The organism is Clostridium nigeriense (assembly GCF_900086595.1).
Classification (GTDB): domain Bacteria; phylum Bacillota; class Clostridia; order Clostridiales; family Clostridiaceae; genus Clostridium; species Clostridium nigeriense.
In genome coordinates this window covers 3,715,080-3,796,548 of the sequence record NZ_LT575472.1, presented here as the reverse complement: position 1 = coordinate 3,796,548, position 81,469 = coordinate 3,715,080, and the positions used below count along the sequence as shown (strand labels likewise).

The window sequence follows — 81,469 nt, the reverse complement described above, 5'->3', positions numbered from 1 at the left end:
ATTTCCCATAGCATAAGCTAGTAAGACCCCTTGAAGAACACAAGGTTGATAGGTCAGAGGTGTAAGTATGGTAACATATTTAGCTGACTGATACTAATAGGTCGAGGGCTTGACCAAAATAAGTTATGAATTCATGTGCAATTTTCAGAGAATACTCTGAAAAAAATAGTTGACAGTATATTAAAATTAAAATATAATGTTAATGTNGGGGACAGGATGACAGGTGGTGCATGGTTGTCGTCAGCTCGTGTCGTGAGATGTTGGGTTAAGTCCCGCAACGAGCGCAACCCTTATTGTTAGTTGCTACCATTTAGTTGAGCACTCTAGCGAGACTGCCCGGGTTAACCGGGAGGAAGGTGGGGATGACGTCAAATCATCATGCCCCTTATGTCTAGGGCTACACACGTGCTACAATGGCAAGTACAACGAGATGCAATACCGCAAGGTGGAGCTAAACTATAAAACTTGTCTCAGTTCGGATTGTAGGCTGAAACTCGCCTACATGAAGCTGGAGTTGCTAGTAATCGCGAATCAGAATGTCGCGGTGAATACGTTCCCGGGCCTTGTACACACCGCCCGTCACACCATGAGAGTTGGCAATACCCAAAGTTCGTGAGCTAACCCGTAAGGGAGGCAGCGACCTAAGGTAGGGTCAGCGATTGGGGTGAAGTCGTAACAAGGTAGCCGTAGGAGAACCTGCGGCTGGATCACCTCCTTTCTATGGAGAAATCTAGTAAGCAAGGCGCTTATCTAGTATAACTTAGAAGATGGTTTATCTTAACTTTCTGTTCAATTTTGAAGGACTAAAGTTCTTCAAAATGTTCTTTGAAAATTGCACATGAATAAAAATAACAACAAGCCAAAAATATTCTTTGTGAATAACTTTGTAATAAATTTTGAAATAACCTTACTCAGTAAATGAGTAATAAAAAGGTCAAGCTACAAAGGGCGCATGGTGAATGCCTTGGCATCAGGAGCCGATGAAGGACGTGATAAGCTGCGATAAGCTTCGGGTAGGCGCACATAGCCAGTGATCCGAAGATTTCCGAATGAGGGAACTCACATGGGAAACCCCATGTATCCTGTAATGAATAAATAGTTGCAGGAAGGTAAACCTAGGGAACTGAAACATCTAAGTACCTAGAGGAAGAGAAAGAAAAATCGATTTTCTTAGTAGCGGCGAGCGAAAGGGAAAGAGCCCAAACCAGAGATTTATCTCTGGGGTTGCGGACAGAACATAACGGGAAATTATGATTAATTGAAGACAACTGGAAAGTTGCGCCACAGAGTGTAATAGCCACGTAAGTGAAAGTCATAACTACTAAGTTCTGATCCAGAGTACCACGAGACACGTGAAACCTTGTGGGAAGCAGGGAGGACCACCTCCCAAGGCTAAATACTACCTGATGACCGATAGTGAAGAAGTACCGTGAGGGAAAGGTGAAAAGAACCCCGGGAGGGGAGTGAAATAGAACCTGAAACCGTGTGCCTACAACCGGTCAAAGCCCCTTATGAGGGTGATGACGTGCTTTTTGTAGAACGAGCCAACGAGTTACGGTATGTAGCAAGGTTAAGTACTTAAGGTACGGAGCCGAAGGGAAACCGAGTCTTAATAGGGCGACTAGTTGCATGCCGTAGACCCGAAACCGGGTGACCTATCCATGGCCAGGTTGAAGCGGGGGTAAAACCCCGTGGAGGACCGAACCACGTTGCTGTTGAAAAAGCATGGGATGAGCTGTGGATAGCGGAGAAATTCCAATCGAACTCGGAGATAGCTGGTTCTCCTCGAAATAGCTTTAGGGCTAGCGTCGGATATGAGTAATGGAGGTAGAGCACTGAATGGGCTAGGGGGCATATCGCTTACCGAACCTTATCAAACTCCGAATGCCATATACTATTAGTCCGGCAGTCAGACTACGAATGATAAGATCCGTGGTCAAAAGGGAAAAAGCCCAGATCGTCAGCTAAGGTCCCAAAGTGTAAGTTAAGTGGTAAAGGATGTGGGATTTCTAAGACAACTAGGATGTTGGCTTAGAAGCAGCCACTCATTTAAAGAGTGCGTAATAGCTCACTAGTCGAGAGATCCTGCGCCGAAAATGTCCGGGGCTCAAACTTACCACCGAAGCTACGGGCTCAAGATTACTTGAGCGGTAGAGGAGCGTCGTAATCGGGCTGAAGTCGTACCGTAAGGAGCGGTGGACTGATTACGAGTGAGAATGTTGGCATTAGTAGCGAGATGTAAGTGAGAATCTTACAGGCCGAAAATCTAAGGTTTCCTGGGGAAGGCTCGTCCGCCCAGGGTTAGTCGGGACCTAAGCCGAGGCCGAAAGGCGTAGGTGATGGACAATTGGTTGATATTCCAATACCACTATTATCGTTATTATCGATGGTGTGACGGAGAAGGATAGGATGTGCTAGCGATTGGAAATGCTAGTCTAAGCATTTAGGGAGTTAAGATAGGCAAATCCGTCTTAACAATCCTGAGGTGTGATGGGGAAGGTCTTTTAGACTGAAGTATCTGATTCCCTGCTTCCAAGAAAAGCATCTAGAGAGAGAAGTAGTGCCCGTACCGCAAACCGACACAGGTAGATGAGGAGAGAATCCTAAGGCCATCGGAAGAATTGCAGTTAAGGAACTAGGCAAATTGACCCCGTAAGTTAGCGAGAAGGGGTGCCTGTGAGAGCAGGCCGCAGAGAATAGGCCCAAGCAACTGTTTAGCAAAAACACAGGTCTCTGCTAAAGCGCAAGCTGATGTATAGGGGCTGACGCCTGCCCGGTGCTGGAAGGTTAAGGGGAACACTTAGCGCAAGCGAAGGTGTGAACTTAAGCCCCAGTAAACGGCGGCCGTAACTATAACGGTCCTAAGGTAGCGAAATTCCTTGTCAGGTAAGTTCTGACCCGCACGAATGGCGTAATGACTTGGGCACTGTCTCAACTGCAAATCCGGCGAAGTTGTAGTGCGAGTGAAGATGCTCGCTACCCGCGATTGGACGGAAAGACCCCGTAGAGCTTTACTGTAGCTTAGCATTGAGTTTCGATATTGTCTGTACAGGATAGGTGGGAGACTGAGAAGCTAGGGCGTCAGCCTTAGTGGAGTCATCCTTGGGATACCACCCTGACAGTATTGGGATTCTAACCGGACGCCATGAAACTGGTGACGGGACATTGTTAGGTGGGCAGTTTGACTGGGGCGGTCGCCTCCTAAAATGTAACGGAGGCGCCCAAAGGTTCCCTCAGAACGGTCGGAAATCGTTCGTAGAGTGCAAAGGCAGAAGGGAGCCTGACTGCGACACCCACAAGTGGAGCAGGGACGAAAGTCGGGCTTAGTGATCCGGTGGTACCTCGTGGGAGGGCCATCGCTCAACGGATAAAAGCTACCTCGGGGATAACAGGCTGATCTCCCCCAAGAGTCCACATCGACGGGGAGGTTTGGCACCTCGATGTCGGCTCGTCGCATCCTGGGGCTGTAGTAGGTCCCAAGGGTTGGGCTGTTCGCCCATTAAAGCGGCACGCGAGCTGGGTTCAGAACGTCGTGAGACAGTTCGGTCCCTATCCGTCGCGGGCGTAGGAAATTTGAGAGGAGCTGTCCTTAGTACGAGAGGACCGGGATGGACTGACCTCTGGTGCACCAGTTGTTCCGCCAGGAGCATAGCTGGGTAGCTAAGTCGGGAAGGGATAAACGCTGAAAGCATCTAAGCGTGAAGCCCCCCTCAAGATGAGATTTCCCATAGCATAAGCTAGTAAGACCCCTTGAAGAACACAAGGTTGATAGGTCAGAGGTGTAAGTATGGTAACATATTTAGCTGACTGATACTAATAGGTCGAGGGCTTGACCAAAATAAGTTATGAATTCATGTGCAATTTTCAGAGAATACTCTGAAAAAAATAGTTGACAGTATATTAAAATTAAAATATAATGTTAATGTAATCTGGTGATGATGGCGTAGAGGAAACACTCCTTTCCATTCCGAACAGGAAAGTTAAGCTCTACAGCGCCGATGGTACTGCATGGGAGACTGTGTGGGAGAGTAGGACGTTGCCAGGTGAATAAGGATCTTTAGCTCAGTTGGTTAGAGCAACCGGCTCATAACCGGTCGGCCCGGGGTTCGAGTCCCTGAAGGTCCACCATATTTGGGGGTATAGCTCAGTTGGGAGAGCACTTGCCTTGCACGCAAGGGGTCAAGGGTTCGAATCCCTTTACCTCCACCAAGAAGTTATGGAAGCATAACTTCTTTTTTTATTCCTTAGAAAATTACAAAAACTTTTTATAAATAAGTTTTTGTAATGTATTTATTCATTTTAAAGATAATAATATAAATAAGTAAATATATTATTTATTTACAAATGTCGAAAAAGTTTTAAAAATTTCTAAAATTTTAATTAGGAATAAGATATAAAATAATATATAATTAATATAGTAAGAACAGAATCAATATGAAATAAAAAGAGTTTTAAGGTTTTATCCTTAAATGGGGAGTGTTGGTATGAGCAAAAAGGATGAGTTAGAGCAAAGACTAACAAAATTAAAACTAGAAAAAAGGGAATTGGTATTAGGTGGCAAGAATACAAATATAATAGATGAACTTATAAAAGAAGTAGAAGTAGAATTAAAAGATTTAATAAATGATAGACCTAAATAAAAATTTAGGTCTATTTTACTTTTAACTTTATATGTAGATAAATTCAATATACTAAGAATAATTTCTCACTAAGAAGCATATTAAATTGTAAAGGAGTAATCTTTCTAATTAAAGAGGGGGAGTAAAAAATGATAAGAACTTTTGTATGTGAGAAAGACGGATGTAGTGGAAATAGATTTTATTTAGAAAGTCAAGAAGATAGCACAAATTTAATTTGCGCTCAGTGTGAATCAAGGTATAATATAAATATAAGTAATAGTGATTATTTAATGTTACCAAATTGTTCGAATTGTAATAATGATACTTTTAAAGTATATAGAGATATAGAAAAAAACAATATATACTTAAAGTGTTGCAAGTGTGGAGCAGTACCTGAAAAAATATATATTGACTCAGATGGGGTACAAGTGTCTTATGAAGCAAAGTTGTTAAATGATATAAAGCAAATAATGAACTTAGTTGAACAAAGAATATATAATTTAGAAGTAAATGTTAAGGATTTAGAAAGAAGTCAAAATATATTAGAACAGTCACTAGCATATATAAATAGATATTTAGTGGAGAAAAATTAACTTATAAGTTTACAACATAGGAGAGATTTATGAACAGAAATAAGAAAATAATATCTTGGGTTTTACTAATTGGATGGATGTTAATAATATTCTTTATGTCACATCAACCTGGAGATGTTTCAAGTAGCCAAAGCGATTTAGTGTTAAAGTTATTTAGAGTAATAGGAATAGAATTAAATGATTATTTTGGAGAATTAGCAACATTTATAGTTAGAAAAACTGCACATTTTTCAGAGTATATGATATTGTTTATACTTGCTTACAATGTTACTAGGAATTACAATAATGATAGAAAAATTAAATTATATTTGATTATATTAGTATTTTTATATGCATGTTCAGATGAGTTCCATCAGTATTTTATTCCTGGAAGAAGTATGGCTTTTAAAGATGTTTTAATAGATACATCTGGAGGAATATTAGGATACATTATTATAACATTATTTGAAAAAATAAAAATAAAGAAATTTAAAGACCAGCTAGATTAGCTGGTCTATAATATTGATGATAATAATCTAGAAATGCCGTCTATAAGTTTATTAAGTATTGATCTACTTTCATATTCTTTATAATTAAAGTTTCTACAATCCTTAAGCAAATCTCTAAATAATTTATTGAAATCTTTAGTTATTTCTTCATTATAAATTATTGTATTGATTTCATAATTTAATTCAAAACTCCTTATGTCCATATTGGCTGTACCCACTGTGGATATTTTTTCATCAACTGTCAATAGTTTTGAATGTATAAATGCATTTTTATTATATAAATAAATATTAGCACCTACTCTTTTTAATTCAGCCAGATAAGTTTGGGAAGCTCTATTTACAGTAAAATGATCTGCCTTCTCTGGGAAAATTAGTGATATCTCTATTCCACTTAGAGCGGCAATTCTTAGCGCATCTATTAGACCCTCAGAAGGAATAAAATAAGGAGTTATTATATTAATTGACTTTTTTGCCATACTTACCATTTTAATTAGTAATTGAAGAATACTAGGAAATTCGGAGTCCGGTCCACTTTTAATTATTTGCATTGGGATATCTCCTTGAAAGTTATGATTTTTGAAATATCTCTCTATATTATTTAATATAGAAATTTCTTCGTTATTATACTTTTTAATGCTTGAAAAATCATCTAAAAAAACGGATTGAAGCCCTAATACACAATCACCTTCTATCATTATATGACAATCTTTCCAATCTCCAAGCTTCCCTAGTCCCAAATATTCATCACCTATATTAATACCGCCAAGAAAAGCAACCTTACTATCTATGACTACTATTTTTCTATGATTTCGATAGTTAATTTGTGTATTAATAAATCTTAAGAATGGAGCTAAAACATATGAATAAAATACAATATCTATTCCTGCTTTTTTTAGTTCTCTAATATATTTATGATTAAGCTTTATAGAACCAACCTTATCTATTATAAATCTAACTTTTACACCTTCATTGGCTTTTTTTATTAATATATCTTTTATTTCATTTCCTATTTTATCATTTTTTACAATGTAATATTCAAGGTGTATATGATCAGTAGCTTCTAACAATTTTTCTTTTAGTAATTCAAATTTCTTCTTTCCACTATCTAATATAGTAATATTATTGTTCATAAATAATGGAGAATATGAATTAGAGGCTAACAAATTAATTATGGGTTTATATTCAATCAATATTTTGTTTCTTTTTAGGTGAGTAAATGTAGTTAAATTAAATACTCTCTCTCTTGATTTTTTATCCAAGGTATTTATTTTCCAATTTCGACCTAAAAAAATATATAAAATTAGACCGATAGGAGGTAAAATAATTAATACTAAAATCCAAGATAAAGTTTTTTCAGGTCTTTTTTTTCCAAAGGGAATAATAATAAAAATTATAAATAAATTAATTATGAAAGATATATAGAAAATAACTTTAAATGCAAGTATTTAAAAAACCTCCTTCAAATAAATAATAAGTAACCTTAATAATATATCTCAAAAAGGATGAAAGAATACTGTAATAACTTATTATTAATTATATCCTACATTTAATATTCTTAAGCTATTGAATACTTTTATAAAATATTATTAATATAAATATGAATTTTTTGATAAATTTTAATAAAATTCATATAAAAACTTGAAAATATACTAATAGCTTTATATAATAAATTTATATTTTGACTAAATTTGTTTAAAAATAAATTAATTAAATATTGAATTTTTTATAATAATTAATTTGCAATTAAAGGGGGATAATAAATGAAAGCTAAAGATAAAGGCACTAATCCGAATAAGGGGATATTAGGTGCCATAGAAAGAATCGGAAATAAATTGCCGCATCCAGGTACTATTTTTGTAATACTATGTGCAATTATAATAGTAGTATCAGCTATTATGGCTAAAATGGGGGTTTCGGTTACATATACAGGTCTAGATAGAAGTACTATGGAAATTAAGGAAATGACAGCAACGGTAGTAAGTTTATTAACACCTGATGGAATTAGATATATGTTTACATCTGCAGTTAAAAACTTTACTAGCTTTGCACCACTAGGTACAGTTTTAGTAGCTTTACTTGGAGTTGGTGTTGCAGAAGGGACAGGTCTTATAGGTACTTTACTAACTAAACTAGTTACAAGTACACCGAAAAGATTAATAACTGTAGTTGTAGTATTTGCTGGAGTTATGTCAAGTATAGCATCTGATGCAGGATATGTTGTTTTAGTGCCACTTGGGGCAATAGTTTTCTTAAGTTTTGGAAGACATCCAATGGCTGGTTTAGCAGCTGCATTTGCAGGGGTATCAGGAGGCTATAGTGCTAACTTACTAGCAGGACCAACGGATGCATTATTAGCAGGTATCTCTACAGAGGGAGCTAAATTATTTTCAGCAACAGCCTCTGTTGGAACAGCTGATAACTGGTATTTTATATTTGTATCTACTTTCGTAATTACTATAATTGGTACAATAGTAACTGAAAAGATAGTAGAACCTAAGCTTGGCGAGTATAAGGGTGATGAAAAGGCAACAATAACAGAAATTACAGATGAACAAAGAAGAGGATTAAAATTTGCTGGTATAGCAATGGTAATATCCTTAATATTACTGATAATATGTTTAATTCCAAATGGAGTTTTAAGAAACCCAGAAACTAATGAAATACTTAATTCACCATTTATGGATTCTATAGTAATAATTATTGCTTTACTTTTCTTTATTCCTGGAGTTGCATATGGAGTTGGGTGTAAAGCAGTTAAAAATGACAAAGATGTTATAAATCTTATGGGAAAAAGTATGTCAACAATGGGAGGATATATAGTACTAGTTTTCTTCGCTGCGCAATTTGTTCAGTACTTTAGTTATACCAATATAGGTATAGTAATTGCAGTGAATGGAGCTAACTTCTTAGAAGGAATAGGATTTACAGGAATTCCGTTAATTGTTTCCTTCGTTATATTAACAGCTTTCATAAATTTATTTATGGGATCAGCTTCAGCAAAATGGGCTATAATGGCACCTGTATTTATACCAATGCTAATGAATTTAGGAACTTCACCTGCTTTAGTGCAAATGGCTTATAGAATAGGTGATTCTACAACTAATATAATATCTCCATTAATGAGTTACTTTGCATTAATAGTTGCATTTGCTGAAAAGTATGATAAAAAATCAGGAGTTGGTACATTAATTACCACTATGGTACCATATTCAATAGCATTTTTAATTGGATGGACAATATTGCTTATTATATGGTATATATTAGGGCTACCTTTAGGACCTGGAGTTGGAGTAACTATATAGTAGATATTAATTTTTAGACTATATCTGTTTTGGATATGGTCTTTTTTATTTTGTAATTTTATTTTTAATTGATTAAATATGATGTAAAAGGTTAAAAATTAAGATAGTTTATTGATAAATCTTTTAAAGTACTTATTTGTGTTATAAATGAATAAGATAATATATAATATTTAGGAAGAATAATAAACTGAATATTCTGGAAAATTAAATTTATATATGTTATTCTATAATTAACATAAAACTTGAGCTAGAGGTTACTTAAGATATTTTTCTATAAGAACCAGAGATTTAAAATTTATATACAGAAGATTTATAAAGGCATAAGTACAAACAAATGCATTAAATCAAAAACTAATTAGATTTTAAATGAAAGGTAGGTGGAATCATAATATTTGTCAAAGTATTATGAGATAGTATGAAAAGTTATACGATAAAAAACTTAAGGAATGTTGGTTTAATAGGACATGGAGGCTCAGGTAAGACATCATTAATAGAAGCTTTATTGTTTCATACTGGAAATACTGATAGGTTAGGAAAGGTGGAGGAAGGAACAACAGTATCAGATTTTGATCCTGAAGAAAAAAAGAGAGGAATATCTCTTTCAACTTCAATAGCACCAATAGAATTTAATGATACTAAAATTAATTTAGTAGATATACCAGGGTATTTTGATTTTTCAGGAGAACTTATACAAGGAATGAGAGCTGTGGATGTAGCAACAATAGTTGTATCTGGGGTATCAGGTGTAAAGGTTGGAACAGAAAAGGCTTGGGATTATTGTAATAAAATAAAATTGCCAAGAACATTTTTTATTAATAAGTTAGATAGAGAAAATTCAAGTTATGATAAGACATTAGCTCAATTGAAAGAAGCCTTTGGAATTAGTGTTGTTCCTATTCAATATCCAATAGGAACAGAAGATGATTTTAAAGGAGTAATAAATGTAATTTCTAAAAAAGCTAGAATTCATGACTCTAAGACTAGGGAAATAAAAGAAATAGATGTTCCAGAAGATTTGCTGGAAAAAATAGATGAATGTAAAAAGATGATAATGGAAGCTGTTGCTGAAACTAATGAAGAATTATTAGATAAGTATTTTAGTGAAGGGGAATTAAGCGACGAAGAAATATATAATGGATTAATAGAAGGATGTGCTTCTGGAGATATAGCTCCTGTAATGTGTGGAAGTGCATTAAAAGTTATAGGAATGAGATGTTTCCTTGAGGATGTAGTGGAATGTTTTCCATCTCCTAAATATTCAATTCCACAAAAGGCGTTAGATGTTAAGTTTAATGAAGAGGTTTTCATAGGGCTTGATGAAGATAAACCTTTTTCGGCCTTGGTATTTAAGACTATTGCTGACCCATTTGTTGGAAAAATATCTTTATTTAGAGTGATTACAGGAAAATTATCAAATGAAGTAACAGTAATTAATAGCAACAAAGATAAGGCAGAAAAATTATCTAACATATTCTTTATGAGAGGAAAGAATCAAATAATCACCAAGGAAGTTGTAGCAGGAGATATAGCAGCTGTTGCAAAACTGCAATATACTGAAACAGGAGACACTTTATGTGATATAAATAATAAAGTTATTTATGATAAAATGAATTTCCCTAAGCCTAATATCTCTATGGCTGTGCTTCCTAAGACTAAGGGAGATGAAGATAAAATATCAGCTTCTCTTCAAAAATTATTAGAAGAAGATCCTACCTTTACAGTAAATAGAGATACTGAAAACGCAGAAACTATAATTTCAGGAGTTGGAGAAACTCATCTAGAAGTAGTAGCTAGTAAATTAAAAAACAAGTTTGGTGCAGAAGTTATTTTAAGAACTCCTAAGGTACCATATAGGGAAACTGTGAAGGGAGTAGCTGATGTTCAAGGAAAGCATAAAAAGCAGTCAGGTGGACATGGACAATATGGAGATGTAAAAATTAAGTTTGAAGCTAGAACAGATGGGAAAAATGATTTAGAGTTTGTAGATAATGTTGTTGGTGGAGTTGTTCCGAGAAATTTTATCCCTGCTGTTGAAAAGGGTTTAAGGGAGTGCATGGATAAGGGAGTTTTAGCTGGATATCCTGTAGTGGGGCTAAAAGCTACTTTGCATGACGGCTCATATCACCCAGTTGACTCTTCGGAAATGGCATTTAAATTAGCAACTTCAATTGCTTATAAAAAGGGACTTGAGCTAGCAAAACCAATATTATTAGAACCCATTATGAAGGTAGAAATATTTGTTCCAGATGAGTATATGGGTGATGTTATAGGAGATATAAATAAAAGACGTGGTAGAGTTTTAGGGATGGAGCAAGATGGAAGGCTACAAAAAGTAAATGCTGAAATTCCTTTAGCTGAAATGTTTAAATATACTACTGATTTAAGATCTATGACTCAAGCAAGAGGAAGTTTTACTAGTGAGTTTGAAAGGTATGAAGAAGTTCCTGAATCAGAGGTTAAAAAAATAATAGAAGAGGCTAGAAAAAATTAACTGTAGTTATGGTGCATAAATAATATTATTTTTCAAAAAATAATATATATTAGATTTATGACAAAAGAAAAAGCTTAGGAGGATTAATATGCCAGACTACAGAATGGATATAAACGGAGATTTAGGACTTAGTGAATATAGCAATATATTTGATTATATGGGTGTTGTAGATAGTAAGGATAATTTTAAAATAACCTTAAACAATGTTCAAAAAGAAAATATAAATATTATAACTTCTATGCTTAAAGATAGTAAATTTTCCATAGTAAATGAAGGTATGGATACTAATGGGAATTACTATATAAATGCAAGCAAGCAAGAATAAAAGGCATTAATTTAATTAAATAATGGGACCTTAAAATAGAAATATACTATTTATAGGTTCCATTTTAATTAGTTAGTTGCCTTTTGTTGATTTATGGTAAAATATTTAATATAAAGTATATTTAGGAGGGAAAAGATGAAAGCAGAACTAGTATCAATTGGAACAGAAATTTTATTAGGAGATATAGTTAATACAAATGCACAGTTTTTAGCTAAGGAACTTGCAAACTTAGGTATAGATGTATATCACCAATGTGTTATAGGAGATAATGAAGAAAGAATATTAAAAGCTTTTAAAGAGGCCTTCGATAGATGTGATATAATAATTACTACAGGAGGGTTGGGGCCAACTCAAGATGATTTAACTAAAGAGCTAGGTGCAAAATATTTTAATAAAAAAATGATACTTCATGAACCTTCCTTAGAATGGATAAAAAAATATTTAGATATTAAAGATAATGAAGTATTAGAAGCCAATAAAAATCAAGCTTATTTTCCTGAGGGAGCAATAATTCTACCAAATGAAAATGGAACTGCACCAGGTGCAATTATATCTGAAAATAATAAGACTTTAATAATATTGCCAGGTCCACCAAAAGAAATGAAAGCAATGTTTACTAATCATGTATATAAATATCTTTCACAATTAACAAAAGAAATAATTAAGTCAAAAACTTTAAGAATATTTGGTATTGGTGAAAGCTTAATGGCAAAAAAGATTAATGATATAATAGAAAATAGTATGAATCCCACTGTAGCTCCATATGCAAAAGAGTATGAAGTAACTTTAAGAATCACATCAAAAGAAAAAAGTGAAGAAAAATGTGATGCCTTAATAAAATCTAAATGTGATGAAATAAAAAATATCATAGGAGAATATATATATGGAGAAGGAGAAACATCTTTAGAAACAGTTGTATCTGAACTTTTATGTAAGAAGAATTTAAGTATATCTACAGCTGAATCTTGTACTGGAGGTATGATTGCAGCCACTTTAATATCTTATCCTGGTATTTCAGAAGTTTTTAAAGAGGGAGTAGTTACTTATTCTAATGAATCTAAGATAAGAAGATTAGGAGTAAAGGAAGAAACTCTAAAAAAATTTGGTGCAGTTAGTGAAGAAATAGCTAGAGAAATGGTAGAGGGAGTTGCAAAAAATTTAAATACTGATATTGCTATATCAACAACAGGTATAGCTGGACCAGGAGGCGGAACTGAAGAAAAGCCAATTGGATTAGTATATGTAGGGATATATATTAAAGGGAAAACTATAGTAGAAAAGTTAAACTTAACGGGAGATAGAGAATCTATAAGAAAAAAAGCAACTTTAAATTCATTAAATTTACTTAGGAAAGAACTTATAAGGAATTATTAAAAAAATAAATAATCCCCTTATTTCCTTAAATAAATAGGGGATTATTTTCGTATATAAATAAAATGGGGGAGAGGCGATTAACTGTGGAAACTTTCTCGCTTCATTTTTAATTATTTACAGTTTATAAAGTTTTTATACATTAATTTATGTTTAAATAAATGTTTAGAAAGTATCTATAAGGTAGAAATATCTTAATTAAAAGAGATATTAGAAAGGAATGAAATATGACAAAAGTTTTTAAAGTAAATATGTACTTTTTAATAATACTACTATTAGAGGTTTTAGGACCATACGCTCTAAGACCTTTATATACTTTTATTGGGTTAAGTGATACAAGATTGATTTTATTTTTTAATCACACAATATTATTTCTAATACCAGCAATGATATATTTAATAATAACGAAATCATCTTTTAAGGAAACTTTAAGGCTGAATAAACTTCACTGGCAAGATACATTATTAATAATTCTATTAGGATTTATTGTACAGCCTGTTATGACCTTTTTTTCATTAATATCTAGTTTTTTCTTTAAAAATGAAATAGGTTCATTTATTTCTGAAATATCATCAACACCCTATTTATTGCTATTGTGTTTAGTAGCTCTTTTACCTTCTATAACTGAAGAAATTACTATTAGAGGAGTTGTTCTTTCGGGGTATAACAATGTAAATAAATATATAGCAGCTTCTGTAACTGGATTATTTTTTGGGATACTTCACTTAGATGGGCAACAATTTTTATATGCAACGATTTTAGGATTTGTTTTTGCATTAGTAGTTAGAATAACTAATAGTATTTATGCGTCTATGTTAATGCATTTTATTATTAATGGAACATCTGTAACAATTGCTAAAATATCAAGAATAATATCTGATAGTTTACCAATTAATCCAGAGGTAGCAGAATTAACCTTGAAAAATATAGGAACAGAAGAAAAAATTTTACTGATAGTTATATATGGGACTATTGCAGTTATATTTTCAGCATTTGTTTTTCTGATTATATATGGATTAAATAGAATAAATGAAAAAAGAAATATCCAAGAAGTAAAGGTTGATAGACAATCAAGTTATAAAGAAGAAAAAATTATAAATATTCCATTCATATTGATTATAATAGTATATATAGTGGTTATGTTACTTACAATATAATAAAAGTTAGGAGTTTTAAATTCTCCTAACTTTTTTAATTATTAACTTTACTTATAGAAGAGGAATCACTATAAAATAGGGAAATATCTTTAGAGTCTACCCAACCTCTACAATTAATATTATTTGAACTAGGTATGTTTATATAAAAGCAAGTTTTACTATTTATTTCTGCACAGTCTAAAATTGCAACTTCTATGTTGGAATTGGTTTCTTTAAGTATGTCTGAATTTAGTAGTGGAGATAAGTATAGCTTGGAATTAGCTTTTAATGTCCCTCCTTTATAATTAGGAATATTAAATCGTATATTTATATTATTTAAGCTTTTTCTATTAGGATTATATTTATTTATTAGTGATAAGTATTGATTTCTAGTTAGAATAAGTTGTTTTTTTAATAATTCAAGTTTTCTATTGTAATAAAAGTAAGTAAAAACTAAAATAGAAATAAGTAAAATAAAAACAAAATATTTCATTAACACACTCCGGAATAATGCTATAGTTTATTATATTTAATTTGAATAATAAAAATAACTTATTTTTATAAATTATAATAGAATAAAATGTTGACTTATTGGTAAAAATTTATTAAAATAAATATCGTTAAGGCTCGATAGCTCAGTCGGTAGAGCAGAGGACTGAAAATCCTCGTGTCCCTGGTTCGATTCCTGGTCGAGCCACCAGGTAAAGCTAACTAATTTTTAGTTAGCTTTTTTGTTTTTTAGGGAATTATATTAATATAGTATATCTTCTATATTTCAACAGAAGGATAAAATATAGAAAACTCCATCAAAAGGTATAAAAAAATAAATAATAAAGTATAAAATAACCCTTTACAAGTTAATTGTAAATGTTTATAATATTATTATAGTTTATTAATCATACTTTAAGTTTTAATTAAGAATTACTTAAGAAGTATAGATTAAAATAGTTTTATAGATAAGTTTTTAATTAATAAAAGGGGTGTATTATTATTGGAAAAGTTAATTTTATCAGAACAAGATTATGATTACTTAGCAAAGGGAATCGCTTTAGGAGCTGGAATAGGAATATTTCTAGGAATTTTTGTTGATGATATAATATTAGCATTTTCAGCATGTACTGTGCTTGGAATAATTTCATCACTTTTATATTCATTTTATAGAAAGCAAAAGAGAAGTAATTAAAGGGCTGTTTACAACAGCCCTTTTTATATTAGGATTAAATATTTTCTATTTGCCAATTTATAGGTTCCTTATTAATTGACTTTAAAAACTCATTAGTCTTAGAAAAGGGTTTACTTCCAAAAAATCCTCTAAAAGCTGAAAGTGGGCTTGGATGAGGTGAAGTAATTATGAAATGTTTTTTATTGGTTATTAGTTTTTTCTTTGATATTGAAGGGTTTCCCCAAAGTATAAATACAATTGGATCTTCTCTATCGTTAAGCAGAGATATAATCTTATCAGTAAATTGCTCCCATCCCATATTTCTATGAGAATTAGCTTCATGAGCTCTAACTGTTAAAACAGTATTTAAAAGTAATACACCCTGTTTTGTCCAACTCTCTAAGTAACCGTTGTTTGGTATGTAACATCCAAGATCATCATGGAGTTCTTTGTAAATATTAACTAGAGAAGGTGGAATCTTTACTCCTTTATTTACAGAGAAAGATAAACCATGAGCTTGGTTAGGACCATGATAGGGGTCTTGACCAAGAATAACTACTTTTACATCTTTATAAGATGTAAATTTTAGAGCATTAAAAATATTATTCATATGAGGATAGATAGTTTTATTTTTATATTCACATATTAAAAACTTTCTAAGGTTTTGGTAATACTCCTTTTCAAACTCATCTTGTAATAAGTCTTGCCAATCATTATCTAATATTTTTTTCAAAAAAATCACCTCAAATTATTATTTTATTGTATATATAAATATTTTTTACAAAAATCATCTATTTAATAATAGTATATTTATTAAATTTAGGCAAAAACGTTACCTAGAATATCTATATAAGAAATTTAGATAAAAATAAAGAATTATAGAGAATTTTAAATATATTTATGAATAAAATATATATTTGTAGAAATAATAAAATTTGAAAGGTGTTAATATGTAAATCGTTCCTTACGAAACAAGTTTTCTCGGCAACAAAAATTAGATTTAAAAATATGTTGACAAGAAAATTTATAAATGATAAGATAAGGAAGTCGCTTAAGGGCGGCGAAGAAAATGGTCTTTGAAAATTGAACAGAATTATAAGTTAAGTAAAATAAACCAGCAATTCTTTTAAGTCTTAAAATTAAGACTCAAAGTAATTTGAGCAACAGATTAAACTTTTTATTGAGAGTTTGATCCTGGCTCAGGACGAACGCTGGCGGCGTGCCTAACACATGCAAGTCGAGCGAGGGGAGTTTCTTCGGAAACAAACCTAGCGGCGGACGGGTGAGTAACACGTGGGCAACCTGCCTTATANATAACTACTAAGTTCTGATCCAGAGTACCACGAGACACGTGAAACCTTGTGGGAAGCAGGGAGGACCACCTCCCAAGGCTAAATACTACCTGATGACCGATAGTGAAGAAGTACCGTGAGGGAAAGGTGAAAAGAACCCCGGGAGGGGAGTGAAATAGAACCTGAAACCGTGTGCCTACAACCGGTCAAAGCCCCTTATGAGGGTGATGACGTGCTTTTTGTAGAACGAGCCAACGAGTTACGGTATGTAGCAAGGTTAAGTACTTAAGGTACGGAGCCGAAGGGAAACCGAGTCTTAATAGGGCGACTAGTTGCATGCCGTAGACCCGAAACCGGGTGACCTATCCATGGCCAGGTTGAAGCGGGGGTAAAACCCCGTGGAGGACCGAACCACGTTGCTGTTGAAAAAGCATGGGATGAGCTGTGGATAGCGGAGAAATTCCAATCGAACTCGGAGATAGCTGGTTCTCCTCGAAATAGCTTTAGGGCTAGCGTCGGATATGAGTAATGGAGGTAGAGCACTGAATGGGCTAGGGGGCATATCGCTTACCGAACCTTATCAAACTCCGAATGCCATATACTATTAGTCCGGCAGTCAGACTACGAATGATAAGATCCGTGGTCAAAAGGGAAAAAGCCCAGATCGTCAGCTAAGGTCCCAAAGTGTAAGTTAAGTGGTAAAGGATGTGGGATTTCTAAGACAACTAGGATGTTGGCTTAGAAGCAGCCACTCATTTAAAGAGTGCGTAATAGCTCACTAGTCGAGAGATCCTGCGCCGAAAATGTCCGGGGCTCAAACTTACCACCGAAGCTACGGGCTCAAGATTACTTGAGCGGTAGAGGAGCGTCGTAATCGGGCTGAAGTCGTACCGTAAGGAGCGGTGGACTGATTACGAGTGAGAATGTTGGCATTAGTAGCGAGATGTAAGTGAGAATCTTACAGGCCGAAAATCTAAGGTTTCCTGGGGAAGGCTCGTCCGCCCAGGGTTAGTCGGGACCTAAGCCGAGGCCGAAAGGCGTAGGTGATGGACAATTGGTTGATATTCCAATACCACTATTATCGTTATTATCGATGGTGTGACGGAGAAGGATAGGATGTGCTAGCGATTGGAAATGCTAGTCTAAGCATTTAGGGAGTTAAGATAGGCAAATCCGTCTTAACAATCCTGAGGTGTGATGGGGAAGGTCTTTTAGACTGAAGTATCTGATTCCCTGCTTCCAAGAAAAGCATCTAGAGAGAGAAGTAGTGCCCGTACCGCAAACCGACACAGGTAGATGAGGAGAGAATCCTAAGGCCATCGGAAGAATTGCAGTTAAGGAACTAGGCAAATTGACCCCGTAAGTTAGCGAGAAGGGGTGCCTGTGAGAGCAGGCCGCAGAGAATAGGCCCAAGCAACTGTTTAGCAAAAACACAGGTCTCTGCTAAAGCGCAAGCTGATGTATAGGGGCTGACGCCTGCCCGGTGCTGGAAGGTTAAGGGGAACACTTAGCGCAAGCGAAGGTGTGAACTTAAGCCCCAGTAAACGGCGGCCGTAACTATAACGGTCCTAAGGTAGCGAAATTCCTTGTCAGGTAAGTTCTGACCCGCACGAATGGCGTAATGACTTGGGCACTGTCTCAACTGCAAATCCGGCGAAGTTGTAGTGCGAGTGAAGATGCTCGCTACCCGCGATTGGACGGAAAGACCCCGTAGAGCTTTACTGTAGCTTAGCATTGAGTTTCGATATTGTCTGTACAGGATAGGTGGGAGACTGAGAAGCTAGGGCGTCAGCCTTAGTGGAGTCATCCTTGGGATACCACCCTGACAGTATTGGGATTCTAACCGGACGCCATGAAACTGGTGACGGGACATTGTTAGGTGGGCAGTTTGACTGGGGCGGTCGCCTCCTAAAATGTAACGGAGGCGCCCAAAGGTTCCCTCAGAACGGTCGGAAATCGTTCGTAGAGTGCAAAGGCAGAAGGGAGCCTGACTGCGACACCCACAAGTGGAGCAGGGACGAAAGTCGGGCTTAGTGATCCGGTGGTACCTCGTGGGAGGGCCATCGCTCAACGGATAAAAGCTACCTCGGGGATAACAGGCTGATCTCCCCCAAGAGTCCACATCGACGGGGAGGTTTGGCACCTCGATGTCGGCTCGTCGCATCCTGGGGCTGTAGTAGGTCCCAAGGGTTGGGCTGTTCGCCCATTAAAGCGGCACGCGAGCTGGGTTCAGAACGTCGTGAGACAGTTCGGTCCCTATCCGTCGCGGGCGTAGGAAATTTGAGAGGAGCTGTCCTTAGTACGAGAGGACCGGGATGGACTGACCTCTGGTGCACCAGTTGTTCCGCCAGGAGCATAGCTGGGTAGCTAAGTCGGGAAGGGATAAACGCTGAAAGCATCTAAGCGTGAAGCCCCCCTCAAGATGAGATTTCCCATAGCATAAGCTAGTAAGACCCCTTGAAGAACACAAGGTTGATAGGTCAGAGGTGTAAGTGTGGTAACATATTTAGCTGACTGATACTAATAGGTCGAGGGCTTGACCAAAATAAGTTATAAATTCATGTGCAATTTTCAGAGAACACTCTGAAAAAGGAAACTCACTAAGCAAAGCTTAGGAGTACAAGATTCTTAACCAAATCGAAGATTTGGAGAATCATAGCATCTGGTGATGATGGCGTAGAGGAAACACTCCTTCCCATTCCGAACAGGAAAGTTAAGCTCTACAGCGCCGATGGTACTGCACGGGAGACTGTGTGGGAGAGTAGGACGTTGCCAGGTTAATTATGGCTCGATAGCTCAGTCGGTAGAGCAGAGGACTGAAAATCCTCGTGTCCCTGGTTCGATTCCTGGTCGAGCCACCAGAATAAAAAGCACTAACTTAGTTAGTGCTTTTTATTTTTATTTATAGAAAAGTATAAATATTTTTGTTATTAAAAAATTGTAAATGTACTAAAAAATCCACAGCTACATATATGAATAGCTGTGGATTTTGTTATCTAATTTCATTTAAAACTTCTTCAATATGACCTTTAACTTTAACTTTTCTAAATTCCTTTATAAGGTAGCCATTTTCATCAATTATAAATGTACTTCTTTCGATTCCAAGAACTTTTTTACCATACATATTTTTTTCTTTAATTACATCGTATAAATCACAAACAACCTTTTCTTCATCGCTTAAAAGAAGGAAAGGTAAGTTGAATTTTTCAATGAATTTATTATGTGAATTTAAATTATCCTTACTTATTCCAATAACTACTGCATTTAAATTATTTATTTCACTAATATTATCTCTAAAATCACATGCTTCAGTAGTACAGCCAGGTGTATTATCTTTAGGATAGAAATATAGTATGACTTTCTTTCCTCTATAATCGCTTAATTTATGTTCTTTTCCATCAGATCCAATAAGGGTAAAATCTGGGGCTAAATTTCCTATTTCCATTATATTACCTCCTTTAATATTAATTATATTATAATACTAATAATAATTATTATCAATAAATAATATTAATCTTATAAAATTAAGATTAATTGAGGAAAATTTGTATATTTAAAGAGAAACTCTGCTATAATTAATTATGTTAATAAATTTAAATTAAAGGAGATTATTTTTAATGGAAAACAAGGTTTTAGCAACAGTTGCAGGTAAGGAAATAAAGAATTCAGACTTACAAAATGTAATATCAAGATATCCTGAAGATAAGAGAGCATATTTTAATACTGAAGAGGCTAAGAAGCAATTATTAGAGCAAATAGTATCTTTTGAGTTAATAAATATTCTAGGTAAGGAATTAAAGATTGATGAAACAGAAGAGTATAGAGATAATGTAAAACAAGCTGAAAAGGATATATTAACTCAATTAACTTTAAATAAATTATTATTAGAAGTTACAGTTACTGACGAGGATGCTTTAAATTATTACAATAATAATAAAAATCAATTTACTCAACCACCTACTGTTTCAGCTAAGCATATATTAGTTGATACTAAGGAATTATGTGATCAAATTAAAAAGGAAATAGACGAAAATGAAATAACTTTTGAAGAGGCAGCTGTTAAATATTCAACTTGTCCATCGAAAGAACAAGGGGGTAGCTTAGGAGCTTTTGGTAGAGGAATGATGGTTCCTGAATTTGAAGAAGCTGCATTTGCATTAGATCTTAATGTAGTAAGTGAACCTGTAAAAACTCAATTTGGTTATCATTTAGTAAAGGTTGAAGAAAAGAATGATGGAGTAGAATTAAAATTTGAAGAAGTAAAACCTCAAATAATAAATAACCTACTTCAAGAAGCTCAACAAAGAAAATATTTAGATGTTGTAAAAGAATTAGAAAATAAGTATGGTGTGACTAGAGCATAATAAAAAAGGAGCTACCATTTGATTTGCACCCAAAACGTCCAACATTTTGGGTGCACTTCAATTAGTAGCTCCTTTAAAACTAATTAGTAGTCTATAATAATTCATTGAAGTCTAATATATATTTATCTGCTATTTTAATTAGTTCGTCTTTTTGATTTTCTGAGTTTTTGTCATAAATTGCATATACTGTCATTCCAGCTTTTTTTGCACCTTTGACAGCTTGTACAATATCTTCAAAAACTAAGCAATCTTCTGGCAGTACGTTAAGCTTTTTTGCTGATAAAAGATATATATCTGGATTATCCTTTGATTTTTTTACTTCTTCAGTAGTAGTTATTGCATCAAAGTAATTATAAATACCATTATTTTTTAATGTCGCTTCTAACAGTGGAATAGAATTACTTGTTGCAAGTGCTATTTTTATATTTTTTTTCTTTAGGCTATCTAAAAATGGAATTACATTAGCTTTTAATTTAATATGATAAGTATAATGGTTTAAAGCCATTTCATGCCAAGTAGCTATTATATTTTCAATACTATCAACTATATTAAATCTTAACTTAAAATAATTGGCTGTTTCAGTAAGGGTTAGATGAGTTATTTCTTCTTGAAGATTTTTAGGGACTGTATAACCAAAAGATGATAAGTATTCTTCATCTATTCTTGCCCAAATCCCCATAGAATCTATTAAAGTACCATCTAAATCAAAAATTACTGCTTTAAAATTATCCATTTATAAAACCTCCTTTGTTCAATAAATAAAAAATTAAAAAAATATATATAAATATAGATATATTGGAAACTTATTCATATAATATTTTTAAATAGAAATATACAAGGGGAAAATATTTATGTGGATATTAATGTTATGTATTTATATTTCTATAATTCCATTAATATTAATTTCTTTTAAATCTATTGGGTTTGATGATGAATTTAAAGAATTTCATGATTATTTAGACTGTAATTAATTAAGAACTTAATTCATAAGTTAATATTTTTTATCAAATTAAAAAATCCTCTCAAAATAGAGAGGATTTCTTGGTCGGGGTGACAGGGATTGAACCTGCGACCTCATGGTCCCAAACCACGCGCGCTCCCATCTGCGCCACACCCCGAAGTACATTATTATTATAGTAACTATATACTTTTATGTCAACACTTTTGAAAGTAAAAAATAAAATTATTTTACTTTCAAGTATAAAATTGATAAAATATTTTAAAAACATGTATAATTTTATAGTTATTGGGCAAGGATTTAGACAGGAGGAAGATTATGAAAAGTACAACTTTGGTTATATTTTTAGGAAGTTTAGGCTTTTTATTAATGGGATTAGTTTCGTTATTAAGTAAGAAAACAAAAAAATATTTTAAGGAAAGTGGAGTTTATAAGGATGTAGATAAATTTATGAAATATAATGGGATATTTAATTTATCTATAGGTATAGCAGGAAGTATTTTAGGGATATTAGATATTTTATTGGAGGGAAAATCTAAGTACATAATCATTATATATATAGTAATTACATTAACTTTATCAATAGTTCAAAATAAGTTATTGAAGAAATATAGAAATATATAGCCTAATCTTAACATGTTTATAAATTGTAGATATAAAAAATAAAATTAAGAAATATACTTAAATATAAGGTAATAAAGTAGCACCTTATATGAGAATATATTCCCAAGTTATGTATAGAATACATTTACATGCACTAGATATCACATTTTTTAAAAATTACCATTGTCCAAGCTTACCATAAGTGTTATAATGGTAAAGTATCATGTAGGGAGAGGGGGATGGTCTAGGAAGACCAAGCACTTTATGAAAAAGAAGATTTTATCAGTTGTTATAGCAGGGGCTCTAACACTAACTTCTATAACGCCAGTTTTTGCTACTCCGAATGAGGAAGTAATACAAAACCAACAAAAGTATGACGAATTAAACGCGAAAATAGATGACATTCAAGGGAAGATATATAAGTTAAATGAACAAATATCACCATTAAAAGAAGAGGTTGATAGCAACAAGAAGGAAATGGAAGCTATAAAAGAGGAAATTGAAAATACCAATAAGGAAATTGAAGCTTCAAAGGTTGAAATTGAGGAAAAAGAAGAGGTCTTAGGAAAAAGATTAAGGGAGTTATATAAATCAGGTGGTCAAGGAAGTTACTTAACTCTTTTATTTAGTGCAGAAAGCTTTAGTGATCTAATATCAAAGATAGATTCAGCTAGTAGACTTGTTAATATTGATAAGAAAATAGTAAGGGAATTACTTGATAAGAAGGAAAAATTAGATGAAAAAGTTACTTCATTAGAAGAGAAATCTAATAAAATAGCTAAACTTACTGAGGATACTAATAAAGTTTTAGCAGACTTTGAAGAAAAGAGAAAAGAACAAGAGGTTCTTATTGCTCAAGCAGAAGAAGAACAAAGAAAATTTGATGAAGAATATTTATCTGTTGCTGAAAGAAGTTTAGTTGATTATCAGATGGGGATTTTAGGATCATCCAATGATATTACAGAACTTAAAGATGCAATTAGCCAATTAAGAAGTATTAGAGATAATCAATTAAAGAGTCCTATTGTTATTGAAGAAGTAAATAATGCAATAGAAAATGCAAAAGTTAAAGTTGATGATTTAGAAGCTCAACAAGCAGCAGCATCAAGTCCTAATAGAGGACCAGGATCAGCTTCAGCAAATGCTATTGTAAGTTATGCTTACCAATTCATAGGTACTCCGTATGTATATGGAGCAACAGGTCCAAATGCATTTGACTGTTCAGGATTTACAAGCTATGTTTATAGAAATGCAGCAGGAATAGACATAACTAGAACTACTTATTCACAAATTGGAGTTGGGACACCAGTTTCATATAGTGAATTACAACCAGGAGATTTAGTATTCACATATGGACTAGATCACGTTGGAATATACGTTGGTGGAGGTCAATATATACATGCTCCTCAACCAGGAGATTATGTTAAAGTTTCACCTGTAACATCATTCTATGCTGCAAGAAGAGTACTTTAATTAAGAAGTTAATATTAATTAAAATAAGCTCCGTCTAATAGGCGGAGTTTATTTTTTATATATTAAAACTTGTGATATAATTTAATAGGTTTGAGTAAAAACTTATATATGAAACAAATAATATCAGTTGATAAATAGAAATATTAGATAGAGGTTAACTAAATGAATAAAAATATTAATTTGTTAGAAGATGAGTCTATAGATGATTTACAATTAGATAATTTATTTTTAATTCAAAAAAGACATGGTTTTAGATTTGGAGTAGATGCTGTATTGTTATCTAACTTTGCTAATGTGAAAAATAAACATAGGGTTATAGATTTATGCACAGGAACTGGTATAATTCCATTTTTAATTTATGGGAAATATAAACCTAAAGAAGTTATAGGCATTGAAATCCAAGAGAATATGGTGGAAATGGCCAATAGAAGTAGTAAATATAATGAAGTTGAAAATATAGTTAAATTTGAAAATGCAGACCTTAAGGATATGAATTTTTTGAAAACTTTAGGAACTTTTGATGTTTTAACTGTAAACCCACCATATAAGCTAAATAATTCAGGAATATTGAATCCAGATGATAAGTTAGCTATTGCAAGGCATGAGATATTATGTAACTTAGAAGATGTTATAAAAGCTGCTAGGAGGCTTTTGAAGGATAATGGAAGAATGTATATGGTACATAGACCTGAGAGGTTAATAGATATATTTGAACTTATGAGAAAGTATAAAATTGAACCTAAAAGAGTTCAAATGATACAACCAAATGTTAATAAGGCTCCAAATATAGTTTTAGTTGAAGGACAACGTGATGGAGGGGCGTATTTAAAGTGGGAAGCACCTTTATATGTTTATAATGAAGATGGAACTTATACTAAAGAGATAAATAAAATTTATGGTAGGGAGGAATAATAATGGGTAAAGGTAAATTATATTTAGTTCCTACGCCTATAGGAAATTTAAAGGATATAACATTAAGAGCTTTAGAAGTATTACAAACTGTTGATGAAATAGCAGCTGAAGATACTAGAACAAGTTTAAAATTATTAAATCATTTTAATATTAAGAAAAGCTTATTTAGCTATCATAAGCATAATGAGCAAGGAAAGAGCTTAGATATAATCACAAAATTAAATAATGGTGTAAATATTGCTTTAATTACAGATGCTGGAACACCAGGAATATCTGATCCAGGAAGTGTAATAGTAGAAAAATGTATAGAAGAAAATATAGATTTTGAAGTCTTACCTGGAGCAACAGCAATAACTACAGCTTTAGTTTATTCTGGTTTAGATACGACTAAATTTATATTTAGGGGATTTTTACCAAGAGAAAATAAAGAAAGAAATCCTGTAATTGAAGAAGTTAAGAATGTTAGAGATACACTAATATTTTATGAAGCTCCTCATAGATTATTAAACACCTTAGAATATCTTAAAGAAAATTTAGGGGATAGAAAAATAGCAGTTTGTAGAGAACTTACTAAACTTCATGAAGAAATATATAGAGGTAGAATATCAGACTCTATAGAATTTTTTGTTGAAAATAGGCCAAGAGGAGAATTTGTATTAGTAATAGAAGGAAAATCAGATGAGGACATTAAGGCTGAGAAAGAAGCGTTGTGGAGTGATTTAAGCATAGAGGAACATCTAATTAAAGTTATAGAATCTGGAATAAATAAGAAGGAAGCTATAAAGATAGTTGCTAAAGAAAGAGGATTAGCTAAAAAAGAAGTATATAAATATTCTATGAATTTATAAAATAGTAAGGTTAAAACCCCTATAGATAAAATCTATAGGGGTTTTAATTAAAAATTATTTTTTTAATTCTGTTAAGCAGTTTTTACAGATGTTCTTTCCTTTGTAGTTAACAACATCTCTAGCGTCTCCGCAGAATATACAAGCTGGCTCATATTTCTTTAAGATTATTTGCTCACCATCTACATAGATTTCTAAAGCATCTTTTTCTGCTATATCTAATGTTCTTCTTAATTCTATTGGAATAACTATTCTTCCAAGTTCATCTACTCTTCTTACAACTCCAGTTGATTTCATAAAACATCCTCCTTAAAACAAGTTTCGACATCACGCAACGTTAATATTACTAAAAATGTAATTAAAAGTCAATAAAAAAAGAAAATTTTTTTCAAAAAATACAATTTTATTAAGATAATTAATTTATAAATACAATATACTACCATAAATTAGAAAAGTCAATACTATTTAATCAAATTTCCAAAAAAATAGCAAAAAATGTAGAATGGCTTGTCTACTAATGTAGGAGAGTTAAAAATATAGATTTAAGACATTTTATTAAAAAAATATTAATAAAAAAAGAAAAAAATGTAAATAATAATAAAGAAGAAGAATATTTTAATTAAAACAGATAGAAATAACTTGTAATAAGTTTATACATACTATATAATTAAAATAAGAATGAAAGCGTAGAGGTGGATATAATGGTAAAGAAGATAGATACTAATTATATAACAGAAATTGCAGAAGAAATGGCAAATGGTGCTATGGTTGGTTATGATGATTTACCCAAATACGATCTTTTTTTATCTCAAGTTATAGATTTTTTAAATGATAAATTCATTGAAGATAAATATACTAATAATATAGTTCAAAATTATATAAAAAGCGAAGTGATTAGTAAGCCTGAAGATGGAAAGAAAAGAGGTTATACTAAGATACATTTAGTTCAATTAGTTTTATTAAGTTATATGAGACCTGTACTTACTACAGAAGAAATTAAAAAAGTTTTTAGTTTAGCCTTTAATGAAATTAATGATAGGTCCGATGATATTATATCTTGGGAAAAAGCCTATAAGATATTCTCAGAAACACAAAGTGAAAGTTTTAAAGACTTTTTAAGTAAACCTGCAGTTAATGAAGAAAAATTAGATAATATAATTTCAGAACTAAAATTAAATGAAAAAGATGAAAATAGCATTAGAACATTCGTAATTGTAATGTCATTAATTGCACAAGCAAGTGCAATTAAAAAATTAGTACAAAAAATTGTTAATGAATATCACTCCTAGTGGATATAATTTTAAAAAGCTCTTCTTATTTGTGTATATAGTAAGAGGGGTGATTTTATGAAAGAGTTAGTTGATTTAATATCTAATATAGGATTTCCTATAGCTATTTCCTTATATTTGCTAATAAGAATTGAAGGAAAGCTAGAAAGTCTTACTCATAGTATAAATAACTTATCTCAAACAATAAATTCAATTAAATAAAAATTTTAAGAAGCAATTATAGATTATAAAAATATAGTTGCTTCTAATTTTTTACTTATGGCTAAGTTGTTAATTATATATTTTTAGGATTATAATATATTTAAAATACAAAGATAGGAAGAACTTTAATGAAAGAGAAAATTATTATTAAAGAATCTGTTAGGGGGATTATTGAATATATTTTAAAAGCTGGAAGTATAGATGATAGATATATGGGAAGTACAAGAGCTTTAGAAGGAACAATAGCTCACCAAAAACTACAGGCTAGTAATGAAAATGTATATATTAATTATCAAAAGGAAGTTAGGCTTCAAGAAGAATTTGAAATAGATAACGTAATTTTAGTTGTAGATGGAAGAGCAGATGGAATAATTATTGAAGGCAGTGAAGTATATATAGAAGAAATCAAATCAACTATGAAGTCTTTAATATTAATAGATGAAGATTATAATGAATTACATTGGGCTCAAGGGAAGTTTTATGCATATATGTATGCTATTCAAAATAAATTAAAAAATATTAATGTAAAATTAAGTTATTTTAATATAGAGACAGAAGAGGTAAAAAGCTTTGATAAGGCTTTTAATATAGAAAAATTAGAAGAGTTTGTTTTTTCTATTATTAATGAATACAAAAAGTGGGTAATATTAAAATCAAATATAATAAAAAAGAGAGACGAAAGTATAAGAAATTTAAGTTTTCCATTTAAAACTTATAGAAAAGGACAAAGAGAACTAGCTATAGCTTGTTTTAATACAATAAAAGAGAAATCTGTACTATTTGCTCAAGCACCAACAGGTATTGGAAAAACTATTTCTACTATTTTCCCAGCTATAAAATCTTTAGGAGAAGATAGAGGGGAAAGGATAGTATATCTAACGGCTAAGACAATAACTAGAACAGTTGCAGAGGAGGCCGTAAATAAGCTTAAGGATAAGGGACTTTATTGTAAAAGTATAACTTTAACTGCTAAGGAGAAAATTTGTTTTAAAGATAAATCAAATTGTAATCCTGAAAACTGTGAATATGCATTAAATTATTATGATAAAGTAAATGATTCAATTTTTAATATGCTAAAAAATGAAGATAGTTTTACTAGAGAAAAAATAGAGGAGTATGCTAGGAAGGAAAAGCTTTGCCCTTTTGAGCTTTCTTTAGATTTAAGTCTTTGGTGCGATTTAATAATTTGTGATTATAACTATGCTTTTGATCCTAGAGCTAGGCTTAAAAGGTTTTTCGAGGAAGATGTTAATAATAATATATTGCTTGTAGATGAAGGTCATAATCTTGTGGATAGGGCTAGAAACATGTATAGTGCGGAAATATATAAAGATAGGGTATTGAAAGCTAGTAAAATAATAAAAGGAAAGGCACCTAATTTATATAAAGCATTAAATGCTATAAATAAGTATTTAATTGAAGTAAGGAAGGAAGTTCAAGAGACTGAAAGTAACAGTATATATAAAAAAGAGGAGTATAAAGAGCTTTATAAGTTACTTAGAATTTTCTTAAAAGAGTGTGATGAATATTTAATAAAAGCAGTTAATACTGAAGGCTATGATGATATTAGAGATCTTTATTTTGAAGTAAGAGCTTTTATATCCATATCTGACCTTTATACAAAGGAATATGTAACCTTAGTTGAAATAGATAAAAATGATGTTAAAGTAAAATTATTCTGTGTAAATCCATCAAAAAATTTATCGAAAATAATCCAAGGGGCGTATTCTACTACAATATTTTCAGCTACTTTAACTCCAATAAATTATTATATTGATTTACTTGGAGGAGATGATAAAAGCTATAGAATGAAGTTACCATCACCATTTAAAAAAGAAAACTTAATTGTATATGGTAATCCTTTAAATATGAGATTTAATAAAAGAGAAAATAATATAGATAATTTATGTAATCTTATATATAAGTTTAAAGAAGAAGAGTTAGGAAATTATATGGTATTTTTACCTTCCTATCAGTATTTAAATAAAATATATTTAAGATATATAGAACTCTTTGGAGAAAAAAATACTATCTGCCAATCTGAAGTGTTAACAGAAGTAGAAAGAGAATTATTCTTAGAAAATTTTAAAGAGGATACTAAGGTATTAGCTTTTTGTGTTATTGGAGGAGTTTTTTCAGAGGGCATAGACTTACCTGGAAAGAGGTTAATAGGAAGTATAATAGTTGGTGTTGGATTCCCTAAAATATCTAATGAGGGAGATATAATTAAAGATTATTATGAAGATAAAGGTTTTGATTATGCGTATATTTATCCTGGTATAAACAAAATTATGCAGGCTGCAGGTAGGGTTATAAGGACTGAAACAGATAAGGGAAGAATACTACTTATAGATGATAGATATTACACTTTAAAATATAAGAGTTTACTTCCAAAGGAATGGGAATTAATAAAGTAGGGAGGGATTTTATGAAGGTAACAGACTTAAGCCATATTATAAATACTAATATGAGCACATATACAAAAGATGAGAGGTTAGAAGTTTATGATATAGCATCTATAGAAAAGGATGGATATAATGAAAAACTTTTAAGGTTATGTACTCATACAGGAACTCATATAGATGCACCAAGTCATATGATTAATAAGGGAAAGACCATTGATGAATTTAAAATAGATGATTTTATAGGTATTGCAACTATAATAGATGTATCTAATTTAAAAAAAATAAATATTGAAGATTTAATTTGCTATAGAGATAAAATTAATAACTGTGACTTTGTAATACTAAAAACAAATTGGGCTAAGTATTGGGGAACAGAAGGATACCTACAGGGATTTCCTAGCTTAACTGAAGAGGCTGCTAAATGGCTATGTAGTTTTAATGTAAAGGGAATAGGAATAGATACAATATCTATAGATAAGTTTGATAGTATAGATTTTGAAATTCATAATATTATTTTATCAAGAGGAAAAATTATTATTGAAAATTTAACTAATTTAGGTGAAGTAAAGGAAGAGGAATTTACCTTGGTAGCAACTCCTTTGAAAATAGAAGAAGGTGATGCATCACCTGTTAGAGCCATTGCAATAACAAATTAATATAAAGAGTTGGTGAGTATTTACAACACCAACTCTTTATATTATTTAATGAATAATTTATATTCAGCATTAAATTCTTCATTAATCTGTAGTTTCTCTATCCCTTTTTTATCCTTTAGATCACCATTAAAGTCCTTGTAATCTGAATGGCCATACCATGGTTCTATACATATAAAAGGAGCACCAGTAGGTTTAGTCCATATAGCTAAATAAGGAAATCCTGTATAATCCATAGTTAGTTCTTTGTTATTTTTATTACTTTTTAATGTAATTGATGTTGATTTTAAATCACCGAAAACTATTGCATCATATTTAAATAATTCTAAGTTTAAATTAATTTTATCTTCATTATTAAAGAATTTTTTAGTTTTTCCAGTAAAATAACCAGTATCTGAAGCAAGTTCCATAATATCTGAATTTTCTTTTTGGTTGAATTGGAAGTAATAGTCCTCAAATTTTTCACCTTCTAGAATTGGACACATAAAGGCTGGATGACCTCCAATTGAAAAATAAATTTCCTTATCATCAAGGTTTTTTACTTTATATCCAACTTTAACGCCGTTTTCTAATAATTCATAGGAAAGCCTTAAAGAAAATTTATATGGATAGATTTTCAAAGTATCCTCAGACCATAAAAGTTCGAAAATTATGTGATTGTTATCTTTTTCAATCATTTTAAATTCTCTAGTTCTAGCAAGACCATGTTGAGGCAATTCATATTCACTATTTTCCACTTTATACTTATTATTTAAAACTTTACCTACAATAGGAAATAAAATAGGTGAATGATACTTCCAGTATTTTTCATCTCCACTCCATAGAAATTCAACATTGTCATTTTTAGTAATTAAATTGTTAAGCTCTCCACCAAATGTACTTGCTGATATTTTTATATTCTCATTTTCTAATATATAATTCATAAAGACACCCCTTCATTTTATAAATAGCATATGAAGATTATACTATAAGTAAAGGTTTTTAGAAAGAAGTAGGTTATTATACTTATATATTTACTAATAATGTAGTATCATATATAAAGTAATATAATATTAAATCAAATACAAATAATTTAAATGTGGTGATTCGATGAATAAAGAAAATGAATCTAAAAAGTCATTTTTAGATGGGATTATATATTTTGTTGTAAAGGTGAATAATGATGATATTTTTGCATTAGGAGCACAACTTGCTTATTATTTAATGTTATCATTTTTTCCTTTTTTAATATTCTTAATGACTGTAGTTGGTTTTAGTAGATTAAATTCTGCTGATATATTAGAAGGATTAAGAACTATTTTACCCAATAATGTTTTTAGTTTAATAGATACTACAGTAGTTGAGTTAGTAGATACTCAAAATGCAGGATTATTAGGAGCATCTATTATACTTACTATTTGGTCAGCTTCATCAGGATTTAGGGCAGTAATTAAGGGATTAAATAAAGCTTATAATGTAAAAGATTCTAGATCTTTTATAAAAAGATCTTTTGTAGCAATTATTTTTACATTAGCTTTAGTTATAATTATAGTATTAACATTAGCTATGCTAGTATTTGGAGAATTGATAGGAAAGTATTTACTAACAATATTACCATTTAAAGAAGTAATTATATCAATATGGAATTTAAGTAGATATTTAATAGTAGTTTTTATGATGATATGGATATTTGCATGTATGTATAGATATACTCCAGCTAAAAAAATTCCTTGGAGAGAGGTTTATCCTGGAGCTATAATCAGTACTTTAGGATGGATAATAGTTTCTTTAGGATTCTCATATTATATAAACAATATTGCAAATTATTCAAGATTATATGGAAGCGTAGGAGCTGTTTTTGTGCTAATGACATGGCTGTATATTACTTCTATGATATTAATATTAGGAGCAGAATTTAACTCTGTAATGACTGTAAGAAGAAAAAATTAATAAAGATTAGAATCTATATTAAAACACTAATTATTTAATATAGGTTCTATTTTTTTTTATTAAATTTTGAATAGAAAAAAGTTAAATGGATAGAATCAAAGAAGAAATATTCAGGAGGTGTAAAAATGAATAAAATTGTATTATTAGGAAAATTAATAAGGGACCCTGAACTTAGAACCTTAGAAGAGGGGAGTAAAGTATTTACAAGGTTTATTATTGCTGTAGATAGAAACTTCAAGGCTCAAGATGGAACAAGAAAAGCAGATTTAATTCCAGTTACTCTTTGGGGAAGAAAAGCAGAGGTGGTATGTCAGTATTTAAGAAAAGGAAGTTATATAAGCTTAAGTGGAAGATTAAGAACAGGAAGTTATGAAGACAAAGATGGCAATAAAAAATATATAGCAGAAGTAGTAGCAGAGGACTTTAAATTTGTAGGAAACAGAAAAAATGATAAAGAAAATAATTCAATGGAAAATAACATTGATGATTTAGCAACTAATTAAAGCCTTAAATATAAATTTAAATAAATAGAGTAAAGGAGCTACATTGGTTAAAATCAATGTAGCTCCTTACTAATTATATAGTTCCTTTACTTAAAACCGTTGATTTATTTTCTCCCTTTTGGATTCCTTCTATAATCTTAACAGAAGAAGTAATATCTCCAATAAGAATACCACCAACTAATTTATTGTTTTGGAAGAATAACTTTGAATATTTGTTATTAGCATTGTCTACATATCCTATCTTCTCTAATGAAGGATCATCAAAATTTATAGTTCCTGCAGAGAATACTTGAGTATTCATTGCTTGGAATACAGTAGATGAAACAAATTTTTCAAATTTAATCTTATCTCCAGTTGCATTAGCACCAGCAACTTTTCCCATTTCTATAGCAGCAGGCCAGTTTCCATAATACACTCCGTCATATTCAGCTATATCTCCACAAGCATAAATATTATGAATATTTGTTTCCATATGCTTATTGACAACTATGCCTCTTTCACACTTAATTCCAGCAGGTTGTGCTAAGAATATATTAGACCTTACACCTACTGAGAAGATAATAGCATCAGCATTTATTGTTTTACCACTCTTTAGTTGAACTGACTTAACACCAGTTTCATCAGCCTTTATAAATTCTACAGCTTCTCCTAAAAGAACTTTAACTGGAGTTTTATTTACTAAGCTTTCAAATAATTTAGAGCCATCACTATCTAATTGACGTGGAAGCATTCTTTCTGCTAATTCAACAACAGTAACATTTATACCACGCTTTTGTACTTCCCATGCAGCTTCTAGTCCTAATAATCCTCCACCAATGATAACTATATCTTTAGCTGAAGGTAACTCTTCCTTAAGTTTGTTAACGTCAGAAAGTTTCTTAATAGTATGAATTCCATTTACATTATTGTAAGTCCATGAATTTATTTCTATTTCAGAATCATTTAATTTAACCTTAGTAGGTGGAACGAAGTTATAGCTACCATTAGCTAATATTAATTTATCATAACGAATTCCTTGTTTATTATCTAATCTTACTAGTTTATTTTCTCTATCAATACTATCAACATTAGCTCCAAGTATTTCTATTATATTATTTTCTTTGTACCAGTTAGATCTTGCAAGATAGAATGAATCGTCAATATCTTCAGTAATTAAATCAGATAATTGAGTTCTTACATATGAATGTACAGGTTCATTAGATACTAATTTAATTATTGCGCTTTCATTTCTTTCTTTTATAGCTTTCGCTGCATAGAATCCAGCAGCACCATTACCTATGATTACATAGGTTTCTTCTTTATCTATTTTATAAGTTGTTTCTTCTCTTTCAATTTCAACAAATTGATCACTTCCAGCTCCACATACAGGACAAATTTCTGGAACAGTTTCAGATTCAAATATTTCTCCGCATATTACACATTTCCAAAGTTTTAGTCCGCCAGTAGATTTTGACTCTTCTTTTGCTTTAGGAGGTGCTTGAGTTGGTAGATCTTTATTACCAAGAAGAATTTCACCAAATTCTAACCCAAAATCAAAAGCTTCCTTTAATTCATCGTCAGATGGTTTGAAATTAATTTTTAAACTTGGATATAATCTCATATTTAATTCTTTTAATCTAGTTTCCATTCTAGGAATAGCTTCTCCACTCCAACCATATGAGCCAAATGCAGCAGCTAGTTTTCCACCGTGAATAACTGGATTTAATTTTGAAAGAATATCACGAATTGGTTCAAGTAATTCTCCAACTATAGTTGGTGAACCACATAATAATCCATCTGATTCTCCAATGCTATTAACAATTTCACTTAATTCATGCTCAATAGCATTAAATAATCTAACTTCGATGTTTCCAGCAGCTTCTATACCTTCAGCAATATTTTTTGCTAAAGATGCTGTATAACCATAAGCAGAAACATAAGGAATAGTTACAACCTTCTTAGCATCAGCAGATGGAATTGATGGAGTACTCCAAGTTCTATAATATTCAACTATTTCCATAGGATTTTCAACTAATACTGGACCATGCCCTGGAAGTATCATGTCGATTTTTAAGTTTTCTATTTTTCTTATAGCTTTTAATACATAAGTTTTATATGGTCCAAAAATACAATCAAAGTAATACTTTAAAGCTTCCATATAATTTTCTCTATTTTCAACTTTACTGTTTAAAACAGCTTCAGATGAATAATGAGAACCGAATGAATCACAAGTTATTAAAACTTCATCTTCAGGAATATAAGTGTAAATTGAATCAGGCCAATGTAAAAATGGTGCTGAAATAAATTGCAATGTTTTATTTCCTAATGATAATGTATCACCATCTCCTACAGTGATAGATTCAAATTCTCTATTTGCTATTTTTTTCATAAACTTTATTGCAGGGGCAGAACCAACAACTTTAGCATTTGGTGAAATTTCTAACAACTTAGCTACTGATCCAGCATGATCTGGCTCTGTATGATCTACAACAATATAGTCAATTTTAGTTATATCTACATCTAAATCTTTAAGTCTTTCAATATATTGATCAAAAAATTCTACTTTAACTGTTTCAAAAACAGCTGTTTTTTCATTTCCTTTAACAACGTAAGAGTTATAGCTTGTTCCATAAGGAGTATACATGATTATATCAAAAACTCTTAAGTTTGGATCTAAAGCTCCTACCCAATGAATATCTTTTTTTAGTTCTAAGGATTTCAAAATGAACACCTACCTTTAAATAAATATTAATTAATAACTATTATTATAAAACTATTATATGTCTAATTATTAACAATATCAATAAGAAATTAAAATATTTAGTAATAAATTTGTATTTAAAAAGTATTTTTATAATAAAATATATATCTAATGGTGTTAAAAAGAATACAAAGAATATATCAAAAAAATACAAAATAATATAATTTTTATTAAAGATTATACCAGTGTATATACAATAAAACGATGAATTTTATAATAAGTGGAATAAATGGGGATTTTAATTTAAATAATTATATATAAATTAAATAAAAGATATTAAATTGTTATGTGATAGTTGAATTTTGTTGAAATGTAAAGAAATATTTTTCAATGAGAGGAAACAAGGTTTGACATTGTTTTAATAAAATCTATGATATTGTAATATTATGTTGTGATAAAACATAAGTTAAAAGGGAGGGGAATAATATGTATATTGTTAATAGCCTATATAGTAATGTTCAAAATGATGGGAAAGAAAGTAGATACTTTTTTAGAATGTTTAAAGAAAATTTTTTAGATGGACAAGCATTTGGTATTGAGATTGAAAGACAAGACTTAGTAGAGGGGAATATAATACAAATCGAAAGGGATTTTATAAGTAAAATTTCTAATAAAGAGGATAAGGTTAAAGATTTGTTGAAACTTATATATGATTATCAAGTATCCCCTATACATCTTGTTGACATATTAGGAGAATATGTTGATAACTATGTTTCTGACTTTAATATATAAATATAGAAAATAAAATCAGAGATGTCGTATAATGAAAATGAAGAAAAGTTAAATTATTAATTTTAATTTGGTGTCTATACGACGATTTAAGAGGTGATTTTATGGTTATTGGAATAGGAACAGATATAATTGAAATAGATAGAATAGAAAAGGCTATTAATAAAAATAATGGTTTTCTAAATAAGGTTTTTACAACTAAGGAAATTGAAATGTTTAAAGAAAGAAATATGAGAGCAGAGGTGATAGCTGGAAATTTTGCTGCTAAGGAAGCTATAAGTAAGGCAATAGGGACAGGATTTAGAGGTTTTTCTTTAATAGATATTGAGGTATTAAGAGATGAATTAGGAAAACCAATAGTATACTTAAGTAATAATATGGATAGGATGATTAATGGAGATTATAAGATTAATATTTCTATATCCCATAATAGAACATCTGCAATAGCTTTTGCTATATTGGAGGAAGATTAATGGAAATAATGACAAGAAGTAGATGTCAAGAAATAGATAAGTACACTATAGAAGAAATTGGAATTCCAAGTCTTGTATTAATGGAAAATGCTGCCAAAGAGGTTACCGATAAGGTAATTAACTTAGGAGAGAAGTTTGCAATATTTTGCGGTAGTGGAAATAATGGTGGGGATGGCTTAGTTATTGCAAGAAAATTAATTCTTCAAAATAAAGATGTATGTGTAGTTATAGTAAGTAAGAGTGATAAATATAGTAAAGATTTTTTAGTAAACTTCAATATTCTGAAAAAACTTACAAATAATATAATTTGTATAAAAGGCACAAAGGACATATTTCTTTTAGATAGAATTGTTAATAACTATGAAATTGCAGTAGACTGTATATTTGGTATCGGGTTAAATAGGGTTTTAGAAGATTTTTATATAGAGTTAATAAATTTAATAAACGAAAAATTTAAATTTGTAATTAGTATAGATGTGCCATCTGGCTTAAATGCTGATGATGGAAGTTTAATGGGAGCATGTATAATAGCTAATATAACTTATACTTTTGAAGTAATTAAAAAGGGATTTATAGAGTATAAGGCTTTAGATTATTTGGGAAGGGTAGAGGTTTTAAAAATAGGAATACCTGATTTTGTGAAAAAAATAAAATCGCAGCAAATGTATATTTTAGATAAAGAAGATTATAAAAAATTATTAAAAAAGAGAAGAGTTTATGGACATAAGGGGAGCTATGGGAAAGTTTCTATTTTAGCAGGGGGAAAAGGATATACTGGCGCAGCTTATATAGCTACAGAAGCTTGCGTTAAAGCAGGAGCTGGACTAACTACTTTAGTATCAACGAAATATGTACAAGATAAATTAAGTAGTAAACTAATTGAAGCTATGACTGCTAATATTGAGGAAGGAGATGATCTGAAGAATATATTTAATAACTCAAGGGTATTTGCTATAGGTCCAGGGATTGATAAAGAAAAAATATATAAGGAAATTTTATTAGATTTAGTTAATTATGAAAATAAGCAATTTGTAATTGATGCAGGAGCATTTAAAATTTTAAAAGAGAACAGGGAGATTATGAATAGATTAAAAGGTAGATCTATATTTACTCCACACCCTGGAGAAATGGCAGTGCTTATAGATAAAACTTTAGATTATGTAGAGGAAAATAGGATTAATGTAGCAAAGAAATATGCTAAAGAAAATGATATTATAGTTTTATTAAAGGGTTATAATACCATAGTTACAGATGGAGAGTGTGTTTACATAAATAGAACAGGTAATAGTAAAATGGCTTCAGGAGGAATGGGGGATTGCTTAACTGGTATTATAGCAGCACTTTTAGCCCAAGGACATTCACTTTTAGTATCGGCCTTAGTTGGAGCATATGTCCACGGGATAGCGGGAGAAATTGCATCAGAAGGTAAATATTCTACTGTAGCCTCTGAATTAATAGAAAATATATCTAAGGCTATGAATTATATATGAATAAATCTTAAGTGGATTTAATATTAGTAATAATAAGTAGTAACGTTCAAGGGGGATAAAATGAAAAAAAAATTATTACTAGTGTTTTTGATATCCATACCTGTAATATTAATTAGCCTAGTTATTTTATTAAGAATAACAGCAGAGCCTACTAATGAAGAGATAATTGAATCATTAAAAAATATTAAAGCATACAAAACGGAAGTAGAATTTGTAGTGAAAAACTCAAGAGATGAAGAGAGGCAGGATACGGTTCAATATTATAAAGAGGATTTAGGGGGCCGAATAGATTTCGGAGAAGACAGAACTAAAATATATAAAGATAACGAAATTTTAGTTAAAGATTATATTTCTAATAAAGAGTACACAATGGCAATAGGAATGGATGAGTTATACTCCATAAGCTTTTTAAATAAGTTATTATCTTATCCTATAAATAACGAAGGAATAAAAGAAGGACAAGAAGAATGGGGTGAAACTGAATATATTGTGTTCACTAGTGAGTTATTTCTAAAGAATGATAGTCTAAATAAAGTTAAGATTTTTATAGATAAAAATAAAAAAGTTCCTATAGGTGCTATAATTTATGATAAAGATAATGCTGATAGGGTTACAATAGTATATAAAAACTTTGAAAAATTAAAGGATATAGAGGAAGACGTGTTTAGGTAAAAATAAAAAATAACCAGTTCAATATTTGATTTTTATATTAGTACAAGTTAAGAAGTTAGAGAAAGTGGAGTACATAGGTATGAAAGAGGTTTTACAAATTAAAGACAAAAGTGATTAAAACAGATTAAATTATAAGAATATAAAGATTTGTTGAAAAAATTAAACATAAGTTTTGACAAAAGGACATAATTTGCAATATAATTTATTTATACATAGATCTTTTACTACCTGGAGGCAAATTATGTCTAAAAAAGTTATTAATTTTCGATTTGTGAAAAATTCAATAAAAATTAAAAAAAATAGTCAATTTATTGATTATTCTTTAATACAATGTAATGAAGATCAATTAAATATGGATGTTTTTGAAATGATGAAAGATGGCTACAAAGAAATGGCAAAAATTAATTTGGAGCTTTCACAACTTCCTTTCGAGTGCGAAAATGCAGATATTGATGAATATGAGAACTGGCTTTGCGGAGTGTGATATTTCTAATGACGACTATGGTAGTAAAAAGAGGGGATATTTTTTATGCTGATTTAAGCCCCGTGATAGGATCAGAGCAAGGTGGAATTAGACCAGTTATAATAATTCAAAATGATATAGGGAATAAATATAGTCCAACAGTTATTGTTGCAGCTATAACATCACAAATTAATAAAGCTAAGTTACCAACTCATGTTGAAATTTCTTCAGAAGAATATGGATTAAATAGAGATTCTGTTGTTTTATTAGAACAATTAAGAACTTTAGATAAGAAAAGGTTAAAAGAGAAGATAGGTCACATGACTGATGCAGATATGAAAAAGGTAAATAAAGCATTATTAATAAGTTTAAATTTAGCTTAAAAAAGTATTCTAAAAAATTATTTTTAAGATAATTGAGTATATTAAATACTTAAGAAACCCACATTGGGTTTCTTTTATTATATAAATTTTAAAGGAAAAGTGATATACAATACTGAAATAGTATATCACATATAGCTAAAAATACCTTAGTTTTATTAAAAAATAAGACTATTAGTATATACAAATTAAATGTGTTGTGCTAAAATAATTTTGTAAAGATAAGGCACAATATATTTACAGGTAAATCAAATCTTAGGAGGATAAAAGATGATTAAAAATGTTGAAGAATTAAAGGCATTAGCAAAAACTGTTCGTAAGGATATAGTTTCCATGTTAACAGAATCTCGTTCAGGACATCCAGGTGGTTCATTATCAGCTGCTGATATTTTAACTACATTATATTTTGGAGAAATGAACATAGACCCTAAAAATCCTAAGGACGATAACAGAGATAGGTTTGTTCTATCAAAAGGACATGCTGCACCTGTTTTATATAGCGTGTTAGCTAGAAGAGGATATTTCCCTGTTGAAGAGTTAAACACTTTAAGAAAAATTGGCTCTAGATTACAAGGTCATCCAAGTATGAAGTGTTTACCAGGAGTTGATATGTCAACTGGATCTTTAGGTCAAGGTATATCAGCATCTGTTGGAATGGCTCTGGCTGGAAAAATAGACAACAAGGATTATAGAGTATACACTCTTTTAGGAGATGGAGAATTAGAAGAAGGTCAAGTTTGGGAAGCAGCTATGGCAGCAGCTCATTATAAGTTAGACAATTTAACTGCTTTTGTAGACTTCAATGGGTTACAAATAGATGGAGATATAACAAAGGTTATGAATCCTTCACCAATTGACAAGAAGTTTGAAGCTTTTGGCTGGAATGTATTAGTTATAGATGGTCACGACATAGAAGCTATTCAAGATGCAATAGAAAAGGCAAAAAACTTTAAGGGAAAACCAACAGTTGTAGTTTGCAATACTGTAAAAGGTAAAGGCGTTTCTTTCATGGAAAACCAAGCATCATGGCATGGAACAGCACCAAGTAAAGAACAATGCGAACAAGCGTTAGCAGAAATTGGAGGTAACAATTAATGAGTAAGAAGATTGCAACAAGAGAAGCTTATGGAAAAGCATTAGCTGAATTAGCTAATATAAATAAAGACGTAGTAGTTTTAGATGCTGACTTATCAAAATCTACAAAAACTGCAGATTTTAAAGCTGTTTGTGAAGAAAGATTTTTCAATATGGGTATAGCGGAAGGAAATATGATGGGAGTTGCTGCAGGTTTATCTACTTGTGGAAAAATTCCATATGTAAGTACATTTGCTATGTTTGCAGCTGGAAGAGCTTTTGAACAAATTAGAAATTCTATTTGTTATCCAAAACTTAACGTTAAAGTATGTGCAACTCACGCAGGCTTAACAGTAGGGGAAGATGGAGCATCTCATCAAGCTATAGAAGATTTAGCTTTAATGAGAAGTATTCCAAATATGACTGTAATATGTCCTTCAGATGCAGTTGAAACTGCAGCAGCTATTAAGGCTATTGCAGAATATAATGGACCTTGCTATGTTAGACTAGGAAGAGCAGGCGTTAATGTTATAAATGATGAAAATACTTATGAATTTAAAATAGGTAAAGGTGTAACTTTAGCAGATGGAAATGATGTAACAATAATTGCTACTGGAATAATGGTAGATGTTGCTTTAGAAGCTAAAGAGGAATTAAAAAAAGAAGGAATTAATGCAAGAGTAATAAATATTCATACATTAAAACCAATAGATAGAGAGATTTTAATTAATGCAGCAAAAGAAACTGGAGCTATAGTAACAGTTGAAGAACATAACGTAATAGGCGGTTTAGGTTCAGCTGTATCAGAAGTATTATCAGAAGAAATACCAGTACCAGTATTAAAAGTTGGAGTACAAGATGTATTTGGTGAAAGTGGATTACCAGATCAACTTTTAGAAGCTTATGGATTAACAGCTGCAAATGTTATTGAAAAGGCTAAAAAAGCAATTTCATTAAAAAAATAATTAGTTTACTATAATAATTTAAATAAATCACTAATAATCACTTTAAAATAGCTATATTTACCATTTTGAGCTGTTGTAAAGACAGCTCAATTAAAAATAATATTATTAAAAAACTCCTGAGGGAGTTTTTTTGCTTTATGATATTAAATTAAGTTTTATCCCCAATAATTTAATTAACATTTACATTTAGAATATTGTAAATATCTAGATTATTAATAGAAACATATATATAATAATTACAGAGAAATATAAAAAATTAAGGACAAAACTATAATAACTGTGGATAGAATTATATATAATGTGGAAAAATAATAAAAATTCTCTAAGAAAGGAGATTTATATGAAGGAAAGTTTAAAGGAATATGTTTTAATAATAACAGGTGTTTTTTTAGTTGCCCTATCATTAGAATATTTTTTTATACCTAATAATATAGCAGCAGGGGGACTAACAGGGTTAGCTATAGTAATTAATCATTACATACCATCAATATCTACTGGACCATTAGTTTTTATTATGGATTTATTTTTATTTGTTATTGGATTTATTTTTCTTGGTAAAAATTTTGGTGTTAAAACAATCGTATCAAGTTTTAGTTTAGCAGGAATGATGACTATCATCGAAAAGTTTTTTAATCCATATGCTCTAACTAATGATCTAATGCTTGCAGCTATATTCGGAACTTTAATAACAGCTATTGGAATGGCCATAGTGTTCAATGCAAATGCATCTACAGGTGGAACGGATACTATAGCAAAGATATTAAATAAATTTTTTAATATAGATATAGGAAAGTCTTTATTAGTAGTTGATTTTATAGTAACCTTATTAGGGGCAATAACTTTTGGTATAAATATTGGATTATATGGATTATTATCAGTAATAATTAATGGAATAGCTATAGATAAATTTATAGAAGGTTTCCATGTATGTAAAGAAGTTACTATTATAAGTACAAAAAGTGATGAAATAGGGAAATTTATTATGGATGATTTGGAAAGAGGATGTACTTTTTTAAAAGGGGTTGGAGGCTTCACTGGAAAAGATACTTGCGTTTTATATGCAGTTTTAGGGAGAAGCGAATTTATTAAATTAAAACAGTATATAGGTAAAGTTGATCCAAAAGCATTTATAACTGTTGGGGAAGTACATGAAGTTATGGGAGAAGGGTTTAAAAATATTCAATAACCTTTAGGATGGGAACTATATAAAAGAAGGAGATAAAATACAAATGGAAAAGTTAAAAGAATATTTTTTATCTACAGTAGGAGTAGCAATAGGGGCTTTTGCGCTAGAATATTTTTTCTTCCCGCTTGATATAGCGGCAGGTGGTGTTTCAGGATTAGCTTTAGCTATAAATCAGTTAATAGATATTAATCCAAGTATATTAGTGTTTATATTTAATGCTATATTATTTGCATTAGCATTTTTCTTAATAGGTAGTTCTTTTGGAGCTAAGAGTATATATTCTACGGTGATGATGTCTGTAATAATGTGGATTTTTGAAACATTTTTTGAACCAAGAGCGATAACTGATAATATGGTTTTAGCATGTATATTTGGTTCAGCTGTTTTAGCTTTTGGAACAGCAATTACTTTTTACCAAGGAGCCTCAACTGGAGGAACTAGCATAGTTGCTAAAATTATAAATAAGTATTTTCATTTACCAATAGGTCAAGGGTTGTTGTTGGCAGATTGTACAGTAACTTTACTTGCAATATATTCATTTGGAGTAGAGAAAGGATTATTTGGTCTTTTAAGTGCTACTTTAATAGGTATTTTAGTAGATAAATTTATTGCTGGAATAAATCCAGTTAAGCAAGTATTTATAATTACTAATAAAGAACAGTTAGTAGTAGATTTTATTAATAAAGATATAGATAGAGGATGTACAATATTAACTGGAAAAGGTGGTTACACAAAGGAGGATATGACTGTTATATATACAGTTTTAACTTCTAAGCAGTTTATTACATTAAAACAATTTATAAAGGTTAATAATCCAGAAGCCTTTTTAACTGTAAGTGAATCCACAGAGGCAGTAGGTAAGGGATTTACAGATTATTAAGATTTAATTAAAATTATTTATAAAAAGCGAAAAATGTAGATTTATTAAGTAGAAAAGTGCAAAAAACGTTTTTCCTTGTGCTTTGTTATGCTATAATAACGCTATAGGTTTAAAATACGCTGATGTGCGAGGTGTTTAGAGAATGATAGAATTTAAGAATGTATCTAAGCTATACGATAATAATGTTAAGGCTTTATCAGATGTGAATATAATTATAGAATCAGGGGAATTTGTATTTTTAGTTGGACCTTCTGGAGCTGGAAAGTCAACTTTTATAAAAATGTTAATAAAAGAAGTAGATCCAACTGTAGGGGAAATAATTGTTGCAGGAAAGAAGCTTTCCAATGTTACTAGAAAGCAAATACCATACTATAGAAGGAAGATAGGGATGGTTTTCCAAGACTTTAGACTTATTCCGACTTTAAATGTATATGAAAATGTTGCTTTTGCTATGAGAGTAGTTGAAGCTTCACCTAAGGAAATTAGAAAAAGAGTTCCTATGGTGCTTTCATTAGTTGGTCTTTCTCATAAGTATAAGATGTTCCCAAGTGAATTATCTGGTGGTGAGCAACAAAGAGTTGCCTTAGCAAGAGCTATCGTAAACAACCCATCAGTATTAATTTGTGATGAGCCAACTGGAAATCTAGATCCAGAAACTGCAAAGGAAATAATGGAACTTTTAGAGGATATTAATAGAGCAGGGACTACGATTTTAATGGCTACACATGCAAAGGAAATAGTTGATAACATGAAAAAAAGAGTTATTGCTATAGAAAAAGGATGTATAGCAAGAGACACAGCAAGGGGGATGTACGAAGATGAAATTTAATACATTAAAGTATTTTTTTGTAGACGCTTTTAAAAGTCTGAAAAGAAACAGAACCTTAAGCTTAGCAGCTATGATTACTGTTTTAATTACATTCTTTATATTTGGTACTTTCATCCTTCTTGGTTTAAATTTTAATAAAGCTATAGAAGATGTTGCATCAAAGCTTGAAATTAAAGTTTATTTAAATGATGATATAAAACTAATAGATCAAAGAGAGATAGAGATAAAGCTTAATGAGCAAGAAGGCGTTAAAGAGGTTATCTATGAATCTAGAGAAGAAGCTTTTGTAAATTTAAAAGATATGCTAAAGGATAATCAAGGCTTGTTAGAAGGATATGATTTAAAAGATAATCCGCTTCCAAGTTCATTTATTGTAAAATTAAAGGATCCAGAAGCGGCTCAACAAGTTGCAGATGCTGTAAAAGGCATGTCTGGAGTTGAAGATATATCAAATCAACAAGATATGATAGATACTATAAGCTCATTTGTAGGTGGGGTTAGAGTAGCAGGATTAATATTATTTGTTGTATTTATAGGAGTTTCTGTATTCTTAATTACAAATACAACTAAAATAACAGTATATTCTAGAAGAAGAGAAGTTGGAATAATGAAGTTCGTAGGTGCTACAGACTGGTTTATTAGATGGCCATTCATAATTGAAGGTATGATAATTGGTTTTGTAGGTTCACTAGTATCAAGTATAATATTATTCTTCCTTTATAGATGGGCTTACGGATACATAGTATCTAATATGTTCTTAGTATCATTAGTAACCCCAGGCTTTGTTTTAGGAACATTAACTTGGATATTCCTATTAGGTGGAATAATAGTAGGAGCTTTAGGAAGTGGAGTTGCATTAAGAAAATTCTTAGATGTATAAAGGTATTAATAAAAAGAAAGAATAACTTATATAATTTAAGTGGAGTTTATCTCCACTTAAAATATTATTAAGACAAATCTATGTTTTATAGAGGTTTATGAAAGGAAGTATTAGAAGATGGAGGAGAATAATAATAAGAGAAGGAATAATAGATATAAAAAGCCTTTAATTATAGTAGCAATAGTTATAGTTTTCTTGTTTTCAAATCTTATGTTTTTCTATTTAGGTAATACCTTTGCCTTTAATGGTGTTAGCTTAAGAAGTGTTAGTGAAGATGTGGCTAAAGACGTTAGTGAGGTTAAAGATGTAAAAAAATATGAATTGTTATTTCAAGTTAGAGATGCCTTATTAACTAAGTATGATGGTGAGATAGATGATACAACACTTTTAGAAGCTGCAATTAAAGGTATGACTCAATCTTTAAAGGACCCATATACAGTATTTATGAATTCAAATGAATATAAATCTTTTATGGAGCAAAGTGAAGGGCATTTTGTAGGTATAGGGGCACAATTAGGAATCAAAGATGATAAGGTTACAGTTGTAGCACCTATAGAAGGATCACCAGCGGAAAAAGCAGGCTTAAAAGCAGGGGATGTAATTCTGAAAGTTGATGGAAAAGAGATAGAGGAAGTTAATGTAGAAAAAACTATATCTATGATAAAGGGTGAAGAAGGCAAGCCTGTAACTTTAACTGTTTCTAGAGCTGGATCTGATTACCTTGATATAACAATAGTTAGGGATGTCGTTAAGATTATTTCCGTTAAGGGTGAATTAATTGATAATAATATAGGTTATATACAAATATCTTCTTTTGATGAAGATGTTGCAAAGGCTTTTAAAGAAAAAATTATTGAATTAAAAAGTGAAGGTATGAAGGGTATGATATTAGACTTAAGAGGAAATCCAGGTGGATTCCTTAATGAGGCAGTAAAAGTTGCATCTGAATTTATACCTAAGGGCAAAGTGGTAACCTACACTATAGATAAATATGATAATAGGCAAGAATCAAAATCTATAGGTGGAGAAGCGGAAGGAATGCCATTAGTTATATTAATTGATGGAGGTAGTGCTTCAGCATCAGAAGTAGTTACTGGAGCTTTGAGAGATTATGAAGCTGGAACTATCGTAGGAACAACTAGTTTTGGTAAGGGAGTTGTTCAACAATTAATAGAGTTTAAAGATGGTAATGGTGGATTAAAAGTAACAACATCAAAATATTACACTCCAAATGGAGAAAACATCCATAAGGTTGGAATAAAACCAGATATAGAAGTACAAATTCCTGAAGATTTATTACACAAGGAATATGATAGAAATATTGATCCTCAATTTAATAAAGGATTAGAAGTTATAAAGGAAAAGATAAAATAGGAGGCTCATAAATGGATTTAATGCTATATACTTTAAGGACTGTATCTTATGCTATAGTTGAGCCTATGCATATATTTATGCTGATAGTTTTAGGAATAATGTTCTATTTAAAAAATAAAAAAATATCAATTATGCAGAAAATGACTATTGGGGAGACTATAAACTCCCCTTTAGAACTTACACTATCGCAAATAGCTTTAGGGATTATAGCTTGAGCTATTGTTAGTTTAATGCTAAGTTCTTTAGGAATAATTTTTAATGAAAACTCTGGAATAGAAATTATGTTTATGATTTCAATTTTATTGCTTTTTGTAAAAAAAAGATTTATATGTTTTTCTTACTCAGGAGCAATATTAGGAGCAATTAGTATTTTTATTAGTTTATTATCAAGCTATACAAATACTCAGGCTTACATAAATATAAATATTTTATCTCTTATGACCTTTGTTGGACTTATGCATATAGTAGAAGGTTTCTTAGTTTTATTTGATGGTAGTAGAGGTGCTATTCCTGTATTTTCCAATAAGGATAATAAAATAGTTGGTGGATTTGCATATAATAGATATTGGGCTTTGCCAGTAGCAATATTTATTGCTATTTCTAGTAATTTATCTACAGCTGGAACTTCTTCAGTATCAACACCAGATTGGTGGCCAATAATTAATAGACCAGAAACTTTATTAATTTTAAGCTCAGCTATAATTGCATCAATACCTTTATATGGAGTTGTAGGCTATAACTCAGTATCATTTACAAAGGATAAAGTAAAGAAACCTATATATTCTGGTATTGGTATAATAGTCTATGGAGCATTATTAACTTTAATAGCTCAATTATCTCAATTTGGAATAATTGGACAAATTGTTGTAGTTGTTTTTGCACCTTTAGGACATGAACTTATGATAAGAATTCAAAATAAAATTGAGAATTCTGGAAAGTATATTTATGTAACTGATGATAGTGGGGTAGCTGTATTGGAAGTAGCACCTAATTCTCCTGCATATGAGTCAGGAGTTAGACGAGGAGATAAGATATTAGAGGTTAATAAAAATAAGGTTATTTCAGAAGTAGAAATCTTTCAAGCTGTAAGAGAAAGTTTTAGTGAAATATCTTTTAAAATAAAAAAAATTTCCGGGGAAATAGTCGATTTGAATATAATACCAAAGAATAAGCGGGTAGGAATGCTTTTAGTACCAAGAATGGTAAAAGCAGAAGATGCTTTAAGTGTCGATAATGAAAACTTTAAGAAGATATTAGAAGAAATGAAAAGAAAGCGATAAGCTTTCTTTTTTTCTAGTAAAATTGTAATAATATATATTTAAATGTATAATTTATTTATCAGAAAAGGGAAGAATGAAATGTATAAAAGGAGGTAAAAACATGCCTGAGTTTAAAATAGAATCAAAGTTTAAACCAACTGGAGATCAACCTCAAGCTATAGAAAGCTTAGTTAATTCAATAAATAATGGCGATAGAGCACAAACATTACTGGGTGTAACTGGATCAGGAAAGACGTACACTATGGCAAATATAATTGAGAGGGTACAAAAGCCAACTTTAGTATTAGCACATAATAAGACATTAGCAGCTCAATTATGCTCAGAGTTTAAGGAGTTTTTTCCTAATAATATAGTAGAATACTTTGTATCTTACTATGATTATTATCAACCAGAAGCTTATGTTCCACAAACAGATACTTTTATAGAAAAGGATGCCTCAATAAATGATGAAATAGATAAATTGAGGCATTCCGCTACATCTGCTTTATTAGAAAGAAGGGATGTTATTATTGTAGCATCAGTATCTTGTATTTATGGTTTAGGTAACCCAGAGGAATATAAAAAGCTTACTATATCTCTAAGACCAGGAATGGTAAGGGATAGAGATGAAATAATGAGAAAACTTATAGAAATTCAATATGAAAGAAATGACATAGATTTTGCAAGAGGTAGTTTTAGAGTTAGAGGAGATTCCTTAGATATTATTCCTGCTTCATCTTCAAATAAAGGAATTAGAGTGGAGTTTTTTGGCGATGAAATAGAAAGAATAAGAGAGTTTGATGTTCTAACAGGTAATATAATTGGGGAGAGAAATCATGTATCTATATCTCCAGCATCTCACTTTGCTACCTCACATGAGGTACTAGAGAAGGCTATAAGTACTATTGAAGGAGAGCTTGAAGATAGGCTTAAAGAACTAAATAGCCAAGAAAAATTATTGGAAGCTCAAAGATTAAGACAAAGAACAAATTTTGATATAGAAATGATTAGAGAAATGGGATACTGTAGTGGAATAGAAAACTATTCAAGAATTTTAGATGGTAGAGCTCCTGGAACTCCACCACAAACTTTACTAGATTACTTCCCAGATGATTTTTTAATGTTTATAGATGAAAGTCATGTTACATTACCACAATGTAGAGCTATGTATGCAGGTGATAGATCCAGAAAGGATACTTTAGTAGAGTATGGATTTAGATTACCTTGTGCATATGATAATAGGCCACTTAAATTTCCAGAGTTTGAGAAAAAAATAAATCAAGTGGTTTTCGTTAGTGCAACACCATCTCAATATGAGTTAGACAACTCAACTAACATAGCGGAACAAGTTATAAGGCCGACTGGATTATTAGATCCAGTAATTGAGATAAGACCAGTACAAGGTCAAATTGATGATTTATATTCTGAAATTAAGAAAACTACTGAAAAGGGATTTAGAACTCTTATTACTACATTAACTAAGAGAATGGCTGAAGATTTAACTAAGTACTTAAAGGATCTAGGAATAAAAACTACCTATATGCATTCAGATATAGATACTATAGAAAGAATGAAAACTATAAGGGATTTAAGACTTGGAGAATATGATGTATTAGTAGGAATTAACTTACTAAGAGAAGGGCTAGATATTCCAGAGGTAGCATTAGTTGCAATTTTGGATGCTGATAAAGAAGGCTTCTTACGTTCTGAAACTTCATTAATACAAACAATAGGTAGAGCAGCTAGAAATTCTGAAAGTAGAGTAATAATGTATGCAGATAATATTACTAAATCAATGAATAAGGCTATTAAGGAAACTGAAAGAAGAAGAAAAATTCAAATTGAATATAATGAAAAGAATGGAATTACGCCTCAAACTATTATAAAAGATGTAAGGGATGTAATAGAAGCAACTAAGGTAGCAGAAGAAAAGATTGAATACAAAGCAGAAGGTAATAAAGAAGTTTCAGAAAAGGATAAGAAGAAGTTAATTAAGAAGTATACTGAAGAAATGATGGATGCAGCTAAGAATTTACAATTTGAAAGAGCAGCAGAACTACGTGATATAATTAATGATCTAAAAGGTAAAAAATAATAAAAAAGCTTTAAAAATATCTGGAGTGATAAGTAGTGAAAGTATTATATAGTTGTAAATTATGCCCTAGAAATTGTGGGGTAAATAGATTAAGTGGAAAAAGAGGGTTTTGTGGAGCTGGAGAAAAAATAAGGGTAGCGAGAGCTGCTCTTCATTATTGGGAGGAACCTTGCATATCTGGTGATATAGGCTCTGGAACAGTATTTTTTTCTTACTGCACATTAAAATGTGTTTTTTGTCAAAATTATAATATAAGTCAATGCTCATGGGGAAAGGAAATAACAATAGATAGATTATCAGAAATATTTATAGAGCTTCAGGAAAAAGGAGCTTTAAATATAAACCTAGTTACCCCAACTCACTATGTGCCTCAAATTATTGAGGCTATAAAAATAGCAAAAATTAAAGGGTTAAACCTTCCTATTATTTATAATAGTAGTGGATATGAAAAAGTCGAAACCATAAGGCTTTTAAAAGGATATATAGATGTATATTTACCTGATATGAAGTATTTTGAAACAAAATATTCTATTAAATATTCTAGAGCAAAAGATTATTTTTCTTATGCTAGTGAAGCTATTAATGAAATGGTAAATCAGGTTGGAGAAGTTAAATTTGATGACAATGGAATAATACAAAGAGGTGTAATAATAAGGCATCTTATGTTGCCAGGATTATTGTTTGATTCTAAAAAGATAATAGATTATATATATAATACATATGGAGATAAGGTTTATATTAGTATTATGAATCAGTACACACCATTAGAGCATGTGAAGGAGTATCCAGAATTAAATAAGCCTTTGAATCAAAAGCATTATGAATCTCTTATTGATTACGCATTAAACTTAGGAGTAAAAAATGGGTTTGTTCAAGAAGAAGGAACTGATAAGGAAAGCTTTATTCCCTTGTTCAATTTTGAAGGAGTGTAGTGCTGAGGCGTTATTAAGAATGGATAATGAATAATGCATAATTAAAGTATTAAAATATCATAGGAAGGTGACTTGGAGCTGTAAGACGGAACCTAGATATGATATTTTAATACTTTTTTATATTTAATTTAAACAAAAATAGTTTTTCATTCGTCTATAAGATAGAAGAGTAAATTTGGGGTGTAAGTAGGGGGGAGAATGGTGTTTAAAAGGGGAAGGGAAAAAATATTTGAGGAATATATTAAATATAACAAGGAAAAACTATTTAAGATAGCTTATATCTATTTGAAAAATAAAATTCATAAAGCTTTAAATTTACTAAGAAAAGAAATTGAGGAGGAAGAGTCATGAAAGATTTATTTAATAAAGAAAAAATAATTTATAAAAATATTGAAATTCCTGAAGACTTAGACTTCTTAGTTGCTAAATCTATAATTGAAGGTAATAAAAAAAATAGTAGATTAGTATTAATAAGCAAAATTGTTGCTGCATCTTTTATAGCCTTTATTATTACTTTAAATTTGTTTCCTAAGTTTTCAATAGTTGCTCAAAACTTACCTATAATAGGTAAATTAGCTCAGTTATTAACTAGAGATAAGGGATTTAATAATGCAGTAGAAGCAGATTTAATTCAAAATATAGACTATAAAAATGAAGTTAATGGAATTAAGCTAAAGGTAAGTAATGTAGTTGGTGATTATAAAGCTATGTGGATAGAGTATGAAGTTGAGGAAGGATATAAAGTAGAAGTAGACTTAACAGATATAAATGAACAAGATAAAATAGAAGGTCTTTTTTCTCAAAGTATAGAAGCTTTTGGAAGAAGTGGAAACTATATTGAATGTAATTTTGAAAAATTTGAGCAAGAATTTTTAGTGATATTTAATGTTTATAATAAAGATGAGTCAGAAAGCCTAGCAGTTTTTAAAGTTCCAATAATACTAGAAGAAAAATTTAGAAAAAATATAAATGATATCCCTATTAGCAATAATATAATCAGAACAGAAATTGGAGATATAAAAGTAAAAAGTATAAACAGCTCTAAAACAAGAACAAGCTTAATTTTTAATTTAAATAGTGATGAATATAATTTTGTAAGTTTTGATAATCCTGTATTAATAGACAATAAAGGAAATGAATATAAAAGCTCAAGAGTAACATCATATTTAAATGGAGATAAAAGAATAGATTTTGAAGGTGAAATTAAAGATAAAGATATTATATTTAAATGTGATAATATTTTTTATGATAAAAAATATGATAAAAAAATAATAGTAGATTTAAAAAACAAGCTTATTCAAGATAATGAGTATAACACTACTTTTGAAAGTTATGAAAATAATATATTAAAATTAAAAACAGAAAATGTTGAAGGAATAAATTTTATTAATAAAACTGAAAAATACACATTTAATAGACAAGAAATTCATACATTAGAGGTTAGTAAGAACAGATATAAAGCATATGAGATAATAACTAGCTTTAATATAATTGATGAAGATGATGGGATTTTAGAACTTGAAATAGATTCTATTACAAAGGATAAAGTAAAGGGATTTAAATTTGAAATTAATTAATAAAATTAGTAAAGAGTGTAATAAAATTAATAAGTGTTTATTACACTCTTTTTTTGCAAATACTTTAATATATAATTGACATTGTATATAATAAAATTTAGAATAGAATAAAGAACGCTTGTTCGAGCAAATGTTAATATAAGGAGAAAATAATAAATATGAAGGATAAAATTATAATAAAAGGTGCTAAAGTACATAACTTAAAAAATGTTTCTTTAGAAATACCTAGAGATAAGTTAGTAGTATTTACAGGATTATCAGGATCAGGAAAATCTTCATTAGCGTTTGACACTTTATATGCAGAAGGACAAAGAAGATATGTTGAGTCTCTTTCATCCTATGCAAGACAGTTTTTAGGGCAAATGGATAAACCAGATGTTGAATATATTGAAGGATTATCGCCAGCTATATCTATAGATCAAAAGACAACAAGTAAAAATCCACGTTCTACAGTAGGAACAATTACAGAAATATATGATTATTTAAGATTATTATATGCAAGAGTAGGAAAACCTTATTGTCCAAAATGTAAAATTCCTATAGAGCAACAGTCTGTTGACCAAATTGTGGATAGTGTTATGGCTCTTGGGGATAGAACTAAAATTCAAGTTTTAGCTCCAGTTATAAGAGGAAAAAAAGGAACTCATGAGAAGGTACTAGATAATATAAAGCGAAGCGGGTTTGTTAGAGCTAGAATAGATGGTTCTATTTATGAGTTAGCAGAAGAGGAAGTAACACTAGAAAAAAATATAAAACATAATATTGAAGCAGTTGTAGACAGAATAATAATTAAGGAAGGTATAGAAGGAAGATTAACAGACTCCATAGAAACAGCCTTAAAGCTTGCTGAAGGGTTAGTAGTTATAGATGTTATAGGCAAAGAAGATATTTTATTTAGCGAAAAATTTGCTTGCCCTGAATGCGGTATGAGTATAGATGAGCTTGCACCAAGATTATTTTCATTTAACTCTCCTTTTGGAAAATGTGATTATTGTGATGGTTTAGGTACTTTAATGGAGATAGATGAGAACTTAGTTATACCAAATAAGGATTTAAGCATTTTAGAAGGTGCAATTGCAACTTGGGGAGAAGGAAGGTTAAAAGAAGACTCTTGGACTTTTGCAATACTAAAGGCTTTAAGTGAAGAGTATGATGTAGATTTAAGTAGACCTGTAAAGGAACTTAGTAGAAAGGAATTAGATTTAATTCTTTATGGAACTAACGGAAAGAAAATGAAGGTTATTTATACAAAAGAAGGAGTAACTTCTCAGTATAATTACGCTTATGATGGAGAAATAAACTCTTTAAAAAGAAGATATAGAGAAACTAATTCAGATATCATAAAAAGTGAAATAGAGCAGTATATGAGTGATAACCCTTGTCCTAAATGTTATGGTGCAAGGCTTAAAAAAGAAGCATTAGCCGTTTTAGTAGGGGATAAAAACATATATGAATTTACTAAGCTTTCTATAAAGGATGAGCTCGATTATATAAATTCATTAGAATTCTCAGAAAAGGATACAATAATAAGTGATCAAATTATAAGAGAAATAAAGAATAGACTTAATTTCCTAGTAGATGTTGGATTAGATTATTTAAATTTATCTAGAAACTCAGGAACATTATCAGGTGGAGAATCTCAAAGAATAAGATTAGCAACGCAAATTGGTTCAGCTCTTATGGGTGTATTATATATATTAGATGAACCGAGTATAGGACTTCATCAAAGAGATAATGATAAATTAATAGGAACCTTAAAAAATTTAAGAGATGTAGGAAATACTGTAATAGTTGTTGAGCATGATGAAGATACTATTAAAGAGGCTGATTTTATTGTAGATATAGGTCCTAGAGCAGGTGAGCATGGTGGTGAAATAGTAGCAGCTGGAACTGTTGAAGATATTAAAAACTGTAAGGAATCAATAACAGGACAATATTTATTAGGAGAAAAGACTATTGAAATTCCTAAAGAAAGAAGAAAAGGAAATGGAAATCATATAGTTGTTAAAGGTGCTAAAGAAAACAACTTAAAAAATGTTAATGTAAAGATTCCTCTAGGAACTTTAACTATGGTAACAGGTGTATCTGGTTCAGGAAAAAGTACCTTAGTAAATGAGATTTTATACAAAGGGTTAAATAGACTTGTTAATAGAAGTAAAAATCCAGTGGGGGCTCATAAAGAAATATTAGGATATGAAAATATTGATAAGATTATTGATATAGATCAAAGTCCCATAGGAAGAACGCCAAGATCCAATCCTGCTACATATACAGGAGTATTTGATATAATTAGAGAATTATTCTCTAATACACCTGAAGCTAAAATGAGAGGGTATAAACCTGGGAGATTTAGTTTTAATGTTAAGGGTGGAAGATGTGAAGCTTGTACTGGAGATGGTATAATAAAAATAGAAATGCAATTCTTATCAGATGTATATGTTCCTTGTGAAGTATGTAAAGGTAAGAGATACAATAGAGAAACTTTAGAAGTTAAATATAAAGGTAAGTCAATAGATGATATTTTAAATATGACTGTAGAAGAAGCATTGAAATTTTTTGAAAACCTTCCTAGAATTCAAAATAAAATGCAAACTTTATATGATGTAGGACTTGGATATATAAGATTAGGGCAGCCTTCTACTCAATTATCTGGTGGTGAAGCTCAAAGAATAAAATTAGCCTATGAACTCTCAAAAAGAAGCACAGGAAAAACTCTTTATATTTTAGATGAACCAACAACAGGTCTTCATATAGATGATGTAAGTAGATTAGTAGAAATACTTCAAAGACTTGTAGATTCAGGTAATACAGTAGTAGTTATAGAACATAACTTAGATATGATTAAGTGTGCAGACTATATTATTGATTTAGGACCAGAAGGTGGAGATAAGGGCGGAACTATAGTTGCAACTGGAACTCCAGAAGATATAACTAAGGTAGAAGAGTCATATACAGCTAAATATCTTAAAAAGATGTTAAGATAAGTAAAGAGGACTTGTTATTTATCTATATAAGTTTTAATATATAATGGTAATATAATACTAATTTTGAGGTGAAAAGATGGGTTTTTCAAAGCTAACGACAATTGTTTTTGGTGTAGCTTTTATAATAGTACTTTACTTTATAATTTATTATGCACTAAAAATAATGTACAAGGACGTAAAAGGTGGTGGAAGAAGAAGACAATCTTCTGCTAAAAAAAATTATGGAATAGAAGTACTAAGTGTAGGAGAAAACTCAAACTTAGAAGAAGGATCTATTTTATTGTTAAATGGTGTAATAACTATAGGAAGAAAAGAAGGAAATACAATAAAATTAACAGATCAATATGCTTCTGGGAACCATGCTAAAATAGTAGTAAAAAATAATGAAGTATTGATAGAAGATTTAAATAGCACAAATGGTGTCTTTATTAATGATGAAAAAGTTAATGGATATTCGAAGGTTAGAGCTAATGACAAAATAAGAATAGGAAGTGCAACCTTTAAGGTAATAAGAGCAGAGAAAAATTAGAGGTGAGAAAATGAATAAAGCATTAAAGTTAGAAAAAAGAGTTCTTAAATTAATTTATTTGTTATGCTTACTTCTATTTACAAATCTAGCTTTATTAGAAAAGCCTTTTGACACCAAGGCTTTAATTATTGGATTTATATTATGCATTATAGTAGGATTATCTCATTATATTTTAAGAAGGTTTTATCCGGATGGAGATAAGTTTATGTTTATCTTCTCAAGTATATTAGCTGTAGTTGGGATTGCTGTTCTTTATAGAATAGATCCTAGTTTTGCCTATAAACAATTAGTTTGGGTTATACTTGGAATAATTGGATATATGACTATAGTAATAGCGTTACCTGACTTAAAAAGCTTTGATAAGTATAAAAAGATTTATATGATAATAACATTAATTCTAATGCCTATGGGGTTAGTTTATAACCTTATTATGGGAAGTTCTGTGAATGGAGCTATGAACTGGGTTTATATAGGACCATTTGGGTTTCAACCATCTGAATTTGGTAAGATAGCCTTAGTTTTATATTTATCAGCTTCTCTTATGAATTATGAAAGTAAAAATATTATAAAAGAGGACTTTAAACAGCTTATAGAACCTGCATTGGTAGTAATGTTTTCCTTAGTTTGTATGGTACTTCAAACAGATTTAGGATCAACATTAATATTTTTTGGTATATCTGTAACTATGTTATATATTGCAACTTCTAAGAAAAAATATGTATTTACTTGTTTAGGACTTTCATCAATTGGAGCAGTAGCTGCTTATGGAGTTTTTGGACACGTTCAAAGAAGAGTTATGATTTGGCTAGATCCATGGAAGTATGCTAATGCAGAAGGATATCAAATAGTTCAGGGTTTATATGCAATATCCTCAGGAGGATTATTCGGTGTAGGACTTGGAAATGGATATCCGGATTTGATTTTTGCTAGTGAAAGTGACTATATTTTTGCAATTATTTGTGAAGAGTTAGGTATTATCTTTGCAGTAGGATTGATGATAATTTATTTCCTATTATTTTATAGGGGTATAAGAATAGCTTTTTTAACTAAGGATAGATTTAGTTTGCTATCAGCAGTAGGATTTAGTACAATGATAGCTTGTCAAACTTTAGTTATAGTAGGTGGTATATTTAAAGTGATACCCCTTACTGGAATAACATTACCACTTATAAGTTATGGTGGTAGTTCTATGTTAACTATATTTTTCGCTTTGGGCATTTTACAAAAAATTTCGGAAGAATACTAAAAATATCAAAAAACATATAAATTTGGAATTTAATATTATATAATATAAGAAAAGGTAATATATTTACTTTTTCTTTTTTTATATATTTGTAAAGGTTTAAAATGATATTTATGGGGGGACGGGTTTGAGTAAAAAAGATAAAAGAAAAAAACTTAAGAAATTAGGAGTTAGAAGACTTACTATTACTCAAAAAATACTTTTATTCATTACAGCAATTATTTTAATTACTAGCTTAACATTAGCATCATATTATTCTTATATTACATATAAAAATGAAACAAAAAGAGTAAATGAAGTGTTAGAACAAACTAGAGATTTTGGAGAGAGTTTAACAGATGATGGAGTAGTAGAGATAGAACAACTAATATTGTCTATCCAAACAGGAATAAAAGACAAGGAAAGAGCAAATAACTTTGTTTATTCTCTTTCAAAGAGTAATCCTTATGTAACTTCAATTGCAACAAAAGGAGAAAATAATGATTTTATATCTTATTCAGGAAGTTTAAGTAAATCATATGTTGAGAAGTTAACTTTTTCTAAGGGCATAGAAGATGGTGTGTTTTGGTCTAACTTTATTAAATCAGGTGATATTGGATATATTGTTATAAAAGCATCTAAAAATGGTGTTGATTGTTTTATTCAATTATCAATGGATTATTTTCAAAATAAAATGGATTCATTTAAAATAGAAGGAATAGAGCTTGATTTAACAGATAGTTTTGGTATGGTTATGGCAAGTAATAATGTTGAAAAAATTAATACTAAAATTAATGATGAGTTTAATAAGATTATGAGTAATGATAAAGGTGTGGGAGAAGTAACGGTAGGTAGTAGTAAAAAAATAGTTACATACCATAAGGCCAATAATGATTTTAAGGTAGCAGCAATATATGATAAGGCTAGCTTGAATAAAACAATATTAAACAGTATTTTATTTAATTTTTTAATAACTATCGGAGTAGCTTTAGTAGTATTACTAGGATCCTATGTAATTGTAAAAAAATATTTAAGTGCAATTATTGATATTAATAAAATGAGTAAGTCTATGGGAGAAAGGGATTTTACTTATAGATCAAATATAAAATTAAATAATGAATTAGGTGATGCTTTGGCGGAGCTAAATAATTCCTTTGAAATACTAAAGTCTGTATTTACTGAAAATATAGATTTATCATTAACCTTAAATGAAAATACTGTTAATATAGCAGAAGCATCTAATAGTATATATGAAGCTTCAAAGCAGGTATCAACTTCAATTGAAAACATTAATTCTGTAACTCAGCAACAAGCTGATAGTATGGTTAATATATCTAATAACATTAATATCTTAGGAGATTCTATAAAAAATGTAGGAAATTCTATTAAAATATTAAAGGATTTATATAGTACATTAAGAGCAAATGCTAAGAAAAATAATACAGGAATGAAAAATTTATTAAATGATAATTTAGAGTTACAAAATTCAATTGAGTATTTATCTAAGGATATTTTAGAAATATCCTCAAGTACTAAAAAAATAAATGATTTTGTAAGCATAATAGATGATATTGCAAATAGTATAAATTTAATTTCAATTAATGCATCTATTGAAGCCGCTCATGCTGGAGAAGTAGGTAAGGGATTTGCTGTAGTTGCTAAAGAAATAAATAATTTAGCAGAAAACTCTAAGGAAGCAACTGAATTAATTAAGGGAACTACAAAGGATATTAGGAGTAAGATAAATAGTACTATAGAAATATTAAATGAAACTAAAGAAGTCTCCTTAAAGGAAAGTAGAAGTGTTGCAGATACTGTTGATTCATTAAAAATAATGAGAAATGAAATTGATATTATGAAGGATGCTATAGACTCTATAGTAAATTCAAATGAAGTAGTAAATTCTAAAAGGGAAGAAATCTTAATAATAGTTGAAAATAGTGCAGCGGCAATGGAAGAAGTAGCAGCTTCAACTGAAGAAATAAGTGCTTTAACAGAAGATGAATTAAATTCAATGGAGGGCATTAAGAATATGGCTTCTGATCTTAGAAAGCTATCAGAAAAGATGAAAGAAAATATTATAGAATTTAAGGTATAGGGAAGAATTTTAGTGTATAATATAAAAGGAGTATTGATATTAATTTCAATACTCCTTTTATATTAATCTTTTTAACAGCTTTAATGAAGCCAGGAGGAGTTTATGAACGATTTATCAAAAAGTGTAAGAAACATTATGGTTATATTCCTTTTTTGTTTTATAGCCTTAATATCATATATAGCATATTTTCAGGTTTTTAAAGGGCCTGATATAGCAAATGATTCAGGCAATAAAAGACTTTGGGCAAAGAGAAATGAAGTCCTAAGAGGAACAATTTATGACAGAGATGGTGAGCCTTTAACCAATAGTGTAAGAATAGATAAGTTTAATCAAAGTAGAGAATATATTTATGGAGATTTATATGTTCATGCTTTAGGATACATAGATGAGAGATTTGGTATCACTGGATTAGAAGAGGAATTTGATAGTGAACTATCAAAATATAATGGATTTTCCAATGGAATAAGAAACTTTTTTAAGGATTTTAATTTAAAAAGTGCTTTTGAAAATAGAGATGAAGAAAAGATAGGAAATGGATTGGTAACTACCTTAGATTACGATATACAAAAAGCAGCTTATGATGCTATGGGTAATTTAAAAGGAGCAGTTGTTGCTTTAAATCCAAAAACTGGTGAAATACTTGCCATGGTATCTAAGCCTACTTATGATCCAAGTAACTTAGAGCAAGTTATTGAAGATGCAAATTCTGGAGTTGATAAAGAAAGCAAATTATTAAATAGAGCTGTAGATGGTAAGTATCCACCAGGATCAGTATTTAAGACGGTAACTTTAGCTGCAGCTTTAGAAAATGATCCTAGTATAGCAAATAGAACCTTTAGTGATACAGGAAAGATTTCATTTCCTGATGGAACTGCATTAAATAACTATATGAATCAAGCACATGGAGACTTAAGCTTACAAATGGCATATAGAGTTTCTAGTAATGTTGTATTTGGTACGTTAGCAATGGAAATGGGAAATGCAAAGCTTAAGGAAGTAGCTGAGAGGTTTGGATTTAATTCAAGAATTAATGGAATAGGCTTAACAATACCAGAAAGTAGATTTCCAGCGTTAAAAGATTATGAAGCTGGTAATATAGCACAAAGTGGTATAGGGCAAGGTAGCGTATTATCTACACCTATACAAATGGCATTAGTTGCAGCTACAGTAGCAAATGATGGTGTGTTAATGGAACCTAAGTTAGTAAACAAGATAGTAGATAAGGCTGGAAACACCATTAAAGAAATTCCTAATAAAACTTTAAAGGAAAATATTATATCTAAAGATATAGCTACTACAATAAAGGATTATATGGGATACTTAGTATCAAACAATATATATAGATGGCCAGCTTTTGAAGGTACTAATGCAGGCGGAAAAACTGGAACTGCTGATTACATGCTAGAAGATGGTTCAGAAGGGATACCTCATGGATGGTTTATATCATTAGCACCAGTAGATGATCCTCAAATTGCAGTTGCTGTAATTGTCGAAGAAGGTGAAAATGGCGCTGGTTCAGCTGCTAATATAGCTTCACAAGTTGTAAGGACTGCTATTTTAGGCAAATAAGTTTAAAGAGGTTGTAATGTTACAACCTTTTTTTCTACAAAAATTAACTTTTTCTCCTTCACTCTTTAAAATTAAAATCATATATTAAATTATGGTTAATTTTTAAACTTTTAAGATAAAAGGAGATAATTAATATATGTTTAGAGTAAAAAAGTTAGATGTGGAAGGATGCTACTTAATAACACCAACTGTTCTCATGGAAAGCACTTGCGACCTTATAAAGGTTTTTAGTGATACACAATTTAATATATATGGACTAAGTACAGAATTTAAAGAAGAGTACTATGCTATTGCTAAACCAGGGGTAGTGAGAGGAATGCATTTTCAATTGCCACCGGAGGAGCATGATAAACTAGTAACTTGTATTATGGGAGAAATACAAGATGTAGTTATAGATTTAAGGAAAGAATCTAAAACTTTTGGTAAATATGTAACATTAGATTTAAATGAAGATAATAAGAATTTAATATATGTTCCTTCTGGATGTGCTCATGGATATTATATTAAGGGAGATAAACAAGCTTTGATTTATTATAAAGTAACGAAACCTTTTATAAGAGAATTAAGAGGTGGAGTACATTGGAGTTCTTTAAGTATCCCGTGGAATTTTAATATAGATAAAGTAGAAGTAGAGCGAGAAGATGAAACTTGGCCTAGATTTGAAGACTTTAATTCACCTTTCTAAAGATAATTTGCAATTAATAATAAAAATTTTTTTATTGTTAATTGCAAATTATTATACTAGTGATAGAATTTATATTGCAAAGTGAAAATTAAGGAGAGAAGTAGGATGTTTGATTTTGAATATCATTTAAAAAACTTGCCAGATAAGCCTGGTGTTTACATAATGAAGAATTCACTTGGCGAAGTAATATATGTAGGAAAAGCAAAGATATTAAGAAATAGAGTAAGAAGCTATTTTCAAAATTCTAAAAATCATTCAGAAAAAGTAAAGGTTATGGTTAAAAATATTTCTGAATTTGAATATATAGTTACAGATTCGGAAATGGAAGCTTTGATTTTAGAATGTAATTTAATAAAGAAATATAGTCCAAGATATAATATTGCATTAAAGGATGATAAGTTTTATCCTTTTATAAAAATTACAACAAATGATGATTATCCAAGAGTTTTTGTAACTAGAAAATATGCCAAGGATGGGGCTAAATATTTTGGCCCTTATACCAATGCAACAGCAGTTTATGAAACTATAAATTTAATAAATAAGATTTTTCCAATAAGGACTTGTAAGCTTATCATTAAGGAAAATGGAGAAAAGGTTAGGCCGTGTTTAAATTACCATATTAAAAAATGTGTTGCACCTTGTGCAGGATATATAAAAAAAGAAGAGTATGCTGATATGATTAATGATATTATGGATATACTTAATGGTAAGGATAAAACCATAGTAAATGCATTAAAAAATGAAATGGAGGAAGCTTCTAGTAATCTAGAGTTTGAAAAAGCGGCTAAAATTAGAGATAAAATTCTTGCCATAGATGCAATTGTTGAGAAACAAAAAATATTTAAAACTATGGAAGGCGACGAAGATTTTATTAATATATATCAAGATGAAAAGGATAGCTGTATTCAAGTGTTTTTTTCAAGAGATGGAAAGATTACAGGACGTGAGCACTTTATTTTTGATAATACTGCTGATGAAAAAATAGGAGAGGTTCTAGAAGATTTTATAACTTCATTTTATGGAGGTACAGCAAAGGTACCAAGAACAATATATTTACCAGATATTGAAGATCCAGAACTTATAGAAGACTTTTTAACTATTAAAAGAGGAGCTAAGGCATGGATTAAGGTTCCACAAAAAGGACAAAAGAAAGATATGCTTGAAATGGTAAAAAACAATGCAAAGATTACCTTGGAGCAATTTAAAGATAAATTCTTTAAAGAAAAAGAAATAAATAGAATTTCCTTAGAGGAATTGCAAGAATTATTAGACTTAGATGAGCCACCATTTAGGATAGAGTCCTATGATATATCAAATATTCAAGGAGTAGATTCAGTAGGGACTATGGTAGTATTTGAAGAAGGCAGAGCTAAAAATAGCGATTATAGAAGGTTTAAGATAAGATCAGTTAAAGGTGCTAATGACTATGACAGTATGAGAGAAATACTGGAAAGAAGATTTACTCATGGACTTGAAGAAATAAAAAAGATTCAAGAAAGGCAATTAAGCTTTTCAAGTGGTAAATTTTCAAGCTTTCCAGATTTAATTATGATGGATGGTGGTAAGGGACAGATAAATGTGGCCCTAGAAGTATTAGCAAAACTAAATATAAATATTCCAGTTTGTGGATTAGTTAAAGATGATAAACATCAAACTAGGGGAATTATTTATAATAATCAAGAGCTTATAATTAATAGAAGCTCAAATTTAATGCAAATGATTAGAAGAGTACAAGATGAAGTTCATAGATTTGCTATTACCTATCATAGAACTTTAAGAGATAAAAGAACATTACATTCTGTTTTAGAGGATATTCCAAATGTTGGAGAAAAAAGAAGAAGAAATTTATTAATGAAATTTGGAAGTGTAGAAAAAATAAAGTCTGCTACATATGATGAATTATTAGAAACACCAAGTATAGACAAAAAGGCTGCCAATAGTATACTAGATTACTTTAATAATACAAACAAATAGTAACAAAAAGGTTACAAAATCATTATAATATACAAATATATGATTAATGGGTTGTTTATTAGGTATTTTTAATTTATACTATTTTAAGGTATTAATAGATATTAGAGGAACTTAAGTATTATTTGAATTATGAGAGACGATATTACGAGGTTATTTATAAGGAGTTAGGTATGAATCAATATAAAATATTTGAAGGTTTATTTAAAGAGTTTTACAAAAGTGAGAATGTTATTCTTAATGCTGAAATGAAGAAATATGTTCATTTTAGAGTTGGTGGACCAGCAGACATCCTTTTAATTCCTGAAAATAAAGATCAGGTTATAAAAAGCATACAAATATGCAAAGAAAATAATATACCTTATTTTGTAGTTGGTAATGGATCTAACTTATTAGTAAAAGATGGTGGGGTTAAAGGGGTAGTTATAAAATTAAATGAAGTTAAGAACATAAATATTTATGGTGAAACTATTGAGGCAGAATGTGGAGCTATGCTTAAGGACGTATCAAATGCAGCATTAGAAAATTCCTTAACTGGTTTTGAATTTGCTTGTGGGATTCCGGGAACTGTCGGTGGAGCTGTATTTATGAATGCAGGAGCTTATGATGGTGAGATTTCTCATGTAATCGAAAGTGCAGAAGTAATAGATAATAATGGAGAAATAAAAGTACTATCTAAGAATGAATTAGAATTAGGATATAGATCTTCTATAGTTATGAAAAAAAATTATATTGTATTATCTGCTAGATTTAACTTAAAAAGCGGTGAAGTTAGAAAGATTAAAGAAATAGTTGATGATTTAACATGTAAAAGAGAATCTAAACAACCACTAGAGTATCCTTCAGCAGGTAGTACATTTAAAAGACCTACTGGGTATTATGCAGGAAAACTTATACAAGATGCTGGTTTAAAAGGATACAGCATAGGTGGTGCAGCAGTTTCAGAAAAGCATTCTGGATTTGTAATAAACAAGAACAATGCAACAGCTAAAGATATATTAGATTTAATTGCATATATTCAAAATGAAGTAAAGAATCAATTTGGTGTTGAACTACATCCTGAAGTTAGAATAATAGGTGAAGATAAAAAATAAAATTTTTAAGTATAAAGAGGAATTCAATTTATAATGAATTCCTCTTTTTTGTGTGTAGCAAATATTGGAAGTTTACCATACAGTTGTAATATTTATAATATAAGTAAATTTTATAAAAGTGTTGACAGGAATTAAGTGGTATAATATACTATATTTAAAGTTAATTAAAAATATTTAGGGGGATAATTTATGAGAAAATTTTATGTTAAAGAAAGACTACTTTCAATTGGAGCCAAATTTGATGTTTATGATGAAAATGATAATAAAATTTTTGTTGCAGAAGCTGATAGGTTTGATATAGGCAAAAATATAAGCTTATATGATTTAAACAATAGGAAAGTATTATATATGAGACAACAAATTAGGTTTGGCGCACATAAATATATTGCATTTGATGAAAATATGCGAGAAATAGCTACAATAAAGAAAGAATTTATGGTTCCTGAATATGATATAACAGGAATTGTTGGAGTCATGAATATGGAAAGTTCCAGTATACTAGGTAGGAGCTACGAAATAAAAAGAAATGGACTAACAATAGGAACAATAGATAAAGAGTTTACCTTTGGAAGAGATAGATATTTTCTTGAAGTGATGGATGAATCACATACAACATTTTTTATTGGGCTTTTAGTAATGATAGATATGATTAGATTTCATAATGATAATTAATAAATTTTAGAGGAGGAGAAATAAGAATGTCTCATAATATTGATTACGAAATTAAGGGGAATGAAATGCAATTTGTAGAAATTGAATTAGATCCAAGGGAAACTGTTATAGCTGAGTCAGGGGCAATGATGATGATGGACAATAGCGTTACAATGGATGCTATATTTGGAGATGGTAGTGAAAAATCTAAAAGTGGCGGTTTTTTTGGAATGTTAGGAAGTGCAGCTAAGAGAGTAATAACAGGTGAAAGCTTATTTATGGCTGCATTTACAAATGAAGGGATGCTAAAACAAAGAGTAGCCTTTGCGGCTCCTTATCCCGGGAAAATATTACCTATGGACTTAAGAAGTCTTGGAGGAAGGCTAATATGTCAAAAGGATTCTTTTTTATGTTGTGCTAAAGGAGTAAGCATTGGAATTGAATTTACTAAAAAACTTGGAACTGGCTTCTTTGGAGGCGAAGGATTTATATTACAAAAACTTGAGGGAGATGGGTTAGCATTTATACATGCTGGGGGAACTATAGTTAAAAAAAGTTTAATGCCTGGAGAAACTATAAAAATAGATACTGGTTGTTTAGTTGCTATGACTCAAAATGTTCGTTATGATATTCAATTTGTAGGAGGAATTAAAAATGCTGTTTTTGGAGGGGAAGGATTATTTTTTGCTACATTAACTGGTCCAGGGGATGTTTGGATTCAAAGTCTTCCATTCAGCAAGCTTGCATCAAGAGTATATGCATCGGCTCCACAGAATATGGGGAGATCAGTTGATGAAGGAAGTATTCTTGGAACTCTAGGAAATATATTTGAAAAGTAGTATAGAAACTTTTTCTTAACTTATATATAATTATTTTAAGCAATAAATAATTAACAAAGGGGGGAGCCCATAAGTTATGGGCATGTAGTATGGAATATAGAGTTAGAGAAGAAGTAAAGAAATTAGGTAAATATGTATCAGGAAAGCCTATAGATGAAGTTAAAAGGGAGTATGGAATAAGTAGAGTAGTTAAGCTTGCTTCTAATGAAAATCCTTTGGGTACTTCGGATAAGGTTAAAAAGCTTATGGTAGATTTAGTTAATGAAATGAATATGTATCCAGATGCAGCATCATTTGATTTTAAGGAAGCCTTAAGTAATAAACTTGATATAAATAGAAATATGATATTTTGTGGGGCAGGATCCGATTCCTTAATAAATGTAATTTGTGGAGTTTTTTTAGATAAAAATGATGAGAGCATAATGGCTGAAATTACTTTTCCAAGATATGAAAGTAATACTAAACTTATGGGAGCAAAGGCTGTTAAGATTCCATTAAAAAATAATGCCTTAGATTTAGAAGCAATGGTTGAAGCAATAAATGATAAAACAAAGATAATTTGGTTTTGTAATCCTAACAATCCTACTGGAGGAATATTTACAAAGAGCCAATTAGATAGAGTTTTAAATAGAATCCCAAGCAGTGTAATAATAGTTATGGATGAAGCTTACGGGGAATATGTTACTTCAGAGGAATATCCAAATTCATTAGAACTTTTAAAATATTATCCTAATATGATTATATTAAAAACTTTATCAAAGGCTTATGGTTTAGCATCCTTAAGATTTGGTTATGGAATAGCTAATGAAAAAATTGTAGATTATATGAATAGAGTGATAAATGCTTTTGATGTTAATTTGTTTGCTCAAAAAGCAGCAACTGTTGCAATACAGGATGATGAATTCTTAAGTAAAGTAAAAAGTTTTAATGAAGAACAAAGAGAATTTTTATATGGCGAGTTTGAAAAAATTGGTCTTGATTTTATAAAATCTCAGGCTAATTTTATAATGGTAAATGTTAATGGTGATGATAAACCTATACATGAGTATTTATTAAAACATGGATATATAATAAGACCGGGATATTTATTAGATATGCCAGGGTGGATAAGGGTTAGTTTAGGAACAAATGAACAGAATTTAGAGTTTACTAATCTTCTTAAAGAGGCAATAGAAGAAAGAGATAGGTGCTAAAGCACAATTAAAAATAGGGTTGTTTGTAGCAACCCTATTTTTTACGTATAGAAAAGTATAAAGAGATTACCTTTATGATTAAATTAATAAGGTGAATATGATATAATTAAATTAACAGACTAAATATTTAGGGAGGTAGCATCATGAGATTTATAATAGTTACAGGATTATCAGGAGCAGGTAAGACAGAGGCAACAAGAAGTCTTGAAGATATGGGATACTTTTGCGTAGATAACCTTCCACCAAAGTTAATACCAAAGTTTGCAGAGGCTTGTGTACAAAGCCAAGGTAAGATAGATAAAGTTGCTTTAGTTATAGACATTAGAGGGGGTATATTCTTTGATGATTTATTTGAAAGCTTAATTTATTTAAAGAAACAAGATTTTAAATATGAAATATTATTTTTAGATGCATCTGATGAAGTTTTAGTTAAGAGATTTAAGGAAACTAGAAGAAGTCATCCATTAGCACCTGGAAGTAGAATAATTACTGGGATTAATGAAGAGAGAAAAAGGCTAAGAGAAGTAAAGGATAGGGCAGATATAATAATAGATACTTCTAAATATGCAATAAAAGACTTAAGAGAAGAAATGACTAAAAATTATGGAGATGTAAAACAGCCCCAAAAACAACTTTCTGTAACTATTTTAAGCTTTGGATTTAAATATGGAATACCAGTAGATTCAGACTTAGTATTTGACGTTAGATTTATACCAAATCCATTTTATATTCCTGAACTTAAACCTTATTCAGGAAATGATGAACCGGTTAGAAGATATGTATTACAACAAGAAGAAACCAAAGGTTTTATAAAAAGAACTGATGATTTATTAGAGTTTTTAATACCTAACTATAAAAAGGAGGGAAAAAGACAACTTATTATATCTATAGGATGTACTGGGGGAAGACATAGATCAGTTGCTATAGCTAATGCATTATATGAAAGTTTAGCAAATAGGAATTATAATATATCCGTTGAACATAGAGATATTAGAGAAGATGTACATCAAGGAGCTAAGAAGCTATGAGTATTAAAGAGTGGTTAAAACCTGGAGTTAAAATAAAAAGATGGTTTTTCTTTGGAATATTTGGGATTCTTTTAATTGCTTTTGGCTTTACTGAATTAGCAGTAAGAAGGGTTTATGATATTTATTATAAAATATTTTATATATTTTTAAATATAACAGGAGTTTTAGTAATATATATTTCAGTTGTTGAAAGTATGAAATCAATAATTGCTTTAACTAATAAGGGATATATACATTTATCATTAGATAGTAGAAAAATGGAAAATCTAATATATGAAAAAAGGCTATTAGTAAAAGGACCTAAAATAGTAGTTGTAGGTGGTGGAACAGGATTATCTACAATGCTTAGAGGATTAAAATACTATACTTCTAATATTACCGCAATTGTAACAGTGGCAGATGATGGTGGTGGATCAGGAGCCTTAAGGGAAGACTTGGGTATGTTACCTCCTGGAGATATAAGAAACTGTATTTTAGCTTTAGCAGATACAGAGCCTTTAATGGAAGAACTTCTTCAATATAGATTTACTGATGGAAGACTTAAAAATCAAAGTTTTGGTAATTTATTTTTAGCTGCTATGGATGGAGTTAGTGAAAACTTTGAAGATGCTGTTCAAAAAATGAGCTCGGTTCTTGCAGTTACAGGTAAGGTTTTACCTGTAACATTAGAAGATATGAAGTTGGTGGCTGAACTTGAAAATGGCAGTAGGATAGAGGGAGAATCCCAAATTCCTGAAGAGGCTATAAAACAAAATTCAAGAATAAAAAAATTAATGATTGAACCTAAGGATGCAAAACCTCTTCAAGATGCTATAAAAGCTATTGAAGAAGCTGATGCTATAGTATTAGGACCAGGGAGTCTTTATACAAGTGTAATACCTAATCTTTTAGTTAAAGATATTGCAGAAAATATTAGGAAAAGCGATGCAATTAAAATCTATATATCAAATATAATGACCCAGCCTGGTGAAACTCATGGGTTTAAGGCTTCTGATCATATAAAAATATTAAAGAAATATGGCGGTAGAGGAATAGTTGATTATGTAATTGCTAATAGAGGGGATATTCCTTTAGATATAAAAGAAAGATACTTAAAGGATAATTCACAGTTGGTTGAATTAGATAGAAAAGAACTTAAGAGTTTAGGTGTAGAGGTAATAGAAGCATCTTTAGCTAAAATAGAAAAGGGTTATGTTAAGCATGATTCTGAATACTTAGCAGAAGTACTTGTAGATACAATAATGGAGAAAAAATTATTATACGATAGAAAGAAGATTATAGAATATATGTATGTTTCTCAAAAGATAAAGGAAAGAGAAAGAAAAAGTAAAGAAAGTAGAAATTAATATATAAATTAAAAAGGGTTGTTTGTAACAACCCTTTAAATTTTGTGTTAAAAAATGTAATATAATAATTAATTTATGAATATATAGAAAAAAATGTTGTAATTTGTTAAAATATGTTTAAAAATATATAATATTTAAGAAGAGGAAGTTTAATATGGAACTTATAGGTATTTTTGTTGAAATGATGCTTAATGTATTATTATATGACAAATTATTCAACAGTCAAAAGAATAAAAAGTACATACTTTATTCTATAATAATTATGATTTGTAGTGTGCTTTTCTATAAATTTAGTAGTATTAATGGGATAATTAGTTTTTTAATTCTACTAATAGCTGAAATTAGTGCTATAGCATATGTAGATAAAAAGGATAATATTCTAGTTTTAACAGAAATATTTATATCTACTACAATTAGTTTTATATTACAAAATGGCATTATAACCTTAATTTATTTTTTTACAGGAAAAACAAAAGAATACAGAGTGTTACATTTAATAATTTATGCTATTAGTATAGTTTGTATAATGATATTTTTAAAAGACTATAGAAAGAAAAAAGATTTAGATTTTGAGAAATATGTTGAAGATAATATTTTAATTTCTATTATTACTTTAAACATATTCATATTATTTATGATATTTAAAATGGTCTATGATAATAGAATTTTATATAATAATATAGCACTTCAAATTAATGCATTAATTTTTGTTAATATATTTTTTAATATAAGTTTTTATAGAACAATACATAAAAGCATATTAAAAAATAAGAATATGGAAATAAAAAGTACTTATAATCCACTTCTAGACGAAATAATCCAAAGCATGAAAGCAAGTGAACATGAATATAAGAATCATATTAATATGATTTATTCTATGATTCAAGTATCTAAAACAATACCTGAAATTAAAGAAAAAGCTAGCAATTATATTGGGCATATACAAAATAAAAATGTTTTTAGCAAAGTTTTAGATATAGAAAGTACTATAGTTAAGGCTGTTATATATAGTAAATTGGTTGAATGTGAGCAGCTAGGAATCAATTTAAGTTATGAAATAAAATCAAATATAGAAGGCTCATATCTTGATGATACTGAAATAACCATAATTTTAAGCAACTTATTAAATAATGCTATTGAGGCAACTAAAAATTCAAATAAAAAAAAGATAAAATTAGATATAAGAAAGCTTGAACGATATAAAATACAGGTTAAAAATAATATTTCAGGGTTAAATATAGATTCTAGAGAAATAGAAAATTTCTTTAAAAAAGGTTTTTCTAGTAAGGGTGAAGGTAGAGGTTATGGATTGTTTAATGTAAAGAAAATAATAAAAAAATACAAGGGAACTATTTATGCAAGAGTAGTGGAAGATTTCTTAGTAATAGAGATATATATTTAAAGTTTTAAGCTAGAATTTACATCTAAATTTTTATTATTATTTATGTTATAATTACATGATAAGAATAGTAAATAAGGAGAAATAGGCAATATGTCATTTTCATCAAAAGTAAAAGGAGAAATTTGCAGATATTCAGAATTGACCAAAGATGAAGCTTTAGCTGAAATTTCGGCAATAATGAAGGTAAGTGGAACAATATCATTTAATGGGTTAGGATTATCTTTTAGAATTACTACTGAAAATCCGGCATCTGCAAGGCATATATTTAGTTTGCTTAAAGAGCATTTTAATATACATTCAAAATTAATGGTTAAAAAGAGCAACTCTTTAAAAAAGAACAATATATATATGGTTCTTATTGAAGAGTCTATGGGGGTTAGGGATCTTTTAAGAGATACGGGGATACTTTCAGAAATTGAAGGAGTTCTAACGTTAAACTATAGAATAGATAAGGAAATGGTTAATTCAGATGAATTGAAAAGAGCATATATTAGAGGCGCTTTTATAGGTGGAGGAAGTATAAGTAACCCTGAAAAGACCTATCATCTAGAGTTTGTAACACATAGTGAAGAATATGCTAGAGATTTATGTGCTTTAATTAATACTTTTGGATTAAATTCTAAGGTTATACAAAGAAAAAATAGCTTTATAATTTACTTAAAAGAAGGAGAGCAGATTTCTAATCTTTTAAGTATTATAGGTGCCCATACTTCTTTATTAGAACTAGAAAATATAAGAATAATGAAGGAAATGAGAAACAATGTAAATAGACTTGTAAATTGCGAAACAGCTAATTTAAGCAAGACAGTTAATGCAGCAGTTAGGCAGGTTGAAAGTATAAAACTCATACAAAGAGAAATAGGGCTTCAGAGATTACCAAAAAATTTAAGAGAAGTAGCTGAACTTAGACTAAGCTATCCAGATGAATCTTTAAAAGAACTTGGCGAAATGCTAAATCCACCAGTAGGTAAATCTGGTATTAATCATAGATTAAGAAAAATAGAAAAAATAGCAGAAGAAATAAGATCAGGAACTTATTAGACAATGGAGAATGGATAATTTATGATGAAACTCAGCAAGCTGAGTTTCTAAATTTTAATTATGGTAATTTGGTACAAATTACTTCTTAATTATGCATTCTTAATTTACAATTATTAATTACAAGCACGTAGTGCTTGTCAAGGGGGTGTTTAATTGGAAAAAAAATTTACTCATTTACATCTTCATACAGAATATAGTTTGCTTGATGGTTCAGGAAAAATTAAAAAGGTAATAAGCAAAGCTAAAGAGTTAGGAATGGACAGTATTGCTATTACTGACCACGGTGTTATGTATGGATGTGTTAATTTTTATAAGGAGGCTATGGAACAAGGAATAAAACCTATATTGGGTTGTGAGGTTTATGTAGCTGCAAAATCAATGGATATAAAGTTAAATGATAAAGAAAATAGTACTCATCATTTAGTTTTATTAGTTAAAAATGAAGATGGATATAAAAATTTAATGGAGATAGTATCTGAGGCGTCTATTAGAGGTTTTTATTATAAGCCAAGGGTTGATCATGAGTTTTTAAGAAAGCATAGTACAGGGCTTATAGCATTAAGTGCATGCTTAGGGGGAGAGGTTCAGTATTGGCATCTTAAGGATAATTATGACAAAGCGAAAGAAGTAGCTCTTTTATATAATGACATTTTTAAAGAGGGTTTTTATTTAGAAATACAAAATCATGGAATGGATGAGCAAAGAAAGGTTACAGAAGGTAACATTAAGTTATCAAAGGAAACTGGAATACCATTAGTTGCAACTAATGACGTACATTACATAAATCAAAAAGATTCAGCCTCTCATGATATTTTAATGTGTATTCAAACTGGTAAGACAGTTGATGATCCAAATAGAAGAAGATATCCTTCAGATCAGTTTTATTTAAAGTCTCCAGAAGAAATGTGGGATATGTTTTCTTATATACCAGAAGCTTTAGAGAATACGACTAAAATTGCTGCAGAGTGTAATTTTGATTATGAATTTCATGTATCTAAATTACCAAAGTTTCCAGTTCCAGAAGGGATAGAACCTTTTGAGTATTTAAAGAATCTTTGCTATTCAGGACTTATAGAAAGATATGAAGTATTTAAGGAATTTCAGAATAAACCACTAAATGTTGAAAAAATTGTGGATTATTATAAAAATAATGAAGAAGCCTGTGGATATATTGAAAGATTAGAATATGAGTTATCAGTAATTAGGCAAATGGGGTATGTAGATTATTTCTTAATTACTTGGGATTTTATAAGATTTTCAAATGAAAATGGAATACCAACTGGGCCAGGGCGTGGATCTGCTGCAGGTTCAATAGTTGCTTATACATTAGGTATAACCAAAATAGACCCAATAAAATATAGCTTGCTATTCGAAAGATTCTTAAACCCTGAAAGAGTAAGTATGCCGGATATAGATTCGGATTTCTGCTATGAAAGAAGACAGGAAGTCATAGATTATGTTGTAGATAAGTACGGAGTAAATAATGTATCACAAATTATAACATTTGGAACAATGGCCCCTAGAGCTTGTATTAGGGATGTAGGTAGAGCTATGAACTATTCTTATGCAGAAGTTGATAGAATTGCTAAAATGATTCCTACTATGCTAGGAATAACTATAGATAAAGCACTAGAAATAAATCCAGAGCTTAAAGCTGCTTATAATAATGAAGAAAGAGTAAAGCAATTAATAGATGTTAGTAAGGACTTAGAAGGACTTCCAAGACATTCGTCAACTCACGCAGCGGGAGTTGTAATAGCATCTAAGCCATTAGTTGAATATGTACCTCTTCAGAAGAATGAAGATTCTATAGTAGCACAATTTGATATGACAACATTAGAAGAGTTAGGATTGCTTAAAATGGATTTCCTTGGACTTAGAACATTAACTGTTATGAACGATGCAGTTAAAATGATTAAAGAAAACCAAGGGATAGATATAAATTTAGATAAGATAGACTTTGAAGATAAAGCAGTTTATAAAATGCTTGGAGAGGGAAAAACAGCAGGAGTATTCCAATTAGAATCAGCAGGTATGACATCATTTATGAAGGAATTAAAGCCAGATTGTTTAGAAGATATCATTGCAGGTATATCTCTTTATAGACCAGGTCCTATGGCTGAAATTCCAAGGTATGTAGAGTGTAAACAAAACCCTGATAAGGTTAATTATGTGGCGCCAGAGCTAGAGGATATATTAAATGTTACTTATGGCGTTATGGTTTATCAAGAACAGGTTATGGAGATAGTAAGAAAGCTTGCTGGATATTCAATGGGAAGAAGTGACCTTGTAAGAAGAGCCATGTCAAAGAAAAAACACAAGGTTATGGAAGAAGAGCGTAAAAACTTCATTTACGGTGTAGTGGATGAAAATGGTAATGTAGAAGTTCCTGGTTGTAAGAGGAATGGAATTTCAGAAGAAGCTGCAAATAAGATATTTGATCAAATGATGGACTTTGCGAGTTACGCGTTTAATAAATCCCATGCAGCAGCATATGCAGTTATAGGATACCAAACTGCATATTTAATGAAATATTACCCAGTAGAAACTATAGCAGCTATGCTTAATTCAGTTATGGGTACAAGTGAAAAAGTAGCTCATTATATTGCCTTTGCTGAAAGTTTAGGAATACAAGTTTTACCACCCGATATTAATGAAAGTTATTCTAAATTCACAGTTAAGGGAGATAAAATAAGATTTGGATTAGCAGCTATAAAAAATGTTGGTTATAATGTTGTAGAAACTATAGTAGAATCAAGAAATAATAAGGGAGCCTTTGAATCTCTTATAGATTTTATAAATAAAATAGATTTATCTGCTGTAAATAAAAGAGCTATTGAAAGTTTGATTAAGGCAGGAGCTTTAGATGGTTTTAATGTTTATAGATCAAAACTATTAGCTGTGTATGAAAAGTTAATGGATGGGGTAGCTAGTGAAAAGAAAAGAAATATAGACGGGCAAATAAGCTTATTTGGACTAGAAGAAGAGTTAGAACTTCCAGAAGTAAATTACCCAAATATTAAAGAGTTTGCTAAGAAAAATTTATTAGCTATGGAAAAGGAAATGACAGGATTATATTTATCAGGTCACCCTTTAGATGAATATGCAGATAGTTTAAAAGTTCAAACATCAACTAATATAGAAAAGGTATATAAGTCCTATGAAATAATTAAGGATACCTTTAATCCAAGTGATTTACCAGAAGACATAATTCATGACGAAGAAAAGGTAATACTTGGAGGAATAATAGCAGAATACAATCAAAAAATAACTAGAAATAATACAATGATGGCATTCTTAAAACTTGAAGACTTAACAGGAATAATTGAAGTTATAGTATTTCCTAAAACCTTAGATAAAGTTAGGGAAAGCTTAAAAGAAGATGCTTTAGTAGTAATTAAAGGAAGAGTAAATATAAAGGAAGATGAGCTTCCAAAATTAATTTGTGAAAGCATTGAACCTTTAGAAAAAATTAATACCTCTAAGGTTTATTTAAGGGCTAAGAATTTAGAAGAAGGAAAAGCTTTAATGAAAGAATTAAGAAATATACCTGATTATTATAAAGGAGACACTACTGTTTACTTATTTACAGAAAGTGATAGAAAAAATTATAGAATGCCAAGGGATATATGGATAAATTTAGAATCTGATGCTGTGATTTATTTGAAAGAATTAATAGGTGAAGAGAACATTAAGGTTATAGAATAAAGATAAGAAAGTCTACAGATGCTAAAAAGAAATTTTATCTATGAATTTAGCATCTGTAGATTTTATTATTATTTTTAATATTTTAGCAGTTTTATCAAAAAATTAAGAATTATTCAATTATTTATATTTAAATCTAAATTAAATTGATAAAAAACTAAATGAAAAAATTTACAAAAACTAATTAAGAAAAATTTATTAATTCATAGATAAATGGCATTAATTTAGGGTATAATATAAGCTATAAGGTATAAAAAAGTCGATAAAAATCGTATTATTGTATTTATTTTAGTTGCATAAAATTAAGTAAGCAAGTACAATAAATAAGGTGATTAAAAATTAGTAAAAAAACTAATTAATATGGTAAAAATTTAAATTATTATAGTTTATAAAAAATGGATAATTCCACAAAAAGTGGGACAACCTTTGTCCCAGTGGTGTTAAGGAGGAAACAACATGAAAAAAATAGCTATTTTAACTAGTGGTGGAGACGCTCCAGGAATGAACGCAGCAATAAGAGCTGTTGTAAGAACTGCTTTACATCATGGTATTGAAGTAATGGGCGTTCAAAGAGGATATAGCGGTTTAATTAATGGTGAATTATTCCCAATGGATAGATCATCAGTATCAGATATCATCCATAGAGGTGGTACTGTATTAAGAACAGCTAGATGCGTTGAATTTAAAAAAGAAGAAGTAAGAATTAGAGCTACTAAAATATTAAAAGCTTATGGTGTAGATGCCTTAGTAGTAATTGGTGGTGATGGTTCATTTACAGGAGCTAAACTTTTATCAAAGTTAGGTGTTAAAACTGTAGGTTTACCAGGAACTATAGATAATGATTTAACTTATACTGATTTTACAATTGGATTTGACACAGCTTTAAATACAGTAATAGATGCAATAGATAAAATTAGAGATACATCAACTTCTCACGAAAGAGTTTCAATAGTTGAAGTTATGGGAAGAGATTGTGGAGATTTAGCTTTATATGCAGGTATAGCAGGAGGAGCTGAATATATAATTACACCTGAAAAAGGTTTTGACAAAGATGAACTTTGCAAAGTAATTTTAGAAGGAAAAAGAAATGGTAAGATCCATAATCTAGTATTATTAGCTGAAGGTGTTGGTGGAGCTCAAGCTCTAGCAGAGCACGTTGAAAATGTTACTGGAATTGAAACAAGAGCAACAGTTTTAGGACATATTCAAAGAGGTGGTAGCCCAACAGCTACAGATAGAGTACTGGCTTCAAGAATGGGATCTAGAGCAGTTGAAGTTCTTTTAGAAGGAAAGACTTCAAGAGTTATAGGAATTAGAAATAACGAGATAATTGATCAAGATATAGATGAAGCTTTAGCATTAGATAGAAAATTTGATGAAAAATTATTTGAAATAGCAAACGAAATTTCATCTTAGACTATATAACCTTGATTTATTACTCAAAATATATATGACTATATTTAGTCAAAATAAGCCTAAAATATTATACTTAAAGGAGTGTTATTACATGAGAAAAACTAAGATGATTTGTACTGTAGGACCAGCTAGTGAAAGCCCAGAAATATTATCACAAATTATTGAAGCAGGAATGAATGCATCAAGACACAACTTCTCCCATGGAGATCATGCAGAGCATGCAACTAGAATAAACTTAGTAAAAGAATTAGCTAAGAAGCACAATAAAGAAATAGCTATAATGCTAGATACTAAAGGACCAGAAATCAGAACTGGAAAATTTGAACCTAAGAAAGTTGAATTAAAATCAGGTAATGATTTTACTATATATGCAGGTGGAGATGTTGTAGGCGATACAACTCAATGTACAGTAACTTATGAAGGATTAGCAAATGATGTTAAACCTGGAGATACTATATTAATTGATGATGGTTTAGTAGGATTAAGAGTTGAATCAATTGAAGGAAACAAAATAAACTGTAAAGTTATGAATACAGGTTTTGTTGGAACTCACAAAGGAGTTAATGTTCCAGGAGTATCAATTAAATTACCAGCTTTAACTGAAAAAGATATAGCTGACCTAAAATTTGGTTGTGAAATAGGTGTTAACTTAGTTGCAGCATCATTTATAAGAAAAGCAGCTGACGTTGAAGCAATAAGAAAAGTTTTAGTTGAAAATGGTGGAGAACATATTCAAATATTCTCAAAGATAGAAAATCAAGAAGGTGTTGATAATATAGATGCTATATTAGAAGCTTCTGATGGTATAATGGTTGCTAGAGGAGACCTAGGTGTTGAAATACCAATGGAAAAACTTCCAGCAGTTCAAAAAATGATAATAGAAAAATGTAATAATGCAGGAAAGCCAGTTATAACAGCTACTCAAATGTTAGATTCTATGATAAGAAATCCAAGACCAACAAGAGCTGAAGTATCAGACGTTGCTAATGCAATATATGATGGAACTGATGCTATAATGTTATCAGGAGAATCAGCAAATGGAGATTGGCCAGTAGAAGCAGTTCAAACTATGGCTAAGATAGCTATAGAAGCTGAAAAACAATTAAACTATGAAATAGCTACTTCAAAGGCTACTAAGCATATACCAGCTATAGCAGGAGTTATTTCAAGGGCTGCTGCAAATGCTGCTTATGAATTAAAAGCATCTGCTATAATTTCTTCAACTCAAAGTGGAGCAACAGCTAGAAGATTATCTCAATGTAGACCAGATTGTCCAATAGTTGCAGTTACTCCAGATGAAAAAGTAGCTAAGAAATTAGCATTATGCTTTGGAGTTTATCCAGTTGTTTCAGGACAAATGGAATCAACTGATCATATGATGGAAGAATCAGTTAAGGTTGCTCAAGAACATGGATTTGTTACTAAAGGAGATACAGTAGTAATAGCTGCAGGTGTTCCAGTACATGAAGTTGGTGCAACTAACCTATTAAAGATTAGTGTAATTGAATAATATAATAAAAAAGGAAGCTTTAAAATAAAGCTTCTTTTTTTATTATATAGAAATAAATGAAAATCATTATCATATAAAATAATAAAAGATATAATTTAGTTATAAAATTGTATTAAATAAGTATAAATTTTATTTAAAATAAGATAATTAACAAAATGTTAACAAATATATTGATAAAGTTTAAGTTATAATGTATATTATGAAATGAATAATGTAATAATATTATTATGGAATTAAATGGCAACTAATTCTGGATTTGGGCATCAATTGATGCCTATTTTTTTTGTAATTTAAATATTTTTATGCTATTATTAGATGAAACTTTAGAAATAACTAAATTTACAAGGTTTTAAGAGGTGAATAATTTGGTTGAAAAAAACAATGAATATATATTAGATATAATAGGTGTAGGGTATGAAGGTGAAGGTATAGCTAAAATAGAAGGATATCCTATATTTATAGAAGGTGCTATTTTAGGAGAAAAAGTTAGGGTTTTAATAGTAAAAACTAAGAAAAACTATGCTTATGGAAAATTACTAGAAGTAATTGAATCTTCAAAGGATAGAGTAGAACCAAAATGCGCTTTATATAAAAGATGTGGCGGATGCACAGTTCAACATATGAATTATAAAAAGCAGTTAGATTATAAATTTGAACGAGTTAAGGATTGCATATCAAAAATTGGTGGATTAAATAATGAATTGGTTAATTACCCAATACGAATGGAGAATCCAGAAAGATATAGAAATAAGGTTCAATTGCCAATTGGCTTAGTAAAGGGAGAATTAAATATAGGTTTTTATGCACCAAGAAGTCACAATATAATTGATTTAGAAACTTGCTTAATTCAAGATGAAATAGCAGATAAGGTCACAAGTATAATAAGAAACTGGATGAAAAAATATAATATCCAACCTGCTAGTATTGATGGGATTTTCAATGAAAGTGGATTAATAAGACATATAATGATACGTAAGGGTTTTACCACTAAAGAAGTTATGGTAGTATTAGTATCCACAAAAAGGAATGTACCACATATAGATGAATTTATAAATGAAATTAAAAACAATATAGATGGTATAAAAAGTATTATTTTAAATGTAAATAGTGAGAATACAAATGTTATTTTAGGAGAAGAATGTATAACATTATGGGGATCAGATACTATAACTGACTATATAGAAAACTTTAAGTTTAATATATCACCATTATCATTCTTCCAAGTAAACCCTGTACAAACAGAGAGATTATACTCAAAGGCACTTGAATATGCTGGATTAACAGGTGAAGAAACTGTTTTTGATGCTTATTGTGGAACAGGAACAATTACACTTTTTCTTTCTCAAAAAGCAAAGAAAGTATATGGGGTTGAAATAATTGAACCAGCTATAGTAAATGCTAGAGAAAATGCTAGGATTAATAATGTTGATAATGCTGAATTTTTCGTAGGAAAATCTGAAGAAGTAATACCAAGTTTAATAGAAAAGGGAATAATACCAGAGGTGATAGTCGTAGATCCTCCAAGAAAGGGATGCGATATAAAACTTTTAGATGCAATTGGTGAAGCAAAACCAAAGAGAGTGGTATATGTATCTTGTGATCCAAGTACCTTAGCAAGAGATTTGAAGATATTAGAGAAAAAAGGATATAAAACTGAAAAAGTACAGCCGGTAGATATGTTTCCACATACTAGTCATGTAGAATGTTGTGTGCTATTGAAGAGAATATAAGTAGGGAAAAGAGTTGTGAAATTTTTGATTAATTATCACAACTCTTTTTAATTTATTTTATTTTGTGTAAAATTAGTTTATTATAAATACTGATTTTACACAAATAAGGAAATTTTACAATTGAAAATATTTCCATAAAATTTGTTTAAAAAATAACAATGAAATCGTTGAAAAATATTTCAGTTTTTGATATAATTTTTTTGTAACAGCGAAAGAACAATATTTAGGGGGATTTATAATGAATAAAAGATTGATTGCATTATTATGTGGGACAGCTATAGCGCTTTCTTTAACAGGATGTGGAAACAAGTCTGATAGTAATACAGGAGTAGTTATTGAAAATGCAAGTGTTGATAGTATATCAAAAGCATCAACTAAAGCTTTCTATGAACAAAGTTCTTTAAAAGGTCAAGAATTAGTAGATGCAGTTAATGCTAGAACTGGAACATTTACATATGCAACTACAAATGAAGATGGTTCACCAAATTTAGCTATATTTGGTTTCGGTATGATTGACGAAAATTATGCAATGGCTGGAATATCA

67 protein-coding genes, 5 tRNA genes and 5 rRNA genes (1 of these 77 running past the window's edge) are annotated in these 81,469 nt (G+C 30.1%); 68 read left to right on the top strand and 9 right to left on the bottom strand.

Annotated elements, in window-relative coordinates; translation table 11 throughout:
• The 8 genes from BN6774_RS19060 to BN6774_RS17985 form a co-directional block, all read left to right on the top strand.
• A 16S ribosomal RNA gene (locus BN6774_RS19060) occupies positions 1-718 on the top strand; the annotation flags it as partial.
• A gap of 214 nt (positions 719-932) precedes the next feature.
• Positions 933-3,837 (top strand): 23S ribosomal RNA (locus BN6774_RS18010).
• Positions 3,838-3,928: 91 nt separating this feature from the next.
• A 5S ribosomal RNA gene (gene rrf, locus BN6774_RS18005) occupies positions 3,929-4,045 on the top strand.
• 6 nt (positions 4,046-4,051) lie between these two features.
• Positions 4,052-4,128 (top strand) — tRNA-Ile (locus tag BN6774_RS18000).
• A gap of 5 nt (positions 4,129-4,133) precedes the next feature.
• A tRNA-Ala gene (locus tag BN6774_RS17995) sits at positions 4,134-4,209 on the top strand.
• Between the two features lie 275 nt (positions 4,210-4,484).
• Entirely contained in the window at positions 4,485-4,640 is a 156-nt protein-coding gene (locus BN6774_RS18695) for a hypothetical protein (protein WP_167349609.1), read from the top strand.
• A 128-nt stretch (positions 4,641-4,768) separates the two neighbouring features.
• Positions 4,769-5,212: a hypothetical protein gene (locus BN6774_RS17990; protein ID WP_066896337.1), complete on the top strand. Its 444-nt coding sequence runs from the start codon at positions 4,769-4,771 to the stop codon at positions 5,210-5,212.
• A gap of 29 nt (positions 5,213-5,241) precedes the next feature.
• Positions 5,242-5,700, top strand: a complete 459-nt coding sequence (locus BN6774_RS17985; RefSeq protein ID WP_066896334.1) for a VanZ family protein — start codon at positions 5,242-5,244, stop codon at positions 5,698-5,700.
• 5 nt (positions 5,701-5,705) lie between these two features.
• On the opposite strand, the gene cls is transcribed toward BN6774_RS17985, so the two are convergent.
• Entirely contained in the window at positions 5,706-7,145 is a 1,440-nt protein-coding gene (cls, locus tag BN6774_RS17980) for a cardiolipin synthase (protein ID WP_084767102.1), read from the bottom strand.
• Positions 7,146-7,460: 315 nt separating this feature from the next.
• Here cls and BN6774_RS17975 point away from each other — a divergent pair, with 315 nt between their 5' ends.
• The 5 genes from BN6774_RS17975 to BN6774_RS17955 all read left to right on the top strand — a co-directional run bounded on the left by BN6774_RS17975 (position 7,461) and on the right by BN6774_RS17955 (position 14,346).
• The gene (locus BN6774_RS17975; protein WP_066896329.1) at positions 7,461-9,002 is read left to right on the top strand and encodes an AbgT family transporter; all 1,542 of its coding nucleotides are present in this window, start codon (positions 7,461-7,463) and stop codon (positions 9,000-9,002) included.
• A 415-nt stretch (positions 9,003-9,417) separates the two neighbouring features.
• On the top strand, positions 9,418-11,493 hold the full coding sequence (gene fusA, locus BN6774_RS17970) for an elongation factor G (protein ID WP_066896326.1): 2,076 nt from the start codon (positions 9,418-9,420) through the stop codon (positions 11,491-11,493).
• Positions 11,494-11,581: 88 nt separating this feature from the next.
• A complete protein-coding gene (locus tag BN6774_RS17965) occupies positions 11,582-11,818 on the top strand; it encodes a hypothetical protein (RefSeq protein ID WP_066896323.1) in 237 nt (78 codons plus the stop codon).
• Positions 11,819-11,953: 135 nt separating this feature from the next.
• A complete protein-coding gene (locus BN6774_RS17960) occupies positions 11,954-13,192 on the top strand; it encodes a competence/damage-inducible protein A (RefSeq protein WP_066896320.1) in 1,239 nt (412 codons plus the stop codon).
• A gap of 224 nt (positions 13,193-13,416) precedes the next feature.
• Complete coding sequence (locus BN6774_RS17955) at positions 13,417-14,346, top strand: CPBP family intramembrane glutamic endopeptidase (protein WP_066896317.1); 930 nt, start codon at positions 13,417-13,419, stop codon at positions 14,344-14,346.
• Between the two features lie 34 nt (positions 14,347-14,380).
• On the opposite strand, the gene BN6774_RS17950 is transcribed toward BN6774_RS17955, so the two are convergent.
• On the bottom strand, positions 14,381-14,818 hold the full coding sequence (locus BN6774_RS17950) for a hypothetical protein (RefSeq protein ID WP_066896314.1): 438 nt from the start codon (positions 14,816-14,818) through the stop codon (positions 14,381-14,383).
• A gap of 131 nt (positions 14,819-14,949) precedes the next feature.
• On the opposite strand from BN6774_RS17950, the gene BN6774_RS17945 reads away from it, so the two are divergent.
• Both BN6774_RS17945 and BN6774_RS17940 read left to right on the top strand, forming a co-directional pair.
• Positions 14,950-15,025: transfer RNA gene (locus BN6774_RS17945), tRNA-Phe, on the top strand.
• A 291-nt stretch (positions 15,026-15,316) separates the two neighbouring features.
• Positions 15,317-15,508 (top strand): hypothetical protein, encoded by a 192-nt coding sequence (locus BN6774_RS17940; protein WP_084767101.1) that lies wholly within the window; start codon positions 15,317-15,319, stop codon positions 15,506-15,508.
• A 34-nt stretch (positions 15,509-15,542) separates the two neighbouring features.
• Here the strand turns inward: BN6774_RS17940 and BN6774_RS17935 are convergent, their stop codons facing one another.
• On the bottom strand, positions 15,543-16,220 hold the full coding sequence (locus tag BN6774_RS17935; protein ID WP_066896308.1) for a uracil-DNA glycosylase: 678 nt from the start codon (positions 16,218-16,220) through the stop codon (positions 15,543-15,545).
• 309 nt (positions 16,221-16,529) lie between these two features.
• Here BN6774_RS17935 and BN6774_RS17930 point away from each other — a divergent pair.
• The 3 genes from BN6774_RS17930 (at position 16,530) to BN6774_RS17920 (ending at position 19,640) form a co-directional block, all read left to right on the top strand.
• Positions 16,530-19,323 (top strand): 23S ribosomal RNA (locus BN6774_RS17930).
• Positions 19,324-19,440: 117 nt separating this feature from the next.
• Positions 19,441-19,557, top strand: a 5S ribosomal RNA gene (rrf, locus tag BN6774_RS17925).
• Between the two features lie 7 nt (positions 19,558-19,564).
• A tRNA-Phe gene (locus BN6774_RS17920) sits at positions 19,565-19,640 on the top strand.
• A 131-nt stretch (positions 19,641-19,771) separates the two neighbouring features.
• Here the strand turns inward: BN6774_RS17920 and bcp are convergent.
• Positions 19,772-20,224: a thioredoxin-dependent thiol peroxidase gene (gene bcp / locus BN6774_RS17915; RefSeq protein ID WP_066896304.1), complete on the bottom strand. Its 453-nt coding sequence runs from the start codon at positions 20,222-20,224 to the stop codon at positions 19,772-19,774.
• 172 nt (positions 20,225-20,396) lie between these two features.
• Here bcp and BN6774_RS17910 point away from each other — a divergent pair, with 172 nt between their 5' ends.
• Positions 20,397-21,143: a peptidylprolyl isomerase gene (locus BN6774_RS17910; RefSeq protein WP_066896302.1), complete on the top strand. Its 747-nt coding sequence runs from the start codon at positions 20,397-20,399 to the stop codon at positions 21,141-21,143.
• Positions 21,144-21,234: 91 nt separating this feature from the next.
• On the opposite strand, the gene BN6774_RS17905 is transcribed toward BN6774_RS17910, so the two are convergent.
• Entirely contained in the window at positions 21,235-21,876 is a 642-nt protein-coding gene (locus BN6774_RS17905) for an HAD family hydrolase (protein WP_066896301.1), read from the bottom strand.
• A 309-nt stretch (positions 21,877-22,185) separates the two neighbouring features.
• A tRNA-Pro gene (locus tag BN6774_RS17900) sits at positions 22,186-22,261 on the bottom strand.
• Positions 22,262-22,419: 158 nt separating this feature from the next.
• On the opposite strand from BN6774_RS17900, the gene BN6774_RS17895 reads away from it, so the two are divergent.
• The 4 genes from BN6774_RS17895 to rsmI all read left to right on the top strand — a co-directional run bounded on the left by BN6774_RS17895 (position 22,420) and on the right by rsmI (position 25,937).
• Positions 22,420-22,725 (top strand): hypothetical protein, encoded by a 306-nt coding sequence (locus BN6774_RS17895; protein ID WP_066896299.1) that lies wholly within the window; start codon positions 22,420-22,422, stop codon positions 22,723-22,725.
• Positions 22,726-22,968: 243 nt separating this feature from the next.
• Positions 22,969-24,177 carry a C40 family peptidase gene (locus BN6774_RS17890; RefSeq protein ID WP_066896296.1) on the top strand — a complete coding sequence of 403 codons (1,209 nt, stop codon included), beginning with the start codon at positions 22,969-22,971 and terminating at the stop codon, positions 24,175-24,177.
• Between the two features lie 162 nt (positions 24,178-24,339).
• Positions 24,340-25,089 carry a tRNA1(Val) (adenine(37)-N6)-methyltransferase gene (locus BN6774_RS17885; protein WP_066896293.1) on the top strand — a complete coding sequence of 250 codons (750 nt, stop codon included), beginning with the start codon at positions 24,340-24,342 and terminating at the stop codon, positions 25,087-25,089.
• A gap of 2 nt (positions 25,090-25,091) precedes the next feature.
• Positions 25,092-25,937: a 16S rRNA (cytidine(1402)-2'-O)-methyltransferase gene (gene rsmI, locus BN6774_RS17880; protein WP_066896290.1), complete on the top strand. Its 846-nt coding sequence runs from the start codon at positions 25,092-25,094 to the stop codon at positions 25,935-25,937.
• Positions 25,938-25,991: 54 nt separating this feature from the next.
• Here rsmI and BN6774_RS17875 read toward each other — a convergent pair whose 3' ends face one another.
• On the bottom strand, positions 25,992-26,231 hold the full coding sequence (locus tag BN6774_RS17875; RefSeq protein ID WP_008676225.1) for an AbrB/MazE/SpoVT family DNA-binding domain-containing protein: 240 nt from the start codon (positions 26,229-26,231) through the stop codon (positions 25,992-25,994).
• 404 nt (positions 26,232-26,635) lie between these two features.
• Here BN6774_RS17875 and BN6774_RS17870 point away from each other — a divergent pair, with 404 nt between their 5' ends.
• The 4 genes from BN6774_RS17870 (at position 26,636) to BN6774_RS17855 (ending at position 30,485) form a co-directional block, all read left to right on the top strand.
• On the top strand, positions 26,636-27,223 hold the full coding sequence (locus BN6774_RS17870) for a DUF1836 domain-containing protein (protein WP_066896287.1): 588 nt from the start codon (positions 26,636-26,638) through the stop codon (positions 27,221-27,223).
• A 57-nt stretch (positions 27,224-27,280) separates the two neighbouring features.
• Positions 27,281-27,424, top strand: a complete 144-nt coding sequence (locus BN6774_RS17865; RefSeq protein ID WP_066896284.1) for a YvrJ family protein — start codon at positions 27,281-27,283, stop codon at positions 27,422-27,424.
• 128 nt (positions 27,425-27,552) lie between these two features.
• A complete protein-coding gene (locus tag BN6774_RS17860) occupies positions 27,553-29,841 on the top strand; it encodes an ATP-dependent DNA helicase (protein ID WP_066896280.1) in 2,289 nt (762 codons plus the stop codon).
• 11 nt (positions 29,842-29,852) lie between these two features.
• Positions 29,853-30,485 carry a cyclase family protein gene (locus tag BN6774_RS17855; protein ID WP_066896277.1) on the top strand — a complete coding sequence of 211 codons (633 nt, stop codon included), beginning with the start codon at positions 29,853-29,855 and terminating at the stop codon, positions 30,483-30,485.
• Between the two features lie 41 nt (positions 30,486-30,526).
• Here BN6774_RS17855 and BN6774_RS17850 read toward each other — a convergent pair whose 3' ends face one another.
• Entirely contained in the window at positions 30,527-31,405 is an 879-nt protein-coding gene (locus BN6774_RS17850) for an aldose 1-epimerase family protein (protein ID WP_066896274.1), read from the bottom strand.
• Between the two features lie 166 nt (positions 31,406-31,571).
• On the opposite strand from BN6774_RS17850, the gene BN6774_RS17845 reads away from it, so the two are divergent.
• Both BN6774_RS17845 and BN6774_RS17840 read left to right on the top strand, forming a co-directional pair.
• Positions 31,572-32,411 (top strand): YihY/virulence factor BrkB family protein, encoded by an 840-nt coding sequence (locus BN6774_RS17845; RefSeq protein ID WP_066896271.1) that lies wholly within the window; start codon positions 31,572-31,574, stop codon positions 32,409-32,411.
• Positions 32,412-32,536: 125 nt separating this feature from the next.
• The gene (locus BN6774_RS17840) at positions 32,537-32,914 is read left to right on the top strand and encodes a single-stranded DNA-binding protein (RefSeq protein WP_066896268.1); all 378 of its coding nucleotides are present in this window, start codon (positions 32,537-32,539) and stop codon (positions 32,912-32,914) included.
• A gap of 73 nt (positions 32,915-32,987) precedes the next feature.
• Here BN6774_RS17840 and BN6774_RS17835 read toward each other — a convergent pair whose 3' ends face one another.
• On the bottom strand, positions 32,988-35,615 hold the full coding sequence (locus BN6774_RS17835) for an FAD-dependent oxidoreductase (protein ID WP_066896265.1): 2,628 nt from the start codon (positions 35,613-35,615) through the stop codon (positions 32,988-32,990).
• A 465-nt stretch (positions 35,616-36,080) separates the two neighbouring features.
• On the opposite strand from BN6774_RS17835, the gene BN6774_RS17830 reads away from it, so the two are divergent.
• From BN6774_RS17830 to BN6774_RS17650, 39 genes are all read left to right on the top strand, one after another.
• Positions 36,081-36,386, top strand: a complete 306-nt coding sequence (locus BN6774_RS17830) for a DUF6514 family protein (RefSeq protein WP_066896263.1) — start codon at positions 36,081-36,083, stop codon at positions 36,384-36,386.
• Positions 36,387-36,487: 101 nt separating this feature from the next.
• Positions 36,488-36,856 (top strand): holo-ACP synthase, encoded by a 369-nt coding sequence (gene acpS / locus BN6774_RS17825; RefSeq protein ID WP_066896260.1) that lies wholly within the window; start codon positions 36,488-36,490, stop codon positions 36,854-36,856.
• A complete protein-coding gene (locus BN6774_RS17820; protein ID WP_066896257.1) occupies positions 36,856-38,346 on the top strand; it encodes a bifunctional ADP-dependent NAD(P)H-hydrate dehydratase/NAD(P)H-hydrate epimerase in 1,491 nt (496 codons plus the stop codon). Before acpS ends, BN6774_RS17820 begins: the two co-directional genes overlap by 1 nt.
• 60 nt (positions 38,347-38,406) lie before the next feature.
• Positions 38,407-39,018: a germination lipoprotein GerS-related protein gene (locus BN6774_RS17815; RefSeq protein ID WP_066896253.1), complete on the top strand. Its 612-nt coding sequence runs from the start codon at positions 38,407-38,409 to the stop codon at positions 39,016-39,018.
• Positions 39,019-39,259: 241 nt separating this feature from the next.
• The gene (locus BN6774_RS17810; RefSeq protein WP_066896251.1) at positions 39,260-39,502 is read left to right on the top strand and encodes a hypothetical protein; all 243 of its coding nucleotides are present in this window, start codon (positions 39,260-39,262) and stop codon (positions 39,500-39,502) included.
• A gap of 8 nt (positions 39,503-39,510) precedes the next feature.
• Positions 39,511-39,864, top strand: coding sequence for a type II toxin-antitoxin system PemK/MazF family toxin (locus BN6774_RS17805; RefSeq protein WP_066896248.1), 354 nt, complete (start codon positions 39,511-39,513; stop codon positions 39,862-39,864).
• A 267-nt stretch (positions 39,865-40,131) separates the two neighbouring features.
• A complete protein-coding gene (locus BN6774_RS17800) occupies positions 40,132-40,956 on the top strand; it encodes a transketolase (RefSeq protein ID WP_066896244.1) in 825 nt (274 codons plus the stop codon).
• The gene (locus BN6774_RS17795) at positions 40,956-41,900 is read left to right on the top strand and encodes a transketolase family protein (protein WP_066896241.1); all 945 of its coding nucleotides are present in this window, start codon (positions 40,956-40,958) and stop codon (positions 41,898-41,900) included. The genes BN6774_RS17800 and BN6774_RS17795 overlap by 1 nt, the downstream gene beginning before the upstream one ends.
• A 340-nt stretch (positions 41,901-42,240) precedes the next feature.
• A complete protein-coding gene (locus BN6774_RS17790) occupies positions 42,241-43,086 on the top strand; it encodes a YitT family protein (protein ID WP_066896238.1) in 846 nt (281 codons plus the stop codon).
• Between the two features lie 43 nt (positions 43,087-43,129).
• Positions 43,130-43,966, top strand: coding sequence for a YitT family protein (locus tag BN6774_RS17785; RefSeq protein WP_066896235.1), 837 nt, complete (start codon positions 43,130-43,132; stop codon positions 43,964-43,966).
• A 142-nt stretch (positions 43,967-44,108) separates the two neighbouring features.
• Positions 44,109-44,795, top strand: coding sequence for a cell division ATP-binding protein FtsE (ftsE, locus tag BN6774_RS17780; protein WP_066896232.1), 687 nt, complete (start codon positions 44,109-44,111; stop codon positions 44,793-44,795).
• Positions 44,785-45,675, top strand: a complete 891-nt coding sequence (gene ftsX, locus BN6774_RS17775) for a permease-like cell division protein FtsX (RefSeq protein ID WP_066896229.1) — start codon at positions 44,785-44,787, stop codon at positions 45,673-45,675. Before ftsE ends, ftsX begins: the two co-directional genes overlap by 11 nt.
• A 117-nt stretch (positions 45,676-45,792) precedes the next feature.
• Positions 45,793-47,049 carry a S41 family peptidase gene (locus tag BN6774_RS17770; RefSeq protein ID WP_066896226.1) on the top strand — a complete coding sequence of 419 codons (1,257 nt, stop codon included), beginning with the start codon at positions 45,793-45,795 and terminating at the stop codon, positions 47,047-47,049.
• Positions 47,050-47,060: 11 nt separating this feature from the next.
• Positions 47,061-47,264 carry a hypothetical protein gene (locus BN6774_RS18910; protein ID WP_235829636.1) on the top strand — a complete coding sequence of 68 codons (204 nt, stop codon included), beginning with the start codon at positions 47,061-47,063 and terminating at the stop codon, positions 47,262-47,264.
• Positions 47,265-47,279: 15 nt separating this feature from the next.
• Positions 47,280-48,329: a PDZ domain-containing protein gene (locus BN6774_RS17765; protein WP_235829635.1), complete on the top strand. Its 1,050-nt coding sequence runs from the start codon at positions 47,280-47,282 to the stop codon at positions 48,327-48,329.
• A gap of 100 nt (positions 48,330-48,429) precedes the next feature.
• On the top strand, positions 48,430-50,403 hold the full coding sequence (gene uvrB, locus BN6774_RS17760) for an excinuclease ABC subunit UvrB (RefSeq protein ID WP_066896224.1): 1,974 nt from the start codon (positions 48,430-48,432) through the stop codon (positions 50,401-50,403).
• Positions 50,404-50,438: 35 nt separating this feature from the next.
• The gene (locus tag BN6774_RS17755) at positions 50,439-51,335 is read left to right on the top strand and encodes a radical SAM protein (protein WP_066896220.1); all 897 of its coding nucleotides are present in this window, start codon (positions 50,439-50,441) and stop codon (positions 51,333-51,335) included.
• 198 nt (positions 51,336-51,533) lie between these two features.
• Positions 51,534-51,686, top strand: a complete 153-nt coding sequence (locus BN6774_RS18585) for a hypothetical protein (RefSeq protein WP_159426853.1) — start codon at positions 51,534-51,536, stop codon at positions 51,684-51,686.
• On the top strand, positions 51,683-52,912 hold the full coding sequence (locus tag BN6774_RS17750; RefSeq protein ID WP_066896217.1) for a DUF4179 domain-containing protein: 1,230 nt from the start codon (positions 51,683-51,685) through the stop codon (positions 52,910-52,912). Before BN6774_RS18585 ends, BN6774_RS17750 begins: the two co-directional genes overlap by 4 nt.
• Positions 52,913-53,070: 158 nt before the next feature.
• Positions 53,071-55,896 (top strand): excinuclease ABC subunit UvrA, encoded by a 2,826-nt coding sequence (gene uvrA / locus BN6774_RS17745; protein WP_066896213.1) that lies wholly within the window; start codon positions 53,071-53,073, stop codon positions 55,894-55,896.
• A 76-nt stretch (positions 55,897-55,972) separates the two neighbouring features.
• Complete coding sequence (locus tag BN6774_RS17740) at positions 55,973-56,425, top strand: FHA domain-containing protein (protein ID WP_066896210.1); 453 nt, start codon at positions 55,973-55,975, stop codon at positions 56,423-56,425.
• Between the two features lie 10 nt (positions 56,426-56,435).
• Complete coding sequence (locus tag BN6774_RS17735) at positions 56,436-57,671, top strand: FtsW/RodA/SpoVE family cell cycle protein (protein WP_066896207.1); 1,236 nt, start codon at positions 56,436-56,438, stop codon at positions 57,669-57,671.
• A 124-nt stretch (positions 57,672-57,795) separates the two neighbouring features.
• Complete coding sequence (locus BN6774_RS17730; protein WP_066896204.1) at positions 57,796-59,745, top strand: methyl-accepting chemotaxis protein; 1,950 nt, start codon at positions 57,796-57,798, stop codon at positions 59,743-59,745.
• Between the two features lie 102 nt (positions 59,746-59,847).
• Complete coding sequence (locus tag BN6774_RS17725; protein WP_066896201.1) at positions 59,848-61,314, top strand: peptidoglycan D,D-transpeptidase FtsI family protein; 1,467 nt, start codon at positions 59,848-59,850, stop codon at positions 61,312-61,314.
• Positions 61,315-61,450: 136 nt separating this feature from the next.
• Positions 61,451-61,999, top strand: a complete 549-nt coding sequence (locus tag BN6774_RS17720; protein ID WP_066896198.1) for a dTDP-4-dehydrorhamnose 3,5-epimerase family protein — start codon at positions 61,451-61,453, stop codon at positions 61,997-61,999.
• Between the two features lie 105 nt (positions 62,000-62,104).
• Positions 62,105-63,973: an excinuclease ABC subunit UvrC gene (uvrC, locus tag BN6774_RS17715; RefSeq protein ID WP_066896195.1), complete on the top strand. Its 1,869-nt coding sequence runs from the start codon at positions 62,105-62,107 to the stop codon at positions 63,971-63,973.
• 170 nt (positions 63,974-64,143) lie between these two features.
• Complete coding sequence (gene murB, locus BN6774_RS17710; RefSeq protein ID WP_066896192.1) at positions 64,144-65,064, top strand: UDP-N-acetylmuramate dehydrogenase; 921 nt, start codon at positions 64,144-64,146, stop codon at positions 65,062-65,064.
• A gap of 189 nt (positions 65,065-65,253) precedes the next feature.
• Positions 65,254-65,736, top strand: coding sequence for an LURP-one-related/scramblase family protein (locus tag BN6774_RS17705; RefSeq protein ID WP_066896190.1), 483 nt, complete (start codon positions 65,254-65,256; stop codon positions 65,734-65,736).
• Positions 65,737-65,762: 26 nt separating this feature from the next.
• Entirely contained in the window at positions 65,763-66,554 is a 792-nt protein-coding gene (locus tag BN6774_RS17700) for a TIGR00266 family protein (protein WP_066896187.1), read from the top strand.
• Between the two features lie 89 nt (positions 66,555-66,643).
• A complete protein-coding gene (hisC, locus tag BN6774_RS17695) occupies positions 66,644-67,747 on the top strand; it encodes a histidinol-phosphate transaminase (protein ID WP_066896183.1) in 1,104 nt (367 codons plus the stop codon).
• Between the two features lie 143 nt (positions 67,748-67,890).
• On the top strand, positions 67,891-68,775 hold the full coding sequence (gene rapZ, locus BN6774_RS17690) for an RNase adapter RapZ (protein WP_066896181.1): 885 nt from the start codon (positions 67,891-67,893) through the stop codon (positions 68,773-68,775).
• Complete coding sequence (locus BN6774_RS17685; RefSeq protein WP_066896178.1) at positions 68,772-70,121, top strand: gluconeogenesis factor YvcK family protein; 1,350 nt, start codon at positions 68,772-68,774, stop codon at positions 70,119-70,121. The genes rapZ and BN6774_RS17685 overlap by 4 nt, the downstream gene beginning before the upstream one ends.
• Before the next feature lie 154 nt (positions 70,122-70,275).
• The gene (locus BN6774_RS17680; protein WP_066896175.1) at positions 70,276-71,523 is read left to right on the top strand and encodes a sensor histidine kinase; all 1,248 of its coding nucleotides are present in this window, start codon (positions 70,276-70,278) and stop codon (positions 71,521-71,523) included.
• Between the two features lie 90 nt (positions 71,524-71,613).
• Entirely contained in the window at positions 71,614-72,564 is a 951-nt protein-coding gene (whiA, locus tag BN6774_RS17675) for a DNA-binding protein WhiA (RefSeq protein ID WP_066896172.1), read from the top strand.
• Between the two features lie 153 nt (positions 72,565-72,717).
• The gene (locus BN6774_RS17670; protein ID WP_066896169.1) at positions 72,718-76,272 is read left to right on the top strand and encodes a DNA polymerase III subunit alpha; all 3,555 of its coding nucleotides are present in this window, start codon (positions 72,718-72,720) and stop codon (positions 76,270-76,272) included.
• Positions 76,273-76,725: 453 nt separating this feature from the next.
• The gene (pfkA, locus tag BN6774_RS17665) at positions 76,726-77,685 is read left to right on the top strand and encodes a 6-phosphofructokinase (RefSeq protein WP_066896166.1); all 960 of its coding nucleotides are present in this window, start codon (positions 76,726-76,728) and stop codon (positions 77,683-77,685) included.
• Between the two features lie 91 nt (positions 77,686-77,776).
• Positions 77,777-79,195 (top strand): pyruvate kinase, encoded by a 1,419-nt coding sequence (gene pyk, locus BN6774_RS17660; protein ID WP_066896163.1) that lies wholly within the window; start codon positions 77,777-77,779, stop codon positions 79,193-79,195.
• A 365-nt stretch (positions 79,196-79,560) separates the two neighbouring features.
• Positions 79,561-80,925: a 23S rRNA (uracil(1939)-C(5))-methyltransferase RlmD gene (gene rlmD / locus BN6774_RS17655; RefSeq protein WP_066896160.1), complete on the top strand. Its 1,365-nt coding sequence runs from the start codon at positions 79,561-79,563 to the stop codon at positions 80,923-80,925.
• 238 nt (positions 80,926-81,163) lie between these two features.
• On the top strand, positions 81,164-81,469 hold the 5' portion of the coding sequence (locus tag BN6774_RS17650) for a pyridoxamine 5'-phosphate oxidase family protein (RefSeq protein ID WP_066896157.1). It continues 228 nt past the right edge of the window; only the first 306 of its 534 coding nucleotides appear in the window; its start codon is at positions 81,164-81,166; the stop codon falls past the right edge of the window.

Bases quoted from the DNA above. Each gene is read 5' to 3' on its own strand.
- BN6774_RS18695 (WP_167349609.1), top strand. From the start codon at position 4,485: ATGAGCAAAAAGGATGAGTTAGAGCAAAGACTAACAAAATTAAAACTA.
- BN6774_RS17990 (WP_066896337.1), top strand. From the start codon at position 4,769: ATGATAAGAACTTTTGTATGTGAGAAAGACGGATGTAGTGGAAATAGA.
- BN6774_RS17985 (WP_066896334.1), top strand. From the start codon at position 5,242: ATGAACAGAAATAAGAAAATAATATCTTGGGTTTTACTAATTGGATGG.
- BN6774_RS17975 (WP_066896329.1), top strand. From the start codon at position 7,461: ATGAAAGCTAAAGATAAAGGCACTAATCCGAATAAGGGGATATTAGGT.
- fusA (WP_066896326.1), top strand. From the start codon at position 9,418: ATGAAAAGTTATACGATAAAAAACTTAAGGAATGTTGGTTTAATAGGA.
- BN6774_RS17965 (WP_066896323.1), top strand. From the start codon at position 11,582: ATGCCAGACTACAGAATGGATATAAACGGAGATTTAGGACTTAGTGAA.
- BN6774_RS17960 (WP_066896320.1), top strand. From the start codon at position 11,954: ATGAAAGCAGAACTAGTATCAATTGGAACAGAAATTTTATTAGGAGAT.
- BN6774_RS17955 (WP_066896317.1), top strand. From the start codon at position 13,417: ATGACAAAAGTTTTTAAAGTAAATATGTACTTTTTAATAATACTACTA.
- BN6774_RS17950 (WP_066896314.1), bottom strand. From the start codon at position 14,818: ATGAAATATTTTGTTTTTATTTTACTTATTTCTATTTTAGTTTTTACT.
- bcp (WP_066896304.1), bottom strand. From the start codon at position 20,224: ATGGAAATAGGAAATTTAGCCCCAGATTTTACCCTTATTGGATCTGAT.
- BN6774_RS17910 (WP_066896302.1), top strand. From the start codon at position 20,397: ATGGAAAACAAGGTTTTAGCAACAGTTGCAGGTAAGGAAATAAAGAAT.
- BN6774_RS17905 (WP_066896301.1), bottom strand. From the start codon at position 21,876: ATGGATAATTTTAAAGCAGTAATTTTTGATTTAGATGGTACTTTAATA.
- BN6774_RS17895 (WP_066896299.1), top strand. From the start codon at position 22,420: ATGAAAAGTACAACTTTGGTTATATTTTTAGGAAGTTTAGGCTTTTTA.
- BN6774_RS17890 (WP_066896296.1), top strand. From the start codon at position 22,969: ATGAAAAAGAAGATTTTATCAGTTGTTATAGCAGGGGCTCTAACACTA.
- BN6774_RS17885 (WP_066896293.1), top strand. From the start codon at position 24,340: ATGAATAAAAATATTAATTTGTTAGAAGATGAGTCTATAGATGATTTA.
- rsmI (WP_066896290.1), top strand. From the start codon at position 25,092: ATGGGTAAAGGTAAATTATATTTAGTTCCTACGCCTATAGGAAATTTA.
- BN6774_RS17875 (WP_008676225.1), bottom strand. From the start codon at position 26,231: ATGAAATCAACTGGAGTTGTAAGAAGAGTAGATGAACTTGGAAGAATA.
- BN6774_RS17870 (WP_066896287.1), top strand. From the start codon at position 26,636: ATGGTAAAGAAGATAGATACTAATTATATAACAGAAATTGCAGAAGAA.
- BN6774_RS17865 (WP_066896284.1), top strand. From the start codon at position 27,281: ATGAAAGAGTTAGTTGATTTAATATCTAATATAGGATTTCCTATAGCT.
- BN6774_RS17860 (WP_066896280.1), top strand. From the start codon at position 27,553: ATGAAAGAGAAAATTATTATTAAAGAATCTGTTAGGGGGATTATTGAA.
- BN6774_RS17855 (WP_066896277.1), top strand. From the start codon at position 29,853: ATGAAGGTAACAGACTTAAGCCATATTATAAATACTAATATGAGCACA.
- BN6774_RS17850 (WP_066896274.1), bottom strand. From the start codon at position 31,405: ATGAATTATATATTAGAAAATGAGAATATAAAAATATCAGCAAGTACA.
- BN6774_RS17845 (WP_066896271.1), top strand. From the start codon at position 31,572: ATGAATAAAGAAAATGAATCTAAAAAGTCATTTTTAGATGGGATTATA.
- BN6774_RS17840 (WP_066896268.1), top strand. From the start codon at position 32,537: ATGAATAAAATTGTATTATTAGGAAAATTAATAAGGGACCCTGAACTT.
- BN6774_RS17830 (WP_066896263.1), top strand. From the start codon at position 36,081: ATGTATATTGTTAATAGCCTATATAGTAATGTTCAAAATGATGGGAAA.
- acpS (WP_066896260.1), top strand. From the start codon at position 36,488: ATGGTTATTGGAATAGGAACAGATATAATTGAAATAGATAGAATAGAA.
- BN6774_RS17820 (WP_066896257.1), top strand. From the start codon at position 36,856: ATGGAAATAATGACAAGAAGTAGATGTCAAGAAATAGATAAGTACACT.
- BN6774_RS17815 (WP_066896253.1), top strand. From the start codon at position 38,407: ATGAAAAAAAAATTATTACTAGTGTTTTTGATATCCATACCTGTAATA.
- BN6774_RS17810 (WP_066896251.1), top strand. From the start codon at position 39,260: ATGTCTAAAAAAGTTATTAATTTTCGATTTGTGAAAAATTCAATAAAA.
- BN6774_RS17805 (WP_066896248.1), top strand. From the start codon at position 39,511: ATGACGACTATGGTAGTAAAAAGAGGGGATATTTTTTATGCTGATTTA.
- BN6774_RS17800 (WP_066896244.1), top strand. From the start codon at position 40,132: ATGATTAAAAATGTTGAAGAATTAAAGGCATTAGCAAAAACTGTTCGT.
- BN6774_RS17795 (WP_066896241.1), top strand. From the start codon at position 40,956: ATGAGTAAGAAGATTGCAACAAGAGAAGCTTATGGAAAAGCATTAGCT.
- BN6774_RS17790 (WP_066896238.1), top strand. From the start codon at position 42,241: ATGAAGGAAAGTTTAAAGGAATATGTTTTAATAATAACAGGTGTTTTT.
- BN6774_RS17785 (WP_066896235.1), top strand. From the start codon at position 43,130: ATGGAAAAGTTAAAAGAATATTTTTTATCTACAGTAGGAGTAGCAATA.
- ftsE (WP_066896232.1), top strand. From the start codon at position 44,109: ATGATAGAATTTAAGAATGTATCTAAGCTATACGATAATAATGTTAAG.
- ftsX (WP_066896229.1), top strand. From the start codon at position 44,785: ATGAAATTTAATACATTAAAGTATTTTTTTGTAGACGCTTTTAAAAGT.
- BN6774_RS17770 (WP_066896226.1), top strand. From the start codon at position 45,793: ATGGAGGAGAATAATAATAAGAGAAGGAATAATAGATATAAAAAGCCT.
- BN6774_RS18910 (WP_235829636.1), top strand. From the start codon at position 47,061: ATGGATTTAATGCTATATACTTTAAGGACTGTATCTTATGCTATAGTT.
- BN6774_RS17765 (WP_235829635.1), top strand. From the start codon at position 47,280: ATGCTAAGTTCTTTAGGAATAATTTTTAATGAAAACTCTGGAATAGAA.
- uvrB (WP_066896224.1), top strand. From the start codon at position 48,430: ATGCCTGAGTTTAAAATAGAATCAAAGTTTAAACCAACTGGAGATCAA.
- BN6774_RS18585 (WP_159426853.1), top strand. From the start codon at position 51,534: ATGGTGTTTAAAAGGGGAAGGGAAAAAATATTTGAGGAATATATTAAA.
- BN6774_RS17750 (WP_066896217.1), top strand. From the start codon at position 51,683: ATGAAAGATTTATTTAATAAAGAAAAAATAATTTATAAAAATATTGAA.
- uvrA (WP_066896213.1), top strand. From the start codon at position 53,071: ATGAAGGATAAAATTATAATAAAAGGTGCTAAAGTACATAACTTAAAA.
- BN6774_RS17740 (WP_066896210.1), top strand. From the start codon at position 55,973: ATGGGTTTTTCAAAGCTAACGACAATTGTTTTTGGTGTAGCTTTTATA.
- BN6774_RS17735 (WP_066896207.1), top strand. From the start codon at position 56,436: ATGAATAAAGCATTAAAGTTAGAAAAAAGAGTTCTTAAATTAATTTAT.
- BN6774_RS17725 (WP_066896201.1), top strand. From the start codon at position 59,848: ATGAACGATTTATCAAAAAGTGTAAGAAACATTATGGTTATATTCCTT.
- BN6774_RS17720 (WP_066896198.1), top strand. From the start codon at position 61,451: ATGTTTAGAGTAAAAAAGTTAGATGTGGAAGGATGCTACTTAATAACA.
- uvrC (WP_066896195.1), top strand. From the start codon at position 62,105: ATGTTTGATTTTGAATATCATTTAAAAAACTTGCCAGATAAGCCTGGT.
- murB (WP_066896192.1), top strand. From the start codon at position 64,144: ATGAATCAATATAAAATATTTGAAGGTTTATTTAAAGAGTTTTACAAA.
- BN6774_RS17705 (WP_066896190.1), top strand. From the start codon at position 65,254: ATGAGAAAATTTTATGTTAAAGAAAGACTACTTTCAATTGGAGCCAAA.
- BN6774_RS17700 (WP_066896187.1), top strand. From the start codon at position 65,763: ATGTCTCATAATATTGATTACGAAATTAAGGGGAATGAAATGCAATTT.
- hisC (WP_066896183.1), top strand. From the start codon at position 66,644: ATGGAATATAGAGTTAGAGAAGAAGTAAAGAAATTAGGTAAATATGTA.
- rapZ (WP_066896181.1), top strand. From the start codon at position 67,891: ATGAGATTTATAATAGTTACAGGATTATCAGGAGCAGGTAAGACAGAG.
- BN6774_RS17685 (WP_066896178.1), top strand. From the start codon at position 68,772: ATGAGTATTAAAGAGTGGTTAAAACCTGGAGTTAAAATAAAAAGATGG.
- BN6774_RS17680 (WP_066896175.1), top strand. From the start codon at position 70,276: ATGGAACTTATAGGTATTTTTGTTGAAATGATGCTTAATGTATTATTA.
- whiA (WP_066896172.1), top strand. From the start codon at position 71,614: ATGTCATTTTCATCAAAAGTAAAAGGAGAAATTTGCAGATATTCAGAA.
- pfkA (WP_066896166.1), top strand. From the start codon at position 76,726: ATGAAAAAAATAGCTATTTTAACTAGTGGTGGAGACGCTCCAGGAATG.
- pyk (WP_066896163.1), top strand. From the start codon at position 77,777: ATGAGAAAAACTAAGATGATTTGTACTGTAGGACCAGCTAGTGAAAGC.